Raw genomic sequence first — 115,343 nt, 5'->3', positions numbered from 1 at the left:
GTTGTTACGCTTCTGGTCTAGCTTGATAACCTTGAATTCTAGTTCTTTGTTTTCTAGGTGAGCAGTGTCGCGAACTGGGCGAACGTCAACTAGAGAACCTGGTAGGAACGCACGGATACCGTTTAGTTCAACGGTGAAACCGCCTTTAACCTTACCATTGATGACACCGATTACAGTTTCAGCATCTTCGTAAGCTTTTTCTAGAACGATCCAAGCTTCGTGACGCTTAGCTTTCTCACGAGAAAGTTGAGTTTCACCGAAACCGTCTTCAACAGAGTCTAGGGCTACGTCAACTTCGTCGCCAACTGCGATTTCTAGAACGCCTTGAGCGTTTTTGAATTGCTCAGCTGGGATTGGGCTTTCAGACTTAAGACCTGCGTCAACCAGTACCATACCGTTCTGGATTGATACGACAGTACCACGAACGATAGAACCTGGACGGAACTCAAGTTGTTGAAGGGATTGTTCAAATAGATCAGCAAAAGATTCAGTCATGTTAATTTACTTTAAGTAATAAACCACAGCCCATCCTAGACGTGGAGTCAGATTAATCATTTGTCCCATCCTTGTGACAAATCATAAAAACCTTGTCCCTTAGAGGGCAAGGTCGGGTAATTTTTGCTTGATGTGTGCGAGCGCAAGCTCAACCACTTCATCAATGCCGATAGCCGTAGTATCGATCACCAATGCATCCTCGGCTGGAACCAGAGGGGCTACGGGACGATTCATATCACGTTCATCACGCTCAATGACCTCGGCTAAAAGACGGTCGATATTAACATCGAAGCCCTTGTCCTGCAACTGATTATAGCGCCTTTGGGCCCTTTCCTCAGCCGATGCCGTTAAATAAAGTTTAGCGGGTGTTGCCGGAAAGACGACAGTGCCCATATCGCGACCGTCGGCGATAAGACCAGGTGCCTCTGCAAACGCTCGTTGGCGACGCAGTAAAGCCTCGCGAACGCTAGGAAATGCGGCTACTTTGGAGGCGGCATTTGAGCACTCTTGGCTACGAATCTCATGAGAGACGTCTTCACCTTCTAAGACAACTTTAATGCCGTTTGCTTTAGCCGTAATGAATTGCACATCCAGATGTGCGGCTAAAAGCGCCAGTGATGCTTCGTTGTCCAGCTCTACGTTGTGGTGAATTGCCGCCAGGGCCAACACACGATATATGGCACCGCTATCAAGCAGCTTCCATCCTAAACGCGAAGCAAGTATTTGACTAATAGTGCCTTTACCTGCACCGCTTGGGCCGTCAATTGTGACGATGGGAGCCCGTTGTGACATATGATTCTCCAATTTAAATCTATCGTCCCTAAAGATCTTGAATGTCGTCCACGAAAAAACCGCGCGCGCATTATAAACTAAAAGCGTTTAGAAAGCGGCAAAAAGTTACGAATTAACACAATTGGAGCATGGGGCAAAGCGGGCCAAAGGATTCAGCCCGCTGTCAGTGGCAATCTACTGGGCTAAAGCTGCAAACTGCTCAAAATAACTTGGAAAGGTTTTCGATGTGCAATCGGGGTCGTTGATTGTGATCCCACAATCGGCAAAGGCTAACAGCGAAAAACACATAGCCATGCGATGATCGTTATAGGTGTCGATATCGGCAGTGTTTAACTTAGCCGGCGGTGTCACGCTAATATAGTCGTGGCCTTCTTCGACAATGGCGCCGACTTTACGCAGTTCGGTGGCCATGGCAGCTAAACGGTCAGTTTCCTTGATACGCCAGTTATAGATGTTTCTTAAAGTGGTTGTGCCTTTAGCAAATAGCGCGGCTGTCGCTATGGTCATGGCGGCATCTGGGATATGATTCATATCCAGATCAACGGCATTGAGCGCAGCACTTCTGGCAATTATGTAATCGTCGCCCCACTCTATTTCTGCGCCCATTTTTTCGAGCACATCGGCAAACTTTACGTCGCCCTGGATACTTTTTAGTCCTACGCCAGTGACTTTGACTTCACCACCTTGAATGGCACCCGCGGCAAGGAAGTAAGAGGCTGATGAGGCATCGCCTTCAACTAACACAGTACCTGGTGAAACATAGTGTTGACCTGCTGGGATCTCAAAGCGTTCATAGTCATGATTGATCACCTTAACCCCAAACTGGGCCATCAGGGCAACGGTAATGTCGATATAAGGTTTAGAAACTAACTCGCCTTTAATCTTAATATTGACCTGCTCTTTCGCCAGTGGTGCAACCATGAGCAGTGCAGTTAAAAACTGACTCGACAAATCACCTGCGATCTCAACATCACCACCATTTAGCCCAGTAGCATTGACCGTTAACGGCGGGAAACCGGGTTGTTTAAGGTATTGTATATCGGCCCCTAGGGCGCTCAAGGCATCAACCAGGTCGCCAATAGGACGTTCTTCCATACGAGGCTCACCCGTTAAGGTAAATTCCCCTTGGCCTAAGGTTAAAGCAGCGCACAGTGGCCGCATTGCTGTGCCAGCATTACCCAAGAACAGGCTTTGCGCTTGATCACTGCTGATTGGACCGCTTAGGCCTTCAAGCTCACAGACTGTATTATTGTCTGATAACTGAAATTTTACGCCCAGTTGTTTCAGTGACGTCAGCATATGGCGGATATCATCAGAATCGAGCAGATTGGTCAGCCGGGTTTTACCTTCAGCTAAGGTCGCCAATAACAGGGCACGGTTTGAGATGCTCTTGGAACCAGGAATATTGACGGTACCTTGAACCTTAGTTATGGGATCGAGTCGTAGTTGTTTCATTAATCACATCTTCATTGATAGCAACCCATCTTTGGCTGCGAATTATTGATACTTGGTGTTGCCATCACGACAAAATGGCCGTCTGCTCAATCGACCTGAGCCTCGTGGTTATAAAATTACTGATTGAGGCCCACTATTCAACCCTTTTTTGCATTTTAGGGCGCTTAATGAGTAATTTTCTTTCTAACCCCTATAAATGTTCCAAAATCAGGGTGCCCGTCCCCTCGATTTAACGTAGCTGGCATGAATATTTGCCAACTGCGGTAGATTATAAAATCTGTATTAGCGCTGTAATTTAGTCATGAATTTAGTTTATCCTTAGCCTACGCAAAGCGCCGGCCATTTACGGCCTATAACAATAGATAAAGGTAGTTGGAACTATGTTCGAGAAACTTTCCCCTATGCCCGCCGATCCTATTCTTGGGCTTATGGCTAAATACCGCGAAGATCCTCAGGCCAATAAGGTCGATCTTGGTGTGGGTGTATTTAAAGATGAAGCGGGTAACACCCCTATTTTGGCCTGTGTTAAACGTGCTGAGCAGCACCGTATCGACACTGAGGAAACAAAAGTTTACATAGGTCCCACGGGCTCCCCTACCTTCAACCAACTCATCGGTGAACTGGCATTTGGCCAAGATAACCCTGCGCTACTTGCCGATCGCATTCGCACCGTCTCAACACCGGGTGGCACAGGCGCGCTCAGAGTGGCCGCTGATTTCATCAAGCGTATTAACCCAAATAGTGTCATCTGGGTCAGCGACCCGACCTGGGCTAACCACACAGGTTTATTTGAAGCGGCGGGCATTAAGGTAAAGACCTACCCTTACTACGATCATGAAAACAAGACCTTAAAATTCGACGAGATGATGGCTACCCTAGCCAACATAGGCTCAGACGATGTTGTGCTATTTCATGCTTGCTGCCATAACCCAAGCGGCATGGATCTCACCAATGAACAATGGGATAAGGTGATTGCTTTAACTAAGCAACAGGGCTTTACACCACTCATTGACATGGCTTACCAAGGCTTTGGTGATGGCGTAGACGAAGATGCTTACGGTGTGCGTCAGATGGCGGCTCAGGTCGATGATATGATCCTGTGCACCTCATGCTCTAAAAACTTTGGCCTGTACCGCGAGCGGATCGGGGCCTGCTCTTTAGTGGCGAAAGACAGCCAAGCCGCTAATGTCGCCTATTCGGTACTCTTGTATGTAGTTCGCTGCATCTACTCAATGCCACCTGCACACGGCGCAGCCATAGTCGAAACGATTCTCGGCTCAGCGGAGTTAAAGCAGCAATGGCTTGAAGAGTTGAAGGAGATGCGCGATCGCATCAATGGTAATCGCGCCATGCTAGTCAATAAACTGATCGAGAAAGGGGTAACACGCGATTTCAGCTTCATAGCCGAGCAGAAAGGCATGTTCTCATTCTTGGGGATCACCCGTGAACAAGTGGCCAAGCTACAGAGTGATCATAGCATCTACATGGTCGACTCAAGCCGTATCAGCATCGCAGGTATAGGCACAGGTAACGTGGATTACCTTGCGGAATCTATCGCAAAAGTACTGTAATGACCATAATCATGGGCTGATTGAATTAGTTGCGTAAATAAAGGGGACCTTTGGCTCCCCTTTTTGTTTTACTCACAGATAAAGTTAACCGGCTTACGTTAGACTGAGTGCTTCTTTGCAAACGCGCGCATAAAGCTTACCAAGGCCTCAACACCGGCAAGTGGCATCGCATTATAAAGACTGGCGCGCATACCACCGACGCTGCGGTGTCCTTTTAAGGCAACTAATCCTGCCGCTTTCGCTTCGGCTAGAAATGCCTCGTTTAATGACTCATCTTTTAAGTAAAAAGTGACGTTCATTTGCGAGCGGTTTTGCTCAGCGACACGATTCTCATAGAGATCACAGCTGTCGATAAAATCATATAGAGTCTTAGCCTTAAGCTGATTCACTTCAGACATCTTGCTTACGCCGCCCTGGGATTTCAGCCACTTAAAGACTTCGGCGGCAAGGTACCAGGCGAAAGTCGGCGGTGTATTAAACATGGAGTCATGTTTTACCGCTAGGCGATAATCCATAATCGAGGCCTGATTGAGCTGCGGATAGGCCAGTAGATCATCACGTACTATCACTATGCTAAGCCCTGATGGGCCGATGTTTTTCTGTGCGCCAGCATAGATCAATCCATAGCGGCTAACGTCAATCTCGCGAGACATAATATTCGACGACATATCGGCAACAATCGGCCAAGGCGAGTTAATCTCATCAAAAATTTCGATGCCATCTACCGTCTCATTCGGACAGTAGTGCAGGTAGCGATAATCTTGCTCTATTTCTTCTAAATTAGGCAATACAATCCTGCTGATATCATTGTCTTTTTCAACAATATTCAGGGTATCTATCTGTTCATCACCGGCTAACTTTCTGGCTTCATCGACAGCTGCCGATGACCAACTCCCATCAACTAAATAAAGGGCTCGCCCGGCTTCACCTAAAAAGTTATTCACAACAGCAGCAAACTGACCACGACCCCCACCATGCATAAAGAGCACATGGTAGTTACTCGGAATATTCATCAGTTCTCTGATGTCAGCCTCGGCCTGCTCGGTAAGCGCGATAAACTCCTTACTGCGGTGACTGATCTCCATCACGGAGACGCCCTGCCCATTCCAATCTAATAACTCCTTTTGTGCCTTTTGCATCACGGGTTGCGGCAACATGGCCGGCCCTGCACAGAAATTATATGTCGCGCTCACTTCTTTCTCCTTTGCGTTTATTGTCAACGGCATTGCGTCAGATAAGGTGCCACTTAATGTTTTATCATATGTTGGTGTTTTACTTGCTAAAACAAAACGAGCGTCCAAAAGGACGCCCGTTTATATACCTAAACCTTATTCGGTAGGCTCAGCCTCTGGCGTATCACCAGGAGCCTGTGTTTCTTCGACCGTCTCGTCAAGGATAGGATTACCCTCTTCGTCGTATTCGGTGTCGTCTTGGATCTCATCGATACGCTGCAAACCCACTACAGTTTCATCGGCCGAGGTACGGATAATGGTCACCCCTTGGGTGTTACGACCAATGCTCGATACGCCTGTTGCAGGAGTTCGAACCAGAGTACCTTTGTCGCTGATCAGCATAATCTCATCGTTTTCCTGAACTTGTACAGCACCGACTACGGCGCCGTTACGTTCACTGACCTTGATAGAGACCACGCCCTTAGTTGCACGACTCTTCGCCGGGTATTCAGATAGCTCAGTACGCTTACCATAACCATTTTCAGTCACGGTAAGAATATCGCCATCGTTCTTAGGCACAATGAGTGATACCACTGTCTGACCATCTTCGAGCTTGATACCGCGGACACCTGTTGCCGTACGGCCCATACCACGAACCTGATCTTCACTAAAGCGTACCACCTTGCCTTCGTTAGAGAAGAGCATGACTTCATTATCACCGTTGGTGATATCAACACCGATCAGCTGATCGCCATCTTTAAGGTTAACGGCAATAATACCGTTTGCTCTTGGACGAGAATACTGCTCAAGGGATGTCTTCTTCACAGTGCCGTGAGAGGTCGCCATGATCACATACTTATCGGCGTCATAATCGCGGACCGGCAAGATAGCGGTAATACGTTCGCCTTCAGCGAGCGGTAGCAGGTTAATGATCGGACGACCACGCGCTTGACGGCTTGCCAGCGGCAGTTGATACACCTTCAACCAGTACATCTTACCAAAGTCAGAGAAACACAAGATGGTGTCATGAGTGTTAGCAACTAGCAGTTTTTCGACGAAATCTTCGTCTTTAACCTTAGTCGCCGCCTTACCCTTACCACCACGTCGCTGGGCCTGGTAATCGCTGAGCGGTTGATACTTGGCATAACCCAGGTGTGATAGGGTTACAACTACATCTTCTTCATTAATCAGATCTTCAAGACTGATATCCACCGCCGAAGCATTCAGCTCGGTGCGGCGCTCATCGCCGAAGTTTTCCAGCACTTCCTGAAGTTCTTCTTTAATCACTTCCATCAAGCGCTCTGGACTGCGCAGGATATAAAGCAGCGCGGCGATAAGTTCGAGTAACTCTTCATATTCGCCTAGAATCTTCTCATGTTCCAGACCGGTCAGCTTGTGCAGACGCAGGTCCAAGATAGCCTGTGCTTGTTGTTCGGTCAGGAAGTAAAGTCCATCACGAATACCATACTCAGGGGCTAACCATTCTGGACGCGCGGCGTCATCGCCCGCTTTTTCAAGCATGCCCTGTACATTGCCAAGTGCCCAACCTTGCTCGATCAACTTCACTTTAGCTTCGGCTGGTGTCGGCGATGCCTTGATCAGCGCGATAATAGGGTCGATATTAGCCAGCGCAATGGCTAGTGCTTCAAGGATATGGGCACGATCACGGGCTTTACGCAATTCAAATACTGTACGACGCGTTACCACTTCACGACGGTGAAGAATAAAGCATTCCAGCATCTCTTTAAGGTTGAATAGCTTAGGTTGACCATTGGTCAACGCCACCATGTTGATACCGAAAGAGGTTTGTAACTGCGTCTGAGCGTAAAGGTTATTGAGGATCACCTCACCCACTTCACCACGCTTCACTTCGATAACGATGCGCATACCGTCTTTATCAGACTCATCGCGCAGACCGCTAATGCCTTCAATCTTCTTATCTTTAACCAGTTCGGCGATCTTTTCGATCAGACGAGCCTTGTTAACCTGATAAGGGATCTCGGTAACGATAATCCGCTCACGACCATTATCTTCGGTTTCGACTGAAGCACGAGCGCGCATAACCGCTTTACCGCGACCAGTCTTATAAGCATCTTCTATCCCTTTACGGCCATTAACGATAGCGGCTGTTGGGAAGTCTGGACCTGGAATATGTTCCATCAGCTGCTCAATTGACAGGCTTGGCTCATCGATAAGCGCCAAACAGCCAGAGATCACTTCTGATAGGTTATGAGGGGGAATGTTTGTTGCCATACCCACGGCAATGCCCGATGAGCCGTTAACTAACAGGGCTGGAATACGGGTGGGCAATACGGCCGGGATCTGCTCAGTGCCGTCATAGTTAGGCACATAATCGACGGTTTCTTTTTCTAAGTCAGCCAGTAACTGATGGGCTAACTTATCCATACGAATTTCGGTATAACGCATAGCCGCTGCAGCGTCACCATCGACCGAACCAAAGTTACCCTGGCCATCGACTAAGGTGTAACGCATTGAGAAAGGCTGCGCCATACGCACGATAGTGTCATACACCGCCGAGTCGCCATGGGGGTGATATTTACCTATCACGTCACCGACAACACGTGCCGACTTCTTGTAAGGCTTGTTCCAATCGTTCTTCAACTCGTTCATCGCAAAGAGTACGCGGCGATGAACCGGCTTTAAGCCATCGCGTACATCGGGTAACGCTCGGCCAACGATCACGCTCATGGCGTAATCTAAATATGAATTCTTTAATTCGTCTTCAATATTAATTGGTGTTATAGATGAAGCCAGATCAGTCATAAACTGCTCGATCCCTTGAAATTTAGCTGACAAAATACTGCTTAAAAACCAGGCAATATATCGTCAAGCCTGAAAACGTGATTTGGCATTCTAACACAGATATTTAAAGGTGCTAGACCCTATTGAAATTTCCCGCCAAATATCTGATTAGCGCAGTAAAGCCTGCTCGATTTAGCTTTAGATGAACGCTTTAACAGCAATCTCACCCTAGCGGTTAGATTTTCGATGGGATCTCCTTTGTTTATCTAAGGCTATGAGTATAATAGCCCTAACATTCTTTCCCCTTCAGAGGTTTGACCGTGCCTAACCAATCTGTGACTCACAATGTCAACGTTGATCCACAAGAAATTGCAAAATTTGAAAAGATGGCTGCTACCTGGTGGGATCCCGAAGGGGAATTTAAGCCGATTCATAAGCTAAACCCCTTAAGGTTGAATTTTATCGATCAGACAGTCGGTGGCTTATTTGGCAAGTCAGTGCTGGATGTTGGCTGTGGCGGCGGGATTCTCTCTGAAAGCATGGCACGTCTTGGTGCCAAGGTAGACGGAATTGATATGGGCGCCGAGCCCCTTGATGTGGCGAAACTCCATGCCTTAGAAACAGGGGTTGAGATCAACTATATTCAGACCACCGCAGAGCATCACAGAGACAGCCATCAAGGTTTGTATGATGTGGTGACCTGCATGGAGATGTTAGAGCATGTGCCCAACCCAGCCTCTGTGATCAAAGCTTGTAGCGATATGGTAAAGCCCGGCGGCTATGTATTCTTCTCAACCATTAACCGTAATCTAAGAGCCTATGTCGAAACGGTTATTGGCGCTGAGTACCTATTAAAGATGTTGCCTGTCGGCACCCATGACCATAAGAAGTACATAAAACCTGCCGAGTTGATAGGTATGGCCGAAAAGGTGGATCTAGAATGCACTGACGCGACTGGCATTACCTATAACCCGCTGACCGATATCTTTCGTTATACCAAGAGCCTGGATGTCAACTATATGATTGCCACGGTTAAGCAACTTGATGACTAAAGCCGGAATAATTAAAGCCGGAATGACTAAGCCAGAATTGATTAAAGGGGTGCTGTTCGATCTCGACGGCACCTTAGTCGATACGGCGCCCGACCTTGTTCAGGCGCTCAATTTGGCGCTGGCTGACTTTGGCTATCCGACTAAATCTTTGGTAGAGGTAAGAGACGCCGCCTCTAACGGCAGCCTTGCCCTGGTGAACGCCGCCGAACCACACATTGATGAGGCAGAAAAGACGGCAATTCAACAAGCTCTGCTGCACCATTATCACCAAGTCAATGGCGATCAAGCGCAGTTATTTGACGGTATAGCCCCCCTGCTTACCCACCTTTGTGAGCTAGATATCCCCTTTGGCGTGGTAACCAACAAGGCTGCACGCTTTGCGCGCCCCTTGCTTCACCGTCTCGAACTGGCCCATTTAATGCCAGCGATTATTAGTGGTGACTCGACAACCCAGAGCAAACCTAATCCCGCTCCGATGCGCTTAGCGGCCCAGCAACTTGGCGTACACTGCAATCGCATACTCTATCTTGGAGATGCCAGGCGCGACCTTGAAGCGGCGTGCAACAGTCAGATGCTCGGTGGGATCGCCCATTGGGGTTATATCGCAAACAATGACCAAGCAGAGCTCTGGCCCCATGATTATGGGTTTACCACCCCAATAGAAGTGATTGAATTGCTAAAGTAGAGTAAGTCGCTGTAAAAGGTGACAAATCGCACATCACCCTCTTGTGTTGTGTGAGTCTATCCAAATCTGAACTTATGGATGTGATTAAGATCCTTTTTTAACGGCGATCGATCCCAAGGATCTGAGCAATATTTTAGCTTTCGGGGCACATCAAATCAGTCGCCTAAAAGTTGACCTAGCGAGGCTATCGTAATTGAAAACAAGGGTTAAAGGTAAGCCGTTACTAACCCCATGCGTTACCCCCAAGATATCCACAACTTGTCCCCTAAAAACCCGCTTGCAATATCGCACCAACCTCACTATCTTGTATCCTATCAAATAAAAAACACCATATATTGTGTATGGTCAGCGGTCGAAGCCACTAGAACAGCTGTAGTGCTCAGGTACTTTTTTAACATCTTCGATTGTTTTTACATGGAAACGTAGGGTGAACATCTCAGCTCACCCATAGCGATATTTAATTCAAGGCTTATCTTCAATGAACAGCAATATGCAAGTCACAAAGCGCAGTGGCGAACGTGAAACTATCGATCTCGATAAGATCCACCGAGTGATCACTTGGGCGGCCAAAGGACTGAATAACGTATCAGTATCAGAAGTCGAATTACGTTCTCACCTTCAGTTTTATGATGGGATCCCAACCGAAGCGATTCATGAAACCATCATTAAGGCTGCAGCCGATCTGATCTCTCCTGAGTCGCCGGATTATCAGTTCCTCTCTGCGCGCCTGGCAATCTTCCACCTGCGTAAAAAAGCCTTTGGCCAGTTTGAGCCGCCAAAGCTTTATGATCATGTTGTAAGACTGGTGGAGATGGGTAAGTATGACACGCATATTCTGAACGACTATAGCCGCGACGAACTTGACCAGCTAGACAGCTATATCGATCATTGGCGAGATATGAACTTCTCTTATGCCGCCGTGAAGCAGCTAGAAGGCAAGTATCTGGTACAAAACCGCGTCACCCACGAAGTTTATGAGAGCGCTCAGTTCCTCTATATTCTGGTGGCGGCCTGTCTGTTCGCTGGCTACCCCAAAGAAACGCGTCTTCAGTATGTGAAAGATTTCTATGACGCGACCTCTACCTTTAAGATCTCGCTACCTACGCCTATTATGGCCGGCGTGCGTACACCTACGCGTCAGTTCAGCTCCTGCGTATTGATCGAGTGTGGAGACAGCCTGGATTCAATCAATGCTACCGCTTCATCTATTGTGAAGTATGTATCACAGCGTGCAGGTATCGGGGTCAATGCTGGCCGTATTCGCGCCTTAGGTAGTCCAATTCGTGGTGGTGAAGCCTTCCACACGGGTTGTTTACCTTTCTATAAGTATTTCCAGACCGCAGTAAAGTCTTGCTCACAAGGTGGCGTTCGCGGCGGCGCAGCGACCCTCTTCTACCCTATGTGGCACCTTGAAGTAGAATCTCTGCTGGTATTGAAGAACAACCGCGGTGTCGATGATAACCGTATTCGTCACTTAGATTATGGCGTGCAGCTTAACAAGCTCATGTATCAGCGTCTGATCCAAGGCGGCATGATCACCCTGTTCAGTCCATCTGACGTACCGGGCCTATATGATGCCTTTTTCGAAGATCAGGCAGAATTCGAGCGTCTATACCTTCAATATGAGCAAGATGAGAGCATTCGTAAGAAGCAGATCAAGGCTGTCGAGCTGTTTTCACTAATGATGCAGGAGCGTGCCTCAACCGGCCGTATCTACATCCAGAACGTCGATCACTGTAATACCCATAGCCCGTTTGATTCCAAGGTTGCGCCCGTTCGTCAGTCAAACCTCTGTCTAGAGATAGCACTGCCGACTAAGCCACTGAACAACATCGACGATCCTGATGGAGAGATTGCACTTTGTACCTTGTCGGCCCTCAACCTGGGTGCGATAAAAAGCCTAGATGAGCTGGAAAACCTGTCAGATCTGGCGGTGCGCGCACTCGATAGCCTGCTCGATTACCAAGACTATCCCATCATTTCGGCGCACAAAGGCTCGATGAACCGTCGTACCTTGGGCATAGGCGTGATTAACTTTGCCAACTACTTGGCTAAAGAAGGCGTACGTTACTCAGACGGCAGCGCCAACGGCATCACCCATAAGACTTTTGAAGCTATACAGTATTATCTGCTGAAGGCATCGATGAACCTAGCGAAAGAAAAAGGTGCATGTCCAGCCTTCCACGAAACCAATTACGCTAAGGGTATCCTGCCAATCGATACCTATAAGCGGGACCTGGACAAGATCTGTGACGAACCACTGCACATGGATTGGGACGCGCTACGTGAGGAGATTAAGACTCACGGCCTGCGTAACTCTACTCTATCTGCACTGATGCCATCTGAGACCTCTTCGCAGATCTCTAACGCCACTAACGGTATCGAGCCACCACGCGGCTTGATCAGTGTTAAAGCCAGTAAAGATGGTCAGCTAAAACAGGTGGTTCCTGATTTCGACAAGTACCAATACAGCTATGAGCTGCTTTGGCAGATGCCAAGCAACGATGGTTACCTACAACTTGTCGGTTTAATGCAGAAGTTTGTTGACCAGTCTATCTCGGCCAACACCAATTATGACCCTAGCCGCTTCCCTGGCTCTAAGGTACCTATGCAGGTGTTGCTCAAAGATCTGCTTACTGCATACAAATATGGTGTGAAGACACTTTACTATCACAACACACGTGATGGCGCGTCAGACAAATATGACGACATTACCGCCATCGAGAAAGAAGACGACAGTTGCGCAGGCGGCGCATGTAAGATCTAACTCTTAGTGTTTTAACCTTTTAACAGGGGGCAAGCGCCCCCTTTATCGGAAGATAGAAAAATGGCCTATTCTACATTTTGTCAAACACCTAATAATGCCCTGCTAGAACCTATGTTTCTCGGTCAGCCGGTTAACGTGGCTCGCTATGACCTGCAAAAGTATGAAGTATTCGAAAAGCTTATCGAGAAGCAACTTTCTTTCTTCTGGCGCCCCGAAGAGGTAGACGTTAGTAAAGATAAGATTGACTATGCGGCGCTGCCGGATCATGAGAAGCATATCTTTATCTCGAACCTTAAATATCAAACGCTGCTGGATTCTATTCAGGGACGCTCGCCAAACGTGGCTTTCCTGCCGCTTGTGTCACTGCCTGAGTTGGAAACGTGGATCGAGACCTGGTCTTTCTCTGAAACCATTCACTCACGCTCTTACACTCATATCATTCGTAATATCGTCAACGATCCTTCTGTTGTATTTGATGACATAGTGCAAAATGAAGAGATCCTTAAGCGCGCCAGTGATATCGCCGATTATTACGACAAGCTGATTGAATTGAGCCAAGCCTATCACCTGATCGGCGAAGGCACCCACGAGATCAATGGTAAAACCATTATCGTCAGCAAGCGCGAGATAAAGAAAGCCCTCTACCTCTGCATGATGTCAGTTAACGTGTTAGAAGCGATCCGCTTCTACGTCAGCTTTGCCTGTTCTTTTGCCTTTGCCGAGCGCAAGGTGATGGAAGGTAACGCCAAGATCATCCGTCTCATCGCACGAGATGAAGCCCTGCACCTAAACAGCACCCAGCATATCCTAAAGATAATGCAAGGTGGCAAAGACGATCCTGAAATGGCAGAGATCGCCAAAGAGTGCGAACAAACGGCAATCGATATCTTCGTAAAGGCGGCCGAGCAAGAAAAAGAATGGGCTAAGTACCTGTTTAAAGATGGCTCTATGATTGGCCTGAACGAACAGATCTTATGTCAGTACGTTGAGTACATCACCAATGAGCGTATGAAGTCGGTCAACCTGACGAGTCCATACGCAGATCAGAGCAACCCGCTGCCTTGGATGAAAAACTGGTTAGAGAGTGATTCGGTGCAAGTCGCACCACAAGAAGTGGAAGTGTCATCTTACCTGGTGGGACAGATTGACGCATCGGTCGATGAAAGTGAGTTCGCCGACTTTGATCTATAAAAACCTGGTTTATAAAGACGCGGTATTTAAGAAGGCTCCTATTGTGAGCCTTCAAGGACAACCCGTGCTCTTATACACCCAAGAACATCAGAGTCTGTTACAGGCACTGGAGCAAAAGAGCGTACGTATCTTTTCCGAGTGCCGTAACGGCTTTTGTGGTGCCTGTAAAACCAAGATCAACAAAGGGTCAGTTGTCTATCACACTGAGCCTTTAGTCGAGCTCGAGGCAGATGAGTGTCTGCCCTGCTGTTGCCATCCAGAAGGCGATCTGGATCTCGCACTCTCGCCCCAAGGGGTTGACGTTGTGGTAAAATCGACGCCACACGCTTTAGCTGATTGCTCTGCCGATTGATCAAATGGCTTTCTTGGCCAGTTTGTGATGCAGTTTATTCACTTCCATCAAGGCAGCACTGCCATACCAAGGATGTAGCTCCATCACCAACCTACCTGCTTTTATGGCCGGATCTGTTGCAGTCAGCACTCTTGCCTCTTCGATACTGATAACATTAAAAAGATAGATCCCTCGAAGCTCGCCCTCTTCGATAAAGGGTCCAGCAAGCACCAATTTACCTTCTTCGGCTAAGTGTTTAATGTTATCTAGATGTGCCCGCTGTAACCGTTTGGCCTCTTCTTCTGATTGACCGCGATTAGGGCCACGCTTTAAAAAGGCCATCACATACAGCTTCATACCATATTCATCGGCGCCTACACGTTCAGCCAAAGCGGCATCGTAATCCTCAGCATATAGGGGGGACGTCGTAGCAAGACTCAGCACCATCCCAAGTGCCAGACTCATTAATTTTGTCATGTTCTTTTTCCTTGTTCTTTAAAGATTAAGGCTAAGGTAGGTCAAGAGCGAAAAAAAAGCTAACTCACTTGAGTTAGCTTTTTATCCTAAACCAGATGATGTTATATCTTGGCAGCAAGCTCGGCGCCTTGGCGAATCGCCCGTTTCGCATCAAGTTCTGCGGCCACATCGACCCCACCGATGAGGTGAACTGGCAGGCCTGTACTTTCCATCTCATCAACTAAAGTACGATTCGACTCTTGACCGGCGCACAGCACCACATTATCGACCTCAAGGATCTGCGCCTGATCACCTAGCTTGATGTGAAGTCCCTGCTCATCAAACTTCTCATAGCTCACACCGCTGAGCATCTCAACCTGATGGTGTTTCGCAACGGCGCGGTGGATCCAGCCAGTGGTCTTGCCTAGGCCCTTACCCATCTTGCTGGTTTTACGCTGTAACAGATAGATCTTACGACTCGTATGCTCAAGTTCAGGATCTGTCAATCCGCCGCGCTCGCCATAGGTTTTATCAATCCCCCACTGCTTGAGCCACTTCTCCGGCTTAAGTGTGGTTGATTCCTGCTCACCAAGGAAATGCGCCATATCGAATCCTATGCCACCTGCGCCAATCAAGGCGACGCGCTCACCTACTTCGACCTCTCCACTGAGCACCTGCTGATAGTTAACAACTTTAGGATCGTCGAAACCTGGCAGCGTCAATGTGCGAGGGACAACACCAGAAGCAATCACTACTTCATCGAAAGGCTCATCTCTTACCACAGAAGCATCTAAGCGGGTATTCAGTCTCAATTCAACCTGATGCTGTTTCATCTGCTCGGTAAAATAGCGAATGGTCTCATCAAATTCCTCTTTTCCCGGGATCTTGCGGGCAAGATTAAACTGCCCACCTACCTCGGACTTAGCTTCAAACAGTACAACCTTATGCCCGCGACTGGCGGCATATATAGAAAACGCCATGCCCGCAGGGCCCGCGCCCATCACGGCAATACGTTTCTTATTAAGGACCGGCGTGAAGTTTAATTCTGTCTCGTAACATGCTCTGGGGTTCACCAGGCAGGTGGCACGCTTAAGGGCAAAGGTGTGATCTAAGCAGGCCTGATTGCAACCAATACAGGTATTAATCAGCTGGCTTTGGTCCGCCGCGGCTTTATTGACAAACTCGGCATCGGCCAAGAAGGGGCGCGCCATAGAAACCATGTCGGCCTGACCGGATGCGATGATCTGCTCACCTATCTCTGGTGTGTTGATACGATTGGTCGCAATAAGAGGCACTATCACCTCTTTTTTAAGCTTTTCCGTCACCCAGGCAAAGGCACCGCGAGGAACACTGGTGGCAATAGTCGGTACTCTGGCCTCATGCCAGCCAATGCCGGTGTTGATAATGGTTACACCAGCCGCTTCTAGCCATTTAGCCAGCTGCACAACCTCTTCCCATGAAGAACCATTGTCCACCAGATCCAACATAGAGAGTCTGAAAATGATAATAAAATCATCGCCCACCTTGCTGCGAATCGCTTTAACTATCTCGACGGGGAACCTAGCTCTTTGGCTGAAGTCACCACCCCACTCATCGCTACGCTTGTTGGTTCTACTGCAGATAAACTGGTTGATAAGATAGCCTTCAGAGCCCATCACCTCGACACCATCATAACCCGCCTTCTTGGCCAGCGAGGCCGAAGTGGCATAGTCTTTAATGGTTCCTTTTACCTGACGCGCCGACATCGCCGAAGGCGTAAACGGCGTGATAGGTGACTTAATCTTACTGGGCGCCAGCGAAAATGGATGATAACCGTAGCGGCCCGCATGGAGGATCTGCATGCAGATCTTACCGCCGGCCTGATGGACCGCCTGAGTCACAACCTTATGTTTAGCCACCTGCCAGGGAAAACTCAGCTGACAAGCATTTGGCGCCAAACGGCCTCTTAAATTAGGCGAAATACCACCGGTGACAATCAGACCAACGCCCCCTGCGGCGCGCTCTTGGTAAAATGCTGCCAGTTTCTCAAACCCGCCCTTTTCTTCTTCAAGCCCGGTATGCATCGAGCCCATGAGTACCCGATTCTTAAGCTGCGTAAAGCCGAGATCTAAGGGTTCTAATAAATGCGGAAACGACATTTAAACATCCTTTTTAAACAAGTGATTTAAATCAGCATACCCCGTGTTTCGATTTAGCTCAATACTCAAACCACTTCAGCCTTTAAGATTCATTTACAATTGTGTTTCGCCCCTCTGGTACTTTTCAGTTAGCATAGAGGGATCAGAGTCATAAAGGAGTGGATAATGTCCGCTAAACCCTCAATATTTAAACGGATCTTTTCTACCTTATGGAAGGTGCTCAATGGCACCCGTAAGGTGATCTTAAATCTATTCTTCTTCGGGTTCATTGCCCTGCTCGTGGTGATATTGGCAGGTGACGATGTGCCAACGATAGAAAACGGTTCGGCCTTAGTGTTAAACCTGTCGGGCAGTGTGGTTGAGCAAAAACGTCAGGTCGATCCTATCGAAGCGGCAATGAAGAGTGGAAATGGAGGAGATAGCGATGGCGAGATCTTACTCGCAGACCTACTAAGCGCAATCGATAATGCGGCCAGCGATCAGCGCATCTCCGCCATCGTACTCGATATTGGCCATCTGAGAATGACGGGGATCAGCAAGTTACAAAGCATCGGTGATGCACTTTCCCGCTTTAAAACTTCGGGTAAGCCAGTGATTGCCAAAGGTAACTGGTATGGTCAGAATCAATATTTCCTGGCTAGCTTTGCCGATACCATCTATCTCAATCCTCAAGGCTCAGTGGAAATCGAAGGCCTAAATCGCTACCGTCAGTACTTTAAATCGGCCCTGGATAAGCTCAAAATTAAGGCCCATGTGTTTAGAGTCGGTACGTTCAAATCTGCGGTCGAACCCTTTATGCGCGATGATATGTCTGACGCAGCAAAAGCCGCCAATAGTGAACTACTCGATGACATTTGGACCAGTTTTGAAGATACCGTCAGTCATAACCGCAGCATCGAACAGCAAGATATTATGCTCAGCGCCGATCGTTATATCGCCGAGTTAGATAAAGCCAATGGGCGCTCTGCTGAGATGGCCATCAATCTAGGTTGGGTCGATAAGCTGGCCTCAGCCGAACAGTTCCGTCTGGATATGGTGGAGCAATTAGGTAAAGCGAGTGAAGGCAACAGCTTCAAGCAGATAAGCTTTTATGATTATAACCACTTGATCCAAACCTTCCCGCCCATGCTGATGCATGATGCCGTCGGTATCATAGTGGCCAAAGGGAATATTCTTAACGGTCATCAGCCTGCGGGTCAGATTGGCGGAGAGAGTACTTCAGCCCTGTTACGCAAGGCCAGATTCGATGACAAAGTAAAAGCGGTCGTACTGCGAGTCGATAGCCCTGGCGGCAGCGCGTTTGCCTCAGAACAGATCCGTCAAGAAGTGCTTGCCCTCAAAGCCGCCAATAAACCGGTTGTTGTTAGTATGGGTACCTACGCTGCGTCGGGTGGTTACTGGATCTCAGCCAGCGCCGATTACATCTTTGCTACCCCGACCACGCTGACAGGTTCAATTGGCATCTTTGGCATGGTGGCGACTTTTGAAGACTCTCTCGCCTCTCTTGGGATACATACCGACGGTGTATCGACCTCTGGCTGGACTAACTTCTCCAGTACACAAGGGATCAGCGAAGAGCTTAAAGCCATCATTCAACGTCATATTGAACGTGGTTATAAAGACTTCATTACTCTGGTATCGACAGAGCGCGGACTTGAGTTGAAAGAGGTTGATAAAATAGCCCAAGGGCGTGTTTGGTCAGGTAAGCGCGCTTTGGAAATTGGGCTGGTTGATGAACTTGGGGATCTACAACAAGCTGTCACGAAGGCGGCTGAGCTGGCCAAGTTAGAGAAATTCGATACTAAGGTGATCGAACAGGAACTATCACCGCAAGAGCAATTTATTCAGCAGATGTTTGCCCAGGCAGCCAGCTACCTGCCGCAGAGCAGCTTTCAAAACAGCGTGCTCGAGCAGTTACTTGGACAAGTCACTAAGGTCGTTGATGAACTCAATGCATTTGACGATCCTAACGGTGTCTATCTCTACTGTGATAACTGCAACTACTGATCGCCGATAAAGCCCGCATAAGCGGGCTTTTTTATTGTGCCTATCCCCAGTATAATCGCGCCACACCTGCAGCAACAAAGCTATTAGAATAATGAAAAAACCCTCAATCTATGTCGCCTATACTGGCGGCACCATAGGTATGCAAAAAACCGATAATGGTTTTGCACCAGTGCCAGGATTTCTCACCGACTGTGTTAAGGCAATGCCGGAGTTTTTTCACCAGGAGATGCCAGATTTTGTGATCCATGAGTATCACCCATTGATCGACTCCTCAAACATGGCACCGACAGATTGGCAGATGATCGCCAACGATATTAAAGCCAACTACGACAATTACGATGGCTTTGTGATCCTCCATGGCACAGACACCATGGCTTATACCGCTTCAGCGCTCTCCTTCATGTTACAAGGACTCACTAAGCCGGTTATCGTCACAGGTTCGCAGATCCCTCTTGCGCAACTTCGCTCTGATGGCCAGACGAACCTGCTTAACGCCCTCTATATCGCCGCTAACTATCCGGTGGCTGAAGTCTGTCTCTTCTTTAATAACAAGTTGTTTCGGGGCAATCGTACCACTAAGGCCCATGCCGATGGTTTTGATGCCTTCGCCTCACCTAACTTTCCGATGCTTTTAGAAGCGGGGATCAAAATTCGCCTAAAAGCCGGTCGCATCAGCGAGAGTAAAGCCAACACCCTGACGGTGAATAAGATCAGTCCTCAGCCAATTGGGGTTGTGACCCTGTACCCAGGGATCACCACTGAGATCATCGACAATATTTTGCAGCAACCGGTCAAGGCCCTCATCTTGCTGACCTATGGTGTAGGTAATGCGCCGCAAAATCCTGAGCTACTTGATTGCCTGCGCCGCGCCAATGAGCGCGGTATCATCTTGGTAAACTTAACTCAGTGTCTACAAGGCAAGGTCAATATGGGGGGTTATGCGACAGGAAATGCCCTCGCCAAGGCTGGGGTGATCAGCGGTTTCGATATGACCACCGAAGCGGCATTAACCAAGTTGCACTATCTACTCTCTACCGATCTCAGTGCGACTGACATCAGGATTAGAATGCAACAGGATTTGTGCGGTGAACTGACCGAAGATTAAAAAAAGCCCCTGCATGCAGGGGCTTTCATTTTACAAATCTTGCTCTTTAAAAGCGGCGATGCTCTCGCCTTTAAATTGCCGTTTAAGTTCGGCCTTGGAGAGCTCGTTCACTTCACCTTGATTATTGATGGTGAAATGATCTCTTTGATCCAGTCGCCTTGCTTGGTAAAGCATAACAAGCTGTAGCGTCGATGCCTTTTGCTCTTCAGACAACACACTGCCATCTTCCCACTTACCTAGCTCAGCAGCGCTGAGCAATCTCTCATATACCTCTTGAGGCATATCATCGATCACTTTATTGATATCACTCATATGCTTTTCCGTTTATGTAATACGATTCGTATTCTGGCAATCAGATAACCCACGAAGCCAAAGACGAAACAGCCGCCAGCGACAGTTGCTCTAAGCCCCTGCGCTGGTTCGCCGCCCCAAAACCAGATGACGACGCCGGCAATAAACAGTGTCATGGCCAGGAAACTCTGATTCATTAACTGATTGCTTCGCTTAATATGGCTGATTCGATTCAATGACTCTGTATTACCCGTCAGCCCTGACGCACAATGGGGGCAAGATTTCGCCACACTCGATATGCGCTTTTGACAACTAGGACACTCTACTAAGGCCATTGGCGTCTCCTATCGTAACTTGTCAACCACGGCGAGCATTGCCAGTAGTGACGCTTCACCTAGATAAATACAACGCTCTGGCGACCAACCCGACATAGGGTCTGGCATGTTGGCGTTATCTTTAAAAGGCATCTCCAGAGTATTAGAGAGACAACCGAATGTCTGTGCGACCCAGTTTGATGCCACGGTTAAGTTAGCTTGCCCTGGCTCATCCTTATCGTAACCAAACTCATCTTGGAAATCGGCACTCGCCATCAGCAGGGCTTTGACAAAATCATCTTGTAAATTAGCCATCGACTGAGTGTAACCCGGTACGCCTTCACAACCGGCAAGAAACACATAAGGCAAGCCTTCATCACCATGTACATCATAATAGAGGTCGACGCCCGTCTGTTTCATCTTATTAACCACATGGTACACCTCAGGGCTCTTCTCCAGCGATGGACTCTGCCACTCGCGGTTAAGGTTTACGCCCTTAGCATTGGTTCTTAGGTGACCGCGCACGCCGCCATCTGGATTCATATTAGGTACTATATAAAAATTGGCTTTATCGAGCAGCGCCTTTGCGGTAGGACAATCACCATCGAGCAGATTGTTCAGTAGACCTTCAACCAACCATTCTGCCATGGTTTCACCCGGATGTTGACGAGCGGTGATCCAGATTTTAGCCTTCTCTTCATCGTCATCGCCAACCTTGACCAGAGTCATGTCGCGATCGTCTAAGGTACGGCCCAGATGTTCGATAGAGACCAGAGGATGCACCTGCACAGCGCTGATCAAATCTTGATGGCGCTCGTAGCTGTAGGGTGCAAAATAGGCAATCTGGATCATCTCGCAATCCAGCTCAACTTCTATGGTTAACTTGCCATCTTGATATTGGGTCGGCAGGCGAAACCATTGCTGTCTGTCGTAGGTGGCGGCCGCTTGATAGTCTTCCCAGCCTTTGGTGTAAGAGGCGCTACCAGCATTAACAATGTTTAGGGTATAGCGCTGACCGACTTCACCTTGTAAACGAAAATTAAACCACTGAAAAAATTCACCACCTTCATCGGGTCTAATGGCCAGTTGAACATCATTGATATCATCTTGATTGATAACTTCAATATTACCGCCGTCAAAATTGGCACTGATTAGCATATCCATTCCTTCATTGAGTTAATGCAGACGTCTTGGGTCTGCTGATCCCCTAAGGATAAACTAAATTGCCCCTTTTTCGCACCGCCAGAGCTAAATAAAACTCAGTTTATTTGCGACTGTCTTTTTGACTAGCAGATAAAGCTGTAACCCTGACCCCTAACGGTATTGATGAGAGATTTGGGTAGACTAATATTGGCCAATTTGCGCCGTGTGTTACTGATATGCATATCCAGATTGCGATCATACTGACCAAGATCTTTTTTCAGTACACTGCGCTGGAGCTCCTGCTTAGTGATCACCTTGCCCTTACGGTCTACCAAATACTTAAACAGCTTGAATTCGGTTTGGGTCAAGGCGACACGCCGCTCGGCGATCTCTACGCTAAAATCATTATGATTAAAGGTGACCTCCTTGATGGGCAAGGACTCTTGCTCAGCAACTTCGGCCTTAGCGATAGCTACCCTGCGCTTGAGTGCCTCCATTCTTGTCACTAACTCTCTAATGCTCACAGGCTTAGGTAAAAAGTCATCTGCGCCAAGTTGAAAACCCGTTACGCGTCGATCTTCATCATCTGTGGCAGAGATGAGAATAACAGGCAACTTGTCGCGGCGGGCTTGCAGAAAAGCAAAGCCATCGAGGTGGGGCATCTCAATATCTAAAATGATGAGATCAATGTCCTTCTCCCCAAGGAGTAAAAGCGCCTCTTGTCCATTGCTGGCACAACTGACTTGATAGCCATGGGCGACTAACCCTTGATATATGATCTCCCGGGCCATAGGATCATCATCAACCAGTAACACTCTTTCCATTTACAAACCTTAATGATAACGATTATCATTAAGGTTATATTAAACCTTTGTCACAATCCAGCCTTTTCGACGTTAAAGAATAAAATCTTGAACTAGATCGCGATGATCGCAATTGTCTCCCCTTAGCTGCCGTAAACCTTAACCCTCTTGAAAGATGCAGCGTGACACATAAAAGATCAGACTAAACGAATATCACTGTTCGCGGTGAGTGCAACAGCAAATAAATAAGGGCCTTTTAAGCGTTTATTGAGGGGAATAGAGTCTTACAAGAAAAAGAAAAAAGAAAAAGGGCCGCATAAGCAGCCCTTTAATCCTGTTTACTCTTTGAGCATTAACTGGCGAATGTATTTCACCGGCGCACTGCCGTAACTTAAGAACTGCTCATGGAATGCTTTTAGGTCAAAGGACTCTCCTTGCTTCGCCTTAAGCTCTTCTCGGAAGTCATAGATCTCACGATAACCGGTATAGTAACTGGTTAACTGCACCTGACTCAAAGTCGCTCGACGCCATTTGCCTTCAGCCTCAGCCGTCTGCTGAAACGCTTCTTCTGTCATCAGCTTTATGGCTTGCTCTTCTGTCATCCCCTTCACTTGAATGCTGTAATCCAAAAGGGTATTGGCAATCACTCTGAGGTTCCATTTGTAATACATAAGCCACATCTCTGGCTCGAAATTACCATACCCCTCTTCCAGCATCATACGCTCAGCATAAACCGCCCAACCTTCTACCATGGCACCATTGCCAAATAGGCTCTTAATAAGACTTGGAGATTCGTTGGAGTAGACTAATTGTGTGTAATGCCCTGGGATCGCCTCATGAATATTGAGCACCTGCAAGATCCAATGGTTGTACTCTCTTAAGTAACTTTCAGCTGAAGCATCGCTCATAGCATCGAGTGGTGTCACGTTGTAATAGGTGTTACCCGATTTTTCATAGGGTCCAGGTGCGCTAATGGACGCCCCGGCAAAACCACGCATAAATTCAGGTGTTTCTCTCACCACTAGGGGCTTGTTAGGGTCCAGAGTAATAAGCTGATTTTCATTAACGAATTTAACCAGTTCTGGGATCTGCGCCCTCACCTCAGCGACAAAGTCCTCACGCTTCACATGGCGAGATGACAGCTTATCGATCAACTGACGTGTGGCCACCTTGCTGTCACTTGGCATCTGTGAGTCAAAATATTTTGACCACAACTGCTTAGTGATCTTTGCCATCTCCCCCTGAACTCTCGCCTTGTCGGCTAGCGCCTTCTCATACAGTTCCTTGGCTGACATGCCAGATTGAATATCGAAAGCGAACTTTTGCTCATAGAGTTCCTCGCCAATCCTGAAACTACGGGCGCCTTCTTTTTGCAATTTCGCCTCTAAGGCCGTTAACCACTGAATATGTTGCTCAATGGCGGCAACAGCGAGCTTAAAACGTTCATTAAACAGTGCCTGCTCTTGCTGAGTTAAACCGGACGCCGTAACCTGCTTTAGTAAGTCATCAGAAAACACACTAAAGGCGCCCTTATTTTGCATGATCGCCAGCTGGGTGTGCTCAAGTGTTGGCTGAGCAATATTGTCTTGTGCCGCGGCATAATAGGCAGGCACATTTTCCATACGCGCTAAGAAAGAACGCAGACGCTCGTCGAGTGGCGCAAAATTCTCATTGATCAACTGGGCGAAACCACCAGCTACATTATAATTGGCGGGGTTCCACTGCCAGGACTTAAAGGTCTCTATGTCCCATCGTTCCTGTAGCAACAGGTTTTCGATAAGCTTGTAATCAATCAGTTCGCTTGCCGTTAGGGCATTGAGATCATAACGCTTGAGAGCGCTTAGCTGAGCTGCAACAAATTCGAGTGATTGCTGACGGCTTTGCGCATCTGGCACCTTAAGCACACCATCATACTTGTGATAACCGCTATAAAGCGCCCAAGTTGGCGACTGTTGCCAAAAGGCGTCGATAAATTGCGTAGAAAACTGCTGGAAGCTTTGTGCTTGTACCTCAGTCGCAACAATTTCTTGGGCTTGCTGAGTCTGACATGCGGTTAAACCACCCAAGCCAAACACTATGGCTGCGGCAATGACGCTTTTTTTCATAATGAGATTCCCTTAATTCTTATTATCACGCTTTGATTAAACGCGTTTTTCCTAATTGTTTTTCTTGTGGTAAAGCTGGACCATAGTAAATCATGTTGCAGAACAAAATGCAGTAAGGTGACAGAGTTAGACAAGCTTTGTTACAAACCTTGAGAAACTCCCTTGGCCAACCTCAGGACACGCTTTGACAAGCCATAGCTGACCACTACACTCAAATAATAGATCTAGTGAGGTACTTATGAGCTTAGGTCCTAGCTGGTTATCGTTTAATTGGCGCCATTGGGTAGTGCAATTTTTTTGTATCTTGCCGTTATCTCTCGGCGCGCCTACGGCCATACCTTTTAAGGTAAGGGCTTTTGGCAATCAAAATAATTCATCACAAACCAGCCAACCAAGCCTAATCACTATCACGACTCAGGAGTGGGCCCCCTATCACACCCAGCGTAGAGATGATGCTGGCAAGCTACACACCCAAGGCTATGGGATCACAGCACTGGATTGTGTGATGGCAAAAATGGATCAGCCTTATAAAGTGATTTTTCTACCTTGGGGCCGAGCACAAAATAGTGTCAAGAAACAAAAATATGATGCTTTCTTCTCGGCATCTCGAAACGAATGGCGTGACCAGTTTGCCGTACTCAGTAACACTTTTATCCAGCAGGAATGGAATTTCTACTTTCATAAGCATTATAAGATCCCCCAAACTGACTCACGCCTGAAAACCGATACTATCTTTGGCGCTCGGATCCACTCAAACAGTGCCCATTGGTTAATAAAACATAAATTTCAGCGAGTTAAAACTTACCCGAGCATAACTGAATTGGTTAAACTCCTGATGGCAAGGCGTATTGATGCGGTAATGGAAAACGCCCTCTTGTTTGACGAACATCTGCGCCAAACGGGAATTGCATCGGACACCTTTGTGATGCGCCGCAATATACGTTTTGATTTAGGGGTCTATTTTGGTAAACATTTTCTGAAAAAATACCCAGACTTTCTCAGTCAATTTAACCGCTACACCAACGAATGTCGTTTTAGCTACCCTTAATGGACCGAAGGTTTGAGTCTAAACTCCGCCCAGATTGGATTATGATCGGAAGCCTGGCTATTAAGAGACTCGGCGGCAACCAAGTTCAAGCCACGATAATAGAGGTGATCAAGCGGCAAGCCAAACACGCGATGGCGTTGATCGACTTCGTAAACCGCCTCTTTCAACTTTAAGCTGTGGGCCAATTGATCAACATATGCCATACGTTGGCCTCGCCAGGTATTAAAGTCACCGCCTATGATCACCGGCCCATGATGTGAACTCACCTTGCGCACTATCTGCTGCCACTGCCCCCGGAAGCTCTTCAGTTGCCAGTCGAAATTGATGCCATGTAGATTGACTACCAAAAGGGTTTGCCCATTAGAAAGACGATAATGTGACATGAGTGTGGATTTAGCAAAACGGATCCAAGGCTCAATCGCATGATAAGCACAGGCATCATGGGCCTGCTCAGTAGAAAGGTTCATCACGCCAACGGGTGACTTAAGCAATGAAAAGGCTTTGGCCATTACAAGGTGTAAACCTCCTTGTGTCAGGTATTGGCTCAACTTATCGTTAAGCTTAGCCTCTTGGAGTAAAAGCAAGTCGCTGCGCTGCGTCATTTTACTGAGATCGGTCTGCCAACCCGCCTTTTGTTGTTTATAGATGTTCCAGACACCTACCCTCAGGCGACCATCTATATCTAAGGGCTTTGCCGTACCCGCAGCTAAACATTGAGAGACAAAAACCGGTTCAACCTCACTCATCATCACCTCTGGCTCACCATTTAGGTAGCGCACTACAAACCCATAAACTGCCGCACTTACGAGTAATAATAGTAATGTTTTTCCCCCTAGCCGGATAAATGTTCGGGGCCGACCTGTGTTCAGAGTCACATATTCACCTTGTTGGAAATGAAAATAGCGCTTTAGTGCCAGCGAGATAGCCATTATGATATAAAACAGGCAAATTAAAGCCCTAGGCGATTATCACAGGCCTGGGCAACGACAATCTGGGCGCAAACCAAGTATATGGAAAATGTACATCAATTTCTCGCCATCGTGGGCGTTCTCATCTATTGGTTGCTTCTGGCGGCTATAGCACTGCGATTGGTGATCAAGCGCCGCACCATAGGTGTCTCTTTTTCCTGGTTACTGGTGATCTACTTCTTACCCTTGGTCGGTATTATTGCCTATATCCTCTTCGGTGAGCTGCATCTTGGACAAACCCGTGCCAGTCGTTCTAAAGCAATGTTTAAACCTTATAGCAAATGGTTTGCTGCCCTTTACCAACACCCCTTGCACACACCAGAGCGACAAAGCAATTATGCCAGAGCCATCAGCCAATTATGTGACACCCAATTGGGGATCCCCTCCCTAAGTGGCAATCAACTCTGCTTACAACACACACCAGCCGATATTCTGCACTCTATCATCGATGATATTAACGCTGCACAAACCAGTATCGTGATGGAATTCTATATCTGGCACCCTGGTGGTATGGCCGACGATGTTGCTAAGGCCGTAATGGCTGCAGCCAAAAGAGGGGTTCATGTCAAACTCCTCTTAGATGCGGCGGGTAGCCGAACCTTTTTTAAATCCTCTTGGCCTTCTCAGCTTCGTAGTACAGGTGTCGAGTTATCTCAGGCCCTCACCGTCAGTCCACTAAGGATGTTCTTTCGTCGGCTCGATCTGAGGCTACATCGCAAGATAGTGGTGATCGATAATATCATTGCCTATACCGGGTCAATGAACCTGGTCGATCCAAGGTTCTTTAAGCAACGTGAAGGCGTTGGCCAATGGATAGATGTCATGGTGCGTATGGCCGGGCCAGCGGTACCTGTGGTCAACGCTGTGGCCGCCTGGGATTGGGAGGTAGAGACTAGCCAGCGCCTACTGCCACAAGCTCCTGGAATAGCACATCAGTGTAATGGCGCGGATTCTTTAGTACAGGTGATCCCCTCTGGACCGGGTATGCCTGAAGAAGTGATCCATCAGGTGCTGCTGCAAAGTCTTTACCAGGCACAGCACAAGATAGTGATAACGACCCCCTATTTTGTCCCGAGCGAGAATCTGTTAGATGCATTAGTGACTGCGGCGGCTCGCGGTGTCGACGTCAACATAGTGATCCCACAGAAAAATGACTCAACCATGGTCAAATGGGCCAGCCGCTCCTTCTTCTCCGAGTTGCTTAAAGGGGGCGTTAAAATCCATAGGTTTAGAGGTGGGCTGCTACATACTAAGTCAGTGGTTGTGGATCAGGAACACTGCCTCATCGGCACAGTGAATATGGATATGCGCAGCCTATGGCTCAATTTTGAACTCACGCTGGCAGTAGATGATAAGGCTTTCGCCCAATCACTCAATTCACTGCAGCAAGATTACATGGCGAATGCCGAGACCCTTAACTACAAACGCTGGCAACAACGTCCCTTATATCAGCGTTTCATCGAGCACTTATTTTATCTGTTCAGCCCATTGCTATAGGGTCATTTGTTCTTGGAGATCTCTGGGTTATTGTTAGCCCAAGACAGCGTGCGGTAAAAACCAAAAGAGGGCAACAGCCACCAAGGACGGCCATCATTAACCTCGACATGTAGCGGATTATCAATCTGTAACAATACAGGTTCATGCCATTTAGCTAGCGGAAATAGGTGGCCAGTTACCGGATGACGGCGCATTAACTCAAGAATTTCACCACTGTCGATGGCGCGCTCCAAGCCCAATTTCAAACGTTCAGCCAGATCAACGTTGGCTTTATCCACGTAGAAGAACATATTAAAAGGATAGGCCAACAGCAGATCATCAAACAACACCAAATCATTACCATTAATGACATGGTACTGTTCTATCTCGCTATACCCTTCATGTATCCCGCGTGGAAAATAGTCGCAGCGTCCTTTGGACAACATCAAAAAGTTAGATTCGAAACGGTTAACGGTTAACACAGGCAGCCCGGCAGACTTTAAAATATCGGTATCAGGCCAATGCTGCCCCTGACATGCCGTGTATTTGGCAAGATCCTCGATTGTTTGTATTTGAGTGAACTTGTAACGATCGCCTTTACGAATGATGAGTGAACGAACCCCTAGGATCCCGCCAAGGATATCAATAGGTATGGCGCGATAATCTCTATTTCGCTGTGGCTGTGCACCAGCCCATACAACATCAAGATAGCGGCTATTTTCAAGCAGACGAAACCAACGCCCCTGAGTGATAGACTCGGTACTCACAACCAGTTGCGCCGGGCCAAATTCAGGCTCTGTCAGATCCAGTGTTAAAGAAATTAATGCCGTAAAATAGGAATGTGCGGTGTCGTTAGCGGACTGTGCCGCACTGGTGCGGATAACCTGTGGTTGCAGTTGTTCGTCAGCACGAGAGTGTTTGCCCACCTCAATGACGATGAGCGACACAAGCAGCAAAAGGTAAACCCAGTAGTGCTTCATAACACTCACCCGTTATCTAATCTAGGGTTAATTTTAGACACGCTGTGTGGGTTTATCCATCGATTCGAAAAGAGTAGATAAAAAAATACCTACACACGGTAGGTATTTAGAGGCGATCAGTGAAAAGCGTTAATTCTGTTTTCTAACAAACTTAGATTTCAGCATCATCTGGCCGTGGCCATCAACCTTACAGTCGATATCATGGTCGGCATCAACAAAACGGTTAATCACAGCTTTGGTGCCCACTTTAAGCGTCAGCGAAGTACCTTTTACCTTAAGATCTTTGATCAGAGTAACCTTATCACCCTCTTCTAACAGATTACCTACGGCGTCTTTTAGGATGATGGCATCGGGATCGACAACCACTTCATTAGGGTTCCATTCATGAGCACACTCAGGACAGATCAATAATGAGCCATCTTCGTAAGCATAGGTTGACTCACATTTTGGGCATGGTGGAATTGTATCGCTCATAACTCTTTCTCTATTCATTAAAAAGGTAAGGATCAGTCGTGGCATTTGGCCCACTCACTATAAGTGGTGCAACCCGTGATGACACACAACTGGTCAAAATGATAATCGTATTATAATAAAATTATCATGAATCGGCTAGCTAAGATTCTAGCGCGCCCCTAGTGGCTACAATTTCACCTTGGGGTTCTTAGTAGGTTCAGCCTGACCATAACTGACCCCATGTTGCTCAAGATAACCGCGGATCAACTGCCTAACGACCTGGGATGGGGTTAGATCTTGAGAGGCGCAGAGTTGTTCAAACGCCTGTTTCTTACTGGGATCGAGTAGTACGGTAAAGCGTGCCGTCTTATTTTCCATAACCTATACCTTAAACAAAAACATTATCATTTGATTATAATCATTAAGGCTATCTCTGCCTATAGTTAAGCATTCCAATTAAATAAGGTCATAAAGAAGAGATAGGAAAAACAGACACAAAAAAAGACGCCCTTAGGCGTCTTTCTCTTTGAATTTGGCGGTGAGTGAGAGATTCGAACTCTCGATACGTTGCCGTATACACACTTTCCAGGCGTGCTCCTTCAGCCACTCGGACAACTCACCGAATCGTCATTGCTTTTCCAAATGGAATCACATCAACGGAGCGGTACTTTACGCAAATCACTAAACAGGGTCAAGTTAAAAAACTGTCTGCTCAGGCATTTGCGTAATAGATAGCCAATTTGTCGACCAAGCGAGCTATTTAAATTTGCTTACCAGATCAGACATGGCGCTCACATCGTTAAGCAGTGACTCATTAAGTTGGCTGAGACGATCGGAGACCTCATGGGTATTGCGATAAATATCACTGATCTTCATCGCATTTTGGTTGACCTCTTCTGATACGGCCGACTGCTCATGGGTGGCGGCAGCAATCTGCTCGTTCATGCTATCGATCACGCTGACCTCACTGACGATACGGATCAGTTCTTCACCGGCTCGCTTAGACTCAAGTACACTTGTCTGTGCTTTACTTCGGCCACTTTCCATGGCCTTAACCGCGATCTTCGCACCACGCTCTAACCTCTCGGTCATGCTACGAATATCTTCGGTTGAGGTTTGCGCCCTTTGTGCAAGGCTACGCACCTCATCGGCTACCACGGCAAAGCCTCGGCCCATCTCACCTGCCCTCGCCGCTTCAATCGCCGCATTGAGCGCGAGTAAGTTGGTCTGCTCCGCAATACCGCTGATCACGCCAAGTACATCGACAATTCCCTTAATATCATCATCGAGGTTGTTAATGGCTTCGGCTGCACCGGCTATTTCATGTGCCAGTTCATTGATCGAATCTGCGGTGCGCTCTACCTCCAGGCTGCCCTCTTTGGCCTCCTTGTTGGCAAGTGCCGAGGCTTCTGAAGCTTGCACAGCGTTTTGTGCGATCTCTTGTACCGTGGCGCTCATCTCTGTCATCGCCGAAGCCACCTGATCCACTTCGCTATGACCACGAGCAACATCTTCTCGCATAACACGCGCGCAGCCTTCCATCTCCTGAGAGGCGGTAAGCAAGCCTTGCGTATTGGTTCGCACCATACCAATCACTTGTTCGAAATCGGCCATCATATGGTTAAATGCTTCACCAAGTTCACCAATCTCATCTTTACCATTGAGATCAACCCTCACACTGAGATCATAGTTTTTCTGAGATTCTGTCACCTTATGGTAGAGATGCCTGAGTGAGCCATGCAGATAGCGCCCTATAGAGAGAGATAACAAGATCACAACCAAGCCTGATACCAACATCACAATAATCACGCCAACCATGAATGATTGGGCTTTGGATAATGATTCACGGGTATCGCTAATCAGAATTTTGGATAACTTACCCTCAAACTCTCGAAGTGCATCAATACGGGCTGTCGACTTAGCGAACCAATCGGTAGAACTTTGAGCGCTGAGCGCGTTGGGATCTTGGCCCATAGCGGTTTCTCTTAGCGCAGAGACAGCCATAAAGGCAGGCGATGAGGCCACTCGCTGATAATCAGCCTTAACATCTTGGCTTGCGAGGGCCAAAAAACGCTCCTGATAGGTATTTTGCTCTGAGACCAGATTGACAAACTTAAGGTACATGCCGGGTTTAAAGGCGCTATTGCCGAAGGTAGAACTAAGCACAGCACGCTCGATACCCGCACGCTCTTTCATCTGCAAATAGGCTGCAAAACTTGCCGACTCGACCGCAATTTGGCGACTTGCGCCTTGCTGGCTGGTTTGGTCAACAATGGCCAATAACAAGGCGTTGAGCTTAGAATAGTACGCCACCTCTTCTGGCACAGTGATAGACAAGCTATCAACCCGTCGGCGGATCTCACTTAACTGATCAATCATCTGATTGACTTGGCTCATTTGCTGAGTAAATGCTTTGGGTAAATCATGATTGGCTGTAAAGGTCTTAAAGTTATTGAGTTGCTCATCACTGAGCTGACGCTGCCTTGGCAGTTTATCGCCAAAGTTCTTACCCATAGAGCCAAGGAACCCTGCACTCATGCCACGCTCTTTTTGCAATTCATGAACAAAATCACTGTTAACCACCGCCAACTCAGACAGGGTTTCAACCTGACGGAGCCCTTGATGCAGTTGATATTGGCCATACACAACAAACAGACCGAAAAACGTCGCCCCTAAAATAGGGGGTACAATCACCAGCAAAAGTTTGTTTCTTATTTTGAGATCACTGATCCATTGCATATTCATCTTACGTTATCCCTAACCGTAGCGGGTTGATATGACGATATCGAAAACCAATTAAGGCTTTCCAAGTAGCGTATATTTACAGTAGTAACACTAGCATAAAAAAATAATGTTTAAGCAAAAGTCGCGTTAAAACATGTACTAAAGGAATCAAATATTAGCAACTTTTGTTTTAGCATGACTCGTATGGCTTAACAATGCGCTTAAAGTCTAGTATAGGCTGTCGCTTACATGGTTAGGGATATAAAAAAAGCACCTTTAGGTGCTTTTATGCTGTTGTGTGAATGTGATCACACCCCTTTAGGCGTTGCCTTTCACCTGCATGTTAAGTGTTTTCGCAAAATCCAACATGCGATCAAGTGGTAGCAAGGCGCGCTCACGGAGCGACTCATCTACAAAAATTTCATGCTGCTCACTACCATCATTTAACAGCGCAGCTTCAATAGCCTTAAGACCATTCATCGCCATCCAAGGACAATGGGCGCAACTACGGCAGGTCGCACCATTTCCACCTGTAGGGGCCTCGATAAGCGTCTTATTAGGCGCCGCCTGCTGCATTTTGTAGAAGATCCCCTTATCTGTCGCCACGATAAAGGTGTCATTTTCTAGCGTCTGCGCAGCCTTAATCAACTGGCTGGTTGACCCAACGGCATCGGCCATCTCTACAACGCTGGCTGGCGACTCTGGGTGAACCAACACCGCTGCATCAGGATACTGCTCTTTGAGTTGTTTCAGTGCCTTGGCCTTAAACTCATCGTGGACAATACATTCGCCCTGCCACATCAGCATCTCTGCACCTGTCTGCTTAGCGATATAACTGCCAAGATGACGATCCGGGCCCCAAATAACCTTCTTACCCTGACTATCAAGATGTTCAACAATCTCAAGCGCAATACTAGAGGTCACTACCCAGTCCGCGCGCGCCTTAACGGCAGCAGAGGTATTGGCATACACCACAACCGTATGATCCGGGTGAGCATCGCAGAAGGCGCTAAAGGTCTCGATAGGACACCCTACATCCAGAGAACAGGTCGCGTCCAAGGTGGGCATAAGCACTGTCTTTTCTGGGCTTAAGATCTTTGAGGTCTCGCCCATAAATTTAACACCGGCCACAATCAGTGTCTTGGCAGGATGGTCGCGTCCAAAACGGGCCATCTCCAGCGAGTCAGACACACAGCCGCCAGTCTCTTCAGCAAGAGCCTGGATCTCAGGGTCTGTGTAGTAATGCGCCACCAATACCGCCTCTTTCTCTTTCAATAGCTGCTTGATGCGCGCCTTATAGGCCTGCTTCTCACTATCGCTTAGGGGAATGGGCTTTGCTGGAAACGGGTATTGAATATTTTCGATGCTTGGTGCTACTTGACTCATGCTCAAACCAAAGAGTGGGACTAATTAGCGGCATTATACTTAATCTGGCGCGAAAGATTAACTCCAGATAAAAAAAAGAGCGCCATCGGCGCCCTTCTTAATGAGATTACGAAACAATTAGTGCATCGCCAGCAACATCTCTTGTGGAGACTCAAGGTATTGCTTCCACAGATTACAGAAGCGGGCAATGGTACCACCATCAATCACCCTGTGATCGCCAGACCAGCTGATCTGCATGATCTTACGCGCCTCAACCTCACCCTTGTCGTTAAAGCGTGGCAGAGTCTGCAACTTACCCAGTGCGACAATGGCTACCTCAGGTTTGTTGATGATAGGTGTGGCCACTGTGCCGCCGAGCGCGCCAATGTTTGAGATAGAGATACTACCGCCTTTCAGATCCGCAGGGCTTACACGTCCGCTTCGGGCATCTTTAGTCAAACGAGTGATCTCGCTAGCCACCTCAAGGATAGACTTTTGCTGCACATCTTTAACGTTTGGCACCAACAGACCCACTTTTGAATCTACCGCCATGCCGATATTGTGAGATGCGACGAAAGTCTGCTCGGTGCAATCTTGGTTCACTCTGCTATTAATACCAGGGAACTGGGTAAGCGCCAAAGACATCGCCTTCATAAAGAAAGGCATCATGGTGAGCTTAAGATCGTCACTCGAGTAACGCGCCTTCATCGACTCTCGCAGCGCGACTAATTCAGTCAAATCCAACTCTTCACAGTAAGTAAAGTGCGGAATGGTAGACACAGATTCGGTCATCATCTTGGCCATCACCGCCTTCACGCCGCGGATAGGCTCAACGCGATCACCGGCTGAGGCCACTACAGGCGCAGCGCTTGGCTCGCTTTGTATCTGCTCTTTTGCGGCTTTTGCTTTAACCGCCTCACCGCTGCGGAAACGCTCTACATCTTCTTTGTAGACACGACCATGCTTGCCAGTGCCAGGAACCTGGCTTAGGTCAATATCATAGCTACGAGCTAACCGACGTACCGCCGGGCTTGCCAGCGCCTTACCATTTGCTGCCGGTGCATGCAGTTCAGATTCGGCCACCTCAGATTGCTCTGGCGCCTGCTCAGTCACTGGCGCAGCAACAGCGCCTTCTTCAGCATCAACTTCGATAGCAAACAGCGGGGTGTGCACCTGGGCAAGTTGTCCCTTACGGTAATGCAGTTTGACAACCTTACCGCTCTTAATTGCCGGGATCTGCACCAAGGCCTTGTCCGTCATTACATCGGCGATAGGCTGATCTTCGACCACCATGTCGCCCTCTTGAACTAGCCACTCGACCAGTTCACACTCAACAATCCCCTCGCCGATATCGGGCAGCAGGAACTCTTCTACACGCTTACCGGCAATGTTTTGCTGTGAATCAGATTGAACGATTTTTTCATCGGCCGGTTCTGACGCTACGTCATCAGCGGCCTCTCCATCGATTTCAACCGAATAAAGCGGCTCATGAACGATGGCGATATCACCTTTTTTATAGTGAAGTTTTTTGATGACACCAGCATGCACAGCTGGGATCTGAACTAAGGCCTTATCTGTCATCACATCGGCAATCGGCTGATCTTCAGTGACTGTGTCCCCTTCGGCCACTAACCACTCGACTAACTCACACTCAACCACGCCCTCACCGATATCGGGCAAAATAAAATCTTTAATCATGCCTGGGCTCCTAGTATTTCATCGATGCTTTGATCGCTTCAAAGGTCTTGAGCGCATCAGGCATATATTCTTTTTCATGGATCAGCGGATATGGCGTGTCTAAACCACACACACGACTAATGGGTGATTCAAGGTAGAGGAAACACTCCTGCTGAATGGTAGCGGCGATCTCGCCCGCAAAACCACCGGTCAATGGCGCCTCATGGTTGATCACCAAACGTCCAGTCTTCTTCACCGACTCAGCAACCGTATCGACATCCCATGGTGCAAGAGTACGCAGGTCAATCACCTCGCAAGAGATCCCTTTCTTAGCCGCCATCTTAGCCGCTTCTTCGACGATCTCCATCTGTGCGCCCCAGGCCAGTACGGTAATATCTGTACCTTCCTGAACCACTTCCGCCTTGCCTAACTCAATTTCATAGGCTTCATCTGGCACCTCGCCGACACTGGCGCGGTAGAGACGCTTAGGTTCAAAGAAGACCACAGGGTTTTTATCGCGAATGGAAGCTAATAGCAGCCCTTTGGCTTGATACGCGTTGCGCGGCACAACCACCTTTAGACCCGGTGTCTGAGTAAAATAGGCCTCTGGTGACTGAGAGTGGTAGTGACCACCGGCGATCCCACCACCATATGGGGTACGGTAGGTGATGCCACCCACATCGAACTCATTACCACTACGGTATCTGAACTTAGCCGACTCGTTCACTATCTGGTCGAACGCTGGGAAGATGTAATCGGCAAACTGGATCTCGGCAATCGCCGTCATACCATTTGATGCTAGACCATTGGCAAAACCGGCAATGCCCTGCTCGGTCAGCGGCGTGTTAAAGCAGCGATCGCGACCAAACTTCTCTTGTAATCCTGAGGTGGCTCGAAAAACGCCACCAAAATGGCCCACGTCTTCACCAAAGATAACCGCCTTATCGTCAGTCTCCATCGCGATGGTCAAGGCATCGTTGATGGCTTGTAACATATTAATCTTGGCCACGATTTAATCTCTCCCTGCACTGCGTGGATAGGAATCAGGATATTTCTTGATGTGCTGCTTAAGCTCGCTCAGTTGCTGCTTCAGTCTCGGCGTAGGCTCATCCAACACATCTTCGATGATCTCCTCGATACGTGGCGCTGGTAGTTTTTCGGCCACCTTCACCGCTGCTAATACCTCTTCACGGTATTTCTCGTACAGCATCACATCATCGCTCTCGGCGAGCCAGCCTTTGTTGATCAACCACAACTTGAAACGCTTCACCGGATCGTGTTGCTGCCACTTAGCCTCTTCATCTTTTGAGCGATACCCAGATGGATCGTCAGATGATGAGTGAGCGCCCAGGCGATAGGTCATGGCTTCAATCAGTACTGGCTTGTTATTTTCCAGCGCATAGGCTCTCGCCTGCTGAGTCGCAGCCAATACGGCAAGCATATCGTTACCGTCCACGCGTATAGTATGCATGCCATAGCCCACACCGCGGCTAGCGATACCATTACCGGCAAACTGCTCGTTAGTAGGGGTCGAGATTGCATAGCCATTGTTACGGCAAAAGAAGATGGTGGGCGAGTTAAGCACCGCCGCCATGTTTAAACCGGCATGAAAATCGCCTTCCGAGGCTGCACCTTCGCCAAAATAGCAGATGGCAACATTGCGCTTGCCCTGCATCTTGAGGCTATAACCCACACCCGTTGCTTGAGGGATCTGTGTGGCCAGCGGCGATGAGATAGTCTGGTAATTAAGCGCTTCACTACCATAGTGAATAGGCATTTGGCGCCCTTTACCCAGGTCTTTCTCATTGCTGAACATCTGGTTCATAAACTGTTCGGTGGTAAAACCACGGTAGCGGATGGCGGCATGCTCACGATACTGAGCCAAGATCACATCGTCTTGCTCTAAGGCGGCGACACTGCCAACCACGGCGGCTTCTTCCCCGGTGCAGGTCATATAGAAGCTGATCCGTCCCTGACGTTGCGCGGCTAACATCCGCTCGTCTAACACCCGTGTAAACACACAGGTATCATAAATTTTGGCAGCCAAAGCCTGATCGATCACAGGTAACACAGCATTTTCGAAGGTGGTACCATCGGCTTGGAGGATCTTCAAGATCGGGATCGATAATGAGTCCTTATCGAGAAAACTGACGCGATGGACAGTCTCTGTATTGCTCGTTGCGTTGCTCATACTATTCTCTTATCAGCTGAGTATTCTTGTTATCTGACTGTGAACACCCTAAGTTGTCCACTATTCTCTTTTATGACGCGGCCTTAAAATTACGTTAACGTAAACTACCTAGCAAGTTAAAGCCTCCTTGTGCTGTCAACTAGCTAGCTTGCCTTATGTATCGCTAGCTTTACAAGCCGTACACTAAACCACGCGATAATCTTTTGCTGGCACTAAACACAGCACAGTACGCTGACCAACGGGTACATTGGCGTTAGGGAAAACGATAGACTCGGCGTCTGCCTCGACCTTAATCTCAGTCCCTCCCTCTTTTGCTAATATATAACCCTTTGGAAAAGCAGTAAAATTCTCTACATCACCCGAAAAGGTAAAACTAAAATCATCAAAATGCTTGTTGATTGAACGATTCACCTGATACAGATTCACCTGGCTTTCATCAAACTCGCCAAGCTCTAACGCCTTGCCCGTCACCAGGCGAGTAAGCATCTCTTTCACCTCAATAAAGCGAGTCATATCATTCTGACCAAATGGCATAACCTTGCCCAGCTCAATTGTAAAGGCGTGGGCCTGATAACCGTGGGCAGAAAAATAGCTAAAGGTGGTCGTCGGCTCGTGATGAAACAACACAGTTTTAATGCCGCAGGCGGCCAGAAACATGATCTGTTCACCGCTATAGGGCTTCCCATGGGGATAAGGATAGATGGCAAACTTCTCATGCTTAGAAGCGCGAATCGCGGTATGCAGATCGTAGTGGTAACGACTGCCGTCCTCGGGACCTGCATTAAAGAAGCGGTCCACATACTGCTCCAGTTGTTTCGCGCGTTCACGCTCCTGATTGACTAGGCCTTCGCCTCTAGAATGTGCGCCGCTAAACAGGCGGTTGAGATTCTCTTCAACAAAACGTGTACCGTTTAGAATGGCTGGCGGATTACCGATTAAGAACAACACCCGGTGGCGGGTGATAAGTTTTTCTGACAGGAGCGCTGTGATCAGTTGATCACACAGCTCGATAGGTGCCGTTTCGTTGCCATGAACTGCTGATGAAAGCACGATACTCTTGGTATCTGCATTAAGTTCAGTTAGCGGCTCAAACAGTATCACCCCTGTATCCCATACCGAGACTTGGGTGTGTTGCCCTAAGCAAAACTCAAAGGGGGCATTAAGGCCATGTGGGTTGTCTAGGGTCAGTTGCAAAAAGTCTTTCGACAACATCAGGGTGTCTTGCACAGAAAACTCCTTTATTGCATCGCCGTGCCAGGTCACTTAAGTGGCCAAGTTAGCGGGGCGACTCCTTGGATTTATTAGCATTATTATCAACTGGCAAGCATAGTATCACTTAAGGGCGCCATCGGCCACGCGCGCCAATGCCAGCAACAAGATTTTCCTGGTTGCATTCGTTAATCAGATAATACAGAATAAGGCCGTCTAGCCATCTAAACGTTTAAACGGATACGCGAGATGGACACAGGTTTAATCAATAAGAGGTCATACATGGCACTAGCAACATTTGGCGCAGGCTGTTTCTGGGGTGTTGAGTATTTTTTCAAGCAAATAGACGGCGTTATTTCCGCCACCTGTGGCTATATGGGTGGTAAGGACAGCGCCACAAGCTATAAAGAAGTCAAAACCGGCACCACAGGCCATGCCGAGGTGGTCCAGGTAGAGTTTGATGAGACTAAGGTGAGCTTTGATGATCTGCTCGCCGTCTTTTGGAGCAACCACAATCCCACCACTTTGAATATGCAGGGCGGTGATATTGGCAGCCAATACCGCAGCGCGATCTTCTTCCACGATAAGATTCAAAAGGAGCAGGCAGAGGCTTCTAAACTTGCTCTGGCTCGCAGTGGCAAGTGGGGATTAAGGCCAATCGTGACCGAGATAGTGCCCGTGCAAACTTTCCACAAGGCCGAAGAGTATCATCAGAACTATCTGGAAAAGAATGATCTACCTAGCTGTCACCTAACCTATTAAGCAAGCTAGCCGAACTTTCTCAGGAGTCAGCACACAAAAACTGAGCGTTTAACTGAGCGTTTAACTGAGCGTTTAATTTAGACGCTCAGTTTTTTATTTTAAGCGTTTCGCCCAATGACCAGGGCCTTTACTAACGCATGCCTCTTCAGTATCAAGCTGTAACACACTGTCCAATTGCTTGGATGAAAGCTTTAGACCGCTTATACCATTTAAACCACTTAGACCGCTTAGACCGCTTAGGGCATCCGCTAGCATTACTTTGAGTTGTGCCTCTTGGCCAGCAGCCTTAAATTCCGCTAATGACGCTTTACTATCAAATACGCAGATAACCTTTAAGCTCGATGGAAAACGACCATAGTCAACCTGATGCGTTAGCCACTGAAATCCAGCAAAGCACTCCTTAGCCTCGACACACATCTGAGTCAACTGCTCACGAAGTGCCTTATCCCGTTTCTTATCGGTTTTCGTCATGCTGCTCCTCTTTATAACGACAAAAGCCAGTGAAACACTGGCTTTACCGGGGCTAAATTCAATACAGGCTATATTTTTAATACAGCCTAAGTTGATAGCAAGTGCTCTATCATCTGCTGCGCCTGTGCTAATACGCTTTCAAGATGATCGTCGCTAACAAAACTCTCACCATAAAGCTTAAACAGGGCTTCTGTCCCCGATGGCCGCGCGGCAAACCAGGCGTTAGCGGTCACAACTTTCAAGCCGCCAATGGCTGCGCCATTACCTGGTGCGTGAGTTAGCACCTGCAGGATCTCATCATTTGCTAAGGTTGGGCTACCAAGATGCTCAGCCGTCACTCCTTCGGCGACCAATTGATTAAACTTGGCCTTACGCTTTGGTTTAACGGGTGAATCGATACGCTTATAAAAGCTTTCACCATGGCGTTCAACCATCTCAGCGTAGAGCTGCGCAGGTGTGTTACCAGTTACCGCCAGGATCTCCGCTGACAGCAATGCCAAGATAAAACCATCTTTATCGGTACACCAGCTGCCACCATCACGGCGTAAAAAAGCGGCGCCGGCACTCTCTTCGCCGCCAAAGGCGAAACTGCCCTCGGCAAGACCGTCAACAAACCATTTAAAGCCCACAGGCACTTCACACAAACTGCGAGACTGCTCAATGCATACCTTATCTATCATGGCGCTGGAGACCAGTGTCTTACCTATCTTAAGGTCGGCCGACCATTGCGGGCGATGAGACAATAGATATTCGATCGCCACCGCCAGATAGTGATTTGGGTTCATCAGCCCGCTACCCGGACAAACGATACCGTGTCTGTCGTAATCTGGGTCGTTACCGACGCAGATATCAAACTCATCCTGATGAGCTAGTAGCCCTGCCATCGCATAGGGTGATGAGCAATCCATGCGGATCTTGCCATCCTTATCCAGCGGCATAAATCCAAAGGTGGGATCGATACGATCATTGACTAAAGTAATATCCAGACCATACAGCTCTGCAATCTTGGCCCAGTAATGGATACCTGACCCGCCTAAGGGGTCGACCCCGATACGAATACCAGCATTTTTAATGGCCTGCATATCGATCACTTGCTCGAGATCCTTGACATAAGCAGCCATGAGATCCCGTGCTTCGATAAGGCTTGTGTTAATCGCAACCGAATAAGCCAGTCGCTTCACCCCTTCGAGCTGTTTTGCCAAATAGTCATTGGCACGCTTCTCAACCCAAGCTGTGATCTGACCTTCTGCCGGGCCACCGTGGGGCGGATTGTACTTGATTCCCCCATCCTGAGGTGGATTATGGGAAGGTGTGATAATCAGACCGTCGGTGAGCTCTGCCCCCTGTTCTCTGTTAGCCGCAATGATGGCATGCGACACTACAGGCGTTGGCGTATATTCATCATCTTTTGCGACAATCACTTTTACACCATTGGCCGTCAGCACCTCAAGTGCTGTGACATAAGCCGCTTGGGACAGCGCGTGGGTATCGATGCCCACTATCATAGGCCCGCAAATACCGGCATCGAGTCGATAATCGACCACCGCCTGGACGATGGCCAAGATATGCTTTTCGTTGAAACTCTTATTAAAGGCACAACCTCTGTGACCCGAGGTGCCAAATGTGACCTTTTGTGTATCTTTGGTCACATCCGGTGAGAGCCGATAGTAGTGGCTCATCAGTTTAGGAATATTAACCAAGTCCCTTTGTTGTGCCGCCTTACCGGCTCGCTCATGTAGCGCCAAAATGTACTCCTAAGTATCGGATAAATTGAGCTTTAGTGTGTCACCTAAATATGACCAATAATGGTTTCAATCTGTTTTTCTTGCACCCCAAACTGTCCTAACACTTCCCTCAATATGGTGCGCTTCTTGGCGGTATTATTGTTGGTAGTCACCCAAAAGCCGCTGTTACCAATCTCTTTTGGATTCGCCGACTTACTGGCCTTAAGCAATGACTCTTTTGAGGTAGCAAAATAGAGACGATCGCGCCCCTGGATCTGCAGCACCTGGTCAAACTGATTAGGCGTCACTTTATAGATTGCCTCTAAGGTAAACAGGAAACGACCCACTGCGCCCTTTTGCTGCGCCAGTGCCGCCTTATCTAACAAGCTATCGGCATCGAGCGCTGCGACCTGCTGTGATTGTTGCTGTGATTGGGTTGCCACCTCTTTATCCAGACCCGGCTGGCTGATCTGGCTGGGCGCCTCCATGGCAACTGTCTCTACGTCTAGGCCGAGTAAGCGTCGCAGGATCTCTGAAGCACTCTCTCCTATGCGCTCAGTCTTGCTGGCAATATGGCGATATAGCTCTTCATCAATCTCAATATATTTCATGACTAGAATCTTCCTTAGACTGTAAAGGTAATTAGGTTATTGTTAGCGCGCCGCGATCCGGATCCACTCATGCCAGATCCGTTCAAGTGTATGCTATCTTTCCCACAGGAATAAAGACCGATCGCATTAAAAATCCACAACTTGGTTACAAGATCAATAAATTAGCCGTTAAGTGAACAAAATCCCAGCAGAGAATTGCCAGCGCCTGGGTTAGTACTGTCATTTAGCCGAGTTTACAGGCACAATTTGCCCAAGATCACTGATGTTGTTAACGCCATGACCAGCTTAAATTACACCCAATCGGGGCAAGGTAGCCCGGTTATTCTTATCCACGGACTCTTTGGTAACCTAGACAACCTAAAAACCTTAGGCAACTCACTAGATGGTTATCAGGTGATACGTATTGATGTGCCTAACCATGGCCTTAGCCCTCACTGGCCGAACATGGATTACCCCATGGTCGCCGAGGCATTAGTTGGCCTGATGGATGAACTCGAACTCGAAAAGGCGCACCTTGTTGGTCACTCAATGGGCGGTAAGATTGCCATGGCAACCGCCCTGCTTTATGCCGATCGCGTAAAGAGTCTGGTTGCCGCTGACATCTCACCGGTAGCCTATCAGCCTAGACATCAAACGGTATTTGAAGGACTGAGTCACATCAATCTCAGCTCGCTGAGTAATCGTGCTGAGGCCCAAAAGCTACTACTTGATGCTGGCATTGACGAAGGCACGGCACTGTTTTTACTTAAAAACTTAGCCAAAAACGATCAAGGATTTATCTGGAAAATGAATCTTGCCGGGCTTAAGACTAGCTACCCTCATCTAATAGGCTGGCCATTACCCATGAGCGAGCACCAATACTCTGGCCCTAGCCTATGTATTCGCGGCGCCGACTCAGATTACGTCACGTCAGCCCATCGCCAGGCATTTGTCTCTCAGTTTCCTAAGATACAGTCAAAGACATTGGCTGGCACAGGTCATTGGTTACACGCACAAAAGCCAGCGATTTTCAATCATATCGTTGCCGAGTTTATTGCACAAAATGACTAAATCTTGTCTGTAAAGCGTGTAGCAGATAACGCTTAACTATGGTATATTCGCGCCTCTTTTTTTAGCCTGAGGGAACGCAGCATGTTATCTCAGTACATGGAACAGATAGAAGCCGTTGGCTTAAACCTGTTCTTTGCAGCGATATTCTTCTTTATAGGTATGGCAATTCATGACGTGCTCAAACAGGGAAATGTCCCTAAATTTGGCCGTTATATTGTTTGGTTAGTATTATTTCTCGGCTGTGCCGGGTTTGTAGCTAAGGGCTTGATCCAACTCTCTTGGGAGAGCTCAGGCATAGGTTAAATGAACATTCGATGGCAAAAGAATCTTCAGATAGAACAACGATAGACCTGTTTGCTACGGAAAAACGCAGAGGACGTCCTCGCAGTAATCCACTCCCCAGAGAGCAACAACTAAAGGTCAACAAACGAAATCAGATCCAGCGCGACCGTGCGGCCGGATTAAAACGAATAGAGTTAAAGGTGTCACAAGATTTGTATGACGCCTTGAATGAAAAGGCTTTGGCCAGTAACATCAGCCGCAGCCAATTAATCGAATCGATACTGCTTAAGCAGATTACACGCTGATCTTAACTGGTATTGAAACAAACATTAGTGAACTAGATAAAGGAAAGACAATGGCAACTGTAGGTCTTTTTTTCGGCAGTGATACGGGTAATACCGAAGCCGTCGCCAAGATGATCCAGAAGAAGCTGGGTAAGAAGATGGTCGACGTCAAGGATATCGCCAAGAGTACCAAAGAACAGATCGCAGAATATGATCTGCTGCTATTCGGTATCCCTACCTGGTATTACGGTGAAGCCCAATGTGATTGGGATGATTTCTTCCCTGAATTAGAGCAGATTGATTTCGACGGTAAACTGGTCGCTATCTTTGGTTGTGGTGATCAGGAAGATTATGCCGAGTATTTCCTCGATGCCATGGGCATGGTCAACGAGATCGTCGAAGCGCGCGGTGCCGTTGTTATCGGTCACTGGCCAACAGACGGCTACGACTTCGAAGCCTCTAAAGGTCTTGCCGACGACAAACACTTCGTCGGTCTGGGAATTGACGAAGACCGTCAACCCGAGCTCACCGAAGAGCGTGTCGATGCGTGGGTTAAACAGATCTACGAAGAGATGTGCCTTGCAGAGCTGGAAGACTAACTTCCCGGCCTGAACAGCATAAAAAGCGGCTAACAGCCGCTTTTTTTAGCTCTACGCCAGATTCATCCAAACTTGCTCGTGACGTCCACGATATAAACTGAGATCAGCCAAGTTTTCCATGTCAAATCAAGACCACCACAGCCACTGGGATATTTTTTGCGCCGTCGTCGATAACTATGGCGATATTGGAGTCACCTGGCGCTTGGCGAAACAGCTCGCCAAAGAATACGGACTTGAGATCCGCCTTTGGGTCGATGACCTTGCAAGCTTTGCGCATATCTTACCAAAGCTTGATCCCAACTGCCCTAACCAATCCTTCGAAGGCGTGTGCATCAAACATTGGGATGAGCCGTTAAGTTTAGCCTATGTCCCTGGCAAAGTGCTTATCGAAGCTTTTGCCTGTGAGCTGCCTGCAAAGGTCATAAACAGTATCACAGCCCTGCACCAAGGTGGCGGTAAGGTTCCTGTCTGGCTCAACCTAGAGTACCTCAGCGCCGAAGATTGGGTCGAAGGTTGTCATGGGCTGCCCTCTTTGCAGCGTAGCGGCCTTAAAAAACATTTTTATTTCCCCGGCTTTACCCACAAAACAGGCGGTCTCATCTGCGAAGCCGATCTTTTGAACAAGCGTGAGCACTGGCAGACCACTAATCAACGACTTGATTACTTTAACCAGTTAGGGCTTAGGGGCATAAATATTGATGATACTGTCATAAGCCTCTTTAGTTATGAAACGCCAAGCCTTGAGACGCTTTGTCAGCTTTGGCGCACTGGCGAGCAAAAAGTGCACCTGTTAGTCCCCTTGGGTAGAAGCCTAAACAGCCTAAAAACGTTAATCGGTGATACGGCGGCTTGCCAGCCTGGTGAGCAATTTACCCTAGATAAGCTAACGGTACACATTCTGCCGATGACAGATCAGCAAGGCTACGATAGATTGCTATGGAGCTGCGATTTTAATATTGTCCGCGGCGAAGACTCTTTCCTCCGGGCACAATGGGCGGCTCGCCCCTTTATCTGGCACATCTATCCCCAGGAAGAAGACTATCATCTGATAAAATTAGAAGCCTTTATGGCACTTTATTGTCATAATCTGGCCCCAGAAATTGCAAAGGCCTGGAAAATGCTCAATCTAGGCTTTAACCAAGGTGCCCAGGAAGAGCTCGTTCCCCTGTGGCAACACGTGACTAACGCCCACCCGGCCTTGACGCAACACGCGCAAAACTGGCCGAGTGATGCATTAAATGATGCAGATCTTGCAACACGACTAGTTCAATTCGTCAAAAATAGCTAAGATACTGCGTTGAAATAGAAACACCCTAAAATATAGGAAATAGAGAAATGAAAACTGCTCATGAAATCCGTCCTGGAAACGTGATCATGTTAGATGGCAGCCCATGGGTTGTTCAAAAAACTGAAACAACTCGTTCAGGCCGTAACGCGGCTATCGTTAAGATGAAACTGAAGAACCTACTTCAAGACTCATCTACCGAAACCACCTTTAAGGGTGAAGACAAGATGGAAGATATCATTCTAGACCGTCTTGATTGTACCTATTCATACTTTGCCGATCCTATGTATGTTTTCATGGATGCTGAATACAACCAGTATGACGTTGAAGCTGACAACCTGGGCGATGCAGCGGCTTATATCGTTGATGGTATGGAAGAGCAGTGCCAGGTTACCTTCTATGAAGGTAAAGCTATCTCTGTTGAGCTACCAACAACTGTAGTACGCGAAGTGACTTACACTGAGCCTTCGGCTCGTGGCGACACCTCTGGTAAAGTGATGAAGCCTGCAACAATTGCTGGCGGCGCAACGCTGAGTGTTGCTGACTTCGTTAAGACTGGCGATCTAATTGAGATCGACACTCGTACACACGAATTCAAGAAACGCGCTTAAACAAGCCGTTAACTTAATCATAAAAGCCAGCGTTAATCGCTGGCTTTTTTATACCTTTATGCCACCAAACCAGTATTTACCACCTATGAAAACCACCCTGACAGAGTAAAACACCAAATAGCAATTTAACAAGTTAGCCACACAGAACATTCCTCTAAAAATATTTCCAAAATTGCGCGAAAGCCCCTTTTAAACAATACTTTTTTTCGTTATTGTTCGATAACTTACGAGCTTTGAAATAATCAGCTTTTCTTTTTGCATACTGGCAATCACGAGGTTTCGATGCGCCCTATCATTAAATCCAACAAACTCGATACCGTCTGTTATGACATCCGAGGCCCGGTTCATAAAGAGGCAAGGCGCCTTGAAGATGAAGGACATCGCATCCTTAAGCTCAATATCGGTAACCCGGCCCCCTTTGGTTTCGAGGCCCCGGAAGAGATAGTACGTGACGTCATCCTTAACCTACCCAGCGCACAGGGCTACAGCGAGTCTAAAGGGCTGTTCTCCGCCCGAAAGGCGATTGTGCAGCATTACCAGAGCCGAGGACTATTTGGTGTCGACATCGAAGATATCTACATAGGTAACGGCGTATCCGAGCTTATTGTGATGGCGATGCAAGGTCTGCTCAACACTGATGATGAGGTACTGGTGCCCTCTCCTGACTATCCTCTGTGGACGGCGGCGGTGCATCTCTCTGGTGGCAAGGCGCAACATTATCGCTGTGACGAAGAGTCAGACTGGTTTCCCGATCTTGACGATATTAAATCCAAGATCAGCAGCCGCACCCGTGGCATAGTGCTCATCAACCCGAACAACCCCACCGGCGCTGTGTATTCGCGAGAGTTGCTGCTGGAGATCATCGAGCTGTGTCGCCAACATGACATCATTTTGTTTGCCGATGAGATCTACGACAAGATCTTGTATGACGACGCGGTGCATATCCCCGCAGCCACACTGTCAGACGATATTTTAACAGTAACCTTCAATGGTTTGTCTAAATCCTATCGCGCAGCAGGTTTTCGTGTAGGCTGGATGATGCTCTCGGGTAACCTCAAGGCAGCCAAGAGTTATATCGAAGGCTTAGACATGCTGGCATCTATGCGTCTGTGTTCTAACGTGCCTAATCAGCATGCCATTCAGACCGCCCTTGGGGGCTATCAAAGCATTAATGAACTGGTCGCCCCTGAAGGCAGATTGACCGTTCAGCGCGACACCTGTTATGAACTGCTCAATCAGATCCCAGGGGTTAGCTGTAAAAAGCCCAAGGGCGCGCTATATGCTTTCCCTAAGCTTGACGCCAAGAAGTTTAATCTGCGTGATGATGAGCGCCTGGTGCTTGATCTACTTAAGGAGAAGAAAATTCTGTTGGTACAGGGCACAGCCTTTAACTGGCCGGAGCCCGACCATCTCAGGGTCGTCTTCCTCCCCCACAAAGAAGATCTGCAAAAAGCGCTGGTGGAGTTTGGTGACTTTCTTTCCAGCTATAGCCAGTAATGAATTGCCAGCAAGGCCAATAATTCAAAGCGATCTTAGGATCGCTTTTTTTATTCTTAAGGCACTGTTTCTATTTACTTGCCCTGTGTTAATGTTATCTCATCTTAGTGTCAACACGGATAGCAGTATGAGTCATTTGTTTGCCCACCTGGCCAGGATGAAATTGATCCAACGCTGGCCACTGATGTACAACGTCCGCCCTGAAAACGTTCAGGAGCACTCGCTCCAAGTCGCCATGGTCGCCCATGCCCTAGTTATCATTGCCAACAAAAAATTCGATAAGCAACTCAGTCCCGAGCGCGCCGCCACCTTGGCCATTTTCCATGATGCCAGCGAGATCCTTACTGGCGATCTCCCCACGCCCGTTAAGTACTTCAACAAGGAGATAGAAGCCGAATACAAGAAGATTGAGGCTATTGCTGAGTGCCGCTTACTGGAGATGGTGCCAGAGGAGTTTCAAGAGGATTATCGCTCGCTGCTCCTCAGCGATCAGGTCGATGAAGAGTATAAGCAGATCGTCAAATCGGCGGACACCCTCTGCGCCTACCTTAAATGCTTAGAGGAACAATCTGCCGGCAACCATGAGTTTAATACCGCCAAACGTCGCCTAACCGAATCCCTAAACCAAAACCCGGATCCGGCAGTGCGCTATTTTATCGAGACCTATATTCCAAGCTTCGAGCTCAACTTAGACGAGATCAATCGTCTGCTCTAAAGCACTTGGCTCGCTACAGAGGATACCTGCTATGACATCAGCCATCTGGCATGAAAGACGTTTAGGAGAAGATAAGCTCAGGCGCAACGATCATCGTAGTCCTTATCAGCGCGATCGCGCCCGCATTCTGCATTCGGCGGCCTTTAGACGCCTGCAAGCCAAGACCCAGGTATTGGGGGTTGGCATGAACGATTTCTACCGCACCCGCCTAACCCATTCGCTGGAAGTTTCGCAGATAGGCACAGGGATCTGCGCTCAGCTTAAGCAAAAATACCCTGAGCTTCATTCTCTGCTAGATTCCATGAGTCTGATAGAGTCCCTCTGCCTGGCCCACGATATTGGTCATCCCCCTTTTGGACATGGCGGCGAAGTGGCCCTCAACTACATGATGCGCAGCGATGGCGGCTTTGAGGGCAACGGTCAAACCTTCAGGATCCTCACGGCGCTGGAGCCCTATACTCAGCACTTTGGCATGAATCTCACCCGGCGTACCCTGCTTGGGATCCTCAAGTATCCCGCTTGTCATAGTGAGCTATTTCAGTCGCCACCCAGGCCGCAAGTCGACAGTTACCGCCAACTTAAACCTAGCCAATGGCGGCCGGTGAAAGGCATTTTCGATGAAGACAAGCCGATACTGGACTGGGTATTAGCGCCGCTGTCAGTTGAAGACAAAACGCTGTTTGTTTCGGCTCAAAGCACTGACAAGGATCAGCACAAGCGAACCCAATACAAGTCGCTGGACTGCTCGATTATGGAGATTGCCGACGACACCGCCTACGCCATTCATGATCTTGAAGATGCCATCGTCATGGGCATAGTCACAGAGGCCATGTGGCAACAAGATGTCGCCAATCAGCTCGCGCAGAGTGATGATGAATGGATAGCAAAGGAGTTCGCCACCATTGGTAGCAAGCTGTTTGCACTGGAAAACCACCTGAGAAAAGATGCAATAGGCACCCTGGTCAATGGGTTCGTTACCGCCATAGTGATAGAAGAAAATTCAGCCTTTAGTGAGCCACTGTTGCGATTTAACGCTAACCTCGAGCCGCCTTTTGCCAAGGCGTTGCATGTGCTCAAGCAGTTTGTTTACATGCGGGTTATTCGCAAGCCAGAGATCCAGATGCTGGAATACAAAGGCCAGCAGATTGTGATGGAGCTGTTTGAGGCCTTTGCGTCAGATCCTGAGCGCCTGCTGCCACTCAATACCCAGGAGCGCTGGCAACAGGTGTCCCTGCAAGGCGGCAACTGCAATAGAGTTATCGCAGACTATATTTCGGGGATGACTGACGAGTTCGCCGCCCGTCTGCACCAGCACCTCTTTAGTGCCAAAGCTGGCTCCTTGATCGACCTACAGTAACAACAAAGGCAGCGAGAAAAACAGGCATAAAAAAACGCGCTCAAGGCGCGTTTTTTATTGAATTTCTATTAGCCACCAATAAGGCTGGGGAACAAGCCCTTAAAGCCTGCTGCCATCACCTCGATACCGATAGACAGCATCAGCAGACCCATCAGACGAGTGATCACGTTGATCCCAGTCTTACCCAGTAGCTTAAAAATTACAGGCGCCATACGGAACAGGGTAAAACTGGTCAAGCCGAAGATCACTACAGTGATCGACATACCAATCAGGTCGCTAACCGTATTGTGTTGCGCCGCCGAGACAATCACTGAGCTAATGGCACCAGGCCCCGCCATCAAAGGCAATGCCAAGGGCACCACGGCAACTGACTCCATACCAGAGGCTTCCCTATCTTCCTCTTGGTTACGCTTTACTTCGCCCAGTTTACCTTGCAGCATCGACATGGCGATAATGGCGATCAGAGTACCGCCTGCAATTCTAAACGCCGATAGCGAGATACTAAACATATTGAGGATATGCTGCCCCGCAATAATGGTCACTAACAGAATCACCACCACGGCAAAGTTTGCCACCTTCCCAGTATGATTACGCTCCGCCTCAGTCTGATGACTGGTGAGACTTACAAATACGGGCAGTAGCCCAATAGGGTTAATGATCGCTACCAAACCTAGAAAAAATTTAACATAGAGTGTTAAATCCAATGTCATGTCCTCAAGTGACGCTTATAGCCGGCTAAAAAGCAGTATGGTTGAAAAACGCATACTGTACAGTATTGCTCACGTTGGGAAAAACGACATTTTCTATCACAATTCACAACTTTGAATTAATTATTCTATTTTTACCCGACTAGAATTAACCCTACCAAGTCGGTCACATCATGTTCACCATGTTATTTTATTACATTAACAGGGGGCTTTGTGGCAGGGATCACGGTTAACGCCCCTATAAAAGTGTAATTTTCCTTCATAAAGAGAATTTAGCCAAAACCGATTTTCGCTAAATTTTTTTCGAGGAACTTATTATGACAGTAAGCAACCAGCAGGAACTCGATCTACTGGTAGAGCGGGTCGCCAAGGCCCAGGCAGAGTTTGCCAACTTTAGTCAGGAACAGGTCGACAAAATATTCCGCGCCGCCGCCTTGGCAGCGGCCGATGCCCGAATCTCCCTAGCCAAGATGGCGGCTAACGAGACTGGTATGGGTGTGCTGGAAGACAAGGTGATCAAAAACCACTTCGCCTCCGAATATATCTACAACAAGTATAAGGATGACAAGACCTGTGGCATCCTAGAGGAAGACCCCACCTTCGGCACCATCACCATCGCCGAGCCTGTGGGCCTCATCTGCGGCATAGTACCCACCACCAACCCAACCTCTACCGCGATATTTAAAGCCTTGATCAGCCTTAAGACCCGCAACGGTATTATCTTCTCGCCTCACCCTAGAGCAAAAGTATCGACCACAACCGCTGCTCGCCTAGTGCTGGATGCCGCCGTCGCGGCTGGCGCGCCAAAAGATATCATTGGCTGGATAGATGAACCGAGTGTAGCCCTCTCTAATCAGTTGATGACCCATGAGAAGATCAACCTGATCCTAGCCACAGGCGGCCCAGGTATGGTGAAGGCGGCCTACTCTTCTGGTAAGCCTGCCATTGGCGTGGGTGCTGGCAACACACCAATCGTTATCGACGAAACCGCCGATATCAAGCGGGCAGTCAGCTCTATCTTAATGTCCAAGACCTTCGATAACGGTGTGGTATGCGCTTCAGAGCAGGCTGTCGTCGTAGTCGATGCCGTCTATGACGCGGTTAAAGAACGTTTCGCCAGCCACGGCGCCTATATGCTGTCAGCTAAAGAAGCCAAGGCGATGCAGAAGGTGATCCTTAAAAATGGTGCACTCAATGCAGACATCGTAGGCCAAAGCGCAGCGACCATCGCCGCCATGGCCAACATCAAGGTACCTGCCAGCACTAAAGTATTGATTGGTCAGGCAACTGAGATCAACGAAAGCGAAGCCTTTGCTCACGAGAAACTCTCTCCGCTACTGGCCATGTACCGCGCCAGCGATTTTGACGATGCGCTAGACAAAGCAGAAGCCTTAGTCACACTGGGCGGCATCGGCCATACATCTGGCCTCTATACCGATCAGGATACGCAGACAGAAAGGGTGAAAACCTTCGGCTATCGCATGAAAACAGCCCGTATTCTGATCGACACCCCAGCCTCTCAAGGTGGTATCGGCGATCTGTACAACTTTAAGTTAGCGCCTTCCCTTACACTCGGCTGTGGCTCTTGGGGCGGTAATTCCATCTCAGAAAACGTTGGCCCTAGCCATCTGATTAACAAGAAAACTGTCGCTAAGCGAGCCGAAAATATGTTGTGGCATAAACTCCCCTCTTCTATCTATTTCCGCCGCGGCAGCTTGCCCATCGCACTAGAAGAGTTAAGTGATAAGAAACGCGCCCTGATCGTGACAGACAAGTATCTGTTCAACAACGGCTACTGTGATGAAACCATTAAGATCCTAAAGTCTCAGGGATTGGAAACCGAAGTCTTTTACGAGGTAGAGGCCGATCCGACGCTGGCCATCGTTAATCAAGGCGCTAGCGTCGCAAAGAGCTTCCAGCCCGATGTGATCATCGCCCTCGGCGGTGGGTCGCCAATGGATGCGGCCAAGATCATCTGGGTAATGTATGAACACCCCGATGTCGACTTTGCCGATCTGGCGTTGCGCTTCATGGATATTCGTAAGCGTATCTACAAGTTTCCAAAACTGGGTAAGAAAGCCAAGATGGTAGCAATCCCCACTACCTCAGGCACAGGCTCAGAGGTAACGCCGTTCGCGGTCGTGACCGACGAGCAAACCGGTATGAAGTATCCGATTGCCGACTATGAGTTAACACCTAACATGGCGATCGTCGACCCTAACCTGGTGATGGATATGCCAAAGTCCCTTACTGCCTTCGGCGGTATCGATGCCATCACCCATGCACTGGAAGCCTATGTCAGCGTGATGGCCAACGAGTACAGCGATGGTCAGGCACTACAGGCGATGGACCTGCTAGTAAAACACCTGCCAGATGCTTACACTCTGGGCGCTAAGGCACCTGTCGCCCGCGAGAAAGTGCATAATGGCGCGACCATTGCGGGTATCGCCTTTGCCAACGCCTTCTTAGGGATCTGCCACTCTATGGCACACAAACTGGGCGCAGAATTCCACCTGGCACACGGATTGGCAAATGCCCTGCTGATCTCTAACGTGATCCGCTTTAACGCGACCGATCTACCGACCAAGCAAGCAGCTTTCAGTCAGTACGATCGCCCTAAAGCCCTTTGTCGTTACGCAAAGATAGCTGAACATCTCAAATTAAAAGGCGCTATTGGCGAAGGTATTAGCGATGAACAAAAAGTGGAAGCGCTGCTCGAAAAAATCGATGAACTCAAGAAGACGATTGGCATTCCGGCTTCAATTAAAGACGCCGGCGTTAACGAAGCCGACTTCCTCGCCAAACTCGACGAACTTGCCGAAGACGCCTTCGACGACCAATGTACAGGGGCCAACCCAAGATACCCATTGATCGCAGAATTAAAAGCGATCCTTATCGCTAGTTTCTACGGTAAGAAGTATCAAGATCCCGCTTAATTTCCTAGATGATTAGTCAGTGTTAAAAGGTGCTCTCAGAGCACCTTTTTTATTTATCCAGTCAGCCCACCAATAGCTGTATCCATCTGTTTTTAATTGAATAAAGTCATACGAAAAGCTTTTTATCTTAACCACAAAAATTATTAGTTAGCCAGACTGTCAGCATAGGGATATAAGGCTTCACCCCTTATTAAGATCTCACGCCGTTGACTACACAATTAGATTTATCCCTAGACGACACCCTATTTGCCGACATCTGCGACCAGCTCGCCACCCAAGGCTATGTGGTGCTGCATAACCTCTTGCCTCAGCCCGTGTTACAAGCCCTATTGGACGGCATCACTGCGCTTTCTCAGGAAGACTTTAAAGCCGCCGCCATTGGTCGTCTGCAAGAGCAACAGGTCATAGAGTCGATTCGCCGGGATAAGATCTGTTGGCTCAATGAATCAATGGACTTTACGCAAGACTATTTCGCCTGGTCAGAGCAACTACGCCTGGCAGTTAACCGTTATCTCTACCTGGGTCTGTTCGATCAAGAAGCTATGCTCGCCTATTACGCTCCCGGCGCTTTCTATAAACGTCATCTCGATGCGTTTCGCGGCCAGACCAACCGTAGGCTCACCAGCATTCTTTATCTCAACCCCGACTGGCAACCGAGCCACGGTGGTGAACTCCTGATGTATCAAGGAGACGAAACCGAACCTTTCCAAGTAGTCGAGCCAAGATTTGGCACCATGGTGATCTTCTTAAGCGAACTCTTCCCTCACGAGGTCTCACTGTCACACCACGACAGATACAGCCTCACTTCCTGGTACCGCATCAACGACGGCATGCCCGGACATTAAAGATGAAGGCCAGAGTAAGTACTCTTGCTTGGCCTGATTGACTTATTGATATCTCAGCTATGAATAACGACGCTGATTAAGCCGGCGTCGTTATCACAAACCGATACCTGAAAAGCAAAGCTCGCAGATTTTTGGGATTAGTGAACAGCTAATAAGTCATGCTGCGTTAAGCAGCTCAATGCAACACCACGTCTAAGCACTTAATCCATAAATGGCAAAACATGCTCGTCATTAAAAAGGGTAAACATGCACTCGCCTGGTTAACCTGACGCCTCAGACACTCTGCCCATTCAGCGACGAGTAGCATTTTGTAATAAGCTGCGGTTTTAGTTGTAAAAGGTGTAACACAACTGTAGTTTTTCAATTTATAGACTCAATCTAAAGGACAGATTTAATCGGGAGAGCGCCACTTTTTATGCCTGTTCTTCTCTGCTCAAGATTGACCCGAATCGGGAACGCTGTAAATTTTAAGGATGATTATTGATGAGTTACCTAAGATTATTGCTACTCAGTGCGTGTATCGCGACCTGTTACTACGCCTTAACCATTGCTGCTATCGGTATCGCCGCGGCTCGTAAGGTGTTTTGGTGGCTTGAGTGGAACAACAACTTCGACTTTTATCATATTGGGCAAAATTTCATTGGCATTGGTTTGGCGGCGTTGATCCCTGCCTACCTGATCTCTACCTATGAACCCGCTAGAAAGTGGTTTGCCATTGGGCTTGTTATCGTCCTTTCCATGATGCTGCACGGTAATATCAATGCAGCACCTTGGGATCCCATGGGCTTTGTTAGGTTTATTGAGCAAACACTATTTTTCGGTGATATAGGTTCAATAGGGATATTCACTGAAATCCTATTATTGCCCATCTTGTGGTTGATTATTTTCGAGCATTTTTCAAGCTCAGTCACAGCGCCAAGTACCCGTCATAGCTCGACCTAAAAGAGTAAACACATTTCAGGACGAGACAGTCACACACAAAAAAGCCAGAACTCAGTTCTGGCTTTTTATTTCTATGATCGGGTGACTAAAATATCACCCGCTCTTTGAAGACACTGACGAAACTACTTTTCTGTCCAGCGATCCATCCAACCTAGCACGTTGGCATACCATTGCTCTAGGTTATCTGGGTTAAGGATCCAGTGGTTCTCATCCGGGTAGATAAGCAGTTCAGATGGAATGCCCTTACGCTGCATGAAGCTAAATGCGGCAAGACCTTGACCGTAAGGCACACGGAAGTCCTTCTCACCATGGATAACCAGCATAGGTGTCTGCCAGTTATCGACATAGTTAACTGGGTTAAACTTCTCGAACAGCTCCTTGTTGTCCTGGTACGTACCGCCAAATTCAAATTCTGGGAACCAGAGTTCTTCGGTCACATAGTACATAGAGCGCATGTCGAACAGACCCGCATGGTTCACCAGACACTTGAAGCCGTCGTTCCAGTTACCTTGGATCCAGTTCATCATGTAGCCACCGTATGAACCGCCCAGAGCACAGGCACGATCGCCGTCAAGCCACTTCTGCTGCGCCGTTACCGCTGCTAGGCCTTTCTGCAGATCTTCTAGTGGCTTGCCGCCCCAATCCTTAGAGATAGAGTCGGTAAAGGCCTGGCCGTAACCGGTTGAGCCGTGGAAGTCGATCATCACCACGCCGTATCCGGCACCAGCCCATAGCTGAGCGTTCCAGCGGCTGCTGAACGAGTTACCGAATGAGCCTTGTGGACCACCGTGTACCAGGAAGGCAACAGGATACTTCTTGCCTTGCTTGTAGTTAGCCGGTTTTATCCAGTAACCGTAAACTTCTTCGTTGTTCCAACCCTTGAAGCTGAACTGCTCAAACTCACCAAACTTGATCTTGGCTAGGTTGTCCTTGTTCACTTCGGTCAGACGATTTAGGTTTTGACCGTCGAGAGACATGGTATAAAGATCGCCCGGCTCAACCAAACTCTTATGGTTGAAGACAATCTTGTCGCCAGTCACACCAAGAATGCTGTTGCTGCCATCGTTGTTGAGCGTCTTCACATCGCCAAACTGGGTGTTAATTTCGAAGATACTGACCTGACCCACATCTTGAGCTGTTACATACAGCGTGCGGTTGTCGGCGCCGAATGTCAGCGAGCTTGGGCTGCGATCCCAAAGCGGTGCGACTTCTTTCTCTTGACCTGTAACTGTGTCACGTAGCATGACGCGGTAACGATCCGCCTCGAAGCCCGGCTTGGTCATGGCAAGATAAGCCAAGTAACGGCCATCGGCCGAGAAAGTAGGCTGCGCATCCCACGCCTTGTTGCTCTCGGTCAGGTTTTTTGCCTCACCACCGAGCACTGACACCTGCCATAGGTCATAGTTGGTTTCCCATGCCTGTGATTTGCTTGGCGCCTTGGCGCTATAAACCACATACTTACCGTCTGGGGTAAAGGTCACTTCTTCCATACCCGAAAATGGCAGTGGCGGAGTTTCGGTATCCAGCCCCTTGGTGACATCTACCGCATCCTTAATGATTGTACCGTTAAGCTGGGCAACAAACAGATGGCTGCGAGTGTGATCGCTCCAGGTATCCCAGTGGCGTACCATCAACTGCTTGTATTCGCGGCCGGTAGATTTACGCTCGGCTTCATTATCGCGCTTGTCTGCGGTGCACTTTAAGGTGTCACACTCAGGGTAGACACGCATGTTCATCACAACTTGAGCGCCATCTTGAGATAACTTAAAGCCTTCAACATCCAGCGGCAGATTAGAGATCTTGACCGCTTCACCACCATCGAGTGCCAACTCATACAGCTGTGAACTGCCATCGCGCGCGGCTAGGAAGTAGATCTTCTTATCATCTGCGCTAAAGGCCACGCTATGCTCTGTACCCTTTGCCGAGGTCAGACGTTTTACTTTGCCTTCACCGCTTAGTGACTGAAGATAAAGGTCAGATTGTGCTTCACCTTTATCATCAAATTTTTTGACTGCATAGACGATTTTTGTGCCGTCGTTAGACAAAGCACTGGAATGCAGTTTATTCATTTTAACAAGATGTTGTACCTTGAAAGGCTCTTGAGTAGCGGCATGAGCGCCAGAGACCAGTCCGGCAGCCGCCAAGGCAAGTATGATTGCAGTTTTTTTCATTGTTATTGTCATCTTTGTGGTTGAACGGCAAGGCGAACACGCCTAAGCCCAAAAAGTATCACCTAAAATATCGCAACAGACACTAAACAAAAATGGGGGTTTAAGCAAGTCGCCTGACTCACCTAAAACCCACCCATTCTTCATGCTTTACTTTATGTTAGGCAAGTCTCACACGCCAGGTCGCTGGGCCCGTTTCATGAGCATTGACCCCTTCGCTGTCTACGGCGACGGTGACAGGCATATCGGTCACGTCAAATTCATAGATGGCTTCCATACCTAAGTCTTCGAAGGCCACCACGCGAGACTTCTTGATAGCCTTAGAAACCAAGTAGGCGGCGCCGCCCACGGCCATTAGGTAAACTGCTTTGTGCTTCTTAATAGACTCAACTGTGGCTGGGCCGCGCTCGGCCTTACCTATCATGCCCATCAGGCCTGTCTTATCCAGCATCAGGTCGGTGAACTTATCCATACGGGTCGCCGTCGTTGGGCCTGCCGGGCCAACCACTTCGTCACCCACAGGATCGACCGGACCCACGTAGTAGATAAACTTACCGGTAAAATCGACGCCCTCAGGTAGGCCTTCGCCACTCTCAATCAGAGTTTGAATGCGCTTGTGAGCCGCATCACGACCGGTGAGCATCTTACCGTTTAGCAGCAGCACGTCACCGCTCTTCCACTGCTCGATATCCGCCTGAGTCACAGTGTTTAGGTCGACACGGCGCACGCCCTCGCCCGCTTCGCGCGTGATCTCAGGCCAATCTTCCAGCTTAGGTGTTTCTAGCTCCGCTGGGCCTGAGCCATCGAGGTGGAAATGAACGTGGCGCGTTGCAGCGCAGTTAGGGATCATCACCACAGGCTTTGAAGCCGCGTGGGTTGGCGCCGATTTGATCTTGATATCCAGTACGGTTGTCAGACCGCCAAGGCCCTGTGCACCAATACCCAGCTTGTTGGCACGTTCGAAGATATCCAAACGCAGCTTTTCTTCGGCGGTTTCGGCGCCTTTGGCTTGCAGCTCATGAATATCGACAGGGTCCATCAGAGCTTCTTTGGCCATTACGGCCGCTTTCTCGGCGGTGCCGCCAATGCCTATGCCCAACATGCCTGGTGGACACCAGCCAGCGCCCATTGTCGGTAGTGTCTTCTCGACCCACTCGGCGATATCATCTGATGGGTTTAGCATCACCATCTTAGATTTGTTTTCCGATCCGCCACCCTTGGCAGCGATAGCGACTTCAATATGGTTGCCTGGCACCATCTCGACGTGTACCACAGATGGCGTGTTGTCTTTGGTGTTCTTGCGGCCACCGGCAGGGTCGGCAACGATAGAGGCGCGCAGCGGGTTATCAGGGTTGGTGTAGGCGCGTCTTACCCCTTCATCCACCATCTGCTGCACTGTCATGTCTGTCTTATCCCACTTAACGCCCATGCCGATCTTAACGAAACAGGTCACAATACCTGTATCTTGACATAGCGGACGCTTGCCTTCGGCAGACATGCGCGAGTTAATCAAGATCTGCGCGATAGCATCTTTTGCCGCCGCACTCTCTTCACGCTCATAGGCTTCTGCCATGGCATCAACGAAATCTTTAGGGTGGTAATAGGAGATATATTGTAGTGCGTCGGCGACACTCTCGATGAGGTCCGCTTGCTTGATGATGGGCTGTTCTATAGTCACAGACATTTCCTTACTCACAGTTTGGTTATTCACCGCCCTTTTGCAGGGTCGCGTATTTTTTTTTAATCCGTTCACAATATGATACTCTTTCGCGACTTTTAGGGGAACATCACATTTTAGATAAGGGTTATCGATGGATTTTTCGTCGACTCAAGGCGTTGCAGCGCAAAAATTAGACTGGCAACTCACCACCACTGAGGTATTTGGCCGCTTCGCTCACCTGCCCTGGGCCATACTTTTAGACTCTGCCAGCGCCGATCATTGTGATGCCCAATACGACATCATCAGCTTCGATCCCCTTGCGACCATCACCAGCCAAGACGGTGTCACAGCAATAGATCACACGCGCTCATCGGTACAAGGGAGCAGCAAGGCTCACGAAACCCACAGTGGCGATCCCTTTTTGGTACTGCAAGGGGCCATTGCACACTATTTCCCACAGCAATATGACACAGACCTGCCCTTTAGTGGTGGAGCGCTAGGCGCCTTTAGTTATGATCTGGGTCGGCGTATCGAAAAGTTGCCTGAAATTGCTGAGAAAGACATTAGCCTGCCCGAGATGAATGTTGGCCTCTACGATTGGGCGCTGATCTTTTGCTACCAGAAGCAAGAATGGTCTTTGGTTCACTACCTTGGCGAGCAGGCCTTAGCCGAGCGACTAAACACAGTCAACGCCTTTCTCAATGCTCAAACAGAACCAAGTAAGGCATTTAGGTTAAGCCGTGACTGGCAAGCGCAAATCACTCAAGCAGCGTACAAAGACAAGTTTGATCGCGTGCAGGAGTATCTGCACAGCGGCGATTGCTATCAGATCAACCTGACCCAGCGCTTCGAGGCCGAATATCAAGGCGATGAGTGGCAGGCTTACCTCAAACTCAGGGCGAGCAACAAGGCGCCCTTCTCTGCCTTTATGCGTTTAGAAAAGCACGCCATCCTCTCTATCTCGCCCGAGCGGTTTATCAAGCTTAAGGGCGATGCCATAGAAACTAAGCCCATCAAGGGCACCATGGCCAGAGCAAGTGATGCAGTAGCAGATAAGGCCGCCGCCGAAGCCTTGGCTGCATCGGAGAAAGATCGCGCCGAAAACCTGATGATCGTGGATCTGCTGCGAAACGATATCGGTAAGGTGGCGAGCCCAGGTAGCGTGCGAGTGCCGCATCTATTTGCCATCGAAAGTTTTCCGGCTGTGCATCACCTGGTCAGCACGGTTACCGCCAAGCTCGCTGCGCCAAACAGCCCTTGCGATCTGCTCAGGGCTGCATTTCCCGGAGGCTCCATTACGGGCGCACCTAAAATACGCGCCATGGAGATCATCGAAGAGCTTGAGCCATCACGTCGCAGTCTTTACTGTGGCTCGATAGGTTATATCAGCCAAGATGGCCAGATGGATACCAGCATTACCATACGAACCTTAGTTGCCGAGGCCCCCCGCCTCTATTGTTGGGCCGGTGGTGGCATAGTGGCCGACTCCCAGGTCGATGCCGAATATCAGGAAAGCTATGATAAGGTAAGTAGAATATTACCTGTGCTGAGTCGCTAGTTAGGTGACGAAGAGGCTTTATGAGATTGGACGAGTTTAAACAGCGCTATAATCTGCATCAGTTGCCCACTGACACTGGGCCGCAGACCCATCGCTCTTTGCGGCAAGCTGCCGTACTCGTCCCTTTGATACAAACTGGCAGTGAACTTGAGTTGCTGCTCACTCGCCGCCCCGACCATCTCAGAGCCCACCCAGGGCAGATAAGCTTTCCCGGTGGTAAGGTGGAGCAAAGCGATCTCAACTATACCGACACAGCCCTGCGCGAGGCTTTTGAAGAGATCGCCCTGCCAAGAGACAATGTCGAGGTGTTAGGTCAGTACCCCATGTTTAACACCTTTACCGGTTTTGCTATCGCTCCCATCATAGGAGTCGTTAGGGAGGAGTTTCAGCCGATATTAGATCCCGGCGAGGTGGATGAGCTCTTTAGGGTCCCTTTAAGCTTTCTGATGGACCCGGCTAACCGCATCAAGAAACAGTTCTCCCGCCGCGGCGTGTATTATCCCGTCTACTTTATTCCTTACGAAGATTATTTTATCTGGGGCGCCACAGCTGCCATGATAGACAGGCTTTGCCGCCAGATAGCCGATTAGATAGAGACAAAAAACTTAAGATAGAGGCCGGCGGCGGTTGAGGTTAACAGCAGCAAGGGGATATTAAACCAATAGCCCATGCGGCTATGGTGAGCCACATAGAAGTTGAAAGCTAAGTTGACCAAGCTGATCGCGGCGCAGGTCCAGATCACATACTCAAGCCTTAACGTAATCGTCGGGTCCCAAGTCAACCTTACGCTTGCGCCCTTACTGAGAAAATAGCCCACGGCCCGATCCGGTCTGGCCTCACCAAAGAGTATCAAGGCATATACCGCCAGGGACCAACCCAGGATCGACAAGGTGCCTAAAAAAATCTGGAAAATTTTGACTTTTTTCATCTAGCCCTCTGACATCTAGCCCACTGACATCTAGCCCACTGAATTGTCTGGCCATATTTTAAGCATAACAAGCTTTCCACCCTAGCACCAACAGCAGATAAGTAAGCGATAAAGGCCGCTTTTTTATGGCGCTTGGGCCTGCCTTAGCGGAAATGCCCATTTTATTTGCTTTTAAGCCAGTTTATCTGCTGTTTTTCCCTTGAGAAAAGCCACCAGCAAGGTAATATAAACCTCCAAAATTTTTAATAAAACGTTTCGTTGGAGAACTAAGCAACAATGAGCACTGCATCTGTCGCTTCTGTATTTAAAGGTGATTTTGCGATCGGTTCGCAAGTTACCGTACGCGGTTGGGTAAGAACTCGCCGAGATTCCAAGGCCGGCATCTCTTTTCTTGCCGTATATGATGGTTCCTGTTTTGATCCCATCCAGGGCGTTGTGCCAAATAGCTTAGACAATTACGATGACGAAATCTTACGCCTAACCGCTGGTTGCTCTGTCATCATGACAGGTGAAGTGGTTGACTCTCCGGGTAAGGGTCAAGCGTTTGAGCTACAAGTGACTAAGGTTGAGGTCACTGGCTGGGTTGAAGATCCTGATACCTATCCGATGGCGGCTAAGCGCCACTCTATTGAGCATTTGCGCGAACTGGCTCATCTACGTCCACGTACCAACATTATCGGCGCGGTAGCCCGCGTGCGTAACTGTTTGTCTCAGGCGATTCACCGCTTCTACAACGAAGAAGGTTTTATCTGGGTTTCAACGCCTCTGATTACTGCTTCTGACTGTGAAGGTGCTGGTGAGATGTTCCGTGTCTCGACACTGGATCTTGAAAACCTGCCACGCACCGACGACGGCAAAGTCGATTTCAGCGAAGACTTCTTCGGTAAGGAATCTTTCCTCACCGTATCGGGTCAGCTGAACGGCGAAACCTATGCTTGTGCCTTGTCTAAGATCTATACCTTCGGCCCAACATTCCGCGCCGAAAACTCTAACACCAGCCGCCACTTGGCAGAGTTCTGGATGGTTGAGCCAGAAGTCGCTTTTGCCGATCTAAACGATGTTGCCGGTCTGGCCGAGCGTATGCTGAAGTACTGTTTCCGCGCCGTGCTTAATGAGCGCCGCGACGATCTTGAGTTCTTCGCCCAACGTGTCGACAAGACAGTTATCGAGCGTCTAGAGAACTTCGTGAGCAGCGATTTCGCCCAAGTTGACTACACAGATGCCATCGAGATCCTAAAAGCATGTGGCAAGCAGTTCGAATTCGACGTTGAGTGGGGTATCGACCTGCAGTCTGAGCATGAACGCTATCTGGCTGAAGAGCACTTCAAGGCGCCAGTCGTCGTGAAGAACTACCCGAAAGATATCAAAGCTTTCTACATGCGTCTTAACGAAGACGGCAAAACAGTTGCCGCCATGGACGTATTGGCACCTGGTATTGGTGAAATCATCGGTGGTGCTCAGCGCGAAGAGCGTCTGGACGTACTAGATACTCGCTTGGATGAGATGGGTCTGAGCAAGGAAGATTACTGGTGGTATCGTGACCTGCGCCGTTACGGCACAGTGCCACACTCAGGCTTCGGTCTGGGCTTCGAGCGTCTGGTCTCATACGTGACTGGCGTATCAAACATCCGCGACGTGATCCCATTCCCACGTGCACCTAAGTCTGCGAACTTCTAAAACAAGTTCTGCAATAAAAAACGCCCTACGGGGCGTTTTTTTATGGGCGCAGATTTCAGATAGCAATTTCTATGGGATAACGCCGCCAACACGCGCAGCTTTGGAGTGTAGGCGAAGCCGTAACGGAAAAGCTGTCACCGTGATTGGCTTTGTTATGAGCCAGCATTCTGCCCCCAAAAGGTTACTAAAGCTTGAATGAGGCCAACGAATATTAATGCTAGGGTTAGCCACTTCATTGACTTTGCTTGAGAGATGTTCTCGCGATGCTTTTTCTGGTCTTCTTCGTACTGAGCAATGGTAACCAATGCTTTAGAAGACAGTCTGAAACCGTACTGAGTTTTCTCAAGGTCGCCACTGTCATGAAGTGAAGACAACAACAAATCGTTATATCTTAGTTGGCGCGACTTGTCAGGGTGAAAAACCCATTTTTCTGTGTAAAGTAGTGAGGAAAGTGCTACCGAGCTAATTTCATACTGCCTTTGTTCAAGCTCTTTTTCTAAAATGATTTTAAGAACTTCTATTCGCTCCGACCGTACAAGCTCCTTCTTATTAAAAAGGAACTGACTTCCTTTTCCAATCAGGATCTTTGTTTTATCAAGAGGAACTATACCCTCCCAGAAATATTGAGCAATAGACCCATAACGAAGATCATGACGCCCATAAAAATGGGTAATATCTAGTTCATAGTCGCCCATCAAGCGGAAGGGAATTGATACGCGCCCAACCTCCTCTCCATCGGACCAATATTTTCCGGCAACCCCTTCAGGAAGAACTTCATCACAAAGGAGCGTCCAGCTTTTGTTTGGCGAGCGGAAGTAGACAACATTGCAGTCCACCGAAAGCGCTTTTTCTCCGCTCCTGGGTATTCGGTCAGGAGCCGGCTTATCCAGCAAGGACTTTAAAATGTATCTACTTATAAAGTTCAATATTTCCACCTACATTGAAGCTCATAACATTTTATTAGTGCGCATGCGCATCTATTTGGCAAAACGTGCATGCACATTGAGTAAACCTATTATTGATGATTTACTAAACTAAAGTCATTGATTTATAACCACTCTACCAAAATCCTGAGGGATAAACGAGCACCAGAATGGGCAAAGTGAGCGTGAATATTGACTCGTTCCCGCAACTCGAATACCTGAAAAGCGAGCCATGAAAGCGAGCCATGAAACGCTAGCCACGAATAATATGATGGACTACGCCCTGACTGGCGAGGAAGGCTTCAGCCTCTTCTCCCTGAAGCATAGCCAAGGTGGCCAACATGCCCGCGACCACACACTGAGGTGCAAACACGCTGACCGACAAGGGCGCTCCCTTTACGGGATAGCCTGTACTTGGGTCGATAATGTGGCCGTAGCGTTTGCCCTCATGAATAAGATAACGCCGGGAATGACCACTGGTAGCCAGTGCGCCTTCGTTAAGGGCCACCACCCGCTCAGCCGAATCCAGCGCCTTGGGATCTTCGATCCCTATCTGCCAGGCATGGGCGGGCGCTGGTGACGTGATCATATCGCCGCCAAGATTCACCAGCAGATCGCAATCAGGCAGTGCCTTGGTCAGAATCGCCATCGCTATATCGGAGGCGTACTCCTTTGCAAGCCCACCAAAATCGATCCCCATCTCCTCAGGTAGCCATAAACGCTTATCTTGAATATCGAGATTGTTAAACCCTACCCGTTTGCGAGCGGCTTGAATAACTTGCTTGCTTGGCGGGCTGGCATGACGGTCTCCAAATGGCCAAAGCGCAATCACAGGCTCGGCGGTGATATCAAACTGTCCCTGACTCAATTGGTAGCAATGCTCGGCAAACTTTAACAGACCTAAAGTTTCATCATCTAGGGTTTGCCACTCACCGGCGCGGCGATTGATCTCGCTAAGCAGGCTTTCGCGGTCAAAACGGCTGTATTTAGCCTCTATGCGCCTGACCTCATCAGTCGCCTCGACGATGGCGCGCTCTATCTCTAAGTTTGCTTTGCTATAAGCTTGCTCTTCAACTGCAGCAACCTTATGCCTGACTAAGATTTCACAGCGACTCGCCATGGCGATAAATTCCGCTTTAACCCCGAGGGGCGCAAGCTGGCCTTGATACTGACCATATTTAAGGTTATCTGCGCCGGGCAGTGGCGACAGGCTGATCTCATAGGTTTGCGGATTCAAAATCGCATTCCCAATTGCAGCACTATGGCATCTAGACGGGGGAATTGATCATAGCTTGCCAACTCACCAGGTAAACTGATACCCGGGTTTTGTGGCCGCTGTTGATAGTAGGCTAATCTGATGCTGGCGAGTTGACCGGCATCTAACTTGTGCGCGTATTTCACCCCTAAGGTATAGGTCTCTAGCTTACCGAGGCGATGATCGGCCGAGGCGAACTCGGGTAAGGCTTCTCCCTCACTCAGATAGAGGCGATAAAATTCGGCGGCCTGTTGAAGATAGGCTCTGAACTGCCATTGCCAATAGCCACCATCCGTTAAATTGTATCGGTAACGCGCATCTAGGGTATGCGCCTGAATCGACCAGTCATCGTCACTATAGCGATAGGAAAAGGTCAGCGTGCCTGAGGTTAATGCTCCCTTGGCCATGGCAAACAGGTTATGTTTGAGTCGCTGATCCGGACGCGCTTCATAATGATACCCCTGCGCCTGACCAACACCATCGATACGGCTGACAACCTTATAAGCATCACTCAGATACCCAGACACAGCAGAGAGGCTATAACTCAGCTGGGCCTGCCAGTGAGTATTCAGAGTCTGTGTCACGCCAAGGTTAAGATCTAAGGTGCGTTTAAGGGCGCTGTCGTAACGGCGGGTGGCATCAAAAGCCTGTCTAAACTCCTCCTCGCTGGCAAAGTCCTTTCTAAACACCATCTCGCTAAGTCCCACAGGCCTGCCGCCGACGGGATCCACTATGTCGAAGTAATAGGCTGAGCCAAAGAACACTTGAGTATTGCTTTGATTAAAGGAATGCTCGCCGCTGCCATTAACGCCAATAGAGGTATAGTCGTATTCCCGCGACAGATAGCCACCGAGATTCATTTGCCATTTCGCAGAAAAAAGATGCTGCCAGTTGGCACTTAACTGTAAGCGGGTATCTTTAAAGGTATCGTCCAGGGGCAATTCGCCTGCTCGCGCCTGATAGACGCCGGTTCCTGAAGGTCGGGTAAAACTCTGGGGCCTTGCCTGGATCACCGCGCCATTGGCTGAGGCGCCGGTTAGGGCATCTAGGGCTATCTTTGCCCTCAAGGTATTGCTGTCATCCAAGGCCTGTCGATAATGTATGATCCCTTCGGCTGCGGTTACCCGATCGCGCTCTTGGTAGTAGACTAAGGCGGCCTCTATCTTGGCTCCAGCGAGCGGATCCGTCTCTGACCTGCTCTCATATTTGGTTGTACTTACCAGAGCTTGACTCGCTTCTCGCTCTTTGGCGACTATCTCATCTGTGCCTGTCTCGTCTGTGCCTGTCTCGTTAGCCCCTAACTCAGTGGCCCCAGCATCATTAACTAATACTTCTGTGGCGTTTACATCTCCGACGCCAAGAAACAAGCTACTGGCCATCAAGAGTGAAGCCATCACAGTATCGCCCTGCTGGGTAGCGGTTGGCTGATGACGCTGTTGTTTTACCCTATGGTTCACGCTATATCATTCCTTTGCTTGCACTGTCTCACCGAGCTGACTTATCGCCGACTTCGCTTATGCCCTAATTACAGCCGCAACCACCACCTGCCAGGGTGCGGCCGCCACTGGACGCCTCCTTACTGAAGTAGATATGATCTTCTATCGACATATCCATCTCATCGGTATCAGGCTGCATATCCTCTCTGGCAAACTGACCGCGCTCCCATGGCTGTACGCCAAGGCTGGAACATGCTGGCAATAATAAGAGCGCGAGGATAAACAGTGCGCTTTGACTATTTTTCATTAGCATTCCTTTGTTTCAGCAATGCCTTAATCTCCTGTTCGACTGCCGGCTGTTTAGATTTAAAAAAGCCCAGATGTTCACTCACCAGTTGTCCCTTGGCATCAAACAGGTAGCTGCTCGGCATCCCCTGCAGATTGAAATGGCCCGCGACCTCACCTTTAGGATCGTAGAGAATATCGAAGCTGGTGGTGAAATCGGCTAGGAAGGGATTAGCCATCTCACTGTCGCTATCAAGATTGATCGCGACGATCGCTAACCCCTGCTTGACATAACGCTGGTGCATCTGTTCCATCCAGGGAAAAGAGTCACGACATGGCGCGCACCAAGATGCCCAAAAATCCACATAGACCACCTTGCCTTCATACTGCTTGAGTGAGCGAAGTTCACCCTGTAGGGTTCTCGCGCTTAGATCTAACCGCGGCTCGGCGTAACTGGTTCCTACAGGTAAGGCGCCAAGTAGCGTAAGCAGCGATACAGCCAGACTGGTACCGAGCAGTCGCTGCTTAGTCTCTGCCATTAAGCTTGTCATCTTATCCTCCTGCACCGGGTATGAGCGATTCTTTGTTACTGCGCCATTTAACGCTATAACGCGACCAGACGCTTTGAACTCTTACTATGCTGCATCTTATTCACAGGATTAGCAAAAAAATTGATCGCCGAAATAAGTAGACTTAATGCATAGCCTTGAAAGCGGCTCCATTATCCTTCCCAGGAAAGATAGCAGACACTGGCCTTAATCCCGTGTCGATTAAACCAATCTAGCCATATCAGCTGATTATCTCGCAGGCTGTCGCCTGGCCCCTTGACCTCAATAAGCTCGGCGCTCACCATGGCGCCTACGTTAGTTGTGGCACTATCAAGGTCTGTCTTCAAGTGAAAGCGAATCAGATCGGGAAATCCTGCGCGGTAGTAACGCAGATCGAAAAGCATCTGACGAAATAGCTTGGCCAGTATCGGCCCACTAAACGCCTGCAGCGCCAAGTTAAGCAGCAGCGGCAGCGCATCGTCACCGATAGGCAAGGCTAGACTCCCTCCTTCTGTGACACTTGAGACTTTTCCCTCAAATGCAAAACTATCGACAAGGTGACCCGCAAGATAACCAATGCCTTGTTCAACCTGAGAGGCATCCTGAGCATCTCCCGGTTTTTTAACCACTGTCGAGCTACCCTGATTAATATACTCATAAGGCATGAAGAGCGGCCAGTGAACCCAGTCGTTAGTGAGGCCAAATTTCTGATGAAAATGACGGGTGATTGACTCTGTGTTACCCGCGCTTAATTCCTCAAGACGCGCCTCGATTGCCGCCCTGCGCTGAGGATAAAAACTCGAGTAATACATGTCGCTAGGCCGACTCTGGTATGGATTGGCAAAAGCGCCTTTAACATCTGAGAAGATGATGTCCCAAAACGCCAGACCAAACAGGCTGCAAAACAAGCGGTTTTCAACCTCAAAGCAAAAAACCGTCTCTGTGATCTCCGCGCGCTCGCTATTAACCGCCTTTTTGTCATTCACAACAGCGAGCTGCTTCGCCGCGCTTTGCTCAACCCTATGGCTTGTGCGCTCAGTGGCGAGATGCAAAGTTTCAAACTGGCCTTGCCATCTATCCGGCGCTGATAGCTTAAGGTTTCTATGCAGCGCCTTTTGCATGCGCCTGGCCACCAGTCGCTCACTCTCTTCAAGAGGCGAGTCAATCATCTCGCCAACCAGCTCAAGTGCCTGCCGATCTTTTGCCAGCTTTTGCAGGCAGCGGACGCGGCGCTCGCGGCTCGGCGGGCGATCACAAACCTCATAGAGGTTTAAGGCGGTTTCAAATTCGTGCAAACGTTCATATTGGCGGGCTATCTGCAGCATGAGTCCCTGGTGCAGACGTACTAATCTCTCATGGGTTAACCCGACAAAAGCGGTCAAACCAACACAGAAAGCATCAATTTTTTTGACAGACAAGTCCGTCTGTTTAACATCTAAAGACAATTCATCAAGCTGCTGATATAAATCATTTAAATGATAGAAAGCCTCTATTTCTTCTCGAGTATTAAAGCTGCGGCTTGCGCAATTAACCAAATAAGCATCAAATTGGTGGATACCTAAATCGGCCAAAATAAACTGGCTGAGAGACTGACTTAAGCGTTCGAAATAAAGGAGTTCAAAACGCCGATACGGCGCCTTGTCTGTGAAGCTAAACCAGTGCTCACCTGGCGCGAGTCGCTGCAAGAGTGTGGCGATAAACTCATCAGCGGCTGACTGTTCCTCGTGCTGCTGATTCTGCGTAAAACCATGGTTTGCGACAGACGTATCGGCGCATGCCAACGACATTATCAGCGAGACCAGCTCACTCTTTTTAAGCCGCTTAAGCTGCTTTACACTGAGTCTGGCGGCTCCATCCTGTGGGTGCGAGATGATAGATGCCTGGGCCTGGCCTTGGGTTTGGGTTTGGGCTTGGCCTGATCCTGGCTCAGATGCTATTACGTTTTCACGCGTCGCCCCTGAGTCTGGCTGTGCTACTGAGTCTGGCTGTGCGACTAAATGTGGCTGTGCTACTGAGTCTGACTCGTGTTCTTGGCCCACCTCAGCAAGATGCCTGACAAGTTCAGTTTTGGTCGTTTGCTGTAATAGCCAGCTCAGCTCAGGCTGACCATAGTGAATAAAACCTGTCTCAAGCAGTGCCTGTATGGCACCTTCGGTATCGTTAATCTCAAGGTAATTGAGTTGTGGGCGACAAAACCATGGGCCTTTGCGCGTTATCAACCTGACTAATAGACATTGAGCGTCACGGCGAAGCAGGTTAAACGTCTGAATAAAGTCACTTTCAACCTTATCGAGTAGATCGCCATAGCGCTGCTCTACCCCAACCAACATCGCCTTGAAATTCTCAAGATAATAGTAGGGCCCTAGCGCATTTACCTGCCCGGTTTGATCACCAGGTTCTGCGCTTTGTTGAGCCTTAATGAGCATGGCTTTTGCCTCGCTTACCACACTGTCCCCCTTATTACTCCTATTACCCAATTTGTTTACTTGAGCCCTTTATTTAGCTGTAGACCTTAGGGATCTGGCGCTATACTTTTGCTCTGTCGGCGTAACAGCCCTGCACTGACTTTCTGCCCCTGACGCCAGGCTTTTTTTCTGCCTTTATCGCGCCCACTAACTATGCTTACCTAAAGAGACAATCGAGTGTGAGCAAAGCTCCTTTGCGGCACTTTTACATTTTATACAGTCATTGATTTAAAAGTCGCTTTACAAAGATGAGGCTGTTAGCGCACTCTTAGCACGATAACAAAAAGTGCCCAGATTGGGCGATAAAATAGCGTAGGAAAACCTAACATGTGGATGCAAGTTGAGATTAGTTTACCAGCCAAACCCCGCGGATTTCATCTGATCACCGAAGAGATCTACCGCGCTGCTCCCCAATTGCAACAGATAAAGATAGGTCTCGCCCATCTCTTGCTGCAACACACCTCGGCCGGACTGACCTTGAACGAGAACGCCGATCCCAGTGTGCGCGAAGATTTCGAACGTTTCTTCAATCGACTAGTGCCTGAAAACGAGCCCTATTACACCCACACCTATGAGGGCTCAGATGACATGCCTGCGCACCTTAAATCATCCATACTGGGCAGTGAACTTACCTTGCCCATCACAAACGGCGAATTTAATCTCGGGACCTGGCAAGGCGTATACCTGTGTGAGGCTCGAAACCGCGCCAGCTCACGCACGCTTATTCTTACCATTCAAGGCGAGTAAAGCAGCTTAATCTGTGATTGGCTGCTCTGTGATAGGTTGCAGCAGGGCCAGCCAATCATCCTTATCCATCTCTGCCGCCGTCAAACTCTCGGTCTGATACATACTTTGGGCCAGTGCATGTTTGCTCTGCTGCAACTGCTGAATTCGCTCTTCCACCGTGTTTTGGCAGATCAACTTGTAGACAAACACAGGCTTTTGCTGACCGATACGATAGGCTCTGTCACTGGCCTGCTCTTCGGCGGCAGGGTTCCACCATGGGTCAACATGGATCACCACATCTGCCTCGGTAAGATTGAGCCCCGCCCCTCCTGCCTTGAGGCTGATCAGAAATACATTAACCTCCCCGCGGCGAAAGCGATCTATGATCTTATCTCTATGTCGGCTACGGCCGGTGAGCATCTCATACCCTATCTGCTGGCGATCCAGCTGCTCGGCAATCAGATCCAACATAGTGGTAAATGATGAAAAGATTAAGATGTTACGCCCATCTTCTATCATGCTGGGTAACTTATTTTCTAACCAGGCCAGCTTAGATGATTCACTTTGGGTTTCGACATCCGCGATTGTATCTGCGCCCTCGACAGCCCCCTTGATTTCATCTTGCTGACCAAGTTTGAGCATCGCCGGATGGCAACAGACTTGACGCAGTTTGAGCAGCGCATTGCTGATCATCAAACGATTCGCCTTGGCGCCGGTTTGCAAAAGCGCCAGTTGCACCTGCTCAGCCACCGTCAGGCGTATGGTCTCATAGAGATCCGACTGACTCTGACTGAGCTCAATCAGGGTATTGATCACCGTCTTTTTCGGCAACTCGGTAGCCACCTGGCTCTTGGTGCGTCTGAGCATAAAGGGCGCCAAACGCTGAGCTAAGCGCTGTCGACTGGTGTCACAGTTATCTTTCTCTATGGGCTGCTTGAACTGGCGCTGAAACTGCGTCGCCGTGCCGAGAAAGCCCGGCATGAGGAAATGAAACAGCGACCACAGCTCGCCCAGATGATTCTCCATCGGCGTGCCGGTCAAACAAAGACGGTGGCGTGTCTGGAGTCGATTAACCAATTTAGTCACCCGACTACGGCTATTCTTAATGGTCTGGGCTTCATCCAGGATCACCTGGTGCCAGTTGTGCTTGGTCAGCCGCTCGGCGTCCTGAGCTAAGATCCCATAGCTGGTGATCAAAATATCCACGTCACTAAGGGCCTGCTCATTTTCATGGCGCAGACGACCGCTCCAGACAAAACTACTGAGTTCGGGGGTAAACTGAGCGATCTCACGCTGCCAGTTACTCAGCAAACTGGTGGGGGCTATCACCAAGACAGGCGCCTTAATCACCCCGGCCTGTTTATCAAGCAAGATGCTGCACAGGGTCTGTAAGGTCTTACCCAGTCCCATATCATCGGCTAAAATCCCGCCAAAGCCCTGCTGCTTGATAAATTGCAGCCAGATCACGCCTTGCTCCTGGTAGGGGCGTAATACGGCATTTAGCCCTGTCGGCGCGACAAAGGTCTGCTGGTCTCTGCCTACGCGCTTGATATATTCACCCAAGGCGAGTGCATGGCGTCTTAATTTGGCTTCCCCCAGCCATTTTAGCGACTGGCTATCCTGGCCATTTGGCGCCATCGCTTCGTCCAATAGTGGCAGACGCCCCAGATGGTGCTTGGCTAATCTAAGCTGCTCGCGCTGATCCAGCGGCTGAAGCGTAAACAACTCATCCAATACCCCAAGAATACGTCGTATCCGATCGGCGGGCAGGGTCAAAATGGCGCCGGATTCCAGCTCTAAGGCCACTTCTTTGGTCATACCGTCACGGCTGAGTTTGCCTTGACGAATAAGGTTCACCAGCAGTGGCAGCAGGTTTACCCGCTTACCTTCGACCTCAACGCCCAGACTCAACTCGAACCAATCTTTATCGCCGCTATTAACCTCTCCATACCAGGCATTGGCCGCCACCTTAACAAACCGCTGCTTGGCGACCAGCTCTATCTGCCATCCGAGCAAAGAGAGATAACGGAGCAAGACCACATGCTCGCTTACCTCGCCAGGGATTAGGCGCAGCCCATCGGATAACATCTGAGTTAGCGCAGGTTCAAACTGGCTGGTGAGCAAGGGAAAGCCATTAAGCAGCAACTGACACTTGGCAAATTGGGCCATAAACCCTTTATGTCCAGCGCCAAGATAGCTCAACGATTCAAAATCATAGGAGGCGCCGCGATGCACCATGCTAAAACGGGCCACATCAATTGGCGCCATCACGACATCGCTCCAGTCATATTCCAGCGACTCTCGAACGATCTCAAGCTTGGGCAGCCAGTCGCCATCGAGATCTACCTGCTGAAGCAGGCTCTGGTTGACCCTGTTATCGGCGCGCTTATCGACAATCCCTGTACCAGAGCAGGTATCTAACCAGCAGCCAGGGCAAAGATTAACCAGGTAGGCTTCATCTAAGTAATCTTCATCATAATGGGTCACCAGTTCCAGTGGCTTGGCGCCCACCTTAGCGTAAAAGCAGCGACCCGTTGCAAGCAGCAAGCTATAGAAATCAGCGCCGAGGGCGAGCTTTTCGCTATGACCTTCACGTGGCAGCGGGATCACCATAGCGTCCTGAGCACGGCTCAACTGTTCTGTAGAGAGCTCTTGGCGCAGCAGATGGAACAACTTGAGATCGGACTGACTGACATACTTGGGCACGGGCTGACTCTGTAACAGGTCAAAGCCTAGCGGCCCTTTAAGATGATAGCGGCCATTCTTATTGAGATACCCTTTCTCGACCCTGAGCAGAAAGCCCTCTTCTATGGGCTCGAGCAGATAAAGAATACGGTGGCGCGCCATAGCGGGGAAAGGATCGAACTTCTGGTTTTGATCGCTACGAAACAGACGGATGGCGGTGTCGGAACGTCTTGAACGCTCACGTTTATCTAATTGGCTTCGCGCTGCTTGCTCGATAATCAAGGCGGCTTGATGGGCACAGTTTGCCTTGCCACAACTGCAGCTTGCCTTAAATTGCCCGCAAGCATTCAGGTTAACGCGGCAATCGATAGGCGTATCACCGGCAAATTTACCACTTAATTGATGGGCAGTTAGCTGGCACTCAAGCAACCGCCCTGCAAGCAGGAGTTGGAGCGCCGCAAATCTTTCCTGATGAGAGAACTCTTGTACAGCCGTTTGCAATAACATCATCCGAGAAAAAGCAATTAGACCTGATTAAACGATCGAAAGGATCCATCATATCACTTTTAATTGGGGATGGTGTAGCGGCCTTAAGCTAAGTGTCGGCTTAGTACTCAAAATTGTGAGCCTAATGCCGACTTAGACTAGCCCCAAGCCTAGGCTTGATTACGTTTCATACGCGCCAGGTAGAAACCATCGAACCCTGTCTCGGCAACACTGACGGTTTCGTCATCAATAAAGCTGAAATTAGGATTCGCGCTGAGGAAGGCATCGACCTGCTGGCGGTTTTCCTCAGGCATGATAGAACAGGTCGCATAGATCAAGATGCCATCGACCTTAACCATACGGCTATAGCTCTGTAAGATCTCTTTTTGCAGTGCAACCAGCACAGGCAAGCGCTCTGGGGTATCGCGCCATTTCGCATCAGGGTTGCGCTTAAGCACCCCAAGACCCGAACAGGGGACATCCAGCAACACTCTGTCGGCGCTCAGCTTCAAACGTTTAATCGTCTTACTGCTGGCGATAATGCGTGTCTCAACGTTATGAGCAGCGGCGCGGCGCGCACGTTGCTTTAAATTGTCTAATTTCCACTGCTCCACATCCATGGCCAGCAAGCGCCCCTTGCCCTGCATCTGGGCAGCAATGGCCAGCGTCTTACCACCGGCGCCAGCGCAGGCATCGATCACCCGCATGCCGGGCTCGGCTGCAACCGCCGCCGCCACATGCTGAGAGCCTGCATCTTGCTGTTCAAATAGCCCCTGCTTAAAGCTCTCGGTACGAAACAACGCCGCATCTGAGATGACTTCCAGCGCGCTCGGGACTCCTGGCACTTTGCGGGCCTCAACGCCTTCCTTAGCGAGTTGCGATAACAGGTCGGCTGCCGTGGTCTTTAAGGCATTTACCCTTAGGTAGCGTTTCGGCGCCAGGGCCAATGCGGCACGCTCTTTCGGCCAGGCATCACCTAACTGGGCAGCTCCCAACTTATCCAGCCACTCGGGACAACCATCAAACAGCGCCGGATCTTCCTTAGCACTGGCAAGACGCTTGGCAAAATCTTCTTCATCGATAGCTAAGGTGTATTGCAACTTAGGGATCGGCAACTCGTAAAACATGTGCCAGGCGTTTAACAGACGTGAGCCCATACGCTCTATATCTTCGGTGCTGATATCGGCTAGATAGCAATAGAGATTGAGACGGCGCAAAATATCGCCGGTGACACTCGTGATTCTGGCTTGCTCAGACGGCGCCAGTTTCAGCCCGGAAAAGTGGTGCGAATAGGCGCGATCCAGGGGTTTCCCCTGCTCGAGTACCATAGCAAGCACATTGATAACTAATTCGGTTGAACTTGGAGACAGCGACGCATTAATCATGATAAAGCCTAGATAGTAAAAATCGCACGGATCATAGGAGTTAAACCCCTGTGACGCAAGCGATACCCAAAGATATGCCAATAAAAAAGGCAAGCATTGCTGCTTGCCTCCTATTCTTAGGGCTTGCTGTTAGAGCTTAGAGCCCTTCAAGCCATAAAACAGAATGAAGAGATAACAGATGATCGGCAGGAAGAAAGCCTGTTGGATCCCGATATTATCGGCTAATACGCCTTGTATGAGCGGTAAGATAGCACCGCCAACAATGGCCAGACACAAGACACCTGAACCCTGCGAGGTGTGCGGACCAAGATCTCTCAGTGCCAGACTGAAGATAGTTGGGAACATGATAGAGTTAAACAAGCCAACACCTAAGATAGCCCACATGGCGACCGCACCAGAACTGGTCATCGCCAGCGCCACCAGTAATGCAGCCATCATGGCATTGAAACCGAGCACAGTACCGGCAGGTACTTTCTGCATTACGGCACTACCGATAAAGCGTCCCACCATGGCGCCGCCCCAGTAGTAAGTGATATAGCCCGCGGCGCTCGCCTCGGTCAATCCGGCAATGTCATCCTGGGCCAAGAAGTTGACCAGGAAGCTACCAATCGCCACCTCAGCGCCCACATAGACGAAAATACCCACAGCGCCAAGCACCAGGTGAATCGACTGCAGCGCACTGGTTTTGCCATTGTGTACCACCTCACCCTGCTCGCTGCTTTGGCAGTGCTCTTTGATCTGTGGCAGATCCAACTTAGCAAAGATCAGGGCAAGCAGACCAAGGGCGCTAGCTAGGATTAAGTAAGGCAGTTTAACCACCTCGGCTTCAGCCTGAGCCTGGCTCAGTGTCTCGGTCGCTTCCACGGCCACAGAGAGGATCAATACCGCGCCAAAATATGGCGCCACGGTAGTCCCCAGAGCATTAAACGCCTGGGTGAGGTTCAAACGACTAGAAGCCGTTTCAACACTGCCTAGTGCGTTCACATAAGGGTTGGCTGCCACCTGCAAGATAGTGATCCCAGAGGCCAGTACAAACAAGGCGCCTAAAAACAGACCGTAGGTGGCCAGCGCCGCTGCCGGATAGAAAAGCGCACAACCTAAGGCGGCGATCAGCAGCCCGGTTACTATCCCCTTTTGATAACCGAGCGCCTTTACCAGCTTACCAGCCGGCATAGACACCAGAAAGTAAGCACCGAAGAAGCAAAACTGGATTAACATCGCTTCGGCATAGCTAAGGGAAAACGCCGCCTTGAGATGTGGAATCAAGATATCGTTCAGACAGGTGATAAACCCCCACATGAAGAACAGTGAAGTGAGTGACACTAGAGCAAAACGATAATTTTCGTTTTGTCCGCCAACCCCGGTAGCCGTGCTAGTTTGCTGCATTATTGCCATCTTTAGGTTCTCAGTTATTTTTGTTGTTAAAATTTTCAATCAAAGTTTACTGCATCCAGCGCCTACTGCTTCCACCCATAGAAGCAACCAAAGGCCTCGAAATGAATTTGCGGCGCTTGCCACTCGGCATTCGGCAGCCCATGTCCATCAAGCGGTGTCAGTTCACAGGCTTCGGATAGCCTATAGGCTTGTGGCTGATTGCTTAAGTTAAAGGCAACCAAGAGCGTCTTGTCGTCTAAGGTGCGCTCAAATAGCAAAATTTCATCGGTTGCATCGATAAATTTGATATCACCCGTGACCAATATCGGATGCAGTTTACGCCAGGCCAACATATGACGGTAGTGATTTAAAATCGATGTAGGCTCGGCATCCTGAAGATCCACCGCCAAGGCTTTATGACTTTGGGGAACGGGCAACCAAGGCGTATTAGGGCTAAAGCCGGCATGAGCGGCGTCATGTTGCCACGGCATAGGAGTACGACAACCATCACGTCCCTTAAACATAGGCCAGAAGGTGATACCAAACGGATCTTGCAGCTGCTCATAGGCAATTTCTACTTCGTCTAACCCCAGCTCTTCCCCTTGATAGCTGCAGACACTGCCGCGTAGTGAACAGAGCAAACCATTAAGCATCTTGGCCATATCACCATTAAAGGCTTCTCGCCCCCAACGGGTGGCAACCCGCTGAACATCGTGATTACCAATGGCCCAACAAGGCCAGCCATCACCTATGCTTTGTTCCAGTTCCTCTACCGTCTGGCGGATATAGCCAGGACTAAAGTCATCGGTGAGCAGCTCAAAGCTATAGGCCATATGCAGCCGCTCTTCGCCCTGAGTATACTCAGCCATGGTCGAAAGCGAGTCTTCAGACGAAACCTCGCCTAATGTAACCACACCAGGATATTGATCAATCAGTGCCCGCAGCTCCTCGATAAAGCCAACGGTCTGCGGACGCGTATTATTGTAGTAGTGATACTGATAGGCATAAGGGTTATCTTCACTAAAGCCCCTGCCCTGACGCTTGTCCGCTGGCTTAGCTGGATTGTCTCTAAGCTGCTCATCGTGGTAACAGAAGGTGATCGCATCCAAGCGGAAGCCGTCGACGCCCTTGTCTAGCCAGAACTTAACATTGTCCAGCACGGCCTGACGGACTTCAGGATTATGGAAGTTAAGATCTGGCTGACTGGCTAGGAAGTTATGCAGATAGTATTGCTGACGACGTGGCTCCCACTCCCAGGCGCAGCCACCGAAAATAGCCAACCAGTTATTGGGCGCTGTGCCATCTTCTTTAGGATCGACCCAGACATACCAGTCCTGTTTTGCATTATCGCGACTTTCGCGACTCTCGCTAAACCAAGCGTGTTGATCTGAGGTGTGGCTTAACACCTGGTCGATAATCACCTTAATACCCAGGCGATGCGCCTTGTCGATCAACTCATCGAAGTCATTCATGGTGCCAAACAGTGGGTCGATGGCACGGTAGTCACTGATGTCGTAGCCAAAATCTTTCATCGGCGACTTAAAGAAAGGTGAGATCCAGATGGCATCGACATTCAAACTGGCAATGTAGTCCAGCTTACTGATGATACCCTGAAGATCGCCAACGCCATCGCCGTTAGAGTCCATTAAGCTGCGAGGATAGATCTGATAGATGACGGCGCCGCGCCACCAGGAGAGTTGGTTCATTATCGCCCCTATGTCATCAACGACTATATTAAAGACTGTAAAGCCTCTGGGTTGCATACCTGTTACCCAATCGTTGTCGACGAACAATTGTTATTAGAATGAAACGAGCATACGTCATCCATGAAATCGGGTTCAACATCTCTGCATACGTATGCAAAACCCACAGGTACAAAGCACCTTCTTAAGCGACAATATGTATTCCATAAAAAACAATTAGATAGTAAGATTTTTGAAGGCGATTTTGTGACCCTGAGCAGGCCAATCAATCCCCTTTATGAGGCCTGAGTCACTTTTGAATACGTATGCATAATATTGTTACAGCAACAAGTGCAAGAGTAGTATCGGGTCTGCTACATAACAACTTAGAAACAAGTACAATAACAAGCACTCTCATTCACCTATATAGTTGTGAACAAGGGAACCCCCCTTTATTCACACACAAGAAGTAATACAGCATGAATAGAGTGAAAAAAGGGGAAGATGGATGTTTCAATTTAAACCTAACCTGCTCACGTTAGCCCTGCTTTCGGCTGGCGTTTGTACCCAAGTCTATGCAGCTGACAATGAGGTGGCTAACACTGAATCAACTGCAACGGCTCAAGAAGAATCGATTGAAGTCATTGAAGTACGCGGTTTTCGTACCAGTGTGATTAAATCGCTTAATAACAAACGCTTTGCTGACACGGTATCAGAAACTATTTCTGCTGACGATTTAGGCGCCCTGCCAGATCAGTCAATTGCCGATGCACTTACTCGTTTGCCAGGTGTTACTGCCGTACGTACCGGTGGCCAGGCAAGTGGTCTTAATATTCGTGGTTTAGACGGTGACTTTGTTTCAGCAACCTTAAACGGTCGCGAGCAAGTGACCACAGGTGGTAAGCGAGCGATTGAATTCGATCAATATCCATCTGAGCTGATTAACCAGGCGCAAGTCTATAAATCACCAAAAGCATCTCTAATCGAAGGTGGTGTGGCCGGTACGGTAGAACTCAAAACAGCCGATCCCCTACAAGCACCAAAAGAGCACAACTTCACCGTTAATGCCCGTGGTAGCTTTAACGACCGTGCTGGTGAAGTGTCTGACGCTGAGGAGTATGGTAATCGCCTAAGCTTCTCTTACCAAGGTAAGTTCCTTGAAGAAACGCTAGGTGTTGCAGTTGGTTATGCCCACCTTTATCAACCTTACGTATCAAGTCAGTTCATTGGTCTTCGTTTTAACGATGACAGACGTGATGTGAACGGCGATGGCAATCTAGAGTCCATCAGTGAAGGCTTCGAGATGCAACAGAAAGGCGGCACCGATACTCGTGACGGTTATATGGGTGCCATCCACTGGCAACCAAATGATAACTGGAGCATCAAAGGCGACATTTTCCATTCTAAGTTCGATTCAGAAAACTTTGCCCGTGGTTTCCGAGTTAAATCACTGAAAAATGGTCAAATCAGTGATGCTATCGTAGAAGATGGCTCAATGGTTGGCGGCACAGTTTCAACCGACGGCACAGATAACTTTGCCGTATTTGTGGTAAACGACAACGATTCTAAATTTTCTGAGCTGACCTCTGGCGCTGTCAACATTGAATGGAATAACGGTGAAAACCTGACTATCGCGGCCGACATTAGCTACTCTTCTGCCGACGGTGAATTTGTTAACGGCGGTACCCGAGCGGTTATCTATGACGATATTGGCAATCAGGTTAGATCGGCAGAGTCTGTTACTTACAAACTTAATGGATTAAACCCAGCGGATATCGCTTTCGCAAAAGACTACACTGATACCTCAACATTAGGTCTTAGAGAAGTGGGTATGTGGCCATATGATCAGCAAAACGATCTGATTGCCTACAAACTTGACCTGAACTACCAACTGGACAACAGCGTCTTCTCTTCTATTGATGTAGGCGTGAGATATTCACAGCGTGAGTTTAATGCCCAGCGTTCTCAAGCGGGTTACGGCTTTGAGTTTGGTACCAACCCAGAGAATCAACCTGTAATAGCGCTTACCGATGATATGACACGTGTCGTTAATTTCGGCGGTGAATTATCAGGATACCCAAGTTTCCTAGCTATCGATTTCGATAAGGCAGTGGATCTGGTTAACGCACAATTGGCCGCAACCGGACAAGATCCTTTTGCACCGACAGCTAATTGGGCAAACAACTGGACCATGATCCAGAGCGGTTCGGTCAATGAAGATGTACTGGCTGGATACGTACAAGCTAACCTTGATTTTGCCATCGGCGATCTGCCTGTGACCGGTAATATTGGCCTGCGTGTTGTTAACACTGACCAATCAAGCACTGGTTTGCAGCAAGTTGGCTTTGGTTTAGGTGAAGAGATTGTCGATGAGAAAGGTGTGGTCAGCACAGACTATATCCGCAACGAAGTGGGTAAGTCTTATACCGACTACCTACCTTCAATCAACTTAAACTTCCACCTGACACAGAACGATCAAATCCGTTTCGCCGCCGCATCGGTTATGGCTCGTCCACCTATCGACAAGCTAAAATCAGGTATGGGTTCTTGGTATGACGATGCGTCGACTCCTGGCTATAAGAAGTACAATGCTTGGGGTAACACCAGTCCGCTACTGGATCCTTTCTACGCCGATCAATATGACCTGTCGTATGAGCACTATTTTGAAGAGTCTGAAGGTGCGATTGTTTTAGCCGTGTTCTACAAAGATATTAAATCTTTCATCAACAACTTTACCATTCAGCCTTTTGACTTCGAAGAAGCGGGCTTTATCGTGCCAGACACTATTGTCGATAACGGCGTAGAGTTCCCTGTTGTTAAAGATGAAGGTCAGTATCAAACGGCAATCAACAATGATAACGGCGGTTACATTCGCGGTGTGGAGCTTGCATATACTCAAGTGTTTGATTTCTTACCCGGAGCTTTGAATGGCTTAGGCTTTACAGGCAGTTACTCATACTCAGACAGTGAAGTTGAGTTCGAAACTGATTTAAGCGGTCAATCGTTATCAATACCACTGCCAGGCTTATCAGAGCATGTGTTGAATACCACCTTGTTCTACACCTTAGATGGTTTCGATACTCGCTTAAGCATGCGCTATCGTAGTGAATATGTGTCTGAGCAGGTTGCGGTTGAATCTCAACTGGCCTTCTTCGATGCTGAAACAGTCTTCGATTATCAGGCGTCATACGCGATGGACAACGGCCTTAAGTTCCTGTTCCAGGTTAACAACCTAACGGATGAAGCCAACAAGACTTACTTTGGTCAAACCCATCAAACAGGTACGATTCAAAGCTTTGGTCGCCAGTACTTCCTAGGATTTAGCTACACTATGTGATCTTAGGTCATTGCTGATAAACACCTGCTTTAGTCAAATAAAGCAGGTGTTTCTATATCTGCCCTATAAAAAACCAGCAAGGTCAGATTAAGCTTAAACGCTACCTGATTTAAGCCCTAATGTAATTTCAAACGCTAATCTACTTTTAAGCGCGAAACCAATAAGCGCGAAAGGACAGCCCATGAGACGTCTTCATAGCAAGTTTACCAGCACACTCATTGCTACATCACTCATACTGTTAACACCAGTCACGCATCACACTTTGGCAGCTCCCCTTCCCTTAAACCATGATACAGCACTTCGTATCGAGCCCCTTAACTGGTGGGCAGACATGCACCATAGCCAGCTGCAGCTGATGGTTTATGGCAAAAATATCGCCAAGGCCAAGGTAAGCATCACCGCCGATGGCGTGGCCCTTAAAGGCGTTGAAACCACAGAGAACCCCAACTACCTGTTTATCAACCTGGACACCCAGGGCGCGAAGGCCCAGACCTTTCAGCTGATATTTGACCAAGACGGCGAGGCGCAAATTAGCGTGGCTTATGATCTCCTTAAGCGCGATAAAGGCAGTGCAGAGCGCCTCGGCTTTAGCAACAAAGATGTTATCTATCTCATCACCCCAGATCGCTTCGCCAACGGCGATCCCGGCAACGACAATCATCCTGATATGATAGAGCGCGCCGATCGCAGTAACCCAGGTGGTCGTCATGGCGGTGACATTCAGGGGATCATCAACAGCTTGGACTATCTGGCCGATCTCGGCGTCACGCAGCAGTGGATCAACCCGCTGACGGAGAATAACCAGGCCGAATACTCCTATCATGGCTATTCAGTGACAGACCATTACCGTATCGACCCAAGATTTGGCAGCAATCAAGACTATCGTCAGCTAGCCCTGAAGGCACAAGAGAAAGGCATTGGCATCATCGCCGATGTGGTGGTTAACCATATCGGTTCTAACCACTGGTGGATGCAAGATCTGCCGACCAACGACTGGGTCAACCGGCCTTCATCTCCATTAGCGAAAAGCAAGGACAATGCGAAGGCGCTTACCTTTACCAGCCACAGACGCACAACCTTACAAGACCCCTATTCTGTAGACAAGGACACACAGGAGTTCACTGATGGCTGGTTTGTCGAGTCGATGCCTGACCTTAATCAGCGCCAACCACTTCTGGCTAATTATCTGATCCAAAACAGCATCTGGTGGGTAGAGCATGGTCACCTAAGCGGTATCCGCGAAGACACCTACTCCTACGCCGACAAGGCGTTTCTGGTAGATTGGACCCAGGCCATCATGGCCGAATATCCACACTTTAACATTGTCGGCGAAGAGTGGACGGGTAACCCGATCACCATCTCTTACTGGCAAAAAGGCAAGAACAATAAAGATGGCTATCGCTCGGCGCTGCCCAGCCTGATGGACTTTCCACTATATGAAACCCTGCTTAAAGCGCTTAGCGAAGAGGAAGGCTGGAGCGAAGGCCTGATACACCTATACGAATTTCTGGCCAACGATGTGGTCTATGCGGACCCAACCCAACTGGTACTGTTCGAGGGTAACCATGACACCAACCGCCTCTACAGCCTGCTAGGCGACAATCTGGCCCTCACTAAGATGGCCCTGGCCTATGTGCTGACCAGTAACCGTATTCCACAGATATTTTATGGCTCAGAAATTTTGATGCAAAGTCCCACTAAGGATCGTAATGACGGCATCACACGCTCTGATTTCCCTGGCGGGTGGCAAGATGATGCTGTCTCTGTTTTTGATAACAAAGGACTAAGTGATGACCAAGCCTCTATGCTGAGCTTTACCCGAAGCTTACTAAATTACCGCAAACAGGCAGACTTTATTCACAATGGCGGGCTGCGTCACTATGTGCCCCAAGATGGCGTGTATGTGCAGATGCGCTGCGCCAAACAAGATTGCAGTGACAAGGCGCGCCTCATGGTGGTGTACAACAAAAACGATAAACCAGTAACGCTTCCCCTCGTCCGCTACCGCGATCTGCTCGCAAGCGCTGGCAGTGCCCGCAATGTGATCAGTGGCGAGACCGTCGCACTTGGGAAAACACTAACACTTAACGGCCAAGGGGTTACCCTGCTTGCCATAGAGGAAACCAATTGATGCCCACACATGCATTAGTTAAACGCTGCAAGCAGCCCTATCAACTGCTACTGAGTAGCGCTGCACTGCTGTTATCGGCGCAGGTGGCGGCGCTGCCATCGGCGTTGCAGCCTGAACTTGGCGCTCAGCACGCCGTTGTGCCTCAAACAACTGCTGGGCCACAGCAAGCTTTTGTTAGGAGTGAAAAGCCTGTGATCTATCAGGTCTTCACCCGTTTGTTTGGTAACACTCAAACCGCCAATATTCCATGGGGCACCAAAGCGCAAAATGGTGTCGGTAAATTCAGTGACTTTACCCCGGCGGCACTTGATAGCATAAAGTCATTAGGAGCAAGCCACATCTGGTATACAGGGATCCCACACCATGCCTTGGTGGGTGATTATACCCAATACGGCATAGACAATGATGATCCCGATGTGGTCAAGGGGCGTGCAGGCTCTCCCTACGCGGTAAAAGACTACTATAATGTCAACCCGGATCTGGCAGACGATCCCGCCAAGCGTCTGCAGGAGTTCGAAGCCCTTATTGCACGAACTCATGAGGCGGGCATGCAAGTGATCATAGACATAGTGCCCAACCATGTGGCGCGTCATTATAAATCGCTATCGGCGCCAAAAGGCGTCAGAGACTTCGGCGCAGATGACAATACCCAAGTCAGTTATGCGAAGCACAACGACTTTTACTATGTGGTCGACACTCCCTTCAAGGTGCCCTTGCTTTCAGATGAGATAAAGCCCCTTGGCGGCGAGTCCCATCCCCAGGCTGATGGTAAGTTTGATGAGTTTCCCGCCAAATGGACAGGTAACGGCGCCCGCGCCGCCCAGCCAGATGCCAACGACTGGTATGAGACAGTAAAGATCAACTATGGCATCACGCCAGACGGCCGCATCGACTACCCGCAGCTGCCCTCAGGCTATGAGACGAAGTCTGTTGCTGAGCACTACGCCTTCTGGCAACAGGTGCCTGACAGCGAGATCCCAGGCGCCTGGCATAAGTTTAACCAGATAGCCCAATACTGGCTCGACAAAGGCGTAGACGGCTTTCGTTTCGATATGGCCGAGATGGTACCCGTAGCCTTCTGGAGCTATCTGAATAGCCATATCAAGCACACCAATCCCGATGCCCTACTTCTGGCCGAGGTCTACACCCCGAGTCGTTATCGCGACTATATTCACCTTGGCAAGATGGACTATCTCTACGACAAAGTTGGGCTCTATGACAGCCTCAAGGCGATCATTCAGGGTAAGGCGGACACCCAGGCGATCGAGCGCGATCGTAAAAGTGTTGCGGACATCGCCGAGCATATGCTGCACTTTTTGGAGAACCACGATGAGCAGCGTATCGCCAGCCCGGAGTTTGCTGGCGATCCCACCAAGGCACTCCCAGCCATGGTGGTATCCACTACCCTGAGCCGGGCACCTACTCTGATCTATTTTGGCCAGGAAGTCGGCGAAGATGGCAGTGAAGATGCAGGCTTTGGCAAGCCAAGTCGCACCAGTATCTTCGATTATATTGGTGTGCCCGCCCACCAGCGCTTTATGAACATGGGTAAATTTGACGGCGGTCAGTCATCAGAAGAAGAGTTGAGCCTGCGAGCTTACTACGCCAAGCTACTAAACCTTAGCCACAGCCTCAGCGCCCTAAGCGGTGAGTATGGCGATCTGCACAAGGCCAATCTCGCGCAAGAGAAGGGTTATGACACAGATCTATTTGCCTTCAGTCGCTTCGACGAGACGCAAAAGCTGATCATCGTCAGCAACTTCTCATCCACTGAGACAAAAAGCCTGACACTAGCACTACCTGAAACCTTGGTTAACCAATGGCAACTCAATCCCGGCACTTACCCGCTTAAAGAGATGCTAAGTGATAAGAAGCCAACAACACCGCTGACACTATCGGCAAAGGGAGCCCAAGTCACACTGACCCTAGCCCCACTGGAATCTAAGGTGCTCCTTGTCGGAGATAAATAACCGCGTAGGCTGGTAATTGCAAAATATCAAAGCGAGTAGTCATTAAGTACAACCCCCGCATACTCAAACTGCTCGCTTTTTTGCGCTTGTTGCTTGATGTGGAGATGCGCCTCCAAGCAGAACTTGTGTTTTAATTGGATTGCTATGTTTCGTCGCTCGGGCAACTATTGTCATCAAAAGAATATTGATAGAGACCATGTTCACTCTCTAAAACGACATTATTTTTGTCCACTATGCGCATTGCTAAGTTGCTTTCAGTTAAAGCCGACAGTAAGCCTTTGCAGTCACCTATATCTTTGGGTTGCGGAAGACTCTGTAAGCGCGCTAAAGCCTGCATAAAGTTACTAGACCCATTTTGCTTATTTAATCTCATCGTCAGTTTTGGCCCTGGCGGCATTTCGGACCGCTCTATTCTAGTACCCGTTATTGTGATCTTTTGAGAAGATTGATCGTCAACTTGTGGTTTTGAAGCACACCCAGACGCAAGAATGACAAGTAAAAACATAGTCAAGACTGTCATTTAAATTCCTTTTTTTGACGTCTCACACTAACTAGTAAGCTTTGTTACACCCTACGATATACACTGCAAAAGGTAGAACAGCCTTGATGAACCCTAACTCAGTGGCTTGTTAAGTGGCATTTTTATTCTGCTCCACTCTCTTTCTAATCTCAGGAAGTTGGTACTGTAGAATACCAAAAGTTATAACCACTGGAATTACAGCAACCCATAATAAACCCTCAATGAACCATAATGACGTAAACAATAATTGAAGGGCTACATATAACAGTAACTTTAACCAATTGGGAGCAATAAGCATTTGTCCCATAATCATAATCGGCAAGGCAAAAATTAAAGTACCCAAAGTGATTGAAGCAGCATGATGGCCAAGCGAATCACCACCTATGAACCACTGATATAAATCGTAGCTAAAAATGACAAATATGGGGATTAGGGATAAAGCTACCAGAAAAACACTATGCCTTTCTTTAGCAACCAATCTTAAATGTTCATCATTTTTTTGTTGAAGTGTCTTCATGCTATCCATGTCATATAGTGCTTAACATATTGATACCTTAAAAGTGCTTTATCAACGCATAAATTTTTCACCACAATGTTTGTGGGAAGTAATAAACATCTAAACTACGTTTGCTTGCATGGACTTAAATCTTTACCTTTAACTAATAATGATTTCACCATCAAATGTATTACTAAGACTTCAAATAAAACCCAATCACAAACTAATGCGTTTCTAATACTGACAGGAAAATAGTCAATTCAATGCCAACAACTTAGCATTGATTTTTATGTGATAACAACTGCTAAGTGCTCATAGAAAGCGAGACTTTACATAAAAGCGCCAAAGTTACTGCTCTTCGTTGTTTCCAGCAATTAAGTATGCGGCCAAATCGAAGAGACATTTAGATACCAGTGTAGATACGCCGGTGACCTTCGGTTTCAGGGATGAAACCGCAGAGCGGCCATGGATGGCGCACAGCGTGTCACAGGTGTATCTGCACATTCCCCCGCCGGGCAGGCGATAAATCACAGTGAAGGTTTGACCTTCAATTCCCTTTCCAACATCCATGTAAGTCAGACGAACTAAGTGTTAGAGGCGTATCAGCAGATTCCCCCGCCGGGCAGGCGATAAATCACAGGGAAGGTTTGACCTTCAATTCCCTTTCCAACATCCATGTAAGTCAGACGAACTAAGTGTTAGAGGCGTATCAGCACATCCCCCCACCGGGCAGGCGATAAATCACAGTGAAGGTTTGACCTTCAATACCCCCTAAAACATCTACGCAGCGCAGATAACAAAACCACCTGCCACAAAAAAGCCCTCGACTAGAGGGCTTTCTATTTTAACCTTACTCCTTCGGAGGCCTGCTATCCGTCCAAGGATTAAAGGCTGGCTTTTGTTCAACCTTACGCTCCGAATTTTGATCTTTCCCACCGTCATCAGGCGCTGCTGATTTAGCTTTAGCAGGCCTAATGCTCTTGTCTGTAAAATTACCTTTATAGGATGATGCCTTAGCTTGAGGCTTAGACTGTCCGCTAGGCTTAACCTCGCTGCGCTTATCCTCTCTTGCCTTATCTTGGACCTTCTCACCCCGGCTGGTTGATGCATCAGGCCCCTTTTCACCTTGCTGCTCACGCCTGGCCTTAGGCACATAATTGAGAATTGAGATTGGTACAGGCTTTCTTGGCGCAAAGCCCTCAATTTCACGGCGCTCGAGTAGATGATCGAGACGACTCTCAATCATGCAGAGGTTCTTAAAGTCATCTTTTGATACCAGGGAGATCGCCTCCCCCTTGGCACCAGCGCGGCCGGTACGTCCGATACGATGCACATATTCGTCCGCAGGAAACGGCAGGTCATAGTTAATCACCAGTGGCAGGTTATCGATATCGATACCGCGCGCCGAGATCCCGGTCGAGATAAGATAGGCGATCTTACCGGCCTTAAAATCAGCCAGGATCTGCTCACGTACCGCCTGAGTGCGGCCGCTGTGAATACACTCCGCCTGAATCCCCCGCTTCTCTAGCTGACTCACCAGCTTGGCGGCGCCATGTTTGGTCTCGATAAAGATCAGTGCCTGAGGCCAGGCATTCTCTTTGATCAGCTGGCTAAGCAGCGCCGACTTCTTATCCTTGTCGACTGTGGTGATCCACTGCTCAATATCAGGTTGACTCTCTTCATTTCTAGTCACCGACAGGTGGATCGCCTTAGGTACCGCCTGTTTTGCTAGTTCTCGGACCGGACGTGACAAGGTGGCAGAAAACAGCAGGTTTTGTCTCTCTTCGGGCAGGGTATCGATGATCTTAGTAATATCTTCAATAAAGCCCATATCCAACATGCGGTCGGCTTCATCGAGCACCAAGAACTCAACTTCATCGAAGCGAATCGCTCTTTGGGTATAGAGATCCCGCAGACGTCCGGGCGTCGCCACCACGATATCGACCCCTTCTATCAACTGCTGTTTTTGCGCCGCGGCATCGACGCCACCATAGATGGCCATAGAGACCAAACCAGAACCTTTACCATACTCGCTAATTCGGCCATTTACCTGACTCACTAGTTCGCGAGTCGGCGCTAAAATGATGGCTCGGGCGCGCTTCTTACGCTGAGTCTCACCTTGCATAAGCTTGGACAACATGGGCAACACAAAACTGGCCGTCTTACCACTGCCGGTCTGCGCCGCCGCGATCAGGTTTTTCCCCTTGAGCGCCAACGGAATCGCTTCCTGCTGAATAGGTGTAGCTTGCTGATACCCAAGTTCGGCTAGATTGGATAACAAGGTGGCCGGCAGGCCAAGGTTGGCAAAGGTCATGTGTACTCTCTAATGGTGGCTAAGAAGGGCTAAATGCAGACGCCGAGCCAGGCGACAGGCAATTTAGGCGCGCTAGTATAACAGAGCTAACTACTAAGACTAGCACGACATAACTCAAATAAGACTTAATGGTTTGCCAGACAAAGACTTTCCCGCCGCTATGCTAGCAGCCTGGTCATTAGCCTGTCGCCTATGCTGTTTACGAGTCTAGGCTTTCTCCTGACTCAGCTAGGCTAAAAAGCCTCTCCGACCGATAAATAAAGCGCATCATTGCTATTGGATGAACGCGCATAATCTAAACGTAAGTTAATTCGCTCGGCCGGTTGCAGCATAAAACGCAAACCAATACCGTATGACGGAATAACATCATTGGATTTATCCACGTGATTTACATCATCCAACTTACCTGCGCCAACAAAACCGACCAATCCCCAACGTTTATGAAAACGCCAACGGGCTTCTGCCTCAGTTTCTACCGAGCCTAACGCCATGTATTCAGTTGAAGAAAAACCACGCAGACCTAAGCGACAGGCGGCCCATAAGGGTACATCGCCCTCTTTTAGACACCCTTTTAATTTATAGGCAACCGTGACAGATTCATTAACCGGGAAGTAACCATCAAACTCTAAAGAATAAGATTCAAAGTCAGTATCACTACCAATGGCGTCATTAAACACTGTGCCATTAAGCTTGAAATAGTAGCCATCGTAGGGGTTTGTCGGCACATCACGGGTGTCATAAATGATCCCTGCCCCCAGCCCAGCAGAGACGATTTCGTTGCGTAAATCAAAATGGATCGAACTGATGTCTACATTAAAATCTTGTTCAAAATCAATGAAAATGCCATTAACACCGACAAACCAGTTGCCACTAATACGTCGCTCTAATTCTAACAATGCGCCGTAACCGGTAATGTCCCAATCGACATCAAGGGGTACGCCGAGTAACTCGCTTGATACCAGTGGCAACTTAAGGTCGGCATAGGCGACTCCGCCTTTTAAATGCCAGTTATTATTATCCCAATAACTGGCGTGGCCAACTGCGGCGCCCCAACTTTTATTGCTAGAGTAAAAACCCGCTACCCCGGTAACTGATGGCGGTTGAACTGATTTTTGCTCAGCGGTTTGGGGATAAAAATAACCAACCACACCACCTAAACCTGAATCAATGGTGGGATTTGAAAACGGAATTGGCGCGGCAACAAAATTGCCTTTGTTGACAGTTAAAGGGGCTTGGTTTTCCTTTAAATTAGGCACTAATGAACTCGGCTCATTGGCAGCACCAGGTTTTTCTCCACTATCACTGACCATGTCATCATTTGCTGCAAACGCTGGCGCCAACACCATTCCCAACAATCCCAAAATAATAGGATTCAACCTGATAGTTCCCATATATATTCCCTTGAGTCATTCGCCATCATTTAGCGGGTAAGTTCAGCATAGCACTACCTACACCATAGTCAGCTTTAATTGCCTAAAAATTACCCCCTCTATTATACTGAAAGATATTACAAATTTATTAGTTACGCCCATTTCCGTCACGGTGTTGCAGTAGTAGTCAGCCGCAAGGTAAACCTTTAATAGCAAGATTGCGGTTTGTAGTTAGGCGACTAAACCACTAGTCATAAAGACTCAGCTCCCCTTTCAAGCATGCCACCTGTCACATTTTCGTAGGAAAGATCAAGTTTAGCGAAAGGTTAATTAGCTCTTTTCTAGCTGATAAGGTAATAATGTAGTAGGAACTCGGCATTTAGCCCCACTTCTGGCATGGCAAAGGATTGACTATGACTGGGCACTTTTTCTCACTTTCACAGCACAATGATCTCAACGATACCCTTCCCCTATGGCGCGAGTTGATCTTTAAACGCCTATTTGGACTCTTGGCCATCTTATGCGTGCCGGTATACCTCAGCAGCATCTACCTCTGTATCCAGATGGGGCTGCTAAGCATGGCGGCGTTTGACACCCTGGCTTACCTGTTACTCCTCTACATACTGCTCGCTAAGGGGTTAAGTGAGCAAAGCCGCTACTGCATCGGCTGTATCATGTTCTTTATCATAGGGGTTGCCTTTCTGATCACCATTGGCCCAACGGGTGCGGGCTTTTTCTGGTTGTTCATATTTGCCCCGCTCACCAGCATACTGATCGGCAAGCGCGCCAGTCTTTATGCTCAGTTGCTTAACGCCGCGGCGCTATTGGCAATCGGCTTAGCCTTTCAACAGCAATGGTTTAGCTGGCCTCTGACCCAAGGTTACAATACTGGCATCTGGTTTGTGGTCGCGATCAATTTTATTGTCACCAACGCCATTGTGACCCAATCGACCGCCTTCTTATTGGGAAAACTCACCCAATCGCTACGTTCTACCTTAGCCTCGCGCCGAGCCACAGTAATGGGGCTGGCCAAATTAGCTGAATATCGAGACAACGAAACCGGCGATCATCTTATTCGCATGCAGCACTATGCCAAGATACTGGCGAGTCAAAGGCAAAAGGATGAAGATGCGCCTGAGGAGCTGACCGATGAGTTTATTCAGGAGATCTCTCTATCGTCGATCGTCCATGATATCGGCAAGGTTGGCATTGCCGATGCGATATTGTTAAAGCCAGGGCGCCTAACCGAGGAGGAATTTGAGCAGATTAAGGCACACCCGGTTATCGGCGCCAATGTTCTGGAAAGCTTGCTCAATTATGCGCCGCAGTGCCGTTTTATAAAGATGGGACGAGATATTGCGGGCGGGCACCATGAAAGATGGGACGGTAGCGGTTATCCAAAGAGAATATCGGGCGAAGCTATCCCACTCTCCGCCCGAATAGTGGCTTTAGTGGATGTGTATGACGCCCTGACCTCACCACGCTGTTATAAACGACCTTTTAGCCACCAAGAAGCGCTAGAGATAATCCTCGAAGGCAAAGGTAGTCACTTCGACCCGAAACTGGTAGAGAGCTTTCTAACGATCAATCACAAGTTCGAGTTGCTCTCAAGGGCTTCTCTGTATGACATACGGCCGGACAAGATCACCAGATCCCCTACACAACTAGTGACAAAGCCCGGCTTGGAAACCAGCTAGACTTTTAGCGCTCCTGATTAACCAAGATTTGTTAAGAAGCAATGATTAGGAAACAATGATAAGGAAACAATGGTTAGGAAACTCTGGTTAGCCAAGCACAAAACCAGTTAATTATGGCCCAAACTTGGACCCAATCGATTAATTAACTTGGCTATTCGTTGGCTTAGCTATTAACAGACTTGGCTATTGATAGCGCCGACCGCCATGGGTGAGCCATCCATCTATGTGCTGACCTTTAGGATCATCATGAGTCCAATGGATCACGCCGCCCTTGGCATTCCACTCATAGACCCCATAGAACCCCACACGATCGCCAACCTTTAGATCCTCAATACGTGGCGCCAGATCGATATTGTGCGCCACCAGCAAGGTTTGCCCACTGGCCAGCCGCAAAATAAATCTTTGATGCTTACTCCCTTGAGTGTCGTCCGCAAGTAGACGCACCACCTCTCCTTGCCCTTGGATCTGCAGCTGACTCTGCCTTTGCTCGAAAGCCTGACTGAGCTGCGCATCATTCGCCGATACCGAAAGCGTTACACTCAACGCCAATACAAGCGCGGCAAGAACTCTGCCGACAAACAATAAACCTTTATCTTTCAATGCCACCAACTTCATCTCTTGCCCGCCATACGAATGACTTCAGCCGTCATCAAGACTTTAACTGGCTTATGTTCAGGGTTAGTCTCGCTAGCGACATAGCTTGCCTTTGGCATCTTATCTAGCTTAGCCTGGCTCATCCAGCCTTCGGGGGTCGAGCTAACCAGCGTCTTGCTGACCTCTTGGCCCTGTTCATCAATCAACACATGGTAACTGAATTTTCCAGCGCCTTTGGGTAACCAGTTAGGGCGACCATATCGTTTGACAGGCTTTGTCGGTTTTGCCTGCCAATAGGCAGAAAGGTTATCGGCCCCAATCTCGACAGGATTTAACACCGCCAAGGTCTCAGTCGTTGGCGCTTGTTCAGATGGTGTGTTGGTACTGCTATTGGTATGGCTACACGCGGCTAAACCTAAGGTAAAGAAGGTGGCAATCAGTAGAGTGGGTTTCATTATTCATCCTTGTATTGTTTTGACTTACTTTTCCCTAATCCAAAATGGCCTAGTTCCAAATAGTTTAATCCCAAAAAGCTCAATCAAAAAAGCTTAAGTATCATCACCTTTAAACGTAGAAGTATCATAGCGTTTAACCATAAAATAGCGCGCAGGACTCCCTTCAAAGGCTGGCACTTGTCCCGCTAGGTTAAATCCCAGCTTTCGATAGAAATCGGGCGCCTGAACCTCCAGAGTATCGACCTGAGCCTGCAAACATCCCCTTGCCTTCGCCAGCTGCTCGGCTTGGATCATCAGCTGCCGCCCAAGCCCAGCCCCGCGGCGATTGTCATCGACCCATAACACATGGATCAAAAAGTTTTTATATATGGTTCGGCCATGGACGCCGCCAATCAATTTACCTGCCTGGTCATAGGCCACTATCGTCAGTGGCTGACTCGTCTCCTTGCCCAACTTGTCAATGTTGTACTGACGCACGCCATCAACTAAGGCGTCGACCAACTCGCTATTCTCCTGCTCTATTTGGCTGAAAGCCACTTTCTGTCGGTCATCTATTGTCTGCATTCGATTTACTCTTTTTTTATGTTTTTAGTATTTGTGTTTGTGTTTTTTTGTGATTGCTTTAGTGATTCTTGTTCGCTTAGGGCTCCATCAGCGCCAAGGTGAGCGCTTGAGCCGAGATGGGGCGACATGCACCAAGGTTTTGACCACACCACAGCGGGGTAAAGTCGGCCTTTCCCCTTGCTTCAGCTTCCCGGCGAAGCTGCGCCATCAAGGGGGTCGCATAGGGAAAGGTGGGAGCCAGTTCGCTCAAACAGCCAAGCTCATTCATCGCTCGATTTCGCAAACCTCTGGCTGGCCTCCCCGAAAACAGGTTCGTCAGTGCCGTCTCTTCTGGTGTGGCGCCTAATATCGCCTCTCTGTGTAGCCTGGAGGTATTGGCCTCATCGCATAACAGGTACGCGCTACCCACCTGCACGGCGCTAGCGCCCAGAGCAAAAGCGGCTTGTACGCCGCGAGCATCGCCTATGCCACCAGCGGCTATGACAGGCACCGAGACACGGTCGACTATCTGAGGCACCAGCGCAGCAAGCCCTAGCTGAGTATTGAGGTCGCTGGAGAGAAACATGCCTCGATGGCCGCCCGCTTCCAGTCCCTGGGCAATAATGCCATCGACACCACGCTCACTCAGCCAGATGGCTTCAGCCACTGTGGTGGCGCTAGAGACCAGCTTAGTCCCCCAGGATCGCACCCGATCGAGCAGATCTTTGGCAGGTAAACCAAAATGAAAGCTGATGAATTCGGGTTTAAAGGGCTCTATGGCGTCGGCTATCTCGTGATTGAACGGCAAGCGACTGGCGCCCACTGGGGCAAGTTCGGCCGTTATCTCAAGCTCCTGAAAATAGGGTAATAGCTGCTTGTGCCAGACTTGCTGAGCCCTATCATCCCACTTGGGCATCTGGTGGCAGAAAAAATTAAGGTTTAATGGCGCACTAGATGCTGCCTTAAAGGTTTGGATTTCACAGGTGATCTGCGCTGCATTTAACATACCGCAGGCAATAGAGCCGAGCCCACCAGCCTTAGCAACGGCAATGCCCAGCTTGCTATCTTGTACGCCCGCCATGGGCGCCTGAATGATTGCCAGCTCGGTACCCAGTAATGCCTTAACGTTTCTGTGATTCATCACCTTTCCTTATGTGATTCAGCCGAGGCTGTTATTTTCCATGTTTAACAGGTGTAAAGGAGTCTTAGGCTCGCGAGCTTTCATGTTGGCCCGCGAGCCTGAGCAGAGAGTTACCTACCAGGCTCATGACCCTCATACCAAGGTAATTTAGCATCCATCTCCTCCCAATTAGCTTTGGAGGTGACAAAATTATGGGAGATGGGACGCTCCCTTATCGCGGAGTCCAATATGCCCAGGCGCAAACGAATACGCTGACTATCCTGCTCATTGGCGCTGTAAATGGGAGAGGCGCAGCGGCGACAAAAATAACGCCGCTTTCCAGGGGAAAACTCAAAACTGGCTAAGAAATCGGCTTCATCCGATAGGTTAAAATCCACCAGTTCGACAAAGCCATTAGTGGCAAATGCAGTGCCGCTCGATTTACGACACAAAGAACAGTGGCAATGAATGATCTGACTAATGGGGCCGCTGATGGCAACTTTGATACCACCACATAGACAACTTCCGTGATACATGATTTTCCTGATCCGACTCTATGTTACTGCACAATTGCAATCTGCCTCTATGCTGCCATAAGTTGTGGCGGCAAATCAGCACTATTTTCCACTACAAATTGCTAAATTCGGTAACTAAATGTGCCAAGCGTACCTTTAGGTTGAATACGTATGCAGCACATTGCCCCATCCTACCTATAACTTCTACCATGGCTGACGCAACACCTTAACCCTAACAAAACCCTAGAATAAAAAGGTACACGGAATGTCTTGCAATCCTTCACACCCAAGGGCGTCTGCCCACCCACGCTTATCGGTACTGGCAATGGCTCTCGCGCTCACAGGCGTGACACTGCCAAATAGCACCATGGCGAAAACCGTTTCGGTCGCCTCACCAGATAAACAGATTGTCGTGAGCCTAAGCGATGATAATCAGCGGCCCGAATATCGCGTCAGTTTTCATGACAAAGTGGTTATTCAGGAGTCCAAGCTCGGCCTAGTGTTTCAGTCCCTTGGAGAATTTGGCCATGATTTTAAGATTAGCGAGATCAAGCGCACTCAGGTCGATAGCCAATGGCAGCAACCTTGGGGCGAGCGTGAATGGGTAGTAGACAAACACAATGGCCTTACCGCCACCTTAAGCAACGGCCAATATCAATTTCTTATCGACATCAAAGCCTTTGATGACGGTATCGGCTTTCGCTACCGGGTACCTAAGCAGGGCACACTGGATAAACTCAATATCACCAATGAACTCACCGAGTTTGTGATCCCGCAAGCTGACAAAGCCACCGCCTGGTGGATCCCTGCCCGCGGTTGGAACCGTTACGAATACCTTTATAACAAGACACCGCTCAATCAGATTGACCGGGTACACACGCCTTTCACCTTTAAGCTGGACAATCAGGTACACATGAGTATTCATGAGGCGGCGCTGGTGGACTATGCGGCCATGACACTCGATCAGCGCCGTGATGGCACACTTAGAGCCGATCTCACGCCATGGTCTGACGGTATCAAGGTGAAAACACAGGCGGGCTTTGCCACGCCCTGGCGCACCATTCAGATTGCCGATAAGGCCACTGGACTGCTGAACTCAGATCTGATCCTTAATCTCAATGAACCCAACAAACTGGGAGATGTTGACTGGGTCGAGCCAGGCAAGTATGTCGGGATCTGGTGGGGCATGCACCTTAACGAGACGACCTGGGGATCAGGTGACAAGCATGGCGCCACCACCGACGAGACCAAACGCTACATGGACTTTGCCGCAGACAATGGTTTTGCAGGCGTGCTGGTCGAAGGCTGGAACATCGGCTGGGACGGCAGCTGGTTCCATAATGGTGATGTGTTTAGCTTTACCCAGACCTACCCTGATTTCGATCTACCGGCGATCTCCGCCTATGGCGCCAGCAAAGGGGTGCGGCTTATCGGCCACCATGAAACCTCGGGCTCGGTCACCAACTACCGCAATCAGATGAGTGATGCCTACGATCTCTATCAGCAATATGGCGTGACTCAGGTAAAAACTGGTTATGTGGCCGATGGCGGCGATATCAAGCGTGTTGACGATAAGGGGAACACCCGCCACGAGTGGCATGATGGTCAATTTATGGTAAACGAATATCTGCATAGCGTTACCGAAGCCGCCAAGCGCCATATCAGCATCAATACCCACGAACCCATTAAAGACACAGGTCTGCGCCGCACCTATCCAAACTGGATCAGCCGCGAAGGCGCCCGCGGACAAGAGTTTAACGCCTGGGGCACGCCGCCCAACAATCCATCTCATACCACCACACTTGCCTACACCCGCATGCTGGCAGGTCCGATGGACTTTACGCCAGGGATCTTCGACTTGGCACCTAAAGGGTTAGATGCCGTCAACCGGGTACAAACCACGCTGACTAAGCAGCTTGCCCTGTACGTGGTACTCTACAGCCCAATCCAGATGGCGGCCGACCTGCCGCGCAACTACAAAAAGCATCCCGATGCCTTTAAGTTCATTCAGGATGTCCCAACCGATTGGCAGCGCAGCATCGCTCTGGCCGGTGAAGTCGGTGAATATGTGGTCTTTGCCCGTCAGGAACGCGGCGGAAAGAGCAAGGGGGAAGATTGGTACCTAGGGGCTATCACAGATGATACCGCCCGTGTGGTAAGCATCCCACTTGACTTTCTCACCCCAGGAACAAGCTACCTGGCAGAGATCTACCGTGATGGCGACAAGGCCAATTGGCGCAGCAATCCCTATGACTATGTGATTGAAAGTCAGAAGGTTGACAGCCAGCAACATCTGACCCTCAAGCTCGCCAGCAGCGGCGGTACCGCAATTCGCTTCAAAGCGTTGCAAAAGTAAGCCCAGTATAATCCCCCACTTGCATGGCGCACGATTGCCGTCGCCATGCAGGTGGATCTGCAAGTGATTATCAGCAACATTTATTTACCTTTTTCTTGCCCTCTCCTCCACTTTTTTACGACTAAAGCCGACATTGCTCGCCCAAGCTGTGCTGTTATTCTGCTAAGGTATTTTCTCCATGGTTATCGCTAAGGCGTCCCCATGAGCTCATTCAAGCCCTAACAACCACAAAAAGAATAAGAGATGACAATGAAAGCCACTCCTTACCTTAAGCTACCGCTCTTGCTGCTTGCCACAATGACTGCCAGCAGCTTTGCCGCGCCGCCAGCAGCGACGCCTTTAAATGCCGCCAGCTACACAGCGCCCTCAGAAGAAGATCTCCGTCTGTACGATATTGCCAGCGCGCCCCAGGCCTCAAGGATCTTGAAAGATATACAAACCCTGGTCGATTTCGGCACTCGTCATACCCTCTCCAGCCAAACCGATCCTCAGCAAGGAATAGGTGCGGCCAGAAACTGGATCAAGGCAGAACTTGAACGTATCTCAGCCGACTGCGGCCACTGCCTGGAAGTGATTGAAGTGGGCGTCACGGTATCGGGAAAACGGATCCCAAATCCAACCAAAGTGGTGAACATCATTGCGATTCAAAAAGGAACGCTAGACCCTAATCGCGTGGTAATGATGAGCGGCGACATCGACTCGCGTGTCAGTGATGTCATGGATGCCACCTCTATTGCCCCCGGCGCCAACGATAACGCCTCGGGTGTTGCAGGCACCCTGGAAGCGGCGCGCGTACTGAGTCAATATCAGTTTGGTGGCACCATAGTGTATGCCGCGCTCTCAGGTGAAGAACAAGGGCTATACGGCGGCGCGGGTCTGGCCGATTTTGCCAAGAAGCAAGGCTGGCAGGTCGAAGCCGTGCTTAACAACGACATGATAGGCAACATTGCGGGGATTAATGGCGTTGTCAGTAACCATACGGTACGGATCTTTTCTGAAGGCGTGCGGATCGCCGAAACAGAGAAGGAAGCCAAAGAGCGATATTTTAGCGGTGGCGAGAACGATTCGGCGTCACGCAACTTAGCCAGGCACATCAAGCAGCTGGCAGATCAATATATGACCAACCTAGATGTGCAGCTCATCTACCGTCTCGATCGCTTCGGCCGCGGTGGCCATCACCTGCCCTTTAATAAGGCGGGATACCCTGCAGTGCGTATCATGGAGACCAACGAGAACTATCATCGCCAACACCAGGATATTCGTGTTGAAGATGGTATCGCCTATGGTGATGTCATAGAGGGCGTCGATGAGGTCTACGCGGCTAAGTTAACCGCTCTCAATGCCATTAGCCTGGCGGCTATGGCCTGGGCGCCAGCGCCGCCAACCCAAGTGGCGATCACAGGCCAGGTGTCGGCCGATACCAATATAAGTTGGCAGGCTAATCCGACCGCCGAAGTCGCCGGATACCGCATCTACTGGCGTAAAACCACTGAGCCAGAATGGACCCACAGCCGCTTTGTCGGCAAGGTCGACAGCTTTACCCTGAGCAATATGGTGATCGATAACTACCTTTATGGGGTGGCTGCTGTCGGCTATAACGGCAACACCAGCCCTGTGGTGTTTCCCGGCGCAGCTGGCGCATTCTTTCGCCCAGTGACCGAGAACGCCAAACCTTAAGCCCTTATCGAACAGCACCTCAACCGGGAAAAACGCGGGAGAAACACTTTCGCGTTTTCCTTTTTATCCCCTCCGCTGCGCTATGTTACAAAACTGAATCCACGCTAAAACCACCCAGGCGAAAAGTTAAGCTAACACCCTGGTAATTATAGAATAAACCCTAACCCCCAAGACGCGCAGTAGGTTAACAGCAAGCTACGCAAAGGTTAATACGCCTTGATGAATACGTATGTAATCGGTTGTAGGTCAAATCGGCTCAGGGTTAACATGCCATGGTGTTTAATTTCATGTGTTAACTCTCTATGAAATTGGCCAGGTCGACGCTAGCCCATCAGGCACTGAAGGCATGATGAGGTTAGCACTAGAGTCTCTATCTACTCATCAGGGCTTAAGCTTAGTGAATAAGCCTAGAGAAGTAGAACCCTAGCTTTAGGCGAATACCCGTTTGAGGGAAGCGTGTATTCGCCACTTTTTTCACTCGACCGACTTCCATACAATAGATTTGGCACCCACCCTTTCCGGGCGTGGCAAAAACGATAAATAATTATAAAGAGAAACATTGGATGTCACAGAACGCCCCATCAGTACAAAGCCCCCTGACTGTCAAACCGGCCTTAAGTTTCTGGCAGATCTTCAACATGTGTTTTGGATTCCTTGGCATCCAATTTGGTTTTGCCCTGCAAAATGCCAACGTGAGCCGTATCTTTCAAACATTAGGCGCCTCTATCGATGATATCCCTATTCTGTGGATCGCCGCGCCACTGACCGGTTTGCTGGTGCAGCCACTAATCGGTCATATGAGCGACAACACCTGGGGCCGTTTGGGTCGCCGTCGCCCCTATTTCCTGATTGGCGCTATCTTCACCACACTGGCCATCTTTATCATGCCTCACTCGCCTGTGCTCTGGGTTGCCGCAGGAATGTTATGGATCATGGATGCCTCAATTAATATCGCCATGGAGCCTTTTCGCGCCTTTGTGGGTGACAACCTGCCGAGTCGACAACGTCCCCTTGGTTATGCCATGCAAAGCTTCTTCATCGGTGTGGGCGCCGTGGTGGCCTCGGCCTTGCCTTATCTGCTGACCAATTACTTCGATGTGGCCAATACCGCGCCAGAAGGTGAGATCGCCGACTCTGTCCGTTACGCCTTCTATTTCGGCGGCACAGTGTTACTACTGGCGGTCAGTTGGACCGTCTTCACCAGCAAAGAGTATTCACCAGAAGAACTGGCCCGCTTTGAGCAGTCAAGCAGCGAGCAGATAACCCTTAAACATGATCGCAGCTGGCAGGCTTACCAAAAAGGCGCACTCATCTGGACTGTGCTCGGCGCCCTGTTTACCGCAGTGATCTTTCTACAGTCCTTGGATAAACAGCTGTATCTGCTGGCGATCGGCATATTTGCCTTCGGCCCGTTGCAATGGTTTTGCGCCGTCACTTTAAAGCGGATCGCGCCTGAGGCCAGACACAAGCAAGGCATGGTATTCAGCGTGGTCGATGCGCTGTTTCATATGCCAAAGGCGATGCGTCAACTGGCAGTTGTGCAGTTCTTCTCATGGTTTGCGCTGTTTTCTATGTGGATCTACACCACGGCGGCGGTCACTGACTATCACTATGGTACTCAAGATGTGCTGTCTAAGGCCTATAACGATGGCGCCGATTGGGTCGGGATCTTATTTGCCTCTTATAACGGCTTTGCCGCCCTAGCCGCCTTAGTGATCCCGTTGCTGGCAATGGCGGTGGGCCTCAAGGTGACCCACCTGATCAATCTTTGCTGCGGGGGGCTGGGCCTTATCAGCTTCTACTTTATTCAGGATCCGGCTCTGCTTTGGCTGCCCATGATAGGTGTCGGTATTGCCTGGGCATCTATCCTCTCTATTCCCTATGCACTGCTGTCCAATGCACTGCCTGCGGCGCGAATGGGCGTTTATATGGGGATTTTTAACTTCTTTATCGTGATCCCACAGTTGCTAGCTGCTAGCGTACTAGGGGTGATCTTAAATACCTTTTTCGACGGCCAACCTATCTTTGCCTTGATCATGGGCGGCTGCTTTATGATTTTATCCGGGATCAGCGTGCTCTTCGTGAGCAATCAATCCCGCCTAGCATAACCGCATTTACCCATAACAATAAAACAGATGAGAACCTAATCATGACGTCTAAGCCTGCACGTTTTACTCGCACCTTAATCGCCCTCTCCTTAGGCACTCTGCTAAGCGCCTGCGGCGGTGCGGATCAGCCTGCGCCAAAGCAAGTGGCTGCGGCCGCAAGCCTCAACATAGCACCAGGTGCACCTGGCGCCGAGCCAACCTGGGCCTTCTCGGGTAAAACCGGCATAGGCACATCCTATGAACCCTATGTCACCACAGAGCAAAGCGCCGGGCGCTATCTAGACACCCAGGCCAACCCGGTCAGCCGCGTCTGGTTTTCTCTGGCTCAAGGCGTGCTGACCGAAACCATGTATGGCCTTATCCATAACGCCCAGCTAAAAGAGGCACAATTTATCATCGCAGGTAATGGCTTTGTCGATACCGAGAAAGAGAACACCATCACCAGCATAGATTATCTGCATAAAGATGACGCAGGTCGTCCCCTGTCATTAGCCTACAAGGTGGTTAACAAGGATATCGAAGGCAAGTATCAGATAGAGAAACACTTCTTTACCGATCCCGATCGTGACAGCTTAGTGATGAAGGTGTTCTTTACCGCCTTTGAGCCGGGCATTACCCCCTATCTTTATGTCAACCCGCATATCGATAATAGCGGCGCCAATGATATTGCCAGCGTGAGCGCCGATGGCAATAGTCTCTATGCCTATACCGGCAACCAGGATTCCAGCGTGCTGACCGTGCGCGCCGACCTCCCCTTTAGCCAGACCAGCGTCGGGTTTGTCGGCGTATCTGACGGCCTGAGCGATCTAAAGGCTAACGGTGAGTTAAACAACCTTTACAGCCACACCAGTGCGGACAAACAGACTTTGGGCAATGTCGCCATGACCGCGGCGCTGCCTACGCTTAAGGTCGGCGATGCCGAAAATATCAGCCTGAGCACTACCTTTGTATTCGGCTTTGGTCAAGATCAAGCTAGCAGCGAGCAAACTGCCCAGAAAACTCTTGATGCGGGCTATGATGCGGTGCTGGCGGCCTACAACGGCGAGGGAGATACCATTGGCTGGCAGGACTATCTGCAGCAACTCTCTGGGCTTGAGGCGATGACAGCCAACACAGCCGATGCAGGGAAACTCCTGTATGCCAGCGCGCTTGTTCTTAAGGCTCAGGAAGATAAAACCCATGCCGGCGCCCTCATCGCCTCCTTGTCTAACCCTTGGGGCGACACTGTCTCTGCGGTCAAAGGCTCGACCGGCTACAAGGCCGTCTGGCCAAGAGACTTCTACCAATGCGCCATGGCTTTCTTAGCCATGGGCGATACCCAAACCCCTAAGGTCGCCTTTGAATACCTTAAAAAAGTGCAGGTAAGCGAAGCGACCCCTGGCTATGAAGGCGTTCCAGGCTGGTTCCTGCAAAAGACTCATGTCGACGGTCAAATCGAATGGGTTGGCGTACAGTTAGATCAAACCGCGATGCCTATCATGCTGGGATGGAAACTCTGGCACGCCGGCGTGTTAAGCGATCAAGAAATTAGCCAGTGGTATCAAACCATGCTGAAGCCTGCGGCCGATTTTCTGGTAACGGGCGGTGAAGTAAACCTTGACTGGAACCATACCCAGATAGTCCCGCTTAAGACACAACAGGAACGCTGGGAAGAGCAGCAAGGCTACTCGCCTTCGACAGCCGCCGCCGTGATTGCAGGTTTAATTAGCGCCAGCGATATCGCCAAACAGGCGCAAGATCTCGCCGCCGCCGAGCGCTACCTGGCCACCGCTAAAGAGATGGCCGCCAAGCTGGACACCCTTATGGTGACCCAAAGCCCCATGCTTAGTGCAAGTGACGGTACCCAGGCACCTTACTATCTGCGCCTAGCGCCTAATGGCACACCGGATAAGGCCGATAAGCTTGCCGATAACAACGGCAGAGCCGGACTGGATCAGCGTCTCATATTAGATGGTGGTTTCCTGGAGATGGTGCGCTATGGGGTTAAACCGGCGACCGATGCCAGGATCAATGCCACCCTTAAGCTTATTGACAATACAAAGCTCGAAGATAACCTCAGGGTGCGCTACGAGTTTACCGCCAAAGATGGTACTCGCTTCCCAGGATTTCGCCGCTATGGCAATGACGGCTATGGTGAAGATACGCAAACCGGCGGCAACTACGCCGAAAATGGCAGCAATACGCCTGGCCAACGGGGCCGGGTATGGCCTTTCTTTACCGGCGAGCGCGCCCATTTTGAACTGGCTAAGGCCATTGCAACAGACTGCCTGGATGCGGCTAAGAAACAGCAACTCATAGACACCTATGTAAAAGGGATGGAAGCTTTTGCCAACAACGGCCTGATGCTTCCCGAACAGGTTTGGGATGGCGTTGGCGACAGTACCCGCTTTAACTATCAGCTTGGCCAAGGTACCAACTCAGCCACGCCGCTAGCCTGGACTCACGCCGAATACGTCAAGATGGTGCGTTCCTTAACCGATGCTAAAGTCTGGGACCACTATCCAAGCGTGACCGATACCCTTACCTCTCACCCTTAAACCCATTCATAAAAAAGCCAGTCTCATCGACTGGCTTTTTTATTTTGCCGCCACTTATTGATAGACGATGACATTCAGTCAGATTAAAAGCGATACAACCAATAGGCGCCTAAGGAGTCAAAGTCGTTACCAAATCGAGTGAGCACACCAGTACTGGCATTGAGCTTTATACTGCTTCGCGCTGTAAGGGCCAGGGAGTAAGTTAAGCCAAAGCGGGAATTATTTTGACCATCCCCGGAGGATAAGCCGTTTTTGCTGGTTTCCCCGCCAAAAAAATAGTTAGCGTTTAACGCCAGCCAGTGCCCGGGCGAAAAAGTATAGATAAGATGCGCTTGCAGGTTGGTCTGCGGTTCCTGCGCTAACCTTGTATCGCCCAAATAGGATGCGTTATCGCCATAGAGGCGAACCGAAGCGCTTAGATTGTAATACCAGCGACCTAGCTTATGGGAAAGGCCCAGCCCTGGGCGAAATATCCAGCGGTTGGCGCCGGCATTAAGGAGATACTCAGACTGGTAACTGCCCAAGGGTGCCGTGATCTCTAGGCTTGTGCCCAACACGATTCCCTGCTGCCAGGAGGCAAAGGTTTTCGCGTCCATGGCCGGTGCACCATAAAAGTTCCAGGTCAGCTTAACACTGGGATCGTTATAGCCACAGCGATCGGCCTCGACGCGCTCACCATTAAGCATGGCGCTGCCCTGAAAACAGCTGCGAGCAAGAGCCAGATCCAACTTGGCACTTCGTTCAGCCAGCGAAAAAGTTCTGGCATAGGCTAAGACGAGCGTATCGATCGTCAAACTGGCATCTGAGATTGCTGCGCCGGGAGATGGCGATACCTCCCCTTCAGAATGAAGATAACCAAGGGCAGCAAAATTTAATCCAATCGGAAGATTCGTATAGCTGCGCGGCTCAAGATCTTGTGCCTGTACGGCGCTAATCACCCACAAAAATGAGATGCCAAAGGCTGCACAGCGAATAATAAGATGTCTGGTATTTAACACACTGGCTCTTAAAACCTGCGCCTGAAAAACGAAAGCAGATAAAACGTGAGCCTTGATCTTATGGAACGCAAAGCTGTGAGCCATCAAACGCCTAAGCAACGAATTTACCATGCATTTCTCCAAACTTTTGCCTTCACCTTGATTAACTTAGCACGACAAATACACCTTTGCTTAACCCATAAAGGGTTGAATTCGTTTTAGCCCTCCCACACAAACACAGGCTATCTAATCCTATACCGCAGTAAGCTGGGGAAGAATGTCTTTCTTAAAATAAACCCGGCGCGGATTTTTTCTGCCCAGCACAGCACAGCAACATATAAAAAGATATAACGAATTTTCGGGTTATAACATCATGTTCTTTTTATGACCGAAAACCAGTCCCGCTATGGGTTTGCTTCAGGGGGAAGACATCAAAGAGTGGGTAATTTCTCGAGATAAAGATGATATTTCAGCAAAATTGATAAAAATGAATAAAAAAATTTGAAAAGTATTGATATACTTCCCCCCGAATTTTAGAACGTAACTCCAATAGAGTAGAAAAATGACTGATTTATCAAAGTACAGAAACATTGGTATCTTCGCTCACGTTGATGCGGGTAAGACCACCACAACAGAGCGTATCCTAAAGCTAACCGGCAAGATTCATAAGCTGGGTGAAGTTCATGATGGTGAATCTACAACCGACTTCATGGAACAGGAAGCTGAGCGTGGTATTACCATTCAGTCTGCTGCTGTAAGTTGCTTCTGGAACGATCACCGTTTCAACGTCATCGACACCCCTGGCCACGTTGACTTCACAGTTGAAGTTTATCGTTCTCTAAAAGTACTAGACGGTGGTATCGGTGTATTCTGTGGTTCTGGTGGTGTTGAGCCACAATCAGAAACCAACTGGCGTTATGCAAACGAATCTGAAGTTGCGCGTATCATCTTCGTAAACAAGCTGGACCGTATGGGTGCAGACTTCTTGCGCGTTGTTAAGCAAACTAAAGACGTTCTTGCGGCTAACCCACTCGTTATGGTACTGCCTATCGGTATCGAAGATGAGTTCAAGGGCGTTGTCGATCTACTAACCCGTAAAGCATGGGTTTGGGACGAAACTGGACAAGCTGAAAACTACAGCATCGAAGATGTACCTGCTGACATGGTTGACCTTGTTGAAGAATACCGTGAGCAACTGATCGAGTCTGCCGTTGAGATGGACGACGACCTGATGGAAGCTTACATGGAAGGCGAAGAGCCATCTATGGAAGACATCAAGCGTTGTATCCGTGCAGGTACTCGTACCATGCACTTCTTCCCAACATACTGTGGTTCTGCGTTTAAGAACAAAGGTATGCAGCTTCTACTAGACGCAGTTGTTGATTACCTACCTTCTCCACAAGAAGTTGATCCACAGCCTCTGACCGACGAAGAAGGTAACGAAACTGGCGAACACGCTATCGTTTCAGCTGACGAGCCACTAAAAGCGCTTGCGTTCAAGATCATGGATGACCGTTTCGGTGCCCTGACCTTCGTACGTATCTACTCTGGTCGCATCAACAAAGGCGATACCATTCTTAACAGTGCAACTGGTAAGACTGAACGTATCGGCCGTATGTGTGAAATGCAAGCAGATGAGCGTAACGAACTTGAATCAGCTCAAGCTGGTGACATCATCGCTATCGTAGGTATGAAGAACGTGCAAACTGGTCACACTCTGTGTGATGTTAAGCACCCTTGTACTCTTGAAGCCATGGTATTCCCAGAGCCAGTTATCTCTATCGCTGTTGCGCCAAAAGATAAAGGCGGCTCAGAGAAAATGGGTATCGCTATCGGTAAGATGATCGCAGAAGATCCATCATTCCGCGTTGAAACTGACGAAGATTCAGGCGAAACCATCCTTAAGGGTATGGGTGAACTTCACCTAGACATTAAGGTAGACATCCTGAAGCGTACTTATGGCGTTGACCTAATCGTTGGTGAGCCTCAAGTAGCATACCGTGAAACTATCACTCAAGAAATTTCTGATAGCTACACGCACAAGAAGCAGTCAGGTGGTTCTGGTCAGTTCGGTAAGATCGACTACACCATCCGTCCTGGTGAGCAAAACTCTGGCTTCACGTTCAAGTCATCTGTTGTTGGTGGTAACGTACCTAAAGAATTCTGGCCTGCTGTTGAAAAAGGTTTCGAGAGCATGATGCAGACTGGTACCGTTGCTGGCTTCCCAGTACTAGACGTTGAACTAGAACTGACTGACGGTGCTTTCCACGCAGTTGACTCGTCAGCTATCGCGTTCGAAATCGCTGCTAAAGGCGCATTCCGTCAATCTATGCCAAAAGCTGGCGCGCAACTGCTTGAGCCTATCATGAAAGTTGACGTATTCAGCCCAGAAGACAACGTAGGTGACGTAATTGGTGACCTTAACCGTCGTCGCGGCATGATCAAAGATCAGCAAGCTGGTGTGACTGGTGTTCGTATCAAGGCTGACGTACCGCTTTCAGAAATGTTCGGTTACATCGGTTCTCTACGTACAATGACCTCTGGTCGTGGTCAGTTCTCTATGGAGTTCTCACACTACTCACCATGTCCAAACAGTGTTTCTGAGAAAGTTATCGCTGAAGTTAAAGAAAGAGAAGCTAAGAAGTAATATTACTGCTTAACTAAACCTTCTTTACCAAAAACCCTAACAATGTAAGTTGTTAGGGTTTTTTCTTATTTCGTGCTCGACACCATCAGAGGATCAGTTATGTCTGCCGCGTCATCTATAGTGGTACTGGATTTCGAAACCACAGGTCTCTCCCCCCAACAGGGCGATCGCGCCATCGAGATAGGTGCGGTAAAACTCAAGCAAGGAGTCGTGGTCGATAGGTTTCAAGAGTTGATGAATCCCGGGTTTCGCATCAGCAGTTTTATCGAACAATATACCGGGATCAGCAATCAGATGTTGGAGCAGGCACCAAGCGTGGCCAGTGTCATGAGCGACTTTGCCGACTTTATTGATGGCAGTCACCTGGTGGCTCACAATGCCAGTTTCGATCAGAAATTTTTGGCGGCAGAACTTGCCCGCATTAACCTAGAGCAATCCCAACCATTTGCTTGTTCACTCCTGCTGGCAAGACGCCTGTTTCAAAACTCACCCAACCATCAGCTTGGCACCTTAGTCAGTTATCTCGCGATCGAAAACGATGGGGTGTTTCACCGCGCCCTCAATGATGCCGAGGTCACAGCCTCGTTATGGCTGGCGCTCAACGATGCGGTCATAAACAGATGGAGTTGCCCTGCTCCCAGTTTTGAGCTGATGCTAGCCCTTCAGCGCCAACCTAAACAACAATTAGATCAATTTATGCGTAGGTGGCAGGGCTAACGGGATTCGCCGCAAGACTCCCGTTCAATTAAGCTGGTGGGGATCAACTGGTTACTCACCTCTTGGCCCTTGATCATCTTCAGCAGACTCTCCACCAAGATCTCACCAGCCAACTTGGTATTTTGCTTGATGGTGGTCAGCGGCGGATTGGCAAAGCTTGCCACGGGAATATCGTCATAGCCTACGACGGCCACATCCTCTGGCACCCTAAGTCCTTTTTCCTTAAGCGCACGTATGGCACCTATAGCAATGAGATCGCTGGCGGCAAAGATGGCATCAAAGGGACGCTTTTGCGCTAACAGCTGATTGGTCGCCTCGAAACCAGAACTTTCTGTGCTGATGGCATCAAACTGTAGGCTTTTTTGCAAGGTGACACCCGCCGCCTTAAGCGCCTGTTGATGACCAAGATATCTGGCCTGAAACTCAGGGCTATGGCTGGACGCATCGCCAATAAAGGCAATGTGACGTCGGCCCTTAGCCAGCAGATGTTCTGTGGCGAGCATGCCCCCCTGACGATTATCACAGCCAATAGAGAGAACTGAGGACTTGTTTTGCGCCGGTCCCCAGATCACAAAATGGGTATTTTGCGCCGCGAGTTTGTCCAGTTTCTCCTCATAGTCCATGTAATCACCGTAACCCAGCAAGATAATGCCATCGGCTTTATTGCTGTCCTCATAGTCAGCATGCCAGTCGCTGCTAAGCTGCTGAAAGGAAACTAATAAGTCATAGCCTTGCTGAGCGGTGGCCCGGGTAATGGAGCCTAGCATGGAGAGGAAAAAGGGATTGATTAACGAATCATCGTTGGTAGGGTCTTCACACAACAACAAGGCCAGTGTCAGGCTGCTTTGAGTTCGCAAATTACTGGCATTCTTATCGACCTTATAATTGAGTTCTTTGGCAATGGCCTGAACCCTAAGGCGGGTCTCTTCATTGACCAGAGGGCTGTTTCTTAGCGCGCGTGACACGGTTGATTGCGACACACCCGCACGGTATGCGATATCGATAGAGGTGGCTTTGGTTGTCATAATTATTGGCGACCTTGTAAAAAATCAGCAGGACGAGCCAAGACTCGTCCCCTTAGACCCTGAATTATATCCCAAGCTCCTTCATCAAATCATCTGAATCGTCCACCACCACGGCGCTATTCACTGCAGCCGACCAAGAGCTGTCATTTGCCTTACTGCCTTGACCATGCTGGGCCAGTAAAGCATCGGGATCATCCTCTTCATGCTCAAACTCTGCCAGTTTGATGAACTCTGTCTTATCCATGGCAAACTCGAGATAGAAGATATGATTTCTAGCGGTTTTAAAAGCGACGCGGCGAGCCACGGCTTCATCTAGGTTAGTATCAATAGAGATGGTCAGCTCTTTGTTGATGGTCAGCATCTTAGGCTGACTCTGATTAATCGAGGTTTGCAGCTCCTTGTTCATCTTAACGATAAAATACCCCAGGATCTGGTTCATCAGTTCGCCCATGACGTCACCCACCTCATCAGAGGTATGTGAAAACGCCAGCTCAGACTCAGGCATCCCCATCTGTTTCATATAAGCCTGATAGATCTCGACCGCCGCAGGGGCTGAGAAATTGATCACCACCAGACCAGAGAAGCCACCATCGAAGATGGAAAAGCAGCCTAAATCGGGCTTCAAACAGGTCTTGGTGATACTCTGCACCATGGCCGCATGGCTCACTTCACTGGCAGTCGTACTAGATAGCACATGGCACACTGAGTTACAGAGTTTAAGTAAAATATCGTCGGATGTGATCACTTGTGAAGTCATAAGCTCATAATAAGTAAAAAAGAGTCATACTCCATTCTGCGCTCTCTTATGATAAAAATCAAAATCAAAACAGAGGATTAGTTGATTCTCACTCAGAGGTAACAAAAACCGCAAGTTTATTGACTCATTAGCCCCCTTAGATGGCCTTAGAAACTGGCGCTGTTGGCGTCAGTAAATTGATTACAAAAACGTCAAAAAAACATCATAAAAGTGCTAAAAAATTACCTTCTGTTTACATATTTGCGTGAGCCACGTCCAACTAATTAACATTAGGTATTCAATGGATTGACTATTGATTCTAATCATCTTGGTTAGCCTGTATATTTGCAACATTCAACTGGACCGTAAGTAGGACGTCACATGCTAGAGCTCCTCAGAAGGTTTACCATACTTCAACGTTTGATCTTTATGTTAGTGCTTGCCGCGATAGGCACTTTTGTATTTGCCAGTTTTTCGATCAACGAACAACGCAATAACCTGATCGAGCAGAAATGGGTACAAAACGATGCGCAGCTATCAACACTCTTAAGTATCATCGCAAGCCATCACAAGCAGGTAGAGCAGCAGCAACTGTCTGCCGATGAGGCCAAAACCGAGGCAGCCAATCTGGTCAACCAGATCCAATATGGCACGACTGGTTACTTCCTACTATTTGATAAAGACCATACCCTGCTCGCCAATGGCGCCAGCCCAGATAGGCTCGGGATGAAGGCTTCATCCCTTGCCGATAGCATGGGAGGCAGAGCCTTTGACAGACTCTTGAATACTGCTCAGGCAAAAGGCGTCGCAAAAGAAAGCATAGAAATGCTCAATCCCATTACAGGCAAACAAGAACAAGCCTTGGTAGAAGCGCGCACCTTCCCTGCATGGCAATGGACACTGGTGACAACCTCCCAAATGAGTGATGTCAACGACACCACCTACAGTGTGATGTTTGATTACTTAGGTATCATGGTCCTGATTTCGGCGCCTATCTTTGCCTTCTTCCTAGTGCTAAATCACTCCATCAGTTCACCACTGAATCAGGCTATCGATGCCATGAAAGATATCGCAGAAGGTGAAGGCGACCTCACTAAAAGACTGCCGACAAAAGGCAAAGATGAGGTCGTTTCTCTCGCCATCGCTTTCAATAGTTTCGTGAGCAAGATCAATAAGATGGTGGCTGATCTACAGCCTGTTGGACAATCACTGAATCAAGATGCAGACCGCCTGTTTGACGCCGTTGGCGAATCCAACGCCAGCGTTGACCATCTGCACCAGGAAACCAGCAGCGTAGCAACCGCCATCAATCAGATGCTGTCTACGACCCATGAAATGGCCACCAACACACAACAAGCTGCCGATGCCGCCACCAGTGTCAAACAGCAGGCACAAGAAAGTAAAAAGCAGATGGATGGCACGGTACAGAACACTCAGCGTCTGGTACAGGAGCTGAAAAATGCCGAAAGTATCACTCAACATCTGGGCGTCTCTTCTGAGCAGATAGGCAGTATCTTAGATGTGATCCGCGGTATTGCCGATCAAACTAACCTATTAGCCTTGAATGCGGCCATCGAAGCCGCCCGCGCCGGTACCCATGGTCGCGGCTTTGCCGTGGTAGCAGACGAAGTGCGCGCCCTGGCCAATCGCACCCAAGACTCCACCAATGAGATCCAGAAGATCATTACCGATATACAAAACGGTGTTGCCAACGTGATGCATAGCAACAGCGATACTCAAACTCAATCGGTTGAGCTACAGCATCAAGCCCAGGCCGTTGGTGAGTCACTATCAACCATCTTGGAACTGATCGCCCACATTAGCGATATGAATACTCAACTGGCCAGTGCTACCGAAGAGCAATCTCTGGTAACAGAAGAGATCAATCGCAACATCTGCAGCATTACCGAATTGTCAGAAGTGTCAGTCGCCGCCAATGAAAGCAATCGTCTTGCCGCCGAATCTCTGCGCCAAATCAGTCAAACCAGTGCCAAAATATTAGGCCAGTTTAAGGTGTAACCTTAACCGGTAACGATTGAATTAAGGGGAGCCAAACGGCTCCCCTTTTTAATCCTCTAACATCAACAACTCATCAAGGTCAGTTCGGTAAAAATCCACGCGCAAAGCTCGACAGCGGGGATTAAATCTGTGATAAGCTTAACGACATTAGAATTTTCAGCATCGATGGGATCACATTACCATGGCTCGAATGACGTTAGCGGTTCATCCTCAGCTATACAGTATTCACAGCTTTAGCCCGGACAGCGAGTTAGCGCCAGAGGTATTCAGTCAGCCCATGTTTTTCATCGGTAAAACCAAAGATGAACTCTCTGTGGTGGTCCCTGCCGAGTTGCCTCTGGACAGCCTGGAAGAAGAGAGCGATTGGCGCTGTCTTGAGGTCGTCGGTCCGCTAGGGTTCTCCATGACGGGGATCCTCGCCAGTGTCTCTGGCACCCTGGCCGAAGCTAAGATCAGTATTTTCGCCATCTCAACGTTCGATACCGACTATATACTGGTGAAAAAGGATAAGCTGCAACAAGCCATTACGGCGCTCAAAAAAACCAACTATCAAATCATTCATTATCAGGCGTAAAACCCGTCTTATCTAAGAGCACGTTTATGTACCAAAAGACTGTCACCATCATGGCCGAACATGGCATTCATACCCGTCCAGCAGCCCTGCTGGTTAAGGCAGCAAAAGCCTATGATTGTGATATTATCGTTGAATGTCAAGGCAAGCAGGCTAGCGCTAAGAGTCTGTTTAAACTGCAAACTTTAGGTCTATATCAGGGTGTTGAGGTCACGGTCAGTGCCAACGGCGAGCACGCACAGTCGGCGGTGGATACCGTCGCAGAGCTCCTCATCACCTTAAGCTAACAGGAGTCATGATGACCATTCGAGGCATAGCGGTATCAGCAGGCATCGCATTTGGACAGGCAAAGGTCCTACGTACCCAAGAAAGTAAACTCGATTATCATCTTCTCCCTCCTGATCAACTTAGCCGCGAACAACAACGTCTCAACCGAGCGCTCAAAGCCCTGATAAAACAGAGCCAGTCCAGCGCCGATAAGTTAGATCCCGACTCAGAAAACTACCAGCTAATCCAAGCGGATTTGATGTTACTGGAAGATGAAGAGTTATTGGCTGAACTCAGCGATACCATTGGCCAGCGACAATTTTCAGCGGCCCTGGCAGTCGAGCATACTTTCGCCAAACAGGCGCAGGCAATGCAAGAGATCGACTCTCCTTATATGGCCAGGCGCGCAGAAGATGTGTTGAGCCTTGGCCAGCGATTGATCCGAATTTTGCTTACGGGTCACTGTGATAATCTCAGTCGACTACCTGAAAACGCCATCGTACTGGCAAAAGATATCACCCCGGCAGAGTTTGCCACCCTGCCCCTGGAACGCGTCAGTGCCTTAGTATTACAAACTGGCGGGGTGACCAGTCATACGGCTATCTTAGCGCGCAGCGCCGGGATCCCGACCCTGATGAGCTGTCCCTGGCAAACCTTGGAGGTGACCGATGGTCAGGCGCTGGCGGTTGATGCCATCAATGGTGAACTCTATCTCGCCCCCAAGCCGGAACAAATTGAATATCTAGCGGCGCAAAAGCAACAGGCCGATGAGCGCAAGTCGGCGCTGCAGGCACTCAAAGGCAATGTGACCCAAACTGCCGATGGCCGCCCTATCCCACTGCTTGCCAATGTGGGTTGTATCAGCGAGGTCAATCATTTAGCTGATGTTGGCGCCGAAGGGGTCGGCCTGTTTCGCACCGAGTTTATGTTCATGAATAATCATGAACTCCCTGACGAGAACAGGCAGTATCAACTCTACTGTGACGCCTTACAACTGCTCGATGGAAAGCCGCTGACCATCAGAAGTATGGATATTGGCGCCGATAAAGAGGTGCCCACCCTCGCCATGACCGCAGAGGAAAATCCGGCACTTGGGCTAAGAGGTGTACGCTATACCCTGGCCCATCCAGAGCTTTTTGCCGCCCAGTTACGCGCCATTTTAAGGGCCGCCAACCATGGCCCCATCCGCTTGATGTTCCCTATGGTCAATCAAGTAGAGGAACTAGAGGCGATTCTCACCTTGCTTGAACAATGTAAACAGGCGCTCGTTGAGGCAGAGAAAGGTTATGGCGAATTGGAGATCGGCATAGTGGTAGAAACACCCGCTGCCGTCTTTAACCTGGAGTCCATGCTGCCGTTGCTCGACTTTGTCAGCATAGGCACCAATGATCTTACGCAATATACCATGGCAGCCGATCGCAGCAATCCGTTGCTGATTGACCAATACCCTGTGCTGTCACCGGCGATCATACGCCTTATCGCTCAGACAATAGACTGCGCCAAGGCGGCCAACGTCCGCGTATCCATGTGTGGCGAGCTCGCCAGCAACCCTAAAGCCGCGGCGCTTTTAGTGGGTCTTGGGCTAGATGAATTCAGTGTCAACCTAGCGTCTTTGCTTGAGGTAAAAGAAGAACTCAGTCGTTGGTCCCACCAAGATTGTGTGACCTTGGCGCAAAAAGCCCTACAAATTTCGCGGATAGACGCCTTAAATCAATTATTAACACACTGTCACTCTTCATAATTTTTGAGTATGCTAAGCATAAAATAAAAATGACTCACCAGCGTGGAAGCACAGAGGCAAATCTATGGGATTTTTAAGCCGCATAAGACGTTTAATTTCTGGTCAACCGCCTGTCACAGGTGGCATTGATGTGTTCGCCCCTGTCTCAGGCGAAATCGTGGCCATTGAAAAGGTACCGGATGTGGTTTTTGCCGAAAAAATTGTCGGCGACGGTATTGCCATTGCACCTAAGGGCAAGCAGATAGTGGCCCCAATCG

The 115,343-nt window shown here is 49.1% G+C and carries 93 protein-coding genes and 1 tRNA gene (2 of these 94 cut by a window edge); 42 read left to right on the top strand and 52 right to left on the bottom strand.

The features are described 5' to 3' along the window. The 3 genes from rpsA to aroA form a co-directional block, all read right to left on the bottom strand. Nucleotides 1-495: the 5' portion of a 30S ribosomal protein S1 gene (rpsA, locus tag L2712_RS05595; RefSeq protein ID WP_033540519.1), read on the bottom strand. It extends 1,173 nt beyond the left edge of the window; 495 of the gene's 1,668 nt are visible here — the first part of the coding sequence; its start codon is at nucleotides 493-495; its stop codon lies beyond the left edge, outside the window. Between the two features lie 99 nt (nucleotides 496-594). Then, nucleotides 595-1,287 (bottom strand): (d)CMP kinase, encoded by a 693-nt coding sequence (gene cmk / locus L2712_RS05590; protein ID WP_248977151.1) that lies wholly within the window; start codon nucleotides 1,285-1,287, stop codon nucleotides 595-597. A gap of 174 nt (nucleotides 1,288-1,461) precedes the next feature. Next, nucleotides 1,462-2,742 (bottom strand): 3-phosphoshikimate 1-carboxyvinyltransferase, encoded by a 1,281-nt coding sequence (gene aroA / locus L2712_RS05585; protein ID WP_033540521.1) that lies wholly within the window; start codon nucleotides 2,740-2,742, stop codon nucleotides 1,462-1,464. Nucleotides 2,743-3,122: 380 nt separating this feature from the next. Here aroA and L2712_RS05580 point away from each other — a divergent pair, with 380 nt between their 5' ends. After that, the gene (locus L2712_RS05580; protein WP_248977150.1) at nucleotides 3,123-4,313 is read left to right on the top strand and encodes an amino acid aminotransferase; all 1,191 of its coding nucleotides are present in this window, start codon (nucleotides 3,123-3,125) and stop codon (nucleotides 4,311-4,313) included. 98 nt (nucleotides 4,314-4,411) lie between these two features. Here the strand turns inward: L2712_RS05580 and serC are convergent, their stop codons facing one another. Further along, nucleotides 4,412-5,506, bottom strand: coding sequence for a 3-phosphoserine/phosphohydroxythreonine transaminase (gene serC / locus L2712_RS05575; protein WP_248977149.1), 1,095 nt, complete (start codon nucleotides 5,504-5,506; stop codon nucleotides 4,412-4,414). Nucleotides 5,507-5,641: 135 nt separating this feature from the next. After that, the gene (gene gyrA / locus L2712_RS05570; RefSeq protein WP_248977148.1) at nucleotides 5,642-8,269 is read right to left on the bottom strand and encodes a DNA gyrase subunit A; all 2,628 of its coding nucleotides are present in this window, start codon (nucleotides 8,267-8,269) and stop codon (nucleotides 5,642-5,644) included. 314 nt (nucleotides 8,270-8,583) lie between these two features. Between gyrA and ubiG the strand changes: the two genes are divergently transcribed. The 5 genes from ubiG (at nucleotide 8,584) to yfaE (ending at nucleotide 14,295) form a co-directional block, all read left to right on the top strand. Then, nucleotides 8,584-9,300, top strand: a complete 717-nt coding sequence (ubiG, locus tag L2712_RS05565) for a bifunctional 2-polyprenyl-6-hydroxyphenol methylase/3-demethylubiquinol 3-O-methyltransferase UbiG (RefSeq protein WP_088905922.1) — start codon at nucleotides 8,584-8,586, stop codon at nucleotides 9,298-9,300. Next, nucleotides 9,293-9,985 carry an HAD family hydrolase gene (locus L2712_RS05560; protein ID WP_428848610.1) on the top strand — a complete coding sequence of 231 codons (693 nt, stop codon included), beginning with the start codon at nucleotides 9,293-9,295 and terminating at the stop codon, nucleotides 9,983-9,985. The genes ubiG and L2712_RS05560 overlap by 8 nt, the downstream gene beginning before the upstream one ends. A 478-nt stretch (nucleotides 9,986-10,463) precedes the next feature. After that, nucleotides 10,464-12,752 carry a class 1a ribonucleoside-diphosphate reductase subunit alpha gene (nrdA, locus tag L2712_RS05555; RefSeq protein WP_248977146.1) on the top strand — a complete coding sequence of 763 codons (2,289 nt, stop codon included), beginning with the start codon at nucleotides 10,464-10,466 and terminating at the stop codon, nucleotides 12,750-12,752. A 60-nt stretch (nucleotides 12,753-12,812) separates the two neighbouring features. After that, the gene (gene nrdB, locus L2712_RS05550; protein WP_248977145.1) at nucleotides 12,813-13,943 is read left to right on the top strand and encodes a class Ia ribonucleoside-diphosphate reductase subunit beta; all 1,131 of its coding nucleotides are present in this window, start codon (nucleotides 12,813-12,815) and stop codon (nucleotides 13,941-13,943) included. Next, nucleotides 13,912-14,295, top strand: coding sequence for a class I ribonucleotide reductase maintenance protein YfaE (gene yfaE, locus L2712_RS05545; RefSeq protein WP_088904647.1), 384 nt, complete (start codon nucleotides 13,912-13,914; stop codon nucleotides 14,293-14,295). The genes nrdB and yfaE overlap by 32 nt, the downstream gene beginning before the upstream one ends. Here the strand turns inward: yfaE and L2712_RS05540 are convergent, their stop codons facing one another. Together L2712_RS05540 and L2712_RS05535 are read right to left on the bottom strand one after the other, a co-directional pair. After that, nucleotides 14,296-14,751, bottom strand: coding sequence for a YciI family protein (locus L2712_RS05540; RefSeq protein ID WP_248977144.1), 456 nt, complete (start codon nucleotides 14,749-14,751; stop codon nucleotides 14,296-14,298). It lies immediately after the preceding gene. A 101-nt stretch (nucleotides 14,752-14,852) separates the two neighbouring features. Continuing rightward, nucleotides 14,853-16,868 (bottom strand): oxidoreductase, encoded by a 2,016-nt coding sequence (locus tag L2712_RS05535; RefSeq protein WP_248977143.1) that lies wholly within the window; start codon nucleotides 16,866-16,868, stop codon nucleotides 14,853-14,855. 165 nt (nucleotides 16,869-17,033) lie between these two features. Between L2712_RS05535 and sppA the strand changes: the two genes are divergently transcribed. Then, nucleotides 17,034-18,875: a signal peptide peptidase SppA gene (gene sppA / locus L2712_RS05530; protein WP_248977142.1), complete on the top strand. Its 1,842-nt coding sequence runs from the start codon at nucleotides 17,034-17,036 to the stop codon at nucleotides 18,873-18,875. A gap of 91 nt (nucleotides 18,876-18,966) precedes the next feature. After that, nucleotides 18,967-19,980, top strand: coding sequence for an asparaginase (gene ansA / locus L2712_RS05525; protein WP_033540530.1), 1,014 nt, complete (start codon nucleotides 18,967-18,969; stop codon nucleotides 19,978-19,980). A gap of 30 nt (nucleotides 19,981-20,010) precedes the next feature. On the opposite strand, the gene L2712_RS05520 is transcribed toward ansA, so the two are convergent. The 5 genes from L2712_RS05520 to L2712_RS05500 form a co-directional block, all read right to left on the bottom strand. Next, nucleotides 20,011-20,292, bottom strand: a complete 282-nt coding sequence (locus L2712_RS05520; protein ID WP_033540531.1) for a YeaC family protein — start codon at nucleotides 20,290-20,292, stop codon at nucleotides 20,011-20,013. Continuing rightward, the gene (locus L2712_RS05515; protein WP_033540532.1) at nucleotides 20,289-20,606 is read right to left on the bottom strand and encodes a hypothetical protein; all 318 of its coding nucleotides are present in this window, start codon (nucleotides 20,604-20,606) and stop codon (nucleotides 20,289-20,291) included. The genes L2712_RS05520 and L2712_RS05515 overlap by 4 nt, the downstream gene beginning before the upstream one ends. 9 nt (nucleotides 20,607-20,615) lie before the next feature. Continuing rightward, nucleotides 20,616-21,743, bottom strand: a complete 1,128-nt coding sequence (locus L2712_RS05510; protein WP_033540533.1) for a M14 family metallopeptidase — start codon at nucleotides 21,741-21,743, stop codon at nucleotides 20,616-20,618. Between the two features lie 128 nt (nucleotides 21,744-21,871). After that, entirely contained in the window at nucleotides 21,872-22,552 is a 681-nt protein-coding gene (locus L2712_RS05505) for a response regulator transcription factor (RefSeq protein ID WP_248977141.1), read from the bottom strand. Nucleotides 22,553-22,869: 317 nt separating this feature from the next. Further along, a complete protein-coding gene (locus tag L2712_RS05500; protein ID WP_248977140.1) occupies nucleotides 22,870-24,636 on the bottom strand; it encodes a DUF885 domain-containing protein in 1,767 nt (588 codons plus the stop codon). Between the two features lie 238 nt (nucleotides 24,637-24,874). Between L2712_RS05500 and L2712_RS05495 the strand changes: the two genes are divergently transcribed. After that, the gene (locus tag L2712_RS05495) at nucleotides 24,875-25,684 is read left to right on the top strand and encodes a substrate-binding periplasmic protein (RefSeq protein ID WP_248977139.1); all 810 of its coding nucleotides are present in this window, start codon (nucleotides 24,875-24,877) and stop codon (nucleotides 25,682-25,684) included. Here the strand turns inward: L2712_RS05495 and L2712_RS05490 are convergent. After that, nucleotides 25,681-26,559: an endonuclease/exonuclease/phosphatase family protein gene (locus L2712_RS05490; protein ID WP_258311763.1), complete on the bottom strand. Its 879-nt coding sequence runs from the start codon at nucleotides 26,557-26,559 to the stop codon at nucleotides 25,681-25,683. The two genes, L2712_RS05495 and L2712_RS05490, sit on opposite strands and share 4 nt — an antisense overlap. 135 nt (nucleotides 26,560-26,694) lie before the next feature. On the opposite strand from L2712_RS05490, the gene cls reads away from it, so the two are divergent. After that, nucleotides 26,695-28,149, top strand: coding sequence for a cardiolipin synthase (cls, locus tag L2712_RS05485; protein WP_033540537.1), 1,455 nt, complete (start codon nucleotides 26,695-26,697; stop codon nucleotides 28,147-28,149). A 2-nt stretch (nucleotides 28,150-28,151) separates the two neighbouring features. Here cls and L2712_RS05480 read toward each other — a convergent pair whose 3' ends face one another. From L2712_RS05480 to astE, 10 genes are all read right to left on the bottom strand, one after another. Continuing rightward, nucleotides 28,152-29,108, bottom strand: coding sequence for a type 2 periplasmic-binding domain-containing protein (locus tag L2712_RS05480; protein WP_248977138.1), 957 nt, complete (start codon nucleotides 29,106-29,108; stop codon nucleotides 28,152-28,154). Between the two features lie 129 nt (nucleotides 29,109-29,237). Further along, the gene (locus L2712_RS05475; protein ID WP_033540538.1) at nucleotides 29,238-29,582 is read right to left on the bottom strand and encodes a zinc ribbon domain-containing protein YjdM; all 345 of its coding nucleotides are present in this window, start codon (nucleotides 29,580-29,582) and stop codon (nucleotides 29,238-29,240) included. 165 nt (nucleotides 29,583-29,747) lie between these two features. Continuing rightward, nucleotides 29,748-29,939 carry a ribbon-helix-helix domain-containing protein gene (locus L2712_RS05470; RefSeq protein ID WP_248977137.1) on the bottom strand — a complete coding sequence of 64 codons (192 nt, stop codon included), beginning with the start codon at nucleotides 29,937-29,939 and terminating at the stop codon, nucleotides 29,748-29,750. Nucleotides 29,940-30,094: 155 nt separating this feature from the next. Then, nucleotides 30,095-30,182 (bottom strand) — tRNA-Ser (locus L2712_RS05465). A gap of 135 nt (nucleotides 30,183-30,317) precedes the next feature. Continuing rightward, nucleotides 30,318-32,306 carry a methyl-accepting chemotaxis protein gene (locus L2712_RS05460; protein ID WP_248977136.1) on the bottom strand — a complete coding sequence of 663 codons (1,989 nt, stop codon included), beginning with the start codon at nucleotides 32,304-32,306 and terminating at the stop codon, nucleotides 30,318-30,320. Between the two features lie 297 nt (nucleotides 32,307-32,603). Beyond that, the gene (nadA, locus tag L2712_RS05455) at nucleotides 32,604-33,671 is read right to left on the bottom strand and encodes a quinolinate synthase NadA (RefSeq protein WP_248977135.1); all 1,068 of its coding nucleotides are present in this window, start codon (nucleotides 33,669-33,671) and stop codon (nucleotides 32,604-32,606) included. A gap of 117 nt (nucleotides 33,672-33,788) precedes the next feature. Beyond that, a complete protein-coding gene (locus tag L2712_RS05450) occupies nucleotides 33,789-35,348 on the bottom strand; it encodes a dihydrolipoyllysine-residue acetyltransferase (protein ID WP_248977134.1) in 1,560 nt (519 codons plus the stop codon). Nucleotides 35,349-35,358: 10 nt separating this feature from the next. After that, on the bottom strand, nucleotides 35,359-36,336 hold the full coding sequence (locus L2712_RS05445) for an alpha-ketoacid dehydrogenase subunit beta (protein ID WP_088904661.1): 978 nt from the start codon (nucleotides 36,334-36,336) through the stop codon (nucleotides 35,359-35,361). A gap of 3 nt (nucleotides 36,337-36,339) precedes the next feature. After that, nucleotides 36,340-37,518, bottom strand: coding sequence for a thiamine pyrophosphate-dependent dehydrogenase E1 component subunit alpha (locus tag L2712_RS05440; RefSeq protein ID WP_248977133.1), 1,179 nt, complete (start codon nucleotides 37,516-37,518; stop codon nucleotides 36,340-36,342). A gap of 183 nt (nucleotides 37,519-37,701) precedes the next feature. Beyond that, nucleotides 37,702-38,730, bottom strand: coding sequence for a succinylglutamate desuccinylase (astE, locus tag L2712_RS05435; RefSeq protein WP_283104773.1), 1,029 nt, complete (start codon nucleotides 38,728-38,730; stop codon nucleotides 37,702-37,704). Between the two features lie 279 nt (nucleotides 38,731-39,009). On the opposite strand from astE, the gene msrA reads away from it, so the two are divergent. After that, on the top strand, nucleotides 39,010-39,489 hold the full coding sequence (gene msrA / locus L2712_RS05430; protein ID WP_088904663.1) for a peptide-methionine (S)-S-oxide reductase MsrA: 480 nt from the start codon (nucleotides 39,010-39,012) through the stop codon (nucleotides 39,487-39,489). Nucleotides 39,490-39,582: 93 nt separating this feature from the next. Here the strand turns inward: msrA and L2712_RS05425 are convergent, their stop codons facing one another. The 3 genes from L2712_RS05425 to seqA all read right to left on the bottom strand — a co-directional run bounded on the left by L2712_RS05425 (nucleotide 39,583) and on the right by seqA (nucleotide 42,295). Next, entirely contained in the window at nucleotides 39,583-39,960 is a 378-nt protein-coding gene (locus L2712_RS05425) for a Fis family transcriptional regulator (RefSeq protein WP_248977131.1), read from the bottom strand. An 86-nt stretch (nucleotides 39,961-40,046) separates the two neighbouring features. Then, entirely contained in the window at nucleotides 40,047-41,705 is a 1,659-nt protein-coding gene (pgm, locus tag L2712_RS05420; RefSeq protein ID WP_248977130.1) for a phosphoglucomutase (alpha-D-glucose-1,6-bisphosphate-dependent), read from the bottom strand. Nucleotides 41,706-41,749: 44 nt separating this feature from the next. Further along, the gene (gene seqA, locus L2712_RS05415; protein WP_248977129.1) at nucleotides 41,750-42,295 is read right to left on the bottom strand and encodes a replication initiation negative regulator SeqA; all 546 of its coding nucleotides are present in this window, start codon (nucleotides 42,293-42,295) and stop codon (nucleotides 41,750-41,752) included. A 276-nt stretch (nucleotides 42,296-42,571) separates the two neighbouring features. Between seqA and L2712_RS05410 the strand changes: the two genes are divergently transcribed. The 9 genes from L2712_RS05410 to L2712_RS05370 all read left to right on the top strand — a co-directional run bounded on the left by L2712_RS05410 (nucleotide 42,572) and on the right by L2712_RS05370 (nucleotide 49,975). Continuing rightward, the gene (locus L2712_RS05410; protein WP_248977393.1) at nucleotides 42,572-43,345 is read left to right on the top strand and encodes an alpha/beta fold hydrolase; all 774 of its coding nucleotides are present in this window, start codon (nucleotides 42,572-42,574) and stop codon (nucleotides 43,343-43,345) included. Nucleotides 43,346-43,426: 81 nt separating this feature from the next. Beyond that, nucleotides 43,427-43,648: a DUF2788 domain-containing protein gene (locus L2712_RS05405; protein WP_033538429.1), complete on the top strand. Its 222-nt coding sequence runs from the start codon at nucleotides 43,427-43,429 to the stop codon at nucleotides 43,646-43,648. Between the two features lie 11 nt (nucleotides 43,649-43,659). Further along, entirely contained in the window at nucleotides 43,660-43,932 is a 273-nt protein-coding gene (gene ybfE, locus L2712_RS05400) for a LexA regulated protein (RefSeq protein ID WP_248977128.1), read from the top strand. Nucleotides 43,933-43,982: 50 nt separating this feature from the next. Further along, nucleotides 43,983-44,510, top strand: a complete 528-nt coding sequence (gene fldA / locus L2712_RS05395; RefSeq protein ID WP_033538427.1) for a flavodoxin FldA — start codon at nucleotides 43,983-43,985, stop codon at nucleotides 44,508-44,510. Nucleotides 44,511-44,628: 118 nt separating this feature from the next. Continuing rightward, complete coding sequence (gene earP / locus L2712_RS05390; RefSeq protein WP_248977127.1) at nucleotides 44,629-45,798, top strand: elongation factor P maturation arginine rhamnosyltransferase EarP; 1,170 nt, start codon at nucleotides 44,629-44,631, stop codon at nucleotides 45,796-45,798. A gap of 47 nt (nucleotides 45,799-45,845) precedes the next feature. Next, nucleotides 45,846-46,406, top strand: a complete 561-nt coding sequence (gene efp, locus L2712_RS05385; RefSeq protein ID WP_033538425.1) for an elongation factor P — start codon at nucleotides 45,846-45,848, stop codon at nucleotides 46,404-46,406. A gap of 282 nt (nucleotides 46,407-46,688) precedes the next feature. Beyond that, nucleotides 46,689-47,903: a pyridoxal phosphate-dependent aminotransferase gene (locus tag L2712_RS05380; protein ID WP_248977126.1), complete on the top strand. Its 1,215-nt coding sequence runs from the start codon at nucleotides 46,689-46,691 to the stop codon at nucleotides 47,901-47,903. A 127-nt stretch (nucleotides 47,904-48,030) separates the two neighbouring features. Further along, complete coding sequence (gene yfbR / locus L2712_RS05375; RefSeq protein WP_033538423.1) at nucleotides 48,031-48,618, top strand: 5'-deoxynucleotidase; 588 nt, start codon at nucleotides 48,031-48,033, stop codon at nucleotides 48,616-48,618. 31 nt (nucleotides 48,619-48,649) lie between these two features. Next, nucleotides 48,650-49,975, top strand: coding sequence for an anti-phage deoxyguanosine triphosphatase (locus L2712_RS05370; RefSeq protein ID WP_248977125.1), 1,326 nt, complete (start codon nucleotides 48,650-48,652; stop codon nucleotides 49,973-49,975). Nucleotides 49,976-50,043: 68 nt separating this feature from the next. On the opposite strand, the gene L2712_RS05365 is transcribed toward L2712_RS05370, so the two are convergent. Next, the gene (locus tag L2712_RS05365) at nucleotides 50,044-50,679 is read right to left on the bottom strand and encodes a YchE family NAAT transporter (protein WP_033538462.1); all 636 of its coding nucleotides are present in this window, start codon (nucleotides 50,677-50,679) and stop codon (nucleotides 50,044-50,046) included. 320 nt (nucleotides 50,680-50,999) lie between these two features. On the opposite strand from L2712_RS05365, the gene adhE reads away from it, so the two are divergent. From adhE to L2712_RS05350, 3 genes are all read left to right on the top strand, one after another. Next, nucleotides 51,000-53,618: a bifunctional acetaldehyde-CoA/alcohol dehydrogenase gene (gene adhE, locus L2712_RS05360; protein WP_248977124.1), complete on the top strand. Its 2,619-nt coding sequence runs from the start codon at nucleotides 51,000-51,002 to the stop codon at nucleotides 53,616-53,618. Between the two features lie 206 nt (nucleotides 53,619-53,824). Continuing rightward, the gene (locus L2712_RS05355) at nucleotides 53,825-54,463 is read left to right on the top strand and encodes a 2OG-Fe(II) oxygenase (RefSeq protein WP_248977123.1); all 639 of its coding nucleotides are present in this window, start codon (nucleotides 53,825-53,827) and stop codon (nucleotides 54,461-54,463) included. 483 nt (nucleotides 54,464-54,946) lie between these two features. After that, complete coding sequence (locus L2712_RS05350) at nucleotides 54,947-55,405, top strand: hypothetical protein (protein WP_248977122.1); 459 nt, start codon at nucleotides 54,947-54,949, stop codon at nucleotides 55,403-55,405. 122 nt (nucleotides 55,406-55,527) lie between these two features. On the opposite strand, the gene L2712_RS05345 is transcribed toward L2712_RS05350, so the two are convergent. Continuing rightward, nucleotides 55,528-57,588 (bottom strand): dipeptidyl-peptidase 5, encoded by a 2,061-nt coding sequence (locus tag L2712_RS05345; RefSeq protein ID WP_088904672.1) that lies wholly within the window; start codon nucleotides 57,586-57,588, stop codon nucleotides 55,528-55,530. Nucleotides 57,589-57,733: 145 nt separating this feature from the next. Further along, a complete protein-coding gene (locus L2712_RS05340) occupies nucleotides 57,734-59,257 on the bottom strand; it encodes a fumarate hydratase (protein ID WP_248977121.1) in 1,524 nt (507 codons plus the stop codon). A 127-nt stretch (nucleotides 59,258-59,384) separates the two neighbouring features. Between L2712_RS05340 and pabB the strand changes: the two genes are divergently transcribed. Then, nucleotides 59,385-60,791, top strand: a complete 1,407-nt coding sequence (pabB, locus tag L2712_RS05335) for an aminodeoxychorismate synthase component I (protein ID WP_248977120.1) — start codon at nucleotides 59,385-59,387, stop codon at nucleotides 60,789-60,791. A gap of 20 nt (nucleotides 60,792-60,811) precedes the next feature. Further along, nucleotides 60,812-61,381 carry a CoA pyrophosphatase gene (locus tag L2712_RS05330; RefSeq protein WP_248977119.1) on the top strand — a complete coding sequence of 190 codons (570 nt, stop codon included), beginning with the start codon at nucleotides 60,812-60,814 and terminating at the stop codon, nucleotides 61,379-61,381. Here L2712_RS05330 and L2712_RS05325 read toward each other — a convergent pair. Continuing rightward, complete coding sequence (locus L2712_RS05325; RefSeq protein ID WP_033538414.1) at nucleotides 61,378-61,719, bottom strand: hypothetical protein; 342 nt, start codon at nucleotides 61,717-61,719, stop codon at nucleotides 61,378-61,380. The two genes, L2712_RS05330 and L2712_RS05325, sit on opposite strands and share 4 nt — an antisense overlap. 276 nt (nucleotides 61,720-61,995) lie before the next feature. On the opposite strand from L2712_RS05325, the gene asnS reads away from it, so the two are divergent. Next, nucleotides 61,996-63,396: an asparagine--tRNA ligase gene (asnS, locus tag L2712_RS05320; RefSeq protein WP_033538413.1), complete on the top strand. Its 1,401-nt coding sequence runs from the start codon at nucleotides 61,996-61,998 to the stop codon at nucleotides 63,394-63,396. 152 nt (nucleotides 63,397-63,548) lie between these two features. Here asnS and L2712_RS05315 read toward each other — a convergent pair whose 3' ends face one another. The 6 genes from L2712_RS05315 to L2712_RS05290 form a co-directional block, all read right to left on the bottom strand. Next, entirely contained in the window at nucleotides 63,549-64,322 is a 774-nt protein-coding gene (locus tag L2712_RS05315) for a hypothetical protein (RefSeq protein WP_248977118.1), read from the bottom strand. 250 nt (nucleotides 64,323-64,572) lie between these two features. Beyond that, the gene (locus tag L2712_RS05310) at nucleotides 64,573-65,556 is read right to left on the bottom strand and encodes an FAD:protein FMN transferase (RefSeq protein WP_248977117.1); all 984 of its coding nucleotides are present in this window, start codon (nucleotides 65,554-65,556) and stop codon (nucleotides 64,573-64,575) included. After that, the gene (locus L2712_RS05305) at nucleotides 65,553-67,031 is read right to left on the bottom strand and encodes a DUF3570 domain-containing protein (RefSeq protein ID WP_248977116.1); all 1,479 of its coding nucleotides are present in this window, start codon (nucleotides 67,029-67,031) and stop codon (nucleotides 65,553-65,555) included. Before L2712_RS05305 ends, L2712_RS05310 begins: the two co-directional genes overlap by 4 nt. Before the next feature lie 64 nt (nucleotides 67,032-67,095). Beyond that, complete coding sequence (locus tag L2712_RS05300; protein WP_052125515.1) at nucleotides 67,096-67,317, bottom strand: DUF4266 domain-containing protein; 222 nt, start codon at nucleotides 67,315-67,317, stop codon at nucleotides 67,096-67,098. Beyond that, entirely contained in the window at nucleotides 67,307-67,846 is a 540-nt protein-coding gene (locus L2712_RS05295; protein WP_248977115.1) for a TlpA disulfide reductase family protein, read from the bottom strand. The genes L2712_RS05300 and L2712_RS05295 overlap by 11 nt, the downstream gene beginning before the upstream one ends. A 170-nt stretch (nucleotides 67,847-68,016) precedes the next feature. Further along, nucleotides 68,017-70,269, bottom strand: a complete 2,253-nt coding sequence (locus L2712_RS05290) for a VRR-NUC domain-containing protein (RefSeq protein WP_248977114.1) — start codon at nucleotides 70,267-70,269, stop codon at nucleotides 68,017-68,019. Between the two features lie 366 nt (nucleotides 70,270-70,635). On the opposite strand from L2712_RS05290, the gene L2712_RS05285 reads away from it, so the two are divergent. Continuing rightward, nucleotides 70,636-71,055 carry a secondary thiamine-phosphate synthase enzyme YjbQ gene (locus tag L2712_RS05285; RefSeq protein ID WP_248977113.1) on the top strand — a complete coding sequence of 140 codons (420 nt, stop codon included), beginning with the start codon at nucleotides 70,636-70,638 and terminating at the stop codon, nucleotides 71,053-71,055. A gap of 6 nt (nucleotides 71,056-71,061) precedes the next feature. On the opposite strand, the gene L2712_RS05280 is transcribed toward L2712_RS05285, so the two are convergent. The 4 genes from L2712_RS05280 to L2712_RS05265 all read right to left on the bottom strand — a co-directional run bounded on the left by L2712_RS05280 (nucleotide 71,062) and on the right by L2712_RS05265 (nucleotide 78,670). Next, a complete protein-coding gene (locus tag L2712_RS05280; RefSeq protein ID WP_248977112.1) occupies nucleotides 71,062-74,220 on the bottom strand; it encodes a DEAD/DEAH box helicase in 3,159 nt (1,052 codons plus the stop codon). A 155-nt stretch (nucleotides 74,221-74,375) separates the two neighbouring features. Next, on the bottom strand, nucleotides 74,376-75,590 hold the full coding sequence (locus tag L2712_RS05275) for an RsmB/NOP family class I SAM-dependent RNA methyltransferase (RefSeq protein WP_248977111.1): 1,215 nt from the start codon (nucleotides 75,588-75,590) through the stop codon (nucleotides 74,376-74,378). Between the two features lie 129 nt (nucleotides 75,591-75,719). Then, nucleotides 75,720-76,985 carry a sugar MFS transporter gene (locus L2712_RS05270; RefSeq protein WP_088904681.1) on the bottom strand — a complete coding sequence of 422 codons (1,266 nt, stop codon included), beginning with the start codon at nucleotides 76,983-76,985 and terminating at the stop codon, nucleotides 75,720-75,722. A gap of 62 nt (nucleotides 76,986-77,047) precedes the next feature. Continuing rightward, complete coding sequence (locus L2712_RS05265) at nucleotides 77,048-78,670, bottom strand: alpha-glucosidase family protein (protein WP_248977110.1); 1,623 nt, start codon at nucleotides 78,668-78,670, stop codon at nucleotides 77,048-77,050. 484 nt (nucleotides 78,671-79,154) lie between these two features. On the opposite strand from L2712_RS05265, the gene L2712_RS05260 reads away from it, so the two are divergent. From L2712_RS05260 to L2712_RS05250, 3 genes are all read left to right on the top strand, one after another. Continuing rightward, the gene (locus tag L2712_RS05260) at nucleotides 79,155-81,983 is read left to right on the top strand and encodes a TonB-dependent receptor (RefSeq protein WP_088904683.1); all 2,829 of its coding nucleotides are present in this window, start codon (nucleotides 79,155-79,157) and stop codon (nucleotides 81,981-81,983) included. A gap of 181 nt (nucleotides 81,984-82,164) precedes the next feature. Then, nucleotides 82,165-84,114 carry a glycoside hydrolase family 13 protein gene (locus L2712_RS05255; RefSeq protein WP_248977109.1) on the top strand — a complete coding sequence of 650 codons (1,950 nt, stop codon included), beginning with the start codon at nucleotides 82,165-82,167 and terminating at the stop codon, nucleotides 84,112-84,114. After that, nucleotides 84,114-86,084: an alpha-amylase family glycosyl hydrolase gene (locus L2712_RS05250; protein WP_248977108.1), complete on the top strand. Its 1,971-nt coding sequence runs from the start codon at nucleotides 84,114-84,116 to the stop codon at nucleotides 86,082-86,084. Before L2712_RS05255 ends, L2712_RS05250 begins: the two co-directional genes overlap by 1 nt. A gap of 142 nt (nucleotides 86,085-86,226) precedes the next feature. On the opposite strand, the gene L2712_RS05245 is transcribed toward L2712_RS05250, so the two are convergent. The 4 genes from L2712_RS05245 to L2712_RS05230 form a co-directional block, all read right to left on the bottom strand. Continuing rightward, nucleotides 86,227-86,604, bottom strand: coding sequence for a hypothetical protein (locus L2712_RS05245; RefSeq protein ID WP_248977107.1), 378 nt, complete (start codon nucleotides 86,602-86,604; stop codon nucleotides 86,227-86,229). 109 nt (nucleotides 86,605-86,713) lie between these two features. Then, nucleotides 86,714-87,121, bottom strand: a complete 408-nt coding sequence (locus L2712_RS05240; RefSeq protein WP_140946898.1) for a hypothetical protein — start codon at nucleotides 87,119-87,121, stop codon at nucleotides 86,714-86,716. 829 nt (nucleotides 87,122-87,950) lie between these two features. Beyond that, nucleotides 87,951-89,414, bottom strand: coding sequence for a DEAD/DEAH box helicase (locus L2712_RS05235; protein WP_248977106.1), 1,464 nt, complete (start codon nucleotides 89,412-89,414; stop codon nucleotides 87,951-87,953). Nucleotides 89,415-89,647: 233 nt separating this feature from the next. Beyond that, on the bottom strand, nucleotides 89,648-90,805 hold the full coding sequence (locus L2712_RS05230) for a BamA/TamA family outer membrane protein (protein WP_248977105.1): 1,158 nt from the start codon (nucleotides 90,803-90,805) through the stop codon (nucleotides 89,648-89,650). Between the two features lie 392 nt (nucleotides 90,806-91,197). On the opposite strand from L2712_RS05230, the gene L2712_RS05225 reads away from it, so the two are divergent. Further along, nucleotides 91,198-92,481 (top strand): HD-GYP domain-containing protein, encoded by a 1,284-nt coding sequence (locus L2712_RS05225; protein ID WP_248977104.1) that lies wholly within the window; start codon nucleotides 91,198-91,200, stop codon nucleotides 92,479-92,481. Between the two features lie 183 nt (nucleotides 92,482-92,664). Here the strand turns inward: L2712_RS05225 and L2712_RS05220 are convergent, their stop codons facing one another. From L2712_RS05220 to L2712_RS05200, 5 genes are all read right to left on the bottom strand, one after another. Beyond that, entirely contained in the window at nucleotides 92,665-93,096 is a 432-nt protein-coding gene (locus L2712_RS05220; RefSeq protein WP_248977103.1) for a DUF3465 domain-containing protein, read from the bottom strand. After that, complete coding sequence (locus L2712_RS05215; protein ID WP_248977102.1) at nucleotides 93,093-93,530, bottom strand: hypothetical protein; 438 nt, start codon at nucleotides 93,528-93,530, stop codon at nucleotides 93,093-93,095. Before L2712_RS05215 ends, L2712_RS05220 begins: the two co-directional genes overlap by 4 nt. A 93-nt stretch (nucleotides 93,531-93,623) precedes the next feature. Beyond that, nucleotides 93,624-94,067, bottom strand: a complete 444-nt coding sequence (locus L2712_RS05210) for a GNAT family N-acetyltransferase (protein WP_248977392.1) — start codon at nucleotides 94,065-94,067, stop codon at nucleotides 93,624-93,626. A gap of 103 nt (nucleotides 94,068-94,170) precedes the next feature. Then, nucleotides 94,171-95,214, bottom strand: a complete 1,044-nt coding sequence (locus L2712_RS05205; protein ID WP_248977101.1) for an NAD(P)H-dependent flavin oxidoreductase — start codon at nucleotides 95,212-95,214, stop codon at nucleotides 94,171-94,173. 110 nt (nucleotides 95,215-95,324) lie between these two features. Continuing rightward, entirely contained in the window at nucleotides 95,325-95,729 is a 405-nt protein-coding gene (locus tag L2712_RS05200) for a GFA family protein (protein ID WP_088904693.1), read from the bottom strand. 244 nt (nucleotides 95,730-95,973) lie between these two features. Between L2712_RS05200 and L2712_RS05195 the strand changes: the two genes are divergently transcribed. From L2712_RS05195 to L2712_RS05180, 4 genes are all read left to right on the top strand, one after another. After that, nucleotides 95,974-98,064 carry a glycoside hydrolase family 97 protein gene (locus L2712_RS05195; protein ID WP_428848609.1) on the top strand — a complete coding sequence of 697 codons (2,091 nt, stop codon included), beginning with the start codon at nucleotides 95,974-95,976 and terminating at the stop codon, nucleotides 98,062-98,064. Nucleotides 98,065-98,307: 243 nt separating this feature from the next. Then, the gene (locus tag L2712_RS05190; protein WP_248977099.1) at nucleotides 98,308-99,741 is read left to right on the top strand and encodes a M20/M25/M40 family metallo-hydrolase; all 1,434 of its coding nucleotides are present in this window, start codon (nucleotides 98,308-98,310) and stop codon (nucleotides 99,739-99,741) included. A 563-nt stretch (nucleotides 99,742-100,304) separates the two neighbouring features. Beyond that, the gene (locus tag L2712_RS05185; RefSeq protein ID WP_248977098.1) at nucleotides 100,305-101,849 is read left to right on the top strand and encodes an MFS transporter; all 1,545 of its coding nucleotides are present in this window, start codon (nucleotides 100,305-100,307) and stop codon (nucleotides 101,847-101,849) included. A gap of 41 nt (nucleotides 101,850-101,890) precedes the next feature. Next, complete coding sequence (locus L2712_RS05180; protein ID WP_248977097.1) at nucleotides 101,891-104,386, top strand: glycoside hydrolase family 15 protein; 2,496 nt, start codon at nucleotides 101,891-101,893, stop codon at nucleotides 104,384-104,386. A gap of 83 nt (nucleotides 104,387-104,469) precedes the next feature. Here the strand turns inward: L2712_RS05180 and L2712_RS05175 are convergent, their stop codons facing one another. Beyond that, the gene (locus tag L2712_RS05175; protein WP_248977096.1) at nucleotides 104,470-105,384 is read right to left on the bottom strand and encodes a transporter; all 915 of its coding nucleotides are present in this window, start codon (nucleotides 105,382-105,384) and stop codon (nucleotides 104,470-104,472) included. Nucleotides 105,385-105,925: 541 nt separating this feature from the next. Here L2712_RS05175 and fusA point away from each other — a divergent pair. Further along, nucleotides 105,926-108,010 (top strand): elongation factor G, encoded by a 2,085-nt coding sequence (fusA, locus tag L2712_RS05170; RefSeq protein WP_248977095.1) that lies wholly within the window; start codon nucleotides 105,926-105,928, stop codon nucleotides 108,008-108,010. A 99-nt stretch (nucleotides 108,011-108,109) separates the two neighbouring features. Beyond that, nucleotides 108,110-108,727, top strand: coding sequence for a 3'-5' exonuclease (locus tag L2712_RS05165; protein ID WP_248977094.1), 618 nt, complete (start codon nucleotides 108,110-108,112; stop codon nucleotides 108,725-108,727). Here the strand turns inward: L2712_RS05165 and L2712_RS05160 are convergent. Together L2712_RS05160 and L2712_RS05155 are read right to left on the bottom strand one after the other, a co-directional pair. After that, complete coding sequence (locus tag L2712_RS05160) at nucleotides 108,724-109,752, bottom strand: LacI family DNA-binding transcriptional regulator (protein ID WP_033538390.1); 1,029 nt, start codon at nucleotides 109,750-109,752, stop codon at nucleotides 108,724-108,726. The genes L2712_RS05165 and L2712_RS05160 overlap by 4 nt on opposite strands. A 64-nt stretch (nucleotides 109,753-109,816) precedes the next feature. Next, complete coding sequence (locus L2712_RS05155; RefSeq protein WP_033538389.1) at nucleotides 109,817-110,509, bottom strand: DUF3334 family protein; 693 nt, start codon at nucleotides 110,507-110,509, stop codon at nucleotides 109,817-109,819. Between the two features lie 360 nt (nucleotides 110,510-110,869). Here L2712_RS05155 and L2712_RS05150 point away from each other — a divergent pair, with 360 nt between their 5' ends. The 5 genes from L2712_RS05150 to crr form a co-directional block, all read left to right on the top strand. Then, complete coding sequence (locus L2712_RS05150) at nucleotides 110,870-112,507, top strand: methyl-accepting chemotaxis protein (protein WP_248977093.1); 1,638 nt, start codon at nucleotides 110,870-110,872, stop codon at nucleotides 112,505-112,507. 181 nt (nucleotides 112,508-112,688) lie between these two features. After that, nucleotides 112,689-113,081, top strand: coding sequence for an ACT domain-containing protein (locus L2712_RS05145; RefSeq protein ID WP_033538387.1), 393 nt, complete (start codon nucleotides 112,689-112,691; stop codon nucleotides 113,079-113,081). Between the two features lie 26 nt (nucleotides 113,082-113,107). Continuing rightward, nucleotides 113,108-113,365, top strand: coding sequence for an HPr family phosphocarrier protein (locus tag L2712_RS05140; RefSeq protein ID WP_088904702.1), 258 nt, complete (start codon nucleotides 113,108-113,110; stop codon nucleotides 113,363-113,365). Nucleotides 113,366-113,376: 11 nt separating this feature from the next. Continuing rightward, nucleotides 113,377-115,086: a phosphoenolpyruvate--protein phosphotransferase gene (gene ptsP / locus L2712_RS05135; RefSeq protein ID WP_248977391.1), complete on the top strand. Its 1,710-nt coding sequence runs from the start codon at nucleotides 113,377-113,379 to the stop codon at nucleotides 115,084-115,086. A 64-nt stretch (nucleotides 115,087-115,150) separates the two neighbouring features. Further along, nucleotides 115,151-115,343, top strand: partial view of a PTS glucose transporter subunit IIA gene (gene crr / locus L2712_RS05130; protein ID WP_033538384.1) — the beginning only. The gene runs 317 nt beyond the window's last position; the window shows 193 of its 510 coding nt (coding positions 1-193); its start codon is at nucleotides 115,151-115,153; its stop codon lies off the right edge, out of view.

The organism is Shewanella marisflavi, assembly GCF_023283925.1.
Taxonomy (GTDB): domain Bacteria; phylum Pseudomonadota; class Gammaproteobacteria; order Enterobacterales; family Shewanellaceae; genus Shewanella; species Shewanella marisflavi.
Note: the sequence above shows the minus strand (reverse complement) of the source record. Positions and strands in the feature narration are given on the sequence as shown.

Bases quoted from the DNA above. Each gene is read 5' to 3' on its own strand.
- cmk (WP_248977151.1), bottom strand. From the start codon at position 1,287: ATGTCACAACGGGCTCCCATCGTCACAATTGACGGCCCAAGCGGTGCA.
- aroA (WP_033540521.1), bottom strand. From the start codon at position 2,742: ATGAAACAACTACGACTCGATCCCATAACTAAGGTTCAAGGTACCGTC.
- L2712_RS05580 (WP_248977150.1), top strand. From the start codon at position 3,123: ATGTTCGAGAAACTTTCCCCTATGCCCGCCGATCCTATTCTTGGGCTT.
- gyrA (WP_248977148.1), bottom strand. From the start codon at position 8,269: ATGACTGATCTGGCTTCATCTATAACACCAATTAATATTGAAGACGAA.
- L2712_RS05560 (WP_428848610.1), top strand. From the start codon at position 9,293: ATGACTAAAGCCGGAATAATTAAAGCCGGAATGACTAAGCCAGAATTG.
- nrdA (WP_248977146.1), top strand. From the start codon at position 10,464: ATGAACAGCAATATGCAAGTCACAAAGCGCAGTGGCGAACGTGAAACT.
- nrdB (WP_248977145.1), top strand. From the start codon at position 12,813: ATGGCCTATTCTACATTTTGTCAAACACCTAATAATGCCCTGCTAGAA.
- yfaE (WP_088904647.1), top strand. From the start codon at position 13,912: ATGAAAGTGAGTTCGCCGACTTTGATCTATAAAAACCTGGTTTATAAA.
- L2712_RS05540 (WP_248977144.1), bottom strand. From the start codon at position 14,751: ATGACAAAATTAATGAGTCTGGCACTTGGGATGGTGCTGAGTCTTGCT.
- L2712_RS05535 (WP_248977143.1), bottom strand. From the start codon at position 16,868: ATGTCGTTTCCGCATTTATTAGAACCCTTAGATCTCGGCTTTACGCAG.
- sppA (WP_248977142.1), top strand. From the start codon at position 17,034: ATGTCCGCTAAACCCTCAATATTTAAACGGATCTTTTCTACCTTATGG.
- ansA (WP_033540530.1), top strand. From the start codon at position 18,967: ATGAAAAAACCCTCAATCTATGTCGCCTATACTGGCGGCACCATAGGT.
- L2712_RS05520 (WP_033540531.1), bottom strand. From the start codon at position 20,292: ATGAGTGATATCAATAAAGTGATCGATGATATGCCTCAAGAGGTATAT.
- L2712_RS05515 (WP_033540532.1), bottom strand. From the start codon at position 20,606: ATGGCCTTAGTAGAGTGTCCTAGTTGTCAAAAGCGCATATCGAGTGTG.
- L2712_RS05510 (WP_033540533.1), bottom strand. From the start codon at position 21,743: ATGCTAATCAGTGCCAATTTTGACGGCGGTAATATTGAAGTTATCAAT.
- L2712_RS05505 (WP_248977141.1), bottom strand. From the start codon at position 22,552: ATGGAAAGAGTGTTACTGGTTGATGATGATCCTATGGCCCGGGAGATC.
- L2712_RS05500 (WP_248977140.1), bottom strand. From the start codon at position 24,636: ATGAAAAAAAGCGTCATTGCCGCAGCCATAGTGTTTGGCTTGGGTGGT.
- L2712_RS05495 (WP_248977139.1), top strand. From the start codon at position 24,875: ATGAGCTTAGGTCCTAGCTGGTTATCGTTTAATTGGCGCCATTGGGTA.
- cls (WP_033540537.1), top strand. From the start codon at position 26,695: ATGGAAAATGTACATCAATTTCTCGCCATCGTGGGCGTTCTCATCTAT.
- L2712_RS05480 (WP_248977138.1), bottom strand. From the start codon at position 29,108: ATGAAGCACTACTGGGTTTACCTTTTGCTGCTTGTGTCGCTCATCGTC.
- L2712_RS05475 (WP_033540538.1), bottom strand. From the start codon at position 29,582: ATGAGCGATACAATTCCACCATGCCCAAAATGTGAGTCAACCTATGCT.
- L2712_RS05470 (WP_248977137.1), bottom strand. From the start codon at position 29,939: ATGGAAAATAAGACGGCACGCTTTACCGTACTACTCGATCCCAGTAAG.
- L2712_RS05460 (WP_248977136.1), bottom strand. From the start codon at position 32,306: ATGAATATGCAATGGATCAGTGATCTCAAAATAAGAAACAAACTTTTG.
- nadA (WP_248977135.1), bottom strand. From the start codon at position 33,671: ATGAGTCAAGTAGCACCAAGCATCGAAAATATTCAATACCCGTTTCCA.
- L2712_RS05450 (WP_248977134.1), bottom strand. From the start codon at position 35,348: ATGATTAAAGATTTTATTTTGCCCGATATCGGTGAGGGCGTGGTTGAG.
- L2712_RS05440 (WP_248977133.1), bottom strand. From the start codon at position 37,518: ATGAGCAACGCAACGAGCAATACAGAGACTGTCCATCGCGTCAGTTTT.
- astE (WP_283104773.1), bottom strand. From the start codon at position 38,730: ATGTTGTCGAAAGACTTTTTGCAACTGACCCTAGACAACCCACATGGC.
- msrA (WP_088904663.1), top strand. From the start codon at position 39,010: ATGGCACTAGCAACATTTGGCGCAGGCTGTTTCTGGGGTGTTGAGTAT.
- L2712_RS05425 (WP_248977131.1), bottom strand. From the start codon at position 39,960: ATGACGAAAACCGATAAGAAACGGGATAAGGCACTTCGTGAGCAGTTG.
- seqA (WP_248977129.1), bottom strand. From the start codon at position 42,295: ATGAAATATATTGAGATTGATGAAGAGCTATATCGCCATATTGCCAGC.
- L2712_RS05410 (WP_248977393.1), top strand. From the start codon at position 42,572: ATGACCAGCTTAAATTACACCCAATCGGGGCAAGGTAGCCCGGTTATT.
- L2712_RS05405 (WP_033538429.1), top strand. From the start codon at position 43,427: ATGTTATCTCAGTACATGGAACAGATAGAAGCCGTTGGCTTAAACCTG.
- ybfE (WP_248977128.1), top strand. From the start codon at position 43,660: ATGGCAAAAGAATCTTCAGATAGAACAACGATAGACCTGTTTGCTACG.
- fldA (WP_033538427.1), top strand. From the start codon at position 43,983: ATGGCAACTGTAGGTCTTTTTTTCGGCAGTGATACGGGTAATACCGAA.
- earP (WP_248977127.1), top strand. From the start codon at position 44,629: ATGTCAAATCAAGACCACCACAGCCACTGGGATATTTTTTGCGCCGTC.
- efp (WP_033538425.1), top strand. From the start codon at position 45,846: ATGAAAACTGCTCATGAAATCCGTCCTGGAAACGTGATCATGTTAGAT.
- L2712_RS05380 (WP_248977126.1), top strand. From the start codon at position 46,689: ATGCGCCCTATCATTAAATCCAACAAACTCGATACCGTCTGTTATGAC.
- yfbR (WP_033538423.1), top strand. From the start codon at position 48,031: ATGAGTCATTTGTTTGCCCACCTGGCCAGGATGAAATTGATCCAACGC.
- L2712_RS05370 (WP_248977125.1), top strand. From the start codon at position 48,650: ATGACATCAGCCATCTGGCATGAAAGACGTTTAGGAGAAGATAAGCTC.
- adhE (WP_248977124.1), top strand. From the start codon at position 51,000: ATGACAGTAAGCAACCAGCAGGAACTCGATCTACTGGTAGAGCGGGTC.
- L2712_RS05350 (WP_248977122.1), top strand. From the start codon at position 54,947: ATGAGTTACCTAAGATTATTGCTACTCAGTGCGTGTATCGCGACCTGT.
- L2712_RS05345 (WP_088904672.1), bottom strand. From the start codon at position 57,588: ATGACAATAACAATGAAAAAAACTGCAATCATACTTGCCTTGGCGGCT.
- L2712_RS05340 (WP_248977121.1), bottom strand. From the start codon at position 59,257: ATGTCTGTGACTATAGAACAGCCCATCATCAAGCAAGCGGACCTCATC.
- pabB (WP_248977120.1), top strand. From the start codon at position 59,385: ATGGATTTTTCGTCGACTCAAGGCGTTGCAGCGCAAAAATTAGACTGG.
- L2712_RS05330 (WP_248977119.1), top strand. From the start codon at position 60,812: ATGAGATTGGACGAGTTTAAACAGCGCTATAATCTGCATCAGTTGCCC.
- L2712_RS05325 (WP_033538414.1), bottom strand. From the start codon at position 61,719: ATGAAAAAAGTCAAAATTTTCCAGATTTTTTTAGGCACCTTGTCGATC.
- asnS (WP_033538413.1), top strand. From the start codon at position 61,996: ATGAGCACTGCATCTGTCGCTTCTGTATTTAAAGGTGATTTTGCGATC.
- L2712_RS05300 (WP_052125515.1), bottom strand. From the start codon at position 67,317: ATGAAAAATAGTCAAAGCGCACTGTTTATCCTCGCGCTCTTATTATTG.
- L2712_RS05295 (WP_248977115.1), bottom strand. From the start codon at position 67,846: ATGACAAGCTTAATGGCAGAGACTAAGCAGCGACTGCTCGGTACCAGT.
- L2712_RS05290 (WP_248977114.1), bottom strand. From the start codon at position 70,269: ATGCTCATTAAGGCTCAACAAAGCGCAGAACCTGGTGATCAAACCGGG.
- L2712_RS05285 (WP_248977113.1), top strand. From the start codon at position 70,636: ATGTGGATGCAAGTTGAGATTAGTTTACCAGCCAAACCCCGCGGATTT.
- L2712_RS05275 (WP_248977111.1), bottom strand. From the start codon at position 75,590: ATGATTAATGCGTCGCTGTCTCCAAGTTCAACCGAATTAGTTATCAAT.
- L2712_RS05270 (WP_088904681.1), bottom strand. From the start codon at position 76,985: ATGGCAATAATGCAGCAAACTAGCACGGCTACCGGGGTTGGCGGACAA.
- L2712_RS05265 (WP_248977110.1), bottom strand. From the start codon at position 78,670: ATGAACCAACTCTCCTGGTGGCGCGGCGCCGTCATCTATCAGATCTAT.
- L2712_RS05260 (WP_088904683.1), top strand. From the start codon at position 79,155: ATGTTTCAATTTAAACCTAACCTGCTCACGTTAGCCCTGCTTTCGGCT.
- L2712_RS05255 (WP_248977109.1), top strand. From the start codon at position 82,165: ATGAGACGTCTTCATAGCAAGTTTACCAGCACACTCATTGCTACATCA.
- L2712_RS05250 (WP_248977108.1), top strand. From the start codon at position 84,114: ATGCCCACACATGCATTAGTTAAACGCTGCAAGCAGCCCTATCAACTG.
- L2712_RS05245 (WP_248977107.1), bottom strand. From the start codon at position 86,604: ATGACAGTCTTGACTATGTTTTTACTTGTCATTCTTGCGTCTGGGTGT.
- L2712_RS05240 (WP_140946898.1), bottom strand. From the start codon at position 87,121: ATGAAGACACTTCAACAAAAAAATGATGAACATTTAAGATTGGTTGCT.
- L2712_RS05235 (WP_248977106.1), bottom strand. From the start codon at position 89,414: ATGACCTTTGCCAACCTTGGCCTGCCGGCCACCTTGTTATCCAATCTA.
- L2712_RS05230 (WP_248977105.1), bottom strand. From the start codon at position 90,805: ATGGGAACTATCAGGTTGAATCCTATTATTTTGGGATTGTTGGGAATG.
- L2712_RS05225 (WP_248977104.1), top strand. From the start codon at position 91,198: ATGACTGGGCACTTTTTCTCACTTTCACAGCACAATGATCTCAACGAT.
- L2712_RS05220 (WP_248977103.1), bottom strand. From the start codon at position 93,096: ATGAAGTTGGTGGCATTGAAAGATAAAGGTTTATTGTTTGTCGGCAGA.
- L2712_RS05215 (WP_248977102.1), bottom strand. From the start codon at position 93,530: ATGAAACCCACTCTACTGATTGCCACCTTCTTTACCTTAGGTTTAGCC.
- L2712_RS05205 (WP_248977101.1), bottom strand. From the start codon at position 95,214: ATGAATCACAGAAACGTTAAGGCATTACTGGGTACCGAGCTGGCAATC.
- L2712_RS05200 (WP_088904693.1), bottom strand. From the start codon at position 95,729: ATGTATCACGGAAGTTGTCTATGTGGTGGTATCAAAGTTGCCATCAGC.
- L2712_RS05195 (WP_428848609.1), top strand. From the start codon at position 95,974: ATGTCTTGCAATCCTTCACACCCAAGGGCGTCTGCCCACCCACGCTTA.
- L2712_RS05190 (WP_248977099.1), top strand. From the start codon at position 98,308: ATGACAATGAAAGCCACTCCTTACCTTAAGCTACCGCTCTTGCTGCTT.
- L2712_RS05185 (WP_248977098.1), top strand. From the start codon at position 100,305: ATGTCACAGAACGCCCCATCAGTACAAAGCCCCCTGACTGTCAAACCG.
- L2712_RS05180 (WP_248977097.1), top strand. From the start codon at position 101,891: ATGACGTCTAAGCCTGCACGTTTTACTCGCACCTTAATCGCCCTCTCC.
- fusA (WP_248977095.1), top strand. From the start codon at position 105,926: ATGACTGATTTATCAAAGTACAGAAACATTGGTATCTTCGCTCACGTT.
- L2712_RS05165 (WP_248977094.1), top strand. From the start codon at position 108,110: ATGTCTGCCGCGTCATCTATAGTGGTACTGGATTTCGAAACCACAGGT.
- L2712_RS05160 (WP_033538390.1), bottom strand. From the start codon at position 109,752: ATGACAACCAAAGCCACCTCTATCGATATCGCATACCGTGCGGGTGTG.
- L2712_RS05155 (WP_033538389.1), bottom strand. From the start codon at position 110,509: ATGACTTCACAAGTGATCACATCCGACGATATTTTACTTAAACTCTGT.
- L2712_RS05150 (WP_248977093.1), top strand. From the start codon at position 110,870: ATGCTAGAGCTCCTCAGAAGGTTTACCATACTTCAACGTTTGATCTTT.
- L2712_RS05145 (WP_033538387.1), top strand. From the start codon at position 112,689: ATGGCTCGAATGACGTTAGCGGTTCATCCTCAGCTATACAGTATTCAC.
- L2712_RS05140 (WP_088904702.1), top strand. From the start codon at position 113,108: ATGTACCAAAAGACTGTCACCATCATGGCCGAACATGGCATTCATACC.
- ptsP (WP_248977391.1), top strand. From the start codon at position 113,377: ATGACCATTCGAGGCATAGCGGTATCAGCAGGCATCGCATTTGGACAG.